Annotated in this window: 102 protein-coding genes and 1 pseudogene (1 of these 103 cut by a window edge); 39 read left to right on the forward strand and 64 right to left on the reverse strand. The window is 73.7% G+C overall.

Features of this window, described 5'->3' with window-relative positions; genetic code table 11:
• The first annotated feature begins 16 nt into the window (after window positions 1–16).
• Complete coding sequence (locus ACIGZJ_RS05875; RefSeq protein WP_396456120.1) at window positions 17–907, forward strand: NmrA family NAD(P)-binding protein; 891 nt, start codon at window positions 17–19, stop codon at window positions 905–907.
• 68 nt (window positions 908–975) lie between these two features.
• Here ACIGZJ_RS05875 and ACIGZJ_RS05880 read toward each other — a convergent pair whose 3' ends face one another.
• On the reverse strand, window positions 976–1,575 hold the full coding sequence (locus ACIGZJ_RS05880) for a dihydrofolate reductase family protein (RefSeq protein ID WP_396456121.1): 600 nt from the start codon (window positions 1,573–1,575) through the stop codon (window positions 976–978).
• 102 nt (window positions 1,576–1,677) lie between these two features.
• Window positions 1,678–2,268, reverse strand: a complete 591-nt coding sequence (locus ACIGZJ_RS05885; protein ID WP_396456122.1) for a TetR/AcrR family transcriptional regulator — start codon at window positions 2,266–2,268, stop codon at window positions 1,678–1,680.
• 391 nt (window positions 2,269–2,659) lie between these two features.
• Here ACIGZJ_RS05885 and ACIGZJ_RS05890 point away from each other — a divergent pair, with 391 nt between their 5' ends.
• The 3 genes from ACIGZJ_RS05890 (at window position 2,660) to ACIGZJ_RS05900 (ending at window position 5,775) form a co-directional block, all read left to right on the forward strand.
• Window positions 2,660–4,309, forward strand: coding sequence for a hypothetical protein (locus ACIGZJ_RS05890; protein ID WP_396456123.1), 1,650 nt, complete (start codon window positions 2,660–2,662; stop codon window positions 4,307–4,309).
• A 23-nt stretch (window positions 4,310–4,332) separates the two neighbouring features.
• Entirely contained in the window at window positions 4,333–4,890 is a 558-nt protein-coding gene (locus ACIGZJ_RS05895) for a hypothetical protein (protein WP_396456124.1), read from the forward strand.
• Between the two features lie 93 nt (window positions 4,891–4,983).
• Complete coding sequence (locus tag ACIGZJ_RS05900; RefSeq protein ID WP_396456125.1) at window positions 4,984–5,775, forward strand: hypothetical protein; 792 nt, start codon at window positions 4,984–4,986, stop codon at window positions 5,773–5,775.
• A gap of 45 nt (window positions 5,776–5,820) precedes the next feature.
• Here ACIGZJ_RS05900 and ACIGZJ_RS05905 read toward each other — a convergent pair whose 3' ends face one another.
• The 4 genes from ACIGZJ_RS05905 to ACIGZJ_RS05920 form a co-directional block, all read right to left on the reverse strand.
• Complete coding sequence (locus ACIGZJ_RS05905; protein ID WP_396456126.1) at window positions 5,821–6,054, reverse strand: hypothetical protein; 234 nt, start codon at window positions 6,052–6,054, stop codon at window positions 5,821–5,823.
• Window positions 6,055–6,247: 193 nt separating this feature from the next.
• The gene (locus tag ACIGZJ_RS05910) at window positions 6,248–7,468 is read right to left on the reverse strand and encodes a glycosyltransferase (RefSeq protein ID WP_396456127.1); all 1,221 of its coding nucleotides are present in this window, start codon (window positions 7,466–7,468) and stop codon (window positions 6,248–6,250) included.
• A gap of 217 nt (window positions 7,469–7,685) precedes the next feature.
• Window positions 7,686–8,210: a hypothetical protein gene (locus tag ACIGZJ_RS05915; RefSeq protein WP_396456128.1), complete on the reverse strand. Its 525-nt coding sequence runs from the start codon at window positions 8,208–8,210 to the stop codon at window positions 7,686–7,688.
• Window positions 8,211–8,280: 70 nt separating this feature from the next.
• Window positions 8,281–8,805, reverse strand: a complete 525-nt coding sequence (locus ACIGZJ_RS05920) for a hypothetical protein (protein WP_396456129.1) — start codon at window positions 8,803–8,805, stop codon at window positions 8,281–8,283.
• 631 nt (window positions 8,806–9,436) lie between these two features.
• On the opposite strand from ACIGZJ_RS05920, the gene ACIGZJ_RS05925 reads away from it, so the two are divergent.
• The 4 genes from ACIGZJ_RS05925 (at window position 9,437) to ACIGZJ_RS05940 (ending at window position 11,732) form a co-directional block, all read left to right on the forward strand.
• Entirely contained in the window at window positions 9,437–10,309 is an 873-nt protein-coding gene (locus tag ACIGZJ_RS05925; protein WP_396456130.1) for a helix-turn-helix domain-containing protein, read from the forward strand.
• Window positions 10,310–10,311: 2 nt separating this feature from the next.
• Complete coding sequence (locus tag ACIGZJ_RS05930) at window positions 10,312–10,545, forward strand: DUF397 domain-containing protein (protein ID WP_396456131.1); 234 nt, start codon at window positions 10,312–10,314, stop codon at window positions 10,543–10,545.
• A 52-nt stretch (window positions 10,546–10,597) separates the two neighbouring features.
• On the forward strand, window positions 10,598–10,831 hold the full coding sequence (locus tag ACIGZJ_RS05935) for a DUF397 domain-containing protein (RefSeq protein WP_396456132.1): 234 nt from the start codon (window positions 10,598–10,600) through the stop codon (window positions 10,829–10,831).
• Between the two features lie 358 nt (window positions 10,832–11,189).
• Entirely contained in the window at window positions 11,190–11,732 is a 543-nt protein-coding gene (locus ACIGZJ_RS05940; protein WP_396456133.1) for a GNAT family N-acetyltransferase, read from the forward strand.
• Window positions 11,733–11,907: 175 nt separating this feature from the next.
• Here ACIGZJ_RS05940 and ACIGZJ_RS05945 read toward each other — a convergent pair whose 3' ends face one another.
• Window positions 11,908–13,692 carry a 2-isopropylmalate synthase gene (locus ACIGZJ_RS05945; protein WP_396456134.1) on the reverse strand — a complete coding sequence of 595 codons (1,785 nt, stop codon included), beginning with the start codon at window positions 13,690–13,692 and terminating at the stop codon, window positions 11,908–11,910.
• Window positions 13,693–13,867: 175 nt separating this feature from the next.
• Here ACIGZJ_RS05945 and ACIGZJ_RS05950 point away from each other — a divergent pair, with 175 nt between their 5' ends.
• From ACIGZJ_RS05950 to ACIGZJ_RS05975, 6 genes are all read left to right on the forward strand, one after another.
• Complete coding sequence (locus ACIGZJ_RS05950) at window positions 13,868–14,560, forward strand: FadR/GntR family transcriptional regulator (RefSeq protein ID WP_396456135.1); 693 nt, start codon at window positions 13,868–13,870, stop codon at window positions 14,558–14,560.
• A gap of 395 nt (window positions 14,561–14,955) precedes the next feature.
• A complete protein-coding gene (locus ACIGZJ_RS05955) occupies window positions 14,956–18,069 on the forward strand; it encodes a nitrate- and nitrite sensing domain-containing protein (protein ID WP_396456242.1) in 3,114 nt (1,037 codons plus the stop codon).
• Window positions 18,066–18,497 (forward strand): roadblock/LC7 domain-containing protein, encoded by a 432-nt coding sequence (locus ACIGZJ_RS05960; protein WP_392932047.1) that lies wholly within the window; start codon window positions 18,066–18,068, stop codon window positions 18,495–18,497. Before ACIGZJ_RS05955 ends, ACIGZJ_RS05960 begins: the two co-directional genes overlap by 4 nt.
• A 7-nt stretch (window positions 18,498–18,504) precedes the next feature.
• On the forward strand, window positions 18,505–18,927 hold the full coding sequence (locus ACIGZJ_RS05965) for a DUF742 domain-containing protein (RefSeq protein ID WP_396456136.1): 423 nt from the start codon (window positions 18,505–18,507) through the stop codon (window positions 18,925–18,927).
• 3 nt (window positions 18,928–18,930) lie between these two features.
• A complete protein-coding gene (locus tag ACIGZJ_RS05970; RefSeq protein WP_396456137.1) occupies window positions 18,931–19,527 on the forward strand; it encodes a GTP-binding protein in 597 nt (198 codons plus the stop codon).
• Window positions 19,528–19,585: 58 nt separating this feature from the next.
• The gene (locus ACIGZJ_RS05975) at window positions 19,586–20,719 is read left to right on the forward strand and encodes an FAD-dependent monooxygenase (RefSeq protein WP_396456138.1); all 1,134 of its coding nucleotides are present in this window, start codon (window positions 19,586–19,588) and stop codon (window positions 20,717–20,719) included.
• Between the two features lie 131 nt (window positions 20,720–20,850).
• Here the strand turns inward: ACIGZJ_RS05975 and ACIGZJ_RS05980 are convergent, their stop codons facing one another.
• Window positions 20,851–21,594: a serine hydrolase gene (locus ACIGZJ_RS05980; RefSeq protein ID WP_396456139.1), complete on the reverse strand. Its 744-nt coding sequence runs from the start codon at window positions 21,592–21,594 to the stop codon at window positions 20,851–20,853.
• A gap of 202 nt (window positions 21,595–21,796) precedes the next feature.
• Between ACIGZJ_RS05980 and ACIGZJ_RS05985 the strand changes: the two genes are divergently transcribed.
• Window positions 21,797–22,270: a PH domain-containing protein gene (locus tag ACIGZJ_RS05985; protein ID WP_396456140.1), complete on the forward strand. Its 474-nt coding sequence runs from the start codon at window positions 21,797–21,799 to the stop codon at window positions 22,268–22,270.
• Window positions 22,271–22,292: 22 nt separating this feature from the next.
• Here ACIGZJ_RS05985 and ACIGZJ_RS05990 read toward each other — a convergent pair whose 3' ends face one another.
• Both ACIGZJ_RS05990 and ACIGZJ_RS05995 read right to left on the reverse strand, forming a co-directional pair.
• A complete protein-coding gene (locus ACIGZJ_RS05990) occupies window positions 22,293–23,108 on the reverse strand; it encodes a leucyl/phenylalanyl-tRNA--protein transferase (RefSeq protein ID WP_396456141.1) in 816 nt (271 codons plus the stop codon).
• Window positions 23,105–26,527: an amino acid adenylation domain-containing protein gene (locus ACIGZJ_RS05995; RefSeq protein WP_396456142.1), complete on the reverse strand. Its 3,423-nt coding sequence runs from the start codon at window positions 26,525–26,527 to the stop codon at window positions 23,105–23,107. Before ACIGZJ_RS05995 ends, ACIGZJ_RS05990 begins: the two co-directional genes overlap by 4 nt.
• A gap of 137 nt (window positions 26,528–26,664) precedes the next feature.
• Between ACIGZJ_RS05995 and ACIGZJ_RS06000 the strand changes: the two genes are divergently transcribed.
• The gene (locus ACIGZJ_RS06000) at window positions 26,665–29,850 is read left to right on the forward strand and encodes an EAL domain-containing protein (protein ID WP_396456143.1); all 3,186 of its coding nucleotides are present in this window, start codon (window positions 26,665–26,667) and stop codon (window positions 29,848–29,850) included.
• A gap of 18 nt (window positions 29,851–29,868) precedes the next feature.
• Here ACIGZJ_RS06000 and ACIGZJ_RS06005 read toward each other — a convergent pair whose 3' ends face one another.
• From ACIGZJ_RS06005 to ACIGZJ_RS06045, 9 genes are all read right to left on the reverse strand, one after another.
• Window positions 29,869–30,030, reverse strand: a complete 162-nt coding sequence (locus tag ACIGZJ_RS06005) for a hypothetical protein (RefSeq protein ID WP_396456144.1) — start codon at window positions 30,028–30,030, stop codon at window positions 29,869–29,871.
• A 119-nt stretch (window positions 30,031–30,149) separates the two neighbouring features.
• Window positions 30,150–31,115 (reverse strand): DUF4331 family protein, encoded by a 966-nt coding sequence (locus ACIGZJ_RS06010; protein WP_396456145.1) that lies wholly within the window; start codon window positions 31,113–31,115, stop codon window positions 30,150–30,152.
• A 178-nt stretch (window positions 31,116–31,293) separates the two neighbouring features.
• On the reverse strand, window positions 31,294–32,391 hold the full coding sequence (locus tag ACIGZJ_RS06015; RefSeq protein ID WP_396456146.1) for a caspase family protein: 1,098 nt from the start codon (window positions 32,389–32,391) through the stop codon (window positions 31,294–31,296).
• 88 nt (window positions 32,392–32,479) lie between these two features.
• Entirely contained in the window at window positions 32,480–32,881 is a 402-nt protein-coding gene (locus tag ACIGZJ_RS06020; RefSeq protein WP_396456147.1) for a hypothetical protein, read from the reverse strand.
• Window positions 32,882–32,901: 20 nt separating this feature from the next.
• Entirely contained in the window at window positions 32,902–34,302 is a 1,401-nt protein-coding gene (locus tag ACIGZJ_RS06025; protein WP_396456148.1) for a tetratricopeptide repeat protein, read from the reverse strand.
• A 166-nt stretch (window positions 34,303–34,468) separates the two neighbouring features.
• Window positions 34,469–34,933 (reverse strand): OsmC family protein, encoded by a 465-nt coding sequence (locus tag ACIGZJ_RS06030; protein ID WP_396456149.1) that lies wholly within the window; start codon window positions 34,931–34,933, stop codon window positions 34,469–34,471.
• Between the two features lie 119 nt (window positions 34,934–35,052).
• Window positions 35,053–35,316 carry a hypothetical protein gene (locus tag ACIGZJ_RS06035; RefSeq protein WP_396456150.1) on the reverse strand — a complete coding sequence of 88 codons (264 nt, stop codon included), beginning with the start codon at window positions 35,314–35,316 and terminating at the stop codon, window positions 35,053–35,055.
• A gap of 358 nt (window positions 35,317–35,674) precedes the next feature.
• A complete protein-coding gene (locus tag ACIGZJ_RS06040) occupies window positions 35,675–36,178 on the reverse strand; it encodes a hypothetical protein (RefSeq protein WP_396456151.1) in 504 nt (167 codons plus the stop codon).
• Window positions 36,179–36,569: 391 nt separating this feature from the next.
• Window positions 36,570–37,004, reverse strand: a complete 435-nt coding sequence (locus tag ACIGZJ_RS06045) for a hypothetical protein (RefSeq protein ID WP_396456152.1) — start codon at window positions 37,002–37,004, stop codon at window positions 36,570–36,572.
• A gap of 358 nt (window positions 37,005–37,362) precedes the next feature.
• On the opposite strand from ACIGZJ_RS06045, the gene ACIGZJ_RS06050 reads away from it, so the two are divergent.
• A complete protein-coding gene (locus ACIGZJ_RS06050) occupies window positions 37,363–37,635 on the forward strand; it encodes a hypothetical protein (RefSeq protein WP_396456153.1) in 273 nt (90 codons plus the stop codon).
• Between the two features lie 95 nt (window positions 37,636–37,730).
• Here the strand turns inward: ACIGZJ_RS06050 and ACIGZJ_RS06055 are convergent.
• Both ACIGZJ_RS06055 and ACIGZJ_RS06060 read right to left on the reverse strand, forming a co-directional pair.
• A pseudogene (locus tag ACIGZJ_RS06055) lies at window positions 37,731–37,973 on the reverse strand (TerD family protein); the annotation flags it as partial.
• Between the two features lie 42 nt (window positions 37,974–38,015).
• Window positions 38,016–38,405: a winged helix-turn-helix transcriptional regulator gene (locus ACIGZJ_RS06060; protein ID WP_396456154.1), complete on the reverse strand. Its 390-nt coding sequence runs from the start codon at window positions 38,403–38,405 to the stop codon at window positions 38,016–38,018.
• Between the two features lie 51 nt (window positions 38,406–38,456).
• On the opposite strand from ACIGZJ_RS06060, the gene ACIGZJ_RS06065 reads away from it, so the two are divergent.
• Both ACIGZJ_RS06065 and ACIGZJ_RS06070 read left to right on the forward strand, forming a co-directional pair.
• Complete coding sequence (locus tag ACIGZJ_RS06065) at window positions 38,457–38,855, forward strand: YybH family protein (protein WP_396456155.1); 399 nt, start codon at window positions 38,457–38,459, stop codon at window positions 38,853–38,855.
• A 218-nt stretch (window positions 38,856–39,073) separates the two neighbouring features.
• Window positions 39,074–39,499: a hypothetical protein gene (locus ACIGZJ_RS06070; RefSeq protein ID WP_396456156.1), complete on the forward strand. Its 426-nt coding sequence runs from the start codon at window positions 39,074–39,076 to the stop codon at window positions 39,497–39,499.
• A 93-nt stretch (window positions 39,500–39,592) separates the two neighbouring features.
• On the opposite strand, the gene ACIGZJ_RS06075 is transcribed toward ACIGZJ_RS06070, so the two are convergent.
• The 4 genes from ACIGZJ_RS06075 to ACIGZJ_RS06090 form a co-directional block, all read right to left on the reverse strand.
• A complete protein-coding gene (locus tag ACIGZJ_RS06075; protein ID WP_396456157.1) occupies window positions 39,593–39,826 on the reverse strand; it encodes a hypothetical protein in 234 nt (77 codons plus the stop codon).
• Between the two features lie 111 nt (window positions 39,827–39,937).
• Entirely contained in the window at window positions 39,938–40,729 is a 792-nt protein-coding gene (locus tag ACIGZJ_RS06080) for a hypothetical protein (protein WP_396456158.1), read from the reverse strand.
• A gap of 118 nt (window positions 40,730–40,847) precedes the next feature.
• On the reverse strand, window positions 40,848–41,390 hold the full coding sequence (locus ACIGZJ_RS06085; protein ID WP_392932077.1) for a PadR family transcriptional regulator: 543 nt from the start codon (window positions 41,388–41,390) through the stop codon (window positions 40,848–40,850).
• 43 nt (window positions 41,391–41,433) lie between these two features.
• A complete protein-coding gene (locus ACIGZJ_RS06090) occupies window positions 41,434–43,509 on the reverse strand; it encodes an FAD-dependent oxidoreductase (protein ID WP_396456159.1) in 2,076 nt (691 codons plus the stop codon).
• 221 nt (window positions 43,510–43,730) lie between these two features.
• On the opposite strand from ACIGZJ_RS06090, the gene ACIGZJ_RS06095 reads away from it, so the two are divergent.
• On the forward strand, window positions 43,731–45,029 hold the full coding sequence (locus ACIGZJ_RS06095) for an FAD-dependent monooxygenase (protein ID WP_396456160.1): 1,299 nt from the start codon (window positions 43,731–43,733) through the stop codon (window positions 45,027–45,029).
• Between the two features lie 133 nt (window positions 45,030–45,162).
• Here ACIGZJ_RS06095 and ACIGZJ_RS06100 read toward each other — a convergent pair whose 3' ends face one another.
• Entirely contained in the window at window positions 45,163–46,020 is an 858-nt protein-coding gene (locus tag ACIGZJ_RS06100) for an ABC transporter permease (RefSeq protein ID WP_396456161.1), read from the reverse strand.
• Window positions 46,017–46,940: an ABC transporter ATP-binding protein gene (locus tag ACIGZJ_RS06105; protein ID WP_396456162.1), complete on the reverse strand. Its 924-nt coding sequence runs from the start codon at window positions 46,938–46,940 to the stop codon at window positions 46,017–46,019. Before ACIGZJ_RS06105 ends, ACIGZJ_RS06100 begins: the two co-directional genes overlap by 4 nt.
• Window positions 46,941–47,072: 132 nt before the next feature.
• Between ACIGZJ_RS06105 and ACIGZJ_RS06110 the strand changes: the two genes are divergently transcribed.
• Together ACIGZJ_RS06110 and ACIGZJ_RS06115 are read left to right on the forward strand one after the other, a co-directional pair.
• Entirely contained in the window at window positions 47,073–48,284 is a 1,212-nt protein-coding gene (locus ACIGZJ_RS06110; RefSeq protein WP_396456163.1) for a sensor histidine kinase, read from the forward strand.
• Window positions 48,281–48,943, forward strand: coding sequence for a response regulator (locus ACIGZJ_RS06115; protein WP_396456164.1), 663 nt, complete (start codon window positions 48,281–48,283; stop codon window positions 48,941–48,943). The genes ACIGZJ_RS06110 and ACIGZJ_RS06115 overlap by 4 nt, the downstream gene beginning before the upstream one ends.
• Before the next feature lie 70 nt (window positions 48,944–49,013).
• Here ACIGZJ_RS06115 and ACIGZJ_RS06120 read toward each other — a convergent pair whose 3' ends face one another.
• Together ACIGZJ_RS06120 and ACIGZJ_RS06125 are read right to left on the reverse strand one after the other, a co-directional pair.
• A complete protein-coding gene (locus ACIGZJ_RS06120; RefSeq protein ID WP_392932089.1) occupies window positions 49,014–49,589 on the reverse strand; it encodes a TerD family protein in 576 nt (191 codons plus the stop codon).
• 104 nt (window positions 49,590–49,693) lie between these two features.
• Window positions 49,694–50,635 (reverse strand): LysR family transcriptional regulator, encoded by a 942-nt coding sequence (locus ACIGZJ_RS06125; protein ID WP_396456165.1) that lies wholly within the window; start codon window positions 50,633–50,635, stop codon window positions 49,694–49,696.
• Window positions 50,636–50,733: 98 nt separating this feature from the next.
• Between ACIGZJ_RS06125 and ACIGZJ_RS06130 the strand changes: the two genes are divergently transcribed.
• Complete coding sequence (locus ACIGZJ_RS06130) at window positions 50,734–51,504, forward strand: SDR family oxidoreductase (RefSeq protein WP_396456166.1); 771 nt, start codon at window positions 50,734–50,736, stop codon at window positions 51,502–51,504.
• A gap of 85 nt (window positions 51,505–51,589) precedes the next feature.
• On the forward strand, window positions 51,590–51,883 hold the full coding sequence (locus ACIGZJ_RS06135) for a hypothetical protein (RefSeq protein ID WP_396456167.1): 294 nt from the start codon (window positions 51,590–51,592) through the stop codon (window positions 51,881–51,883).
• Window positions 51,884–51,912: 29 nt separating this feature from the next.
• Here the strand turns inward: ACIGZJ_RS06135 and ACIGZJ_RS06140 are convergent, their stop codons facing one another.
• Entirely contained in the window at window positions 51,913–53,529 is a 1,617-nt protein-coding gene (locus ACIGZJ_RS06140) for a glycerol-3-phosphate dehydrogenase/oxidase (protein ID WP_396456168.1), read from the reverse strand.
• Complete coding sequence (locus ACIGZJ_RS06145) at window positions 53,526–54,125, reverse strand: TetR/AcrR family transcriptional regulator (RefSeq protein ID WP_396456169.1); 600 nt, start codon at window positions 54,123–54,125, stop codon at window positions 53,526–53,528. The genes ACIGZJ_RS06140 and ACIGZJ_RS06145 overlap by 4 nt, the downstream gene beginning before the upstream one ends.
• A 74-nt stretch (window positions 54,126–54,199) precedes the next feature.
• Between ACIGZJ_RS06145 and ACIGZJ_RS06150 the strand changes: the two genes are divergently transcribed.
• Both ACIGZJ_RS06150 and ACIGZJ_RS06155 read left to right on the forward strand, forming a co-directional pair.
• Window positions 54,200–55,768: an FAD-binding oxidoreductase gene (locus ACIGZJ_RS06150; protein ID WP_396456170.1), complete on the forward strand. Its 1,569-nt coding sequence runs from the start codon at window positions 54,200–54,202 to the stop codon at window positions 55,766–55,768.
• A complete protein-coding gene (locus tag ACIGZJ_RS06155; RefSeq protein WP_396456171.1) occupies window positions 55,765–56,718 on the forward strand; it encodes a diacylglycerol kinase in 954 nt (317 codons plus the stop codon). Before ACIGZJ_RS06150 ends, ACIGZJ_RS06155 begins: the two co-directional genes overlap by 4 nt.
• Window positions 56,719–56,811: 93 nt before the next feature.
• Here ACIGZJ_RS06155 and ACIGZJ_RS06160 read toward each other — a convergent pair whose 3' ends face one another.
• The 6 genes from ACIGZJ_RS06160 to ACIGZJ_RS06185 all read right to left on the reverse strand — a co-directional run bounded on the left by ACIGZJ_RS06160 (window position 56,812) and on the right by ACIGZJ_RS06185 (window position 64,993).
• Window positions 56,812–58,170, reverse strand: coding sequence for a DUF2252 domain-containing protein (locus ACIGZJ_RS06160; protein WP_396456172.1), 1,359 nt, complete (start codon window positions 58,168–58,170; stop codon window positions 56,812–56,814).
• Window positions 58,171–58,359: 189 nt separating this feature from the next.
• Window positions 58,360–59,934, reverse strand: a complete 1,575-nt coding sequence (locus ACIGZJ_RS06165; protein WP_396456173.1) for a multicopper oxidase family protein — start codon at window positions 59,932–59,934, stop codon at window positions 58,360–58,362.
• On the reverse strand, window positions 59,931–60,404 hold the full coding sequence (locus ACIGZJ_RS06170) for a hypothetical protein (protein WP_396456174.1): 474 nt from the start codon (window positions 60,402–60,404) through the stop codon (window positions 59,931–59,933). Before ACIGZJ_RS06170 ends, ACIGZJ_RS06165 begins: the two co-directional genes overlap by 4 nt.
• Window positions 60,405–60,733: 329 nt before the next feature.
• Entirely contained in the window at window positions 60,734–63,262 is a 2,529-nt protein-coding gene (locus ACIGZJ_RS06175; protein WP_396456175.1) for an FtsX-like permease family protein, read from the reverse strand.
• The gene (locus tag ACIGZJ_RS06180) at window positions 63,259–64,053 is read right to left on the reverse strand and encodes an ABC transporter ATP-binding protein (RefSeq protein ID WP_392932110.1); all 795 of its coding nucleotides are present in this window, start codon (window positions 64,051–64,053) and stop codon (window positions 63,259–63,261) included. Before ACIGZJ_RS06180 ends, ACIGZJ_RS06175 begins: the two co-directional genes overlap by 4 nt.
• 151 nt (window positions 64,054–64,204) lie before the next feature.
• Window positions 64,205–64,993, reverse strand: a complete 789-nt coding sequence (locus ACIGZJ_RS06185) for an aminotransferase class IV (protein ID WP_396456176.1) — start codon at window positions 64,991–64,993, stop codon at window positions 64,205–64,207.
• 226 nt (window positions 64,994–65,219) lie between these two features.
• On the opposite strand from ACIGZJ_RS06185, the gene ACIGZJ_RS06190 reads away from it, so the two are divergent.
• Window positions 65,220–66,518 carry a hypothetical protein gene (locus tag ACIGZJ_RS06190; protein WP_396456177.1) on the forward strand — a complete coding sequence of 433 codons (1,299 nt, stop codon included), beginning with the start codon at window positions 65,220–65,222 and terminating at the stop codon, window positions 66,516–66,518.
• The gene (locus ACIGZJ_RS06195) at window positions 66,464–67,609 is read left to right on the forward strand and encodes a glycosyltransferase family 4 protein (RefSeq protein WP_396456178.1); all 1,146 of its coding nucleotides are present in this window, start codon (window positions 66,464–66,466) and stop codon (window positions 67,607–67,609) included. Before ACIGZJ_RS06190 ends, ACIGZJ_RS06195 begins: the two co-directional genes overlap by 55 nt.
• Window positions 67,610–67,629: 20 nt before the next feature.
• Here ACIGZJ_RS06195 and ACIGZJ_RS06200 read toward each other — a convergent pair whose 3' ends face one another.
• The 8 genes from ACIGZJ_RS06200 to ACIGZJ_RS06235 form a co-directional block, all read right to left on the reverse strand.
• Window positions 67,630–68,286 (reverse strand): response regulator, encoded by a 657-nt coding sequence (locus tag ACIGZJ_RS06200; RefSeq protein ID WP_396456179.1) that lies wholly within the window; start codon window positions 68,284–68,286, stop codon window positions 67,630–67,632.
• Complete coding sequence (locus ACIGZJ_RS06205; protein ID WP_396456180.1) at window positions 68,271–69,572, reverse strand: sensor histidine kinase; 1,302 nt, start codon at window positions 69,570–69,572, stop codon at window positions 68,271–68,273. Before ACIGZJ_RS06205 ends, ACIGZJ_RS06200 begins: the two co-directional genes overlap by 16 nt.
• 56 nt (window positions 69,573–69,628) lie before the next feature.
• On the reverse strand, window positions 69,629–70,120 hold the full coding sequence (locus ACIGZJ_RS06210; protein WP_396456181.1) for a S26 family signal peptidase: 492 nt from the start codon (window positions 70,118–70,120) through the stop codon (window positions 69,629–69,631).
• Window positions 70,121–70,156: 36 nt separating this feature from the next.
• Window positions 70,157–72,124, reverse strand: coding sequence for an ABC transporter ATP-binding protein (locus tag ACIGZJ_RS06215; protein ID WP_396456182.1), 1,968 nt, complete (start codon window positions 72,122–72,124; stop codon window positions 70,157–70,159).
• A gap of 8 nt (window positions 72,125–72,132) precedes the next feature.
• Window positions 72,133–72,723 carry a TlpA disulfide reductase family protein gene (locus ACIGZJ_RS06220; protein WP_396456183.1) on the reverse strand — a complete coding sequence of 197 codons (591 nt, stop codon included), beginning with the start codon at window positions 72,721–72,723 and terminating at the stop codon, window positions 72,133–72,135.
• 77 nt (window positions 72,724–72,800) lie between these two features.
• Window positions 72,801–73,325, reverse strand: a complete 525-nt coding sequence (locus ACIGZJ_RS06225; protein ID WP_396456184.1) for a MauE/DoxX family redox-associated membrane protein — start codon at window positions 73,323–73,325, stop codon at window positions 72,801–72,803.
• A gap of 106 nt (window positions 73,326–73,431) precedes the next feature.
• A complete protein-coding gene (locus ACIGZJ_RS06230) occupies window positions 73,432–73,632 on the reverse strand; it encodes a hypothetical protein (protein WP_396456185.1) in 201 nt (66 codons plus the stop codon).
• Between the two features lie 217 nt (window positions 73,633–73,849).
• A complete protein-coding gene (locus ACIGZJ_RS06235) occupies window positions 73,850–74,830 on the reverse strand; it encodes an Lrp/AsnC family transcriptional regulator (protein WP_396456186.1) in 981 nt (326 codons plus the stop codon).
• A gap of 178 nt (window positions 74,831–75,008) precedes the next feature.
• Between ACIGZJ_RS06235 and ACIGZJ_RS06240 the strand changes: the two genes are divergently transcribed.
• On the forward strand, window positions 75,009–76,508 hold the full coding sequence (locus ACIGZJ_RS06240; protein ID WP_396456187.1) for an MFS transporter: 1,500 nt from the start codon (window positions 75,009–75,011) through the stop codon (window positions 76,506–76,508).
• Between the two features lie 188 nt (window positions 76,509–76,696).
• Window positions 76,697–77,977: a carbohydrate-binding protein gene (locus ACIGZJ_RS06245; RefSeq protein WP_396456188.1), complete on the forward strand. Its 1,281-nt coding sequence runs from the start codon at window positions 76,697–76,699 to the stop codon at window positions 77,975–77,977.
• A 77-nt stretch (window positions 77,978–78,054) separates the two neighbouring features.
• Here ACIGZJ_RS06245 and ACIGZJ_RS06250 read toward each other — a convergent pair whose 3' ends face one another.
• The 9 genes from ACIGZJ_RS06250 to ACIGZJ_RS06290 all read right to left on the reverse strand — a co-directional run bounded on the left by ACIGZJ_RS06250 (window position 78,055) and on the right by ACIGZJ_RS06290 (window position 90,147).
• A complete protein-coding gene (locus ACIGZJ_RS06250) occupies window positions 78,055–80,961 on the reverse strand; it encodes a hypothetical protein (RefSeq protein WP_396456189.1) in 2,907 nt (968 codons plus the stop codon).
• A gap of 3 nt (window positions 80,962–80,964) precedes the next feature.
• Window positions 80,965–82,827, reverse strand: a complete 1,863-nt coding sequence (locus ACIGZJ_RS06255; protein WP_396456243.1) for an HSP90 family protein — start codon at window positions 82,825–82,827, stop codon at window positions 80,965–80,967.
• 94 nt (window positions 82,828–82,921) lie between these two features.
• Entirely contained in the window at window positions 82,922–83,947 is a 1,026-nt protein-coding gene (locus tag ACIGZJ_RS06260; protein WP_396456190.1) for a hypothetical protein, read from the reverse strand.
• A gap of 297 nt (window positions 83,948–84,244) precedes the next feature.
• Entirely contained in the window at window positions 84,245–84,913 is a 669-nt protein-coding gene (locus ACIGZJ_RS06265) for an enoyl-CoA hydratase-related protein (RefSeq protein ID WP_396456191.1), read from the reverse strand.
• Between the two features lie 94 nt (window positions 84,914–85,007).
• Window positions 85,008–86,603 carry an AMP-binding protein gene (locus ACIGZJ_RS06270; RefSeq protein WP_396456192.1) on the reverse strand — a complete coding sequence of 532 codons (1,596 nt, stop codon included), beginning with the start codon at window positions 86,601–86,603 and terminating at the stop codon, window positions 85,008–85,010.
• A 10-nt stretch (window positions 86,604–86,613) separates the two neighbouring features.
• Window positions 86,614–87,048 (reverse strand): acyl-CoA thioesterase, encoded by a 435-nt coding sequence (locus tag ACIGZJ_RS06275; RefSeq protein WP_396456244.1) that lies wholly within the window; start codon window positions 87,046–87,048, stop codon window positions 86,614–86,616.
• A gap of 207 nt (window positions 87,049–87,255) precedes the next feature.
• Window positions 87,256–88,203, reverse strand: coding sequence for an acyl-ACP desaturase (locus ACIGZJ_RS06280; protein WP_396456193.1), 948 nt, complete (start codon window positions 88,201–88,203; stop codon window positions 87,256–87,258).
• Window positions 88,200–88,499 carry a hypothetical protein gene (locus tag ACIGZJ_RS06285; RefSeq protein ID WP_392932146.1) on the reverse strand — a complete coding sequence of 100 codons (300 nt, stop codon included), beginning with the start codon at window positions 88,497–88,499 and terminating at the stop codon, window positions 88,200–88,202. The genes ACIGZJ_RS06280 and ACIGZJ_RS06285 overlap by 4 nt, the downstream gene beginning before the upstream one ends.
• A gap of 169 nt (window positions 88,500–88,668) precedes the next feature.
• Window positions 88,669–90,147: an MFS transporter gene (locus tag ACIGZJ_RS06290; protein ID WP_396456194.1), complete on the reverse strand. Its 1,479-nt coding sequence runs from the start codon at window positions 90,145–90,147 to the stop codon at window positions 88,669–88,671.
• Between the two features lie 450 nt (window positions 90,148–90,597).
• Here ACIGZJ_RS06290 and ACIGZJ_RS06295 point away from each other — a divergent pair, with 450 nt between their 5' ends.
• The 7 genes from ACIGZJ_RS06295 to ACIGZJ_RS06325 all read left to right on the forward strand — a co-directional run bounded on the left by ACIGZJ_RS06295 (window position 90,598) and on the right by ACIGZJ_RS06325 (window position 98,631).
• On the forward strand, window positions 90,598–92,367 hold the full coding sequence (locus ACIGZJ_RS06295; RefSeq protein ID WP_396456195.1) for a fatty acyl-AMP ligase: 1,770 nt from the start codon (window positions 90,598–90,600) through the stop codon (window positions 92,365–92,367).
• A gap of 25 nt (window positions 92,368–92,392) precedes the next feature.
• A complete protein-coding gene (locus tag ACIGZJ_RS06300) occupies window positions 92,393–92,659 on the forward strand; it encodes a MoaD/ThiS family protein (RefSeq protein WP_396456196.1) in 267 nt (88 codons plus the stop codon).
• 7 nt (window positions 92,660–92,666) lie between these two features.
• Window positions 92,667–93,497 (forward strand): acyl-CoA thioesterase, encoded by an 831-nt coding sequence (locus ACIGZJ_RS06305; protein ID WP_396456197.1) that lies wholly within the window; start codon window positions 92,667–92,669, stop codon window positions 93,495–93,497.
• Window positions 93,497–95,281 carry an acyl-CoA dehydrogenase family protein gene (locus ACIGZJ_RS06310; RefSeq protein WP_396456198.1) on the forward strand — a complete coding sequence of 595 codons (1,785 nt, stop codon included), beginning with the start codon at window positions 93,497–93,499 and terminating at the stop codon, window positions 95,279–95,281. The genes ACIGZJ_RS06305 and ACIGZJ_RS06310 overlap by 1 nt, the downstream gene beginning before the upstream one ends.
• Window positions 95,282–95,395: 114 nt before the next feature.
• On the forward strand, window positions 95,396–95,563 hold the full coding sequence (locus ACIGZJ_RS06315; RefSeq protein ID WP_396456245.1) for an acyl carrier protein: 168 nt from the start codon (window positions 95,396–95,398) through the stop codon (window positions 95,561–95,563).
• Window positions 95,560–97,947, forward strand: coding sequence for an acyl-CoA dehydrogenase family protein (locus ACIGZJ_RS06320; protein ID WP_396456199.1), 2,388 nt, complete (start codon window positions 95,560–95,562; stop codon window positions 97,945–97,947). Before ACIGZJ_RS06315 ends, ACIGZJ_RS06320 begins: the two co-directional genes overlap by 4 nt.
• Window positions 97,948–98,061: 114 nt before the next feature.
• The gene (locus ACIGZJ_RS06325; RefSeq protein ID WP_396456200.1) at window positions 98,062–98,631 is read left to right on the forward strand and encodes a hypothetical protein; all 570 of its coding nucleotides are present in this window, start codon (window positions 98,062–98,064) and stop codon (window positions 98,629–98,631) included.
• Window positions 98,632–98,633: 2 nt separating this feature from the next.
• On the opposite strand, the gene pyrB is transcribed toward ACIGZJ_RS06325, so the two are convergent.
• Window positions 98,634–99,524, reverse strand: coding sequence for an aspartate carbamoyltransferase (gene pyrB / locus ACIGZJ_RS06330; RefSeq protein WP_396456201.1), 891 nt, complete (start codon window positions 99,522–99,524; stop codon window positions 98,634–98,636).
• Between the two features lie 134 nt (window positions 99,525–99,658).
• Between pyrB and ACIGZJ_RS06335 the strand changes: the two genes are divergently transcribed.
• A complete protein-coding gene (locus ACIGZJ_RS06335; RefSeq protein ID WP_396456202.1) occupies window positions 99,659–100,618 on the forward strand; it encodes a LysR family transcriptional regulator in 960 nt (319 codons plus the stop codon).
• 181 nt (window positions 100,619–100,799) lie between these two features.
• Here the strand turns inward: ACIGZJ_RS06335 and ACIGZJ_RS06340 are convergent, their stop codons facing one another.
• The 8 genes from ACIGZJ_RS06340 to ACIGZJ_RS06375 form a co-directional block, all read right to left on the reverse strand.
• A complete protein-coding gene (locus ACIGZJ_RS06340) occupies window positions 100,800–102,068 on the reverse strand; it encodes a sugar ABC transporter permease (RefSeq protein ID WP_396456246.1) in 1,269 nt (422 codons plus the stop codon).
• A gap of 53 nt (window positions 102,069–102,121) precedes the next feature.
• The gene (locus ACIGZJ_RS06345) at window positions 102,122–102,901 is read right to left on the reverse strand and encodes an ATP-binding cassette domain-containing protein (RefSeq protein WP_396456203.1); all 780 of its coding nucleotides are present in this window, start codon (window positions 102,899–102,901) and stop codon (window positions 102,122–102,124) included.
• 112 nt (window positions 102,902–103,013) lie between these two features.
• Window positions 103,014–104,120 carry a substrate-binding domain-containing protein gene (locus ACIGZJ_RS06350; protein WP_392932171.1) on the reverse strand — a complete coding sequence of 369 codons (1,107 nt, stop codon included), beginning with the start codon at window positions 104,118–104,120 and terminating at the stop codon, window positions 103,014–103,016.
• A 183-nt stretch (window positions 104,121–104,303) separates the two neighbouring features.
• The gene (locus tag ACIGZJ_RS06355; RefSeq protein ID WP_396456204.1) at window positions 104,304–105,311 is read right to left on the reverse strand and encodes a LacI family DNA-binding transcriptional regulator; all 1,008 of its coding nucleotides are present in this window, start codon (window positions 105,309–105,311) and stop codon (window positions 104,304–104,306) included.
• Window positions 105,308–107,086 (reverse strand): glycoside hydrolase family 36 protein, encoded by a 1,779-nt coding sequence (locus ACIGZJ_RS06360; protein WP_396456205.1) that lies wholly within the window; start codon window positions 107,084–107,086, stop codon window positions 105,308–105,310. Before ACIGZJ_RS06360 ends, ACIGZJ_RS06355 begins: the two co-directional genes overlap by 4 nt.
• 2 nt (window positions 107,087–107,088) lie before the next feature.
• Window positions 107,089–107,916, reverse strand: a complete 828-nt coding sequence (locus ACIGZJ_RS06365) for a carbohydrate ABC transporter permease (RefSeq protein WP_396456206.1) — start codon at window positions 107,914–107,916, stop codon at window positions 107,089–107,091.
• Entirely contained in the window at window positions 107,913–108,845 is a 933-nt protein-coding gene (locus ACIGZJ_RS06370; protein ID WP_396456207.1) for a carbohydrate ABC transporter permease, read from the reverse strand. Before ACIGZJ_RS06370 ends, ACIGZJ_RS06365 begins: the two co-directional genes overlap by 4 nt.
• Window positions 108,842–110,194 (reverse strand): ABC transporter substrate-binding protein, encoded by a 1,353-nt coding sequence (locus ACIGZJ_RS06375; RefSeq protein ID WP_396456208.1) that lies wholly within the window; start codon window positions 110,192–110,194, stop codon window positions 108,842–108,844. The genes ACIGZJ_RS06370 and ACIGZJ_RS06375 overlap by 4 nt, the downstream gene beginning before the upstream one ends.
• A gap of 216 nt (window positions 110,195–110,410) precedes the next feature.
• Here ACIGZJ_RS06375 and ACIGZJ_RS06380 point away from each other — a divergent pair, with 216 nt between their 5' ends.
• On the forward strand, window positions 110,411–112,399 hold the full coding sequence (locus ACIGZJ_RS06380) for a hypothetical protein (protein WP_396456209.1): 1,989 nt from the start codon (window positions 110,411–110,413) through the stop codon (window positions 112,397–112,399).
• 122 nt (window positions 112,400–112,521) lie between these two features.
• Here the strand turns inward: ACIGZJ_RS06380 and ACIGZJ_RS06385 are convergent, their stop codons facing one another.
• Window positions 112,522–112,607 carry the 3' portion of a glyceraldehyde-3-phosphate dehydrogenase gene (locus ACIGZJ_RS06385; RefSeq protein ID WP_392932185.1) on the reverse strand. 1,360 nt of this gene lie beyond the right edge of the window, so the window shows 86 of its 1,446 coding nt (coding positions 1,361–1,446); its start codon lies off the right edge, out of view; its stop codon occupies window positions 112,522–112,524.

Here is a 112,607-nt window from a genome sequence, read left to right on the forward strand (position 1 = left end):
GCCTACCTTTATCTGCATGACGCAGATACCCACGATCTTCCCCGCCCCGGTCGCCGTCACCGGAGCCACCGGCGCCCAGGGCGGCGCCACCGCCCGCGCACTGCTGCGCCTCGGCCTCCCGGTCCGCGCCCTCACCCGCGACCCCGCCGGACCGGCCGCCGCCGCCCTGCGCGCACTCGGCGCCGAGGTGGTCCGGGCGGACTTCGACGACCCCGCCTCGCTGGCCGCCGCCCTCGACGGCGCCGGAGCGCTGTTCGCGATGTCCACGCCGTTCGGCAGCGACCTCGACGCCGAGGTCCGCCAGGGCGAGGCCCTGCTCGACGCGGCCGCCTCGGCCGGCGGGGTGCGGCACATCGTCCTCACCTCGGCCACCAACGCCGACCGGTCGACGGGCATCCCGCACTTCGAGAGCAAGTGGCGGCTGGAGCGGCACCTGGCCGCCCTCGACGTGCCGTGGACGGTGATCGGCCCCGGCGCCTTCATGGAGAACTACGCCAACGGGTGGACGCTGCGGTCGCTGCGCGAAGGCGTCCTCCACCTGCCGATGCCGGCCGACCGGCCGATGCCGCTCATCGCCGCCGCCGACATCGGCGCCTTCGCCGCCCTTGCGCTGTCCCGCCCCGAGGAGTTCGCGGGACGGCGGATCGACATCGCCTCCCAGTGGCGCACCCCCGAGCAGATCGCGGCCGCCATCTCCGCGGCGAGCGGCCGCGACATCCGCTTCGAGGAGGTGCCGCTGGCCGTCGCCGCCGGCTACTCGGAGGACCTGGCCGCGATGTTCCGCTACTTCCAGGAGACCGGCCTGGAGGTGGATGTCGACGCCCTGCACGCGCGGTACCCGGAGACCGGCTGGCACACCGTCGAGGCCTGGGCCGCCGAGCAGTTCTGGGACCTCGGCCCCGCATGACAGGCCCCGCATGACAGGCTCCGCATAACAGGGCCCGGATAACAGGGCCCGGGGCAACGCCCCCACCACTACTGGCCGGCGCCCCGCTCATAGGTGAGGAAGACCGCGCCGCCGTCGAGGACGGTGTGGCCGGCGAGCTCCCAGGCGCCGGGCGCGAAGGCCGCGCCCCGCCCGAACAGGGGTATGCCCGAACCGATGGTCAGCGGGCTGAACTTGACGATCAGCCGGTCGATCTCGCCGTACAGCGCACCGGCCAGCTCGCCGCCGCCGACCAGCCAGATGTCCTTGCCCCCCTCCTCCTTCAGCGCCCGCACCCGCGCCACCGGGTCGCCGGCCACGAGCTCGACGCCGGCGTCCGGGCTCGCGGCGAGCGTCCGCGAGAAGACCAGGTGCCTGAGGTGGGGGTAGGCGTCGGTCACGCCGGCCGCGAGGCCGACCTCGTAGCTCTTGCGGCCTTCGACCACCGTGTCGAAACGGGTGCCTTCGGCGGTGACACCGAGCGCGGCCCGGGCCGGGCCGGGCAGGGTCTCGGGGTACTCCTCGATCAGGTACCGGATGTAGTCCCCGGAGGGGGACCAGAAGCCGCCGGGGCCGGTGGGGTCGGAGCCGTCCGGTCCGGCGATGAAGCCGTCGAGCGTGGCGGCGATGAAGTAGACCAGCTTGCGCAAGTAATGTCCTTCTGGGGGTCGGTGGTTGGAGCGTGGTGAGCGGTGTGGCACCCGGATCAGGGCGCCACCGGGTGCTACGTGGTGGGTGCTACGCGGCGGGCGCTACTCGGCAGTGGCGGGGAACGGCCCGACGATGCGCTCCACCGCCTGCGCGACCAGTTCGTCGCGCTCGGCGTCCGTGAGGACGTCCGGCAGGGTGAGCTGCTCGACGACCAGCCAGTTCATGGCCAGGTACATCAGCAGGACGGCGGTCGCGCCGCCCGGCAGGCCGGCGGCCTCGTGCCGGGCGACGTTCTCGTCGATGTCGGAGCGGACCCGCTCGGTGAGCAGCTTCCGCAACTCCGGCCTCCTGGTGGCCTCCAACCGGAGCTCCAGCAACGCCAGGTACCCGGACCGGAAGGCCGAAATCCGGTCGACGCTCCCCCGCAGCATCGCGCCGTAGGAGGCGGCGTCCAGGGCCTGGTCGAACATCTCGGTGATCGCGCCCTCTTCGGGCCTGAGCTGCTCGTAGACGCGGGCGCCGGCCTGGACGAGCAGGTCGTCGCGGTTGCGGAAGTAGTTGGACGCGGTACCGATCGGGACCGCCGCCTCCTTGTCGACGGCGCGCAGGGTCAGGCCGCGCGCGCCGTCCCGGGCGAGGACCTCGATGGCGCCGTCGAGCAGCGCGGCCCGCCGGGCCGGATTCTGACGCATCCCGCTCTCCCTCCTCGGACTGAAGTGCGCCAAGCAAACCACTGCAGTCGAAGTACGTCAAGTGAAGTGGTTTGCCGGGCGGCACCCGGCGGTGGCATCGACCGTCCGCCCCGCGAGGGGCGGGCGGCCGAAGGCTTCCACGCCCGCACGGTCAAAGGATGGCCAGGACGCGCCAAGAGCCCCATACTCGAAGGGAGTTGGTCCTAGCCACCGGGGGGGGTGGATGGCGATCCCATCCGGCGGGTCCGACGCGGCCCAGCCGCCGCTCCGACCTGCGGCCCATCCTCCGCCGCCGACGAGGCCGCCGACGGTGCCACCGACGGGGCCGCCCACGAGGCCGCCCGGCAGTCCGCATGCCGCGTCGGAGGCCACCCGGCTGCTGTGTGCGGGCGTGTACCTCGACCCCGAGTACCGGCGGCGCGTCATCAGCGAGCTGGTGGAGCACGGGAACCGCACGGTTGCGCCGTCCCTCGGGTTCGACCTCGTACCGGTCCTGGCGCACGCGCTGCGGGCACGGGCGGCCGAGATCCGGACCGGGGCGGTGCTCGTGGCCGTCTGGGTGGCGTTCCTGCTCGCCCCCCGGCTGCTGCCGCCCGTCCGTCCCGGGTCGACGCCGCTGCAGCAGTTGGAGCGGTCGGTCGCCGAGTCGCTGTCCGTCGACCACCTGCCGGTCTCCTCCTTCGCGTTCCTCTTCGCGCTGGTCTGCCTGCTGTCCTGGTACGGGAGGACGCCGGCCCAGCGGGACCGGGCTCTCTACCCGGTCACCGTCACCGCGCCCGGATCGGACCTGCCCCGGTCGTCGTGGACCGAGGCCTTCGCCGTGCTCGCCGGACTGGCGCAACTCGGCTACCTGTTCCTCGCCCTGACCGCGCTGCCCTCCGGGCACGTCGACGGGGTGGTCTTCCCGGTGCTGCTGAGCATCCCGGTCTGGGTCCACCGCCGCGTGGTCGCCCGGACCATCCGCCACGACCTGGGCCGCGCGACGTTCCCGACCAGGCCACGCGCCGAGCTGCCGGCCTCGCCCCGCTACCGCGCCGTCGGCGCCGCGATCGACCACGAGCAGTTCTCCCGGCTGACGGTGTACGACTCGGCCCACCCGTTCCTCGGCGCGGGCAAGCCGTACCAGCCGTGGTCCTTCGCCCTGGAGCTCAAGCGCGCCCGGAGTGCGCCGGGATCCGGCCCCAAGCCGGCGCCGGCACCGCCCATGACGGCACCGCCCGCGGCGGACCAGGAGCTCACCGCCCGGGCGGTCCTGGACCTCATCGTGCCGCGGCTGGAGGCGCTGCGGCGCTCGGCGGCCGACACCAGCCGGGACCGGCTGAAGGACCTCGAGATCGAGGAGTTCGTCTACCTGCCGGTCGGCCCGCGCCGCGAGGACGTGCTGCGCGACCCGGCCTCCGTCGCCGCCCATCTGCAGCACGCGGTGAACGAAGGCGCGGAGCGGCGCCGGCACTTCCTGCGGATCAGGGTCGGGGCCTGGGACGAGCACATCGTGCTGTCGGTCCTGATGCGCGTGCACACCCAGGGCGGGCTGCTCGTCCTGGAGGTCGTGCCGCACGTCCTGAACCCGATCCGGGCCGACTACGCGCGGCTGGCCGACGCCGTCGCCCAGGGCGACCACACGGGCACCGCCGGGGCCGGGCGCTCGGCTGTCTCCGCGGCCGTGGCCGGTCCGGCCGCGATCGGGGCGCTGCTGCGGCTCGGCGGCGGGCGGCCGTTCGGGTCGCTCGGGCCGGCCGCCGGCCCCGCCGTGTCGCTGCGGGAACTCGCCGCGGCCCCGACCGTCTCGCTCTTCCAGGAGCTGGACATCAGCCGGTACGTGAAGACGATCCAGGAGCGGATCATCGACGGCGTGCGCGACTCGCTGCGCAACGAGGGGTACGAGACCGGCCGTTTCGAGCAGTACATCGTGCAGGTCCACGACGGCGGGGTCTACATCGGGGCTATGAGCGGCGGCGCCGTGGCGACCGGGTCGGGAGCCTCGGCCCGGCACAACTCCACGTCCCACCCCCGCGGTGCGACAGGAGGCGGGACGACATGACGACACACCACCAAGGGGGCCCGGTGAACGGGAAAGACGACGAGCAGCAGACGGCGGGCGCGCGGAGCGGTACCCCGCCGGTGTCCGGCGGCATCACCGCCAACCACGTCACGGGCGGGGCGATCGCGGTCGGCGACGGCGCCGTCGCGGAGGACCGGTCCCACCGGAGCGGCCAGACGCCCCTGCCGCCGGCCCCGGCGGACTGGCTCGAGGGCCGGACGCCCGCCCCGGTGCCCGGCAGCGTCATCGTCAACACCCTGCGGGACACCCCGGTCGCCGTCGGCCGCAACGCCCGGGCCGTCAACGAGTCCGTGCAGGTGGGCGCCGAGATGCTGGAGCTGCTGCACGCGGTGACGACCCTGCGCGGCCACCTGCCGATTCTCGCCCGGACCGAGGGCGACGACATCGACGAGGTGGACCAGCGGCTCGCCGAGGTGCAGACGGCGATCGAGCAGACCGGCCGGGTGGAACCCGGGCGACTCGCCCGGCTGCGGGGCCTGCTGACCGGATCGGTCACGGCGGTGTCCGGCCTCGCCTCGACCCTCACCGTCATCCAGGCGATCACCCAGCTGCTCGGCTGAGGCCCCGACGGGGCACCCGGGGCACACGGACCACAGGGGACACAGGCACTCAGGGCACGCAGGCAGGCCGGGACACGGGGGACGGGGGACGCAATGGCGGAGTGGGACGCGGAACGCCAGCAGTGGGTGACCGGGCCGCCCGCGCACCCGCCGGGCGCCGCCGCGCCCCCTCCCGGTGGGCCCCGCGCCCGCCCGGCCCTCCTGGCGGCCGCCGCCGTGGTGCTCTGCGCCGCGCTCGCGGGCGGCGGCTGGCTGCTGCTGCTGCACCGCGGCTCCGGGGACGGCCCCGCGGCGGCCGCCCTCTCGGACGGCCCGGTCGCCCCGGTCGGCGGCTCCGCCACCGGACCGGCCCCGACGCGGCCCGACCCGGTGCCCGTGCAACCAGCCCCGACACCGGCGCAACCCGCCGCGACGCAGCCCCCGACGGCCGACCCCACTCCGGCCTTCACCCTCGTCCGGGACCCCGTCGGGTTCACCCTCGCCGTGCCCCGGGGCTGGCAGCGCAGCGGCGAGGGGAAGTCCGTCCTGTACAGGTCCGCCGACGGCGCCCGCGTCGTCCAGGTCATCACCATGGCCGAGCGGACCCCGTACACGGCCGTCGCCGCCACGGACGCCGACCTGGCCAAGAACACGGTGAGGTACCCGGGTTACCGCAGGATCCGGCTGGAGGAGACCGCCGACGGCGCCGAGCTCGAGTACTCCTACGACTCGGCCGAGTACGGCACCCGCCGCGCCGTCGACCACGCCCTCACCGCCTTCGACGGCACCGTGTACGCGCTGCTGGTGGCGGGGCCGCCCGACGACTGGCCGGCACTCCAGCACGTCCACCGGACGGTGCTCGGCTCGTTCTGCGTGGCCGACCACTGTCCGGCCACCGGCGGTTGATCACGCCGGGAGCCCGGCGGGAGCTCGGCAGGAGCCCGGCGGCGCTCACCCGCGGCGCCCTCCCCAACGGCGCTCGCGGTAGCGGTCGCACGGGCAGGTCCTCCCGTTCGGGGGCAGCTCGCCGACGTCGAAGTCCTCCCCGCCGCACGGGCCCGTCCCGTCCTCGTGCTCGGTGCGCTGGTGCCTGCACTCCCGGCACCAGGTGGTCGGCGCGCCGAGCACGAAGAGGAGGCACACCAGCACGAACGACCCGATGACCAGCACCGGAAGGACCGCCATCGGACCAGCTCCCTCCGGCCGCGCCGCCGTCCCGGGCCGTCCCCCGGGTCGGCGCCGGAACTCCGAGCGCACCGCCCTGCGATGCGGGTGCCGCACTTCTGGCCTACAACGCGCAGGACCACACCCGGAGTTCCACACCCGGCCCGACGGCCGCGGCCGGTTCACCCCGTCCGCCGGCGGCCGCTACCGGTCGCTACCGGTCGCCGGCGTCGAGCAGCAGCTCCGCGGCCACCGCCGCCCCGTCGGTGCGGAACGCGCCCGCCACGGCGGTCGCCCGGTCGCGGGCCTCGGGGGTCAGCGCCACCTTGAGCGCGGCCGACAGGGACTCGACGGTCGGCGTCGGGCCGTCGTGGGCCGCGCCGATGCCCAGGTCGGCCACCCGGCCCGCGAAGTACGGCTGGTCCGCCCCCTGGGGGACCACCACCTGGGGCGCGCCGGCCCGGGTGGCCGTCGTCGTGGTGCCCGCGCCGCCGTGGTGCACGACGGCCGCCACCCGGCGGAACAGCGCCTGGTGGTTGACCTCGCCGACGACGAAGCAGTCGTCCTGGTCACCGGCCAGGGCCAGGTCGGCCCAGCCCCGGGAGACGACGGCGCGGCGGCCCTGGGCGCGGATCGCCTCGACGACCACCCGGGCGATCTCCTGCGGATCGCGCATGGGAATGCTGCCGAAGCCCACGTACACCGGGGCCGGACCAGCCTCCAGGAACGCCACCAGGTCGGCGGGCAGCGGGCGTTCGTCCGGCAGGACCCACGCGCCGGTCTGCAGCACGTCGAGCTCCGCCGGCTGCTCCCAGGGGGCCAGCACCGGGTCGGTGGCCAGCCACGGCCGGTCGGTGAAGGCGTAGTCGCGGACGTTGTCGACCGGCGGCAGGCCGACCGACGCCCGGTGGGTGTTGACCGCCTCGCCGAACACCTCCTGCGCGTCGCGGACGTTCTGGTCCCACAGCACCCGGTTGTCGGTCACGTCCGGGGCGAGCGGCCGACCCGGCAGCGGCATCGGCGGGTGGTGCGGCGACGGCAGGCTGACCGGCTGGTAACTCGCGTACACGTAGCGGATTCCCAGCTTCTCGGCGGCCGCCCGCACACCGGCCACGGCCGGCACCAGGCCGGTCGCCAGTAGCACGTCGTACCCCTCGGCCGCCTCGACGACCCGGTCGTAGAACGCGGCGGTCAACTCGGCCGCGCGCCGGGGCACGCCCCCCGGCGACGGCGGAGTCTTCCCGGTCACCAGGTCGCGCACCGACGCACCGGTCGGCACCATCTCCACGCCGACTCCGGCCAGTCGCTTCGCGAACTCCTCGTCCGGCGGCGCGCACACCCGCACCTCGGCGCCGAGTTCACGCAGCCGCACCGCGAGTCCGACCAGCGGCTCGACGCCACCGCGCGAATCATAGGCCGACAGCAACACGCGCATCTTGTACTCCAGTTTCCCCGAATCACAGCTTCGAGCGGTGATTCTGCGCCATCGACGGGGCCTTGCCGCAAGCCCCCCGGTGGGATATAAGTTGAGAGTGGAAAGGAGTGGGTACTCCTCCTTCCCTCTGACGCCCCGGCAGGCGGACCAGCTCCTCACCGGCATCCCAGCGGTATCGCAGCGGCCGGTGGATCCGGGCTCCCGCTGCCGCCGCTCGCTAGAACTCCCCCGCCACGCCCAGGTCCTGACGCATCGCGTGCCGCATGACCTTGATCAGTGCCCACAGTTCCTGCTGTGCGTCCACCGCCGCGTGCAGGGTCTCGCCGGGCCGCGGGTCGCCCTGCTCCAGGCGCTTGGCCATCCCGTAGACCCGGGTGAGCGCCATGTTCGCCTCGCTGCTCGGGGCGATCACGGCATCGGGTGCGACCATCAGCGCCTCGGACCAGTGGTTACGGTGCGCCTCCTTGGCCTCCTCCAGCGCCCGGACGTCCTCCTCCCCGGGTGTCCGGTCGCGCAGGACGTGCAGGTGCCGGCCGAGCGCGGTCGCGAACTGCCGTGCGTCGCGGTACAGCCGGGTGTAGCAGCCGCGCCGCAGGGCGAGGTTCTCGTGGGTCTCCTGGAAGGCGTGGCTCAGCTCCAACTCGCGCCGCCTGGCGCGTTCGGCGCCCCGCTGGGTGAGCAGCGCGGCCCCGAGGGTCCCCGCCACGCCGGTCACCGCGATCGCCACCGCTGCAATGTCCATCGGATCATCCTAGAGTCCGACGGGCCGTCGGAGCCGCGGACCAGCGGACCAGCGGCCGTCCGCAGGCGCTTCAGTCGTCGGCGGCGACCAGGAGGGTGAGCACGCCCATCCTGCGGTCGACGAGCACCAGTTCGTGGAACTCGGTGTGGATCGGACCGTAGTCGTGGCGCGCGTCCTCGGGCAGTTCACCGAGGAGGTAGCGGCTGGTGGCGTTGCGGATCGGGGTGTAGACGTCCGCGGTCAGCCGCACGTCGAGGCCGGTGGGGGTGGAGGTGCCGTTGGCGACCCAGCCGCGGATGAGTCTGGCGGCCCGCGGGGCGTCGACCGCCTCGTACGCGGCCGGGGTGATGCGGTCGGACCACCACTGGCCGTGGCGCGGCTCGGTCCAGATGCCGGCGCCGTCGTAGGTGTCGCGGAACTCCGGGTGGGCGATCAGGGCCGCCAGCAGGCCACGGTCGCCGGGCGGGTCTCCCGGGAGATGGAAGCGCTTGATGTCCACCCAGCGGTAGCCGTGTCCCTCGCCGTCCGGGAAGGCGAAGTCCCGGAAGTTGATGAAGGGGCTGTCCCACAAGGTCAGAACATCTTGACGCCGCATGGGGATCAGCATCGCTGATCACTCTGCGTATTGGCTGCCGGGGACACAGATTGCGGAGGTGCCGTGGAGTGGGAAGTCGGACCCGCCGACTTCCCACTCCCACGGCCTTCCCCCCGAGGCGGTGGCCGCCGGAGAGCTACCGAATCGTTCCTGCCAGTGCTGCACGAGCGACCCGCCGGTCGGACGCGCGTGCTGCGCGCTCGATCGGGACGCGGCCTCTCGGGGCTCCCCTCCCCGCACCCACCCCCTGGAGGAACAGGCGAATCGCACCGGAGCACCTGCCGCAGCGATTGCCCCCGTCGCCCTGAGTGGTGGCGGGGCCAGGGCCGACTGCGGAGTGGGAAGTCGGCGGGTCCGACTTCCCACTCCGCCTTTCAGGGGGGCGGGGGCGGGGTGGTGGCACTGCGGGGGGCGGGCGCCGGCGGGAAGACGTGGCGGGGGTGGAGAGGGCAGGCCCAGAAGGTGAGAGCAAGCAGGAGGGCGAGCGGGAGGAGGGTGAGCGCTGCGGCGCGGGTCGCGGGGTGGTCAGGCGGCATCGGTGCGCGGGAGGTCCAGTTCGGCCCAGACGGTCTTGGCGTTGGGGTGGAACTAACCGATCGAAAACGCGGCGAGCAGGGACGGGGCGGTTGCTGTGGCGGGTGGCGAGCGCACGGTGTTCGACGACGGCGAGCTGCCGGAGGGCTCCGAGGGAGTGGCGGAGTTCTTCAGCGCGGTGGGCAAGTTGGTGAAGATGTTCCGCGAGCGGTCCGGGCTCACGCAGAAGGAGTTCGCGCAGCAGGTCGGCTACAGCGACGACCTGGTCGGCTCGGTCGAGCGCGGCCGACGGACGGCACAGGCGGACTTCCTGGAGGCCGCCGACGTCCTCCTCAACGCGGGTGGCGTGTTGAGGGTGATCGCGGACGACGTGATGAAGGCGAAGGTGCGGGTGAGTACGCGGCACCCGGCGTGGTCGAAGGCGTTCACCGAGGAGGAGGCGAAGGCCGTCGAGATCCACGACTACAGCGTGGTGGCAATCCCAGGCCTGCTACAGACCGAAGCTCACGCTCGTGCGCTGTACCAGATGAGACGGCCGTGGCTGTCCCAGGAGCAGGTCGACCAGTGGGTCGCCGCGCGAATGACACGTCAGACGATTCTCGCGCGGCCGACGCTCCCAGTAATTAGCTGGGTGATCGACGAGGGCGTCCTGCGGCGCCCCTTGGGCGGCTGGGACATTCACGAGGAACAGCTGCGTCACCTCATCAAGGTCGGCCGCACCTGGGGCCTGGAACTCCAGGTGATGCCGCTGGATCGAACCACTCACGCAGGAATGGGAGGATCGTTCGCGCTGCTCACCCCGTCCGGGCGTCCGCAGATCGCGTACGTGGAAGTGCAGCACGTCAACAGGCTGATCACGAACCCTGATGAAGTCCGTACGATGGCCGCAAGGTACAGCAGCATCAGGGCTCAGGCGCTCGATCCGCTGGGGTCTCTGGCCTTGATCGAGAAGATTCTGGGAGAGCGGTGAGCATGACCGAGCAGGTGTGGTTCAAGAGCAGCTACAGCACTAACGAGGGTGCCAACTGCGTCGAGATTGCATGGCACAAGAGCAGCTACAGCGGCAACGAGGCCACCGAGTGCATCGAGGTCGCCGACACGACCGACGCCGTCCTCGTGCGCGACTCCAAGGACAAGAGCGGCCCCAACCTGACCTTCACCCCCGCAGGATGGCAGGCATTCGTGCAGTTCGCCGCCACCCTCTGAAACACCATCACCCTGCACCGACCGTCCAGAAGATGCCGGGAGAACGGTGAGCATGGCCGAGCTGGCGTGGTTCAAGAGCAGCTACAGCAGCAACGAGGGCGCCGACTGCGTCGAGGTCGCGTGGCACAAGAGCAGCTACAGCGGCAACGAGGGCACTGCTTGCGTCGAGGTCGCCGGAACGACCGCGGCCGTTCTCGTGCGCGACTCCAAGGACAAGAGCGGCCCCAACCTGACCTTCACCCCCGAAGGGTGGCAGGCATTCGTGCAGTTCGCCGCCGCCCTCTGACGCACCATCATCAGGCACCGGCCGTCCGCCAAAAGGTGGACGGCCGGCGTACGTCCGGCCGCTGTACCGTCCGCGCACCGCCTGCGTACGGCCGTGTACCGGTCGGCGGAAAACCGGAGGCGCCCACGTGCAGGGCCGTGTTACGGTCCGGGCATCCGTGCTCGACCAGGATGCCGACAGAAGACAGGGAAGTGATTTTGTGCCCGCGGTGAAGACCGCTGCTTCGCGCAGCGCCCGGACCATCCTCATGTCCCGGGCCCTGGTCTGACCGTTTCCACACCCCCCTGAGCCGCCTTCGTGCGGCCGCCGGGTGTGCCCGTGCTGTGCCGGGGCCCCCTTCACCCAAGGGGTTTCTCCCATGTCTTCTTCTTCGTCCTCCTCCTCCGCCTACTCCTCCTCCTGCTGGATCACCCGCGCCGAGACCGCCGCGGACATCCCCGCCGTCCGGGCCATCACGCTCGCGGCGTTCGAGACCTCCTTCGAGCTCGGTGTCCTCGACGCGCTGCGCGCCGACGAGGGCTGGATCGACGGCCTGTCCGTCGTCGCCACCGACCTCGCGGGCACCGTGGTCGGCCACGTCGTCCTCACCCGGGCGTACATCGGGGGCGTCCCCGCGCTCGCCATGGGGCCCGTCTCCGTCCACCCCGACCACCAGCGGATCGGTGCCGGTTCCGCCGCCGTCCGGGCCGGGCTCGACGCCGCGCGGGAGCAGGGCGAGCGCTTCGTCGTCCTGCTCGGGCACCCGACGTACTACCCGCGGTTCGGCTTCCAGCGGGCCTCCGCCCACGGGGTCGAGCTGACCATCGACGCGCCCGACGAGGCGTGGATGGCACTGAGCCTGGACGACCGCCACCCGCTGCCGACCGGGCCGGTCCGCTGGGCCGCGGGCTTCGGCATCTAGCGGCTGCCGGGCCGATCGTGTTCGGCGCCGGGGGACGAGGACGGCTGCGGCGACCGCACCCGGGAAACCGCAGCCGCCCTCGTCCCCCGGGTGATCCCCTGCGCGGGACGGGCGGCGCGAAGGCCCGGCCCCGGTCGCCACCGGTGGACGGCGGCGGCCGGGGCCCGACCGGGTGCTACCGGGACGCCGGTCCGCCCTGCGCGCGTCCGACGGCGCTCAGCACCGCCCGGACGCCCGCCGCCAGGACGGAGGAGTCCCGTCCGACGCCCCACACCACCTCGCCGCCGACCCGCGCCTCGACGTAGGCGACGGCGTCGCTGTCGCGGCCGGTGCGCACGGCGTGCTCGCTGAACTGCAGGATGTCGACCGCCACTCCCCCGGCGGCCAGCGCCGCCGTCACCGCGTCCAGTGGGCCGTTGCCGGTGCCCCGGCGGGTCACGCCGTCGAGCTCGACCTCCGCCCAGTGGCCGTCGTCCTCCCCGGTCCGCCAGGCGGCGGGTACCGCCCGGTCCAGGTAGGCGGCCCGGAACAGCGTGTACAGCTCGTCCGCGCCGACCTCGCGCCCGCTGTCGTCGGTCGCGTCCTGCACCACCCGGGAGAACTCGATCTGCAGCCGCCGGGGCAGCTCCAGCCCGTGCCCGGTCTGCAGCAGGTAGGCGATGCCGCCCTTGCCGGACTGGCTGTTGACCCGGATCACCGCCTCGTAGTCCCGCCCGAGGTCGGCCGGGTCGATCGGCAGGTAGGGGACGGCCCACGGTGCCTGCGAGGCCGGGACTCCGAGGTCGGCCGCCGCCTTGGCGTGGTGGGCGAAGCCCTTCTTGATGGCGTCCTGGTGGGTGCCCGAGAAGGCGGTGTGCACGAGGTCCCCGACATAGGGGTGGCGCTCGTGGACGGCCAGGCGGTTGCAGTGCTCGACCGTCCGCCGGATCTCGTCGATGTCGGAGAAGTCGATCATCGGGTCGACGCCCTGGGTGTGCAGGTTGAGGGCGAGGGTCACCAGGTCGACGTTCCCGGTCCGCTCGCCGTTGCCGAACAGGCAGCCCTCGACCCGCTGGGCGCCCGCCAGGACGGCGAGCTCGGCGCAGGCCACGCCGGTGCCGCGGTCGTTGTGCGGGTGGACGGAGAGGATCACCGATCCGCGCCGGTCCAGGTGCCGGTGCATGTACTCGATCTGGTCGGCGTAGACGTTGGGCGTGGCGACCTCGACGGTGGCCGGCAGGTTGTGGATCACCGGCCGGTCGGGGTCGGCGTCCCAGAGCGCGGTGATCCCGTTGCAGACCTCCAGCACGTAGTCCGGCTCGGTCAGGTTGAACACCTCGGGCGAGAACTCGAACCGCACGCCCGGGCGGCCGTCGGCGCGCCGGGCCATGTGCTCGGCCGCCGCGGTGATCAGGGTGCGCACCTCCTCGCGGCCGCGGCCGAGGACGACGTCCCGCCAGGCCGGGGCGGTGGCGGTGTAGAGGTGGATCACGACGTTCGGCAGGCCCTCGACGGACTGGAAGGTCCGGTCGATCAGGTCCTCGCGGGCGGCGGTGAACACGACGACGGCGACGTCCTCGGGCACGGCGCCCGGCTCGGTGGCCAGCTGGCGGACGAAGTCGAAGTCGGTCCGGCTGGCGGAGGGGTAGCCGACCTCGATCTCCTTGTAGCCCATGGCCAGGAAGAGGTCGAACATCCGCCGCTTGCGCGCCGGGTCCATCGGCTCGGCGAGCGCCTGGTTGCCGTCGCGCAGGTCGACGGGGACCCACAGCGGGGCCTGCTCGATCCGGCGGCCGGGCCACTCCCGCGGCCGGTCGCCGGGGAAGGGCGGCAGCGGGACGCGCTGGTGGGCGGGTCGGTAGCGGTGGTGGGGCATGGCGCTGCCGCGCTGGGGGTTCCAGGCGGGGGCGGCGGCGGGGACGGCGCCGGCGGGGGTGCGCAGGGTGGGGAAGCGTGCGGCGGAGCGGGTGGGCGGCTGCATCGTGGCCAGGTCCTTCGTACGGTTCGGCACAGGACGAACCGGCAGCACGGCGCCCCGCAGCGGGGTGCCGGTTCGGTCAGGCCCCGCTGCGGCGTCCAAGAAGGAGGCTCCACGGCTTCATGCCGGGTACAGTAACCACGAGCCAACTCCTCAGACAACCTGGCAGGTGAGCGCGATGCCTCCACTCGGCCCCCTCCGGCCGTCCCCCCTCGTCGACCAGGCGACCCGGCGGATCGAGGAGCAGATCACGGCCGGCCAGTGGCCGGTCGGCGGCAAGCTGCCGGGCGAGGTGGCGCTGGCGAAGGAGCTGGGCGTCGGCCGGTCCACCGTCCGGGAGGCCCTGCGCGCGCTGGCGGGGGCCGGGATGGTGCAGAGCCGGCAGGGCGCCGGGGTGTACGTGACGGCGGACCGGCCCAACGAGGACTGGTCGGCGCGGCTGCGCAGGGCCGAGCTGGCGCACGTCTACGAGGTCCGGGCGATCGTCGAGGTGCAGGCGGCCCGGCTGGCGGCGGCCCGGCGCGGCGCGGCGGACCTGGTGGCGCTCGACCGGGCGCTGACCGCCCGTCGGGAGGCGGGCGCGGCCGGGGACACCGTCTTCGTGGAGGCGGACATCGCGCTGCACGCCGCCGTGGTCGACGCCGCGCACAACCCCGTGCTGTCCGACCTCTTCGCGGAGTTCGTCCCGGTGCTGCGGGAGCGCCTGGTCGAACTGGTGGGGCTGCTGGGGCTGCGCGCGGGGGATCCGGACCACGGGTACGAGGCCCACGCGGGGCTGGTCGAGGCGGTCCGCCGTGGCGATGTCGAGGGCGCGGGGGAAATTCTCGGGGCAGAGTTGACAGGGACACTGGCCCGTCTGCTGACGGCCTGATCGGGCAGACCGGCCGTCCCGAGCGGTACTCGTTCACCGTCTGAGCACACTCGTGCGTACCCCCGTGCACCCGGCCCCACCTGCACTGACTCCGGGTCACCAAGCGGCGGTGGAAACCGCGGGGACGCTTCGATAACCAACCATCAACCGGTGTGTGACGTTGTGTTCAGGCGGTGTGTGTACGCCGTCCAGACAGCGAACGGATTTTCACTCCCATAACACCGTATGACTAGTATCGCCTCGTCAAAGCCCGTGCCACCGGACGGGTCGACCCGACCAGGCCGACCCGCAGCCCCAAGGAGTCAGCTCTGCGCGCGCGTGCGAATCGGCGGCCCCCGACGCCGAAGGCCCCCCGCAGGCGTCCACGCCTGTCACTGCGGACGGCGCTGCTCGTCCTGGCCGTCGTCCCCAGCCTCGCCCTCGCCGTCCTCTGGGCGGTCACCACGGGCCAGACCTTCATCGACTTCCAACGCCAGGCGGGCCAGGGCCTGCTGGCCCAGAAGGCCGGACAGCCGTCCAACATCGTCTACTACAACCTCCAGGAGGAGCGCCGGCTCAGCGCCGAGTCGCTCGCCCGGCCCGGCAGCGTCACCGAGGCGCTGCGCCGCCAGCGGCAGCTGACCGACGATGCCGTCCGCGCCTTCCAGACGCTCTCCGGCGCGACCGCCGACAACGCCCCCTCCGAGGTGCGCACCGCCGTCACCGAGGCACGGCAGGCGATGGGCAGGCTCGCCGAGCAGCGCGCCGCGATCGACCGCGGCGCCGTCGACCAGCCGACCGTCTTCACGTACTACACCGACCTGATCGCCGTCGACCTGCGGCTGTTCACCGCGCTCAGCCACGTCGACAACGGCGAGGTCACCTGGATCTCCAAGACCCTGGTGAACGGCTTCTGGGCGAAGGAGATGCTGGCCCGCGAGGACGCCATCCTGGCCCGCGGCTGGCCCTCCGGGCGGCTCGGCACGGCCGACCTCCAGCAGGTCCAGCAGGCCATCGGGGCGCAGGACCACCTGTTCACCGTGCAGGTCGCGCCGTACGTGCCGAGCGCCGAGGCGCCCGCCTGGCAGGAGCTGATGACCAGCCCCGCGTGGCAGGCCAAGGCCTCCGTCGAGCAGGCGCTGACCCGGCCGATGACGCCCGACACCGGCGGCACCGTCAAGCTCCCGCCCGCCCAGGACCAGTGGCGCCAGGCCCTCGACCAGCTCAACCCGCAGCTCGTGAAGGTCCTGGAGACCCGCACCGACGGCATCGTCGAGGTCGGCAAGGGCTCGTTCCTCTCGCTGCTCCTCAAGGTCGTGCTGACCAGTGCCATCGGCCTGATCGCCGTCATCGCGGTGGTCCTCACCACCTGGCGGCTGACCCGCTCGCTGCGCCGGCGCATCGACGAGCTGCACACCCAGGCCGAGGAGCTGGAGCGCACCCTGCCCGAGGTGGTCGAACGCCTCGGCCACGGCGAGAACGTCGACGTCGAGGCCGAGACCAGGGCCATCACCGCCGGGACGCACGGCAACGGCACCGACGAGCTGGCCCGCCTCGGCCAGGCGCTCAACCTGGCCCGGACCTCCGCCCTGGAGACCGCCGTCCGGCAGGCCGAACAGCACCGCGGCTTCGAGCGGCTGCTCCAGCGCATCGCCCGCCGCACCCAGCTGCTGATCGGTCAGCAGCTGCGCAAGCTGGACGAGCTGGAGCGCAAGCACGAGGACCCGGAGATCCTGGAGGGCCTGTTCGACCTCGACCACCTCACCGCCCGGCTGCGGCGCTACGAGGAGAACCTGGTCATCCTGGCCGGCGGCCAGCCGCAGCGGCGCTGGCGCAAGCCCGTCCCGCTGCTGGACGTGCTGCGTGCCGCGCAGGGCGAGGTGCAGGACTACCGGCGGATCATGCTGGACGTCGAAGGCCACCCGTGGCTCTCCGAGCGGGCCGTCGGCCCGGTCGCGCACGTCATCGCCGAGCTGATGGAGAACGCGGCGACCTTCTCCAAGCCGCCGACGCCGGTCGAGGTCCGGGCCGCCATGGTCGGCCGCGGGCTCGCCGTGGAGATCGAGGACCGCGGGCTCGGCATGGACCCGGCCCAGTACGACGCGGCCAACGCCCTGATGAGCAGCCCGCCCCGGATGGACGTGCTGGCCCGGGCGGACGACGTCCGGCTCGGCTTCTACGTGGTCGCCCGGCTGGCGGCCGCCTCCGGGCTGGGGATCGAGTTCCGGCCGTCGGCCTTTGGCGGGACGAGGGTCGTCGTGCTCGTCCCGGACGAGCTGGTGATCGACGGGGACGCCGGGCTGCCCGACGCCCCGGCGGTCGAGCCGATCCCGCTGGCCCGCCGGCCCCGCAAGACGGCGCTGGCGGCGCTGCTGGCCTCGGCCGCGCCCGTCGGCGAAGCGGCGGACGAGATGGGCGGGACGGGCGGGATGGGCGGGATGGGCGAGCCGACCGCGGCGCCCGCCCCGCCGGTCGCCCCCGTGGACGCGTTCCCCTTCGACGGGCCCGGAGCGGCCGGCCTGGCCGGCGACCGCCTCGTGCCCGGCGCGCTCGGTGCCCCCGGTGCGCTCGGATCGCCCGGAGTGCTCGGCTCGGCTGGTTCTCCTGGTTCTCCTGGTTCTCCTGTCGAGGCGTTCGCGCACGTCGAGTACATCCAGCCGCTGGAGGCGGAGCAGACCGTCCAGCACAGCTCGCCCGCGGACGGTACGCCGTACCCGGGCACGACCCACGGCGGCGGCGGGTTCTTCGGCGGCGCCCCCGTCGACCGCACCCCGTACCCCGGGCCCCGGACGCCGTACCCGGGTAACTCGTACGAGGGCTCCCGCTACCAGGACGCCGCGCACGAGGACACCCTGCACGAGAGCGACCCGCACGAGAGCACCCCGCACGACGGGGCCGGGTACGAAGGCGCCGGACACCAGCCCGTGCCCTTCGCCGACACCTCGTACGAGGGCTCCCCGTACGGCACCGCACCGCACGAGGCCACCCCCCAGGGCACCGGGACGGACACCCCCGCCTACCCGGACATCGCCTACGCCAAGGTCACCCCGGCCGCGTCCCCCTACGCGGACGAGCAGTACCGCCCGGCCGACAACTACCGGCTGGCCGAGCGCCGGGAGCGGCGCGAGTACACCTCCACCGTGCCGGTCAGCACGCCGGAGGGCGGGCAGCAGCCGCTCCCGCAGCGGGTCCGCCAGGCCAGCCTGGCCGCGGAGCTGCGCATCCCGCCGCCGCGCCCGGACGAGCCCGCCGCCGCCACCGGAACGCCCGCCGCGCCGCACCTTCCGGGCACCCCGGTGAGCCCGTTCCAGCGCCCGGTCCGCCGCTCCGGCGCGGCGATCGGCGCCTTCCAGCGCCAGTCCCGCGCCGCCCGCAGCCAGAGCGGCGGCCCGGACGGCGGTCACGACCCCGGTGAGCACCGGTCGCGCCCCACCGCGCCCGGCGGCCCCCCGACCCCCGCGTCGGCCCCCTCCCCCTGGGCCCTTCCCGGCGCGGCCCCCCGAACCACTAGGACGGATGACCAGTCATGAACCGTACGATCGCCACCCACCAGGACCTGGACTGGCTGCTGGACGGACTCGTCGACTCGGTGGCCGGGACCAGAAACGCCGTGCTGCTCTCCGACGACGGTCTGGTCGTCAGCCACTCCCGGAGCATCGACCGGGCCGACGCCGAACGCCTGGCGGCCGTCGCCACCGGCCAGCAGAGCCTCGCCCGGGGCGTCGGCCAATTGTTCGACGGCGGCCCGGTGCACCAGGTGATCGTGGAGCTCGCCGAGGTCTGGCTGTTCATCATCGCCGCCGCCCAGGGCACCCACCTGGCCGTGGTCGCCTCGCAGGAGGTGGACGCCGAGGTGATGTCCGTGGCGATGCACACCCTGGTCCAGCAGGTCGGCCAGAAGCTGACCACCCCGGCGCGCAGCGAGTTCGACGCCTTCGCCGCCCGCAACCGCGGGTGATGCTCCGGTGATCCCCCACTGGAGCGAGCTGCCCGACGAGGACGGGGACGACGGCTCGGGGACGATGGTGCGCCCCTACACCATCACCCGGGGCCGCACCGCGCCCGAGCGCGACGACCTCACGCTGATCACGCTGCTGACCACCGTCGAGGACGAGGCCCGCGCCGCCCTGGCCCGGGGCACCCGGTCCGGGCCGCGTGCGCTGCAGCCCGAGCACCGGATGATCCTGGAACACTGCCTGCGCCCGGCCGCCGTCGCCGAGGTGGCGGCCGGCCTCGACCTGCCGGTCTCGGTCACCAAGATCCTCTTGGGTGACCTGATCTCCCAGGGCCTGCTGCTGGCCCGGGCCCCGCTCTCGGTGGCCCGGGCCAGCGGGGGCGTGGACCTCGGCCTGCTGACGGCCGTACGCGAAGGACTCCGGAGACTCTGAACCATGGCACCGACTCCCCCTCCCCCCAGTGCCCCCGCCGCCCCCGCCGCCGTCAAGATCCTGATCGCCGGCGGCTTCGGCGTCGGCAAGACCACCCTGGTCGCCTCGGTCAGCGAGGTCGCCCCGCTGCGCACCGAGGAGTACCTGACCCGCGCCAGCGTCGGCGTGGACGACCTCTCCGGGGTGGACAGCAAGGACACCACCACCGTCGCCCTGGACTTCGGCCGGATCACGGTCAGCCCGGAGCTGGTGGTCTACCTGTTCGGCACGCCCGGGCAGGAGCGCTTCTGGTTCATGTGGAACGACCTGGTGAACGGCGCGCTCGGCGGGATCGTCATCGCCGACACCCGCCGGCTGGACACCAGCTTCGCGTCGATCGACTTCTTCGAGAGCCGGGGCATCCCGTTCGTGGTCGCGATCAACTGCTTCCACGGGCACAACACCCGTACCCCGGAGGAGATCCGGGCGGCGCTGGACCTCGACCCGCAGGTCCCGATGCTGCTCGGCGACGTGCGCGAGCGCAATTTCGGCCGGGACCTCCTGCTGGCCCTGGTCGACCACCTGATGGACCTGTCCGACGTGCGGACCGCCACCGTCTGACGCACTCCGCTTCCCTCTCCCCCCGCCTCCTGCCTCTCGCCTTTTGGAGAACCACGTCATGACCCCACCCCTGCGCGTCCTGATCCACGGCGGCGGCATCGGCGGCCTCACCCTGGCCACCGCGCTGGCCCGGAGCGGCCACCAGGTCGATGTCGCCGAGCTGCGCGACGAGTTGGAGGCGCTCGGCGTCGGCATCATCCAGCCGTCCAACGCGCTGCACGTGATGCGCGAGATCGGCGTGCTGGACGCCTGCCTGGCGGCCGGCTTCGAGTGGGAGGTGCTGACCATCTGCGACCCGGCCGGCGCCACCCTCGCCAAGATCCCGCAGCCCCGGATGGGCGACGCCCCGTCCAACAACGGGATACCCCGCCCGGCCCTGGCCAAGGTGCTGAACGCGGCCGCCACCGCCGCGGGTGCGACCGTCGGCTTCGGCACGACGATCGCCGAACTCGCCGACGACGGCGAGGGCGTGGACGTCACCCTGTCCGACGGCCGGCACGGCCGCTACGACCTGGTGGTCGGCTTCGACGGCATCGGCTCGCCGCTGCGCGGCCGGCTGTACGGGGACGCCTACGCGCCGGAGTACACCGGCTTCGCCAACTGGCGGGTGACGCTGCCGCGGCTGCCCGAGGTGCAGGGCGTGGTGATGTCCGCCGGCAACCTCAAGGCCAAGGCGCTGCTGACCCCGATCACCGACGACCTGATGTACCTCGGCTCGGTGTTCGCCGAGCCCGAGGACTTCCGGCCGGACCCGGAGCGGGCCCACGAGCAGCTCGCCGAGCGGCTGGCCGGCTTCGGCGGCCCGATCGCCGAGGCGCTGGCGCAGGTCACCGACCCGGCCGCGGTGGTCTACTCGCGGATCTCGCAGGTCACGGTGGAGGAGCCGTGGCACGTCGGCCGGGTGGTCCTGGCCGGTGACGCCGCGCACGCGAGCACCCCGCACCTCGCCCAGGGCGCGGCGATGGCCGTCGAGGACGCGCTCGTGCTCGCCCAGAGCCTGGACGCCGCCGAGGACGTCGACGCCGCCCTCACCGCCTGGGAGGAGCGCCGCCGCCCGCGCGCGATGTGGGTGCAGGCGCTGTCCCGCGCCGTGCTCAAGCAGGAGACCGGCACGCCGACCACCCCGGAGGAGGACGAGCTGCTGAAGGTGGGCATCCCCGGGGCCGCGCACGTGCTGGTGAAGCCGTACTGACGGCCGCCGGCGGGTAGTGGATGACAGCTGACGGGTGACGGGTGACGGATATCGATTTCCGTCATCCGTCACCCGTCATCCGTTCGCTGTCATCCGTTCGCTGTCACCCGTCCGCTGTCACCCGTCCGCTGTCATCTGCCCGCTGTCATCCGCCCCGGCCCCGGTCCGTGCAGCTCCGCCCGCCGCGCCCAGACCGCCGCCGAGATCCGGGCCAGCAGCCGGGCCGCCGGGTCCGCCTCGTCCTCGCCGGAGGCCAGCGGGCCGGTGTAGCAGACCGCGATCAGGTACGACGGGCAGTCCCCCGGGTACACCAGGCCCACGCTGTGCCGCGCACCCGGGATCCACCCGTTCTTGAAGGCGATCCGCGTCCCCGGCGGGAGTCCGGCCGCCAGGTCCACCCGGAAGGCGTTGCGCTCCAGCAGTGCCAGCAGCTCCGGCTCCCCCGCCAGCGACTGCAGCAGCCGGACGAGGTCCAGCGCGCTCACCCGGTTGTGCACGCCCCGGTCCCGTGCCGGGTAGTCCTCGATCCCCCGCGGGGTGGCACTGTGCGTCGCCCCCGCGCGGCGCCACACCTCGGCCACCGCGCCGTGCCCCACCTGCGCCAGGCAGAGGTTGGTGGCCAGGTTCGACGAGTGCGTGATCATCCGCTCTGCGAGCCCGCGCAGCGGCGCCACCCCGCCGAGCAGTGCCCACGGCTGCGGATCGCTGTCCCACGCAGGGTCGTTGCCGTACTCCCCGCCGACCGCCGACACGAACCGGTTCACCACCGGCACCTCGGCGTCGAGGTCCGTCCCGCTGCGGTACAGGGCCGCCAGCACGGCCACCTTCATCGTGCTCGCCGCATCGTGCAGCGCGTCCGGGGCTCGTACGAACACCGGCTCACCGCCCCGCAGGCGGGGATTGGAAGACGGACCCCAGGGTGCCACCACCACCGACAACATGCCGGGCACGGTTCCCGCGGCCGGTTCCGGACAAACCCCCGGCCGCCCTCCGCACTCCCTGTCGGCGGGCGGCCGCCACCCTTACACTGCGAAACCGATCGGTCACAGGGAACGACCTTCACCAGGGGTGGGCCGCATGAGCGCCGAGAGCTTGAGACTTCCGCACGAGTACCGGGTGGCGACCACGCGGATCGGGGGATTCGCGTTCACCATCCTGCTGTTGTCCTTCGGCGCGCTGCTGCCGCTGTGGTCGGACAAGGAGTTCGCGCCCTCCACCAAGGGGTTCGGCTCGCTGCTGATCGTGGGGTTCTGCCTCCTCGTGGTCGTCGCCGCGGCCCGGGCCGCCACGGTGGTCACCACCGAGGGCGTCAAGGTCCGCGGGATGATCCGCCGCCGGCACCTCGCCTGGTCCGAGATCAAGGAGTTCCGCAAGGAGCCCAACCCGAACGCCCACATGGGCAGGGGCGCACCGAAGTTCTTCACCTACGCCCACCGCCACGACGGCCGCAAGGTCCAACTCCCGTACGTCGACGACAAGCACGTCGTGGTGGACCGCGAGGTGGCCCGGCTGCTCGCGCTGTTGGAGGAGCGCCGCGGCGCCTCCGACTGAACGGCGGCCGGGTGGACAGGGCCTAGCCCAGTCGGGCCACCGGCAGGGCTGAGCGCGGGAGTTGGCCGACCTCCGCCGGGGCGGCGAGTTCCGCGAGGTAGCGGGAGCGCGGGATCGGGGCGGCGCCGAGGCTGCGGATGTGCGGGCCGTCCCACTGGGCGTCGAGGAGCAGGCCGCCCGCGGCCCGGAACCTGGCGGCGAGGTCGGCGACGGCCACCCGGGCGGCGTCCGGGCGGCGGTGGAACATGGAGTCGAGGCTCAGTACCGGCCCGACGGCGACGCCGAAGACACCGCCGACCAGCTCCTCGCCCTCCCAGACCTCGACGCTGTGGGCCGCGCCGCGCTCATGCAGCAGGCCCAGCGAGGAGCGCAACCCCTCGGTGAGCCAGGGTGGTTGGCGTCCGGCGGCGCAGGCGGTCAGCACCTCGCCGAACGCCCGGTCCGCGCTGGTCCACCACTCCAGGCGGTTGCGCAGCCGGCGGGCGAGGTGGCGGCCGAGGCGGACGCCGCCCGGGTCGATCACCGGGCGCGGGTCGGGGGACCACCAGGCCAGCGCGTACGGGTCGTCGCCTGCCCCGGGCAGCAGGGCCACCTCCCCCGCCGCGACCGCCTCCTCGAACCGGGCCTCGTTGAAGGCGCTGGCGTAGTCGTCGGCGGCCGGCATCGGGAAGAGGCCACAGCGGTACGCGGCCAGCAGGGCGTCCGGCCCGAGGTCGGCCCCGAAGGCCGCCGGGGCGTCGGCGGGCGCCCGGGCGACGTCGACCGCGCCGAAGACCCCGGTAGGACCGACGGCCCCGGCAGGGTCAGCGACCCGGTCGTCCGCCCGGCTCCCGCTCACCGCCGCACCACCCCGTTCGACGCGGCGAGGAACCCCTCGGTCTCCAGCTGCCCGAGGTAGAGGTCCAGCAACTCGCCGTCCACCGCTGGGAGTTCTATCCCGCTGCCGACCAGTGCCCGTTCGGTGTTGGAGCGGTCGAAGAGCGGGAACGTCGGCCGGAAGTACATCTCGCTGATCGACAGCTCCGTCCCCGGGCAGCGGTCCACGAACAGCGGCACGAACGGGGTCATCGGGTGCGTGGGGTGCCCGGCGGCGAACCGCACCAGCCCCTGCACCCATTCCCCGTACGGGAGTTCGTCCACCGCGTAGCCGCGTGCCCGCAGCCGCTCCGCCAGGTCGGCCAGCATCGCGGGCCGCGGCGAGGTCACGTGGTACACCTCGCCCATCGCCGGTGCGTGGGCGGCGATATGGGCGATGGCCTGACTGAACCGGTCGGCCGGGACGAAGTCCAGCAGCAGCCGCACGTCGGGGCAGGTGCCGCTCTCCGCGATGTACTTGATCAGTGCGCACATCTCCGTCCCGGTGTTCATCACCCCGGTCGAGAGGTCCCCGGTCACGTCGTTGGTGCGCAGCACGGTGACCGGCAGTCCGGCGGCGGACGCGTTGCGCAGCAGTTCCTCCGCCACCCACTTGCTCTCCACGTAGCCGACGGACAGCTTCTCGGGGTAGGCCAGCGGGGTCCGCTCCGTCACCTCGGTGACGCCGGCCGGGCCGAACCCGGCGAGCACCGCGAGGGTGGAGAGGTAGTGCACGGGGATGCCGCGGGAGTGTCCGGCGAGTCGGACGATCTCGCGGGTCCCGCCGACGTTCGCAGCCCGCAACTGGTGGTACGGGTAGATGAAGTTGACCTGCCCGCCGAGGTGGTGGATGGCGTCCAGGCGGCCGGCCAGGGTCTCGAAGCGCTGTTTGGTCAGCCCGAGCAGCGGCTCGGTGAGGTCGCCCACCAGCGGGACGACCCGGGCGTCCGCCAGGTCGTGGCGCAGGAACCGCTGCTGGGCGGCGCGGATCCGCTCCATGGCGTGTTCCTCGTCGGGCGAGCGGACCAGGCAGTGGATGCGGGCCCGGGTGGTGCGCAGCAGGGTGTTCAGCAGGTGGGCGCCGCAGAAGCCGGTGGCGCCGGTGAGCAGGATCTCGTCCGGTTCGGCCCGTGAGGGCGGCGGTCGCCAGGACTGCTGCAGGGGGGTGTCGGGTTCGGCTTCGGCGGCCCAGTCGACGGTGGCCTCGCCGAGGCCGCTGCGGCCGCCGGAGCGTGCGGCGTGGGTGGCGGCGGCGAAGGCGCGCAGGGTGGGGTCGCGCAGCAGGGAGCGGGTGAGGAAGCGGATCCAGGTGACGTCGACGCCGAACATGATCCGGGCCCGGGCGATCATCTCCATGGCGAGCAGCGAGTTGCCGCCGAGGGCGAAGAAGTCGTCGCCGGGGCCGACGTCCTCGATGCCGAGCAGTTCGGACCAGAGGTGTGCGACGCCGCCCTCGACGGCGTTGCCGTTGCCGACGGGGTCGGCCCGGCCCTGCTGGTGCCCGGTGCCGTCGCGCCGCGCGACCAGGGGTTCGGTGCGTGGCAGCCGTCGGCGGTCGATCTTCCCGGCGGTGGTCAGCGGCATGGTGTCGAGCAGGACGAACTGGGCCGGGACCATGAAGTCCGGCAGTCGTTCCGCCAGGTAGTCGCGGATCTTCGAGCGCCGGGCGCGGGCGCCGGAGGCGGCCCGGTCGACGAGTGTGTAGTAGGCGGTGAGGACGTGTGCGCCGTCGCCGCTGCCGTCGGCGGCGACCCGGGCGAGCCGGACGTCGGGGTGGGCGGCGAGGACGGACTCGATCTCGCCGGGGTCGACCCGGTAGCCGCGGACCTTCACCTGGTCGTCGAAGCGCCCGAGGATCTCCAGGTTGCCGTCGGGCCGCCAGCGGCCGGCGTCCCCGGTGCGGTACATCCGTTCGCCGGGTGCGGGCGCGTAGGGGTCGGGCAGGAAGGTTTCCGCGGTGAGCCCGGGCCGGCGCCAGTAGCCGCGGGCCAGGCCCGGGCCGCCGAGGTAGATCTCGCCCTTCTCCTCCGGGCGGACCGGCCTGAGCCGGCGGTCCAGGACGTGCACCCGTACGCCGGGCAGGGGTTTGCCGATCGGCACCGGGGCGGCGGGGCCGGCGGCCGGGCCGCCCAGGACGGCGGGTGTGAGCTCGCAGAGCGTGGAGGTGACGGCGGCCTCGGTGACCCCGTAGGCGTTGACCAGCCGTACCCCGGGCAGCCGCTCCAGGCAGGTGCGGCAGTCGTCGGCGTGCACGGTGTCCCCGCCGACGACGACCAGGCGCAGCCCTTCGGGGGCGGGGCCGCCCTCGGGGAGCAGTGCGAGCACGTGGTGCCAGTACGCGGGCGTGAGGTCGGCGACGGTCAGTCCGAGCTCGGGCATCCGGCGGACCAGCTCGGTCGGCGCCCAGGTCCGGGCGCCGCCGAGGACGAGGGCGGCGCCGCTGACCAGGGTGGCGAAGACCTGTTCCAGCGAGGTGTCGAAGCCGAGGGCGGCGAGTTGCAGGACGCGGTCGCGCGGGGTGAGCCCGTAGGCGTTGATCACCCGGTCGAGGGTGAAGACCAGGGAGCGGTGGGTGACCGGTACGCCCTTGGGGGTGCCGGTGGTGCCCGAGGTGTAGATCAGGTAGGCGAGGTCGTCGGGCGCGACCGGGTCCGGGTCACGCGCAGGGTCCGACTCCGACGCGGGGCCCGGATCAGGCGCAGGGGCGGCCGGGTCGGCGGCGGCGTCGACCGCCTCCGCCCCGGCGAACCGCCGTCCGCCCGCGGCCACCACCAGGCGGGCCCCGCAGTCCTCGACGAGCTGGGCCAGCCGCCGCTCGGGGTGCGCCGGGTTGAGCGGCAGGAACGCCCCGCCGGCCTTGAGCACGGCGAGCCAGGCCACCACCAGGTCGGTCCCGCGCTCCAGGCAGACCGGTACGACCTGTTCCCGCCCGACGCCGCGGGCCCGGAGTAAGCCCGCCAGGCGGTCACTGCGCCGGTCCAGCTCGCGGTAGCTGAGCTCGCCGTCCTCGGCGAGCACGGCCGGCGCCTGGGGGTCGTGGGCGGCCCGGGCCTGGAACAGCCCGTGCACGGTGTCGGCGAACCCGGGCCGGGTGATCGAACCGGCGCCGGACCCGGCCTCGGCGGGCCCCAGTCCGAGCCCGCTCCACCGCCAGGTCCGTTCCACGTAGGCCCGGCACTCGGCGAGCCCGGCGGGCCCGAACTCGGTCCGCCAGCCACCCGGAACGGTGGGCCCGATCGGCCAGATCGCATACTGGCCGTAGTTGTTCTGAAGCACGGCGTGACGCCCGGATCTCACATCCGGTCGTGCGCCCTGTGCGCTGTCGGCTGCGTCATCCACCGGCTTGACCTCGTGGTGTGGCGGCAGAATGCTGGGAGGTGCGACATTTCCGACTATACGCACTCATGGCCCATCCCGAGCACCGGACCGGAACCCACCGGACCGGTGCGGGCCCGAGCCCGGCGAACCCGCCAAGAACCGACCCTCACCCGGAGTCCCCGCCAGACCGGCGTGGTGATGTCGCGGAGGAGGTAGCCTCGTTGACTCGTCGGCGACACCGCCTGATGGTCTGTTACCTGATGTGGATGGTGCTGTTCACCTGCATCTACTACATCAACCCGACCCAGCGGATCATCTGGTGGACCGGCATCGGTCTCGGTGGCGTTGCGGCCATCGTGGTCGGCGTCCGTCTCAACCGCCCGTCACACCCGCTGTTCTGGTACCTGTTGGCGGCCGCCAACTTCTGCTTCACGGCGGGCGAGGTCGTCCAGGTCATCCAGATGCAGTTCCTGCACCTGGGCAACCCCTTCCCCTCGGTGGCCGACGGCTTCTACCTCGCCGAGTACCTGCTGTACGCGGCAGGCGTGTTGGGGTTCATCCGCTGGCGCACGGCGCATCAGGACCGCGCGAGCCTGCTCGACGCGCTCATCCTCACCATGGGCCTGGCACTGCTGGCCTGGATCTACCTGATCCTCCCGTACGCCCGCAACCCCGACCTCACCTGGTTCCAGCGCGCCGTCTCGATCGCCTACCCGCTCGGCGACGTGGTCGTGCTGGCCCTGCTGCTGCGCCTGCTGGTACCGCGCGGGGGCAGCAGCCGCTCGCTCCAGCTGCTCACCTTCGGCACGATCGGCATCCTGGTCTCCGACGTCCTGTACGGGCTGATCCAGCTGCACGGCGACTGGCACATCGGCACCGCCGTGGACCTCGGCTGGGCCGCCTTCTACACCGCCTGGGGCGCGGCCGCCCTGCACCCGTCGATGGTCGAGCTGACCAGACCCATCCCCACCCAGCAGCCGGACCTCAGCGTCGGCCGACTGGCCCTGCTCGCCGCGGCCTCGCTGGTCGCGCCGACCATCCTGATCATCGAGTCGGTGAACGGGAACACCAACAACGCCGGGGTGATCGGGGCCTTCTCGGCCCTGCTGTTCCTGCTCGTACTGGCCCGGCTCGCCCTCGTCGTCAACGCCCGACGGCAGGCCATCGCCCGCGAACGGGCCCTGCGCGAGGCCGGCGCCTCCCTCACCGCGGCCGTCAGCGTCGAGGAGGTCGCCGACGCCGTCCAGGCCGCGGCCTCCACCCTGATGCCCGCCGAGCCCGGCCACGTCGCCCTGCTCGCGGTCACCGAGGCGGGCGTCCTGCACGTGCGGCACGCCGAACGCGGCGCCACCCAGCACCCGCTCGGCGTCTCCAACGACTCCGACGAGGCGCTCGCCCTCGCCGCCTACCGGGAGACCCGCTTACTCCCCGTCGAGGACATCGGCAACGACCTCGCCACCCGGCTCGACGGCATGCCCTCGGCCCTGATCTGCCCGCTCACCCTGGCCGAACGCCCCTCCGGCGACCCCCTGATCGGCGCCCTCATCGTCACCGGCACCGAGCAGGAGCTCACCAGCCTCTGGAGCTCGCTGGAGATCCTCGCCGGCCAGGCCGCACTGGCCGTCGAGCGCGTCATGCTGAGCCAGGAGATCACCCGCCGCAACAGCGAGGCCTACTTCCGCACCCTGGTGCAGAGCGCCAGCGACGTCATCCTGATCCTCAACGCCGACGACGGCGTCCGCTACGCCTCCTCCTCCGCCGAGCGGGTCCTCGGCTACCCCGACCTGGACGGCGCGCTGATCACCGACCTGGTCCCACCGGAGGACAGCCGGGCGGTGGGCAGTGCGCTGGCCAGGATGCGCAGCCTGGACGGCTCCGCCGACGGCCGGGACCAGCAGCGCGAGCACTGGCGGCTGCTGCGCCACGACCGCACCCCGATCGAGGCCGAGGTCCGCTGCAACGACCTGCGCGGCGATCCGACGGTCGGCGGGCTGGTGCTCACCCTGCGCGACGTCACCGAGCAGCGCCAGATGGAGCGCGAGCTCACCCACCGCGCCTTCCACGACTCCCTCACCGGCCTGGCCAACCGCGTCCTGTTCCAGGACCGGGTGGGCCACGCGCTCTCCCGCGGCGAGCGCAGCGGCGCGGTCACCGGCGTGCTCTTCCTCGACCTGGACGACTTCAAGGTGGTCAACGACACCCAGGGCCACGCGGTCGGGGACGAGCTGCTGGTCGCCGTCTCGCTGCGGGTCTCCACCGCGCTGCGGACCTCCGATACCGCGGCCCGCCTGGGCGGCGACGAGTTCGCGGTGCTGGTGGAGGACGCGGTGCAGCCGGCGGACGTCGGCGCCATCGCGGACAGCGTGCTGAGCGCCTTCGCGGAGCCGTTCAAGCTGAGCGCGGGCGCGGTCCGGGTGACGGCCAGTATCGGTGTGGCCACGACGGAGGACAGCGTGGACGCGGCGGAGCTGCTCACCCACGCCGACCTGGCCCTGTACTCGGCGAAGTCGGCCGGCAAGCGGCAGTGGTGCCACTACCAGCCGGCCCTGCAGGCCGGGCTGGTGGAGCGGCACGAGCTGAACGAGAACCTGGACGCCGCGATCGCCGAATCCGCCTTCAAGCTGTACTACCAGCCGATCGTCGACCTGGCGACGGGCGGGCTGGTCGCCTTCGAGGCCCTGGTCCGCTGGCCGCACGACCGGCGCGGCATGGTCCTGCCCGACGAGTTCATCGCGCTCGCCGAGGAGAGCGGCCAGATCGTCCCGCTCGGCGCCTGGGTCCTGGAGCGCGCGGCCCAGGAGGCGGCCGACTGGCAGCGGTCGAGCTCCGAGCGCCGCCGGGCCGACGGGCGCCCGCCGCTGCGCGTCAACGTCAACGTCTCGGCACGGCAGTTCCGGGACGCGGGCTTCGTGGACGTGGTGCGCGGCGCGGTGCGGGCCTCCGGGATCGACCCCAACTCGCTGGTGCTGGAGCTGACCGAGTCGGTGCTGATGCGCCGCGACGAGCGCGTGCACACGGACATGCGCACGCTCGGCGAGCTCGGCGTCGGCATCGCCATCGACGACTTCGGGACGGGGTACTCCTCGCTGAGCTACCTGCGGGAGTTCCCGATCTCGATCCTGAAGATCGACAAGTCCTTCATCGACGGCCTGGGGATGTCCCAGCAGCAGTACGCCCTGGTCGAGGGCATCACCCGGATCGCCGACACGCTGGGCGTCCAGGTCATCGCCGAGGGCATCGAGAACACCGACCAGCGGGACCTGCTGGCCGCGATGGGCTGCCCGCTGGGCCAGGGCTACCTGTTCGCCCACCCCCTGACGGCCGATCAGGCCGGTGCGCTGGTCCAGGAGGACGCCGATCTGCCGACGCCGCGGGCGCAGTGGGCCCACCGGGACTCGGAGCGCTGAGCCCCGCCCGGCCGCCGGTCAGCCACCGCCTCCGTCGCCTCCCCCGTCGCCGCCGCCGTCGAAGCCGCCGCTGTCGCCGCCGCCCCATCTGCCGCGCCGGCGCTTGCGTTTGCCCGTCATGCCCGAAATCAGGCCGTACATCACAAGCGCGATCACGATGACGACCAGCGCGGCTTTCACAGTGCCCCCCGTGGATCCGCTCGGGCGTGCGCCGCGGTTGGGGCGCAGATCTGTTCTGTACCCCAACCGCCCGCTGTGGAACCCTCGTTGGCGAGGTCCGCACTGGTCCCGCACAGGCCCTAGCTTGCCGGGTGCGGGTGGCCGAGGTGGGGGAAGGTGGGGAGCAGGTCGGTGTGCGGGGGGATGTGGTCGCTGGTGATCCTGCCGCCGGAGACCATGGCGAGCCGGGCCGAGGTCACGTCGTCCGACAGCGTCCGGCCGTTGGGGTAGGCGGCCAGCCGGGAGCGGTCGTAGCGCAGGATGTCCGGGAGGATGATCTTCAGCGTCTCGGTGGCGGCGTCCGTGGTGTAGTCCCCGGTGTGCTGGAGCACCGCCGTCCAGGGCTCGCGGTACCGCTCCCAGTCGTCGGCGGGCTCGCCGGCGTTGTAGGCGTCCTTGACCTCCTCGGCGTTGAAGTAGGCGGTCAGCGAGGGGTGGGCACCCCGGTCGACGGAGACGAGCCGGCCGTCCTGGTGGAGGCTGACTCGCGCCCAGACGCCGATGACGGGGTCCGGGCCGAGGTCGTCGTCGGGGACTTCGAGGGCGATGCCGAAGATGTTGGCCTCGGCCATCGCGTCCCTGCCGGTCCAGGTGAAGTTGTCGACGATGCCTTCGAGGTCGGCGAAGAAGGGGTCGCTGCGCAGGCCGACGGAGAGCTTGCGGCCGTCGGCCTCGACGACGTCGGGCGCGTCGCCGAACGCGACCGGGACGTTGTCGAACAGGACCTCCCCGCCCGCCTCGTGCTTCTGCGCGGCGGCGCCGGTGGCGCGGTGGACGGTGACGGTCTGCGCACCGGCCTCGGGGTCGGAGAAGACGAAGGAGTAGGCGACGTCGGCACGGTTGTCGCCGTTGTTGTCGATGTTGATGCGGTAGACCGCCTCGGGGTGGAACTCGGCCGCCCCGGTGGGGGCGTAGGGGTTCACGTTCATGATGAGCACCGTGCGCCCGGAGGCGTCGGAGGCCGGGAACGCGAACAGGTCGGTGAGGTCGAGCCGGGCGTCGCCCTGCGGGGACCGGAGGTTCGGGCCGCTGAGGTGGTGGGACATGGCGCTGCGCTACCTCGTCTCTGGGTTCCCCCCTGGACTGTCCGGACGTTCGTACCAGCGGCGGGCGGACGGGGTGGGCAGGACACCCGTCCGGACGGCCGCCGTCCGCCGGATGGCGCACGGCCCGGGGCCCGGTGCCGGTCGCGGTGGGGTCCGGCTCCCGCCCCCCTGCGGGCCCTCAGGCCCGGCCCCGTTGCCGCAGCAGCGTCGCGAGGTTCTTCTGCGCCTCGGCCATTCCGGCCGCGGCGGCCTTCCTGAACCACTTCTCGGCCTGCGCGAGGTTCCCGGTGTGCCAGGCGCGGACCCCCGCCTCGTTCATGGCGGTCAGGTCGCCCGCGTCGGCGGCCCGCTCACGCCAGATTCCCGCCTGGGTCCGCGCTCCGCGCCGTTCGAGCAGCCGCGACAGCCGGAGCATCGCGTCGGGCCGCCCGGCCTCAGCGGCCGTCCGGTACCGGTACTCGGCGCCGGCGCTGTCGCCGATCCTCTCGAGCCGCTCGCCCTCCGCGACCAGCGCGTCCGGGTCGGGAGGGCCGGTGAACACCCGGTTGCGGACCAGCGCGAGCCGGCCCACCGTGCGGGTGTTGCGCTGCTCGGGGCGCGGATGCCCCTTGCTCGGCAGCACCCTGGCGAGGTGCTCGTGGATGGCCAGCAGGGTGAGGTACTCCGCCGAATCCGCCGAGCCGTGCTCCAGCAGGTTCAGCAGTTCACCGGTGTAGGCCGTGTGGCGCGCCTCGGAGGGCGCGATGGAGGGCCGGTTCGCCGGCGAGGAGGCCAGCGTGCAGGTCCCGGCGGCCTCCAGCTGGCCGGCCACCACCGAGGTGGCCGAGGCCATCGTGTCGATCGCCATCCCGGAGAAGCAGCAGTCCAGGATCAGCACCCGGTTCACCGCCCGGGCGGTGGCCAGGGTGCGGCGCAGCAGGCTGAACGGCAGCCCCGTCCAGGCGATCAGCTCGGGGTCGCTGGAGGTGCCGGGCAGCGACAGGTACAGCTCGCCGTCCGGTCCGACCAGGCCGTGTCCGGCGTAGTAGACCAGCAGCAGGTCCTCCGCCTGCGCCGCCGCGGCCACCAACAGGGCGCCGATGCCCGCGAGGTCGGGCCGGTTCGGCTCCGGTACGCAGTGCTCGCGGGCGAGGCCCGTGCCCCACGGGCTGGTGAGCACCGCCGCGAGGTCCGCGATGTTGTTGACCACCGCGGGCAGCTCGGGCAGGTCGGGGTCGGCGTAGGTGCTGGAACCCAGCAGCAGGGCCCGGGAGCGCGGCGGGTCCGGCAGGCGCATTCACCGCTCCCGGGCGGGTTCCGCCGCGAGCCCGGGCACGTGGCGGGGCCGGGCTGTCCGGGCCGTCCAGGCCGTCCGCGCTGTCCGGTCACTCCTCCAGGGCATGGCGCAGCACGGCTTCCCCCTCCGGACCCGGACGGCCCGGGCGCTCCTCCAGGGCATGGCGCAGCACCGCTTCCACGTCCAGGTTCGGGGCGTCCCGTACCGAGATCCTGACGCTCCGTCCGTCGGGACCGGTCACCTCGATGTCCGCGGACGGGCGGCGGTGCCTGATCCACACCGCCACCGAGGCGGCCAGCACGGTGCCGGCGCCCTGGGCCCCGAGGGCCACGATCAGGATGTCGGCGAGCCCACCCATCTGGTCGGGGGGCGTCTCGGGCTTCTCGATCGCCGTCCGCCCGCGGAGTTCGTCCTCCCGCGACAGCCAGGCCGCCAGTTCGACCAGCTCCGCCGAAGCCCCGTCCCCGGTCAACCGGATGCGTGCCTTCATCGCACTCCCCTTCTCGTCCGTCATCCCCAACGCCGCGCGTCCGTCACGGCCTTCAGATCGATCAGCGCGTTGGCGTACCCGGCACCGACCGCCAGCCGGCACCAGTGCTCCGCCTGGGCCGTCTCGCCGAGTTCGGCCAGCAGCAGCCCGAGCATCGCCATCGCCGACGCGTTGCCGCAGGCGGCACTCCTGCGCAGCCAGAGTTCCGCCCCCTCCAGATCCCGGCGGTTCCACTGCAACCGCCCCACCTGGAACATGCCGAACTCGCTGCCCGCCTCGGCGGACCGCAGGTACCACCGCTCCGCCTCGTCCGGATCCTCGCGCCGCTCCGCCAGCTCACCCAGCCGGAACATGGCGAGCGCGTCCCCGCCGTCCGCCGCCGTGCGGAACCACTGCTCCGCCTCCGCAAGCGCGCCGCGCCGTTCCAGCACGACGGCCAGCCGCAGCACCGTCTGCGGGATCCCGGCGCTCACCGCCTCCCGGTACCACCGCTCCGCCTCGGCGAAGTCCTGCCGCTTCTCCAGCAGCCTGCCCAGCAGGTCCATCGCCAGCGGCGCCCCTGCCCCGGCCGCCGACCGGTACCACGGCTCGGCCCCGGCGTCGTCCCCGCGCTCCTGCAGCAGGGTGGCCAGCATCATCATCGAGCGGACGTCCCCGGCCTCCGCCGCCTGGCGGTGCCACTCCTCGGCGCCGGCCAGGTCCCCCTGCTGCTCCCGCAGGCCGGCCATGCCGAAGACCGCGGGGAGGTGCCCGACGCCGACGGCCCAGCGCAGCATCCCCTCGGCCTCCTCCGGTTCGCCGCGCTCCATCAGCAGGGACGCCAGCAGGGTCAGCAGCTCGGCCACCAGCTCGACCGCGTCGTTCTGCGGAGCGTCGCTCGCCTGCGACACGATCGTGGCGGCGCTCCGCACCAGCTCCTCCGCCTCCACCAGGTCACCGCGCTGCATCGCCAGGCGCGCGAGATCCCTCAGCGCGTTTCCCCGCACCACGGAGTAGCCCGCCGTGTCGGCCGCCCTGCGCAGCCACTCCCGCGCCGCGTCCAGACGGCTCTCCTGCACCAGCAGGCACCCGATCTTCCACATCGCGTAGGTGTCGCCGTGTTCGACCGCCCGGTGGTACCAGCTCCGGGCGCCGGCGAGGTCGCCGCGCTGCTCGAGGAGGTAGCCCATGCCTCCCATCGCGTTCACGTTCCCGGCCTGCGCGGCCCTGCCCATCCACTCCTCGGCCGCCTCCGGCTCGCCCCGGTCGCGGAACAGCTGGCCCAGCCGCGCCATCCCGTCGAGGTCCCCGCCGACGGCGGCCCGCCGGTACCACTCCTCGGCCCCGCCGGAGTCCCCGCGCTCCTCCAGCCGCCAGCCCAGCCTGATCATCGCCTTGAGATCGCCGCGCTCGGCGGCCGCACGGTCCTGCTGCTCCTCCACCTGACCCCCTGTAGGTGTACGGATGGTGCACGCCGGACACCGGTCGGGCGTTCACCCGACCGGACGGCGGCGCCGCGGCGCCGACCCTCCCATGCTGCCCGAGACCGGCCATGATCATCCGGCTTTCGGACACCACCGCCGGACACCCGGCCCTACCCGCTACCCGTCAGGGCCGCACGTCCGCGGACGGTGCCTCCGTGGTACTGACGACCAGACCCGCGGTCAGGGTCCGGTGCACCGGGCACTTCTCGGCGATGTCCAGCAGCCGCCGGCGCTGCTCGGCGTCCAGCGGCCCGTCGAACCGGATCTCCCGGGTGATGAGGTCCACCAGCCCGTGGCCGCTCTCGCACTCGGCGCAGTCCTCCGCGTGCACCCGCTGGTGCCGCAGCGCGACGGTGACCTTCTCCAGCGGCCACCCCTTGCGCTCGGCGTACATCCGCACCGTCATCGAGGTACAGCTCCCGAGCGCGGCCAGCAGCAGGTCATACGGGTTCGGCCCACTGTCCTCCCCCGCCGGCGCGGGCTCGTCGGCCGTCAACTCGTGCCGCCCCGCCAGCACCTGCTGCCCGTACCGGCCGACCCCGTTCTCGCTCACCACGACGAGCCCCTGCTCGGTCTTCTGCTGCTCCACCGTCACTCCTCACCTGCGGATCCACCACGGGCACGCACGTCGCGCCTCGCGCCTCATACCCGGCCGAGGCTACGTGCCGCGTCCCCCCGCTTCCACCACGGGCCGCGCCCGGGACACCCCTACGGTTTGGCCGCCAGGACGTACACCAGCAGCGAGGCGGGATCCGAGTAGTCGACCGTGATCTTCCGGCTGGGACTCTTCCAGTCGTTCTCCTTCGCCGGCACCATGAAGCCCTTCATCGGGTGAGTTGCATCGATCGACCACCCGGTCATCTCCAGCTCGGACGAGATGAACCCCACCACCCCCGGGCGCAGTTGCGCCTCGGTCAGGCCGAACGTGGCGAGGAACGGATCGAGGCCCTCCCGCCCCAGCCTGAACGTCACCCAGAGCTCCCCACCGCCACTCTCCTTGAGGAACCCGTGCGTGGTCTCCTTCGCCCCCACCGGGACGGCCACCCCGTACTTCGTCTGAAGCTCCCGATTGGGCGGCCCCTCAAACGAGGGCTCCATCGCCAAGGTCGGCCGCACGGCCACCGGCGCATCAGGAGATCCCGCACCCCCACCCTCACACGCCGCAACACCAGGCATCATCAGCAAACCCCCCAGACACACACCCGCGACGTTCACCCCCGAACGCCGCACCATCCCGAGCCTCATCCGATCCCTCCCCCTCACAACCCGAATCAAGTGACTTCAGGGACGCAACCGCCATTCCGAGCGTCGACGCAGGCCCCCATGCCCGTCAGGAAGCCTTCTCGAGGGACTTCACCGGCGATGGGTCCATAGCGAACTGCAGCTCCGTACGCCCGTCATATGCGACATACGCCGCCCAGAAGGTGCACTTCCCGGCGCCATCCTTGCGGACCGCTTTGACTCGCACACCGTGGCCTGCATCCGCCTCGAACTCCTCCACCCACGAACCCTCGAGTTCGATCAGCGTTTCTTTCGGCGTGTACCGACTCCCGGCACAGACACCGGCAGGGAGCGATGAACTCCCGACTGATCCACCAGGATTGAGTTCAAGTAGATAGGACCCGCTTCTCCACGTCCCTTTCAGCTCTGGCCGATCCGACTCCCATATCAGCCACCAGCCAGCAGCCGCCACTGCCCCAACCAGCACGAGCCCGGCAACCGCCAGGACCGCCGGCTTCACTCGAAGCGCCACTACAGCCCTCCATCTATGCATCGGCCGCCGGCCGTTCACCGCAACGAGCACACCGCGGCCAAGAGTTCGGGTGGCAGCCACGGCGCCCGAATTGGGAACCGCTTCCGAACGGCGTTGCCATGACTGGCCACTGGGTCTTCTCTAATTTATGAGCACTCTGATCAAAATGGAGACAATGGAAGCAGAAGACAGCACAATGAAGAACCACCCGGTTATTACAAAGAGGACAGGCAGCCCTTCCCTGGTGGACTCGTTCCTGGGCTTCGCGAAGTAGTCACTGATCCCCCGATAGTCCACAACCATGGCCACACCCAAGGATAGAGGAATCAGGAGAACGAGTACTCCCATTGACGCTCCCGAGAAGGTCTTGAGGGCCGGAAGAAATAAGACCTCCACCGGCCCATGAGTGTTGAGCTTCCATCAGCCTGATCCGCGTCCTCATCACACTCCCCCTTCTGTGCCCTGACGCAGGCTACCTGGCGAACTCCCTTATCTCGCCCGGCCGCGGGGACGTGAGGAGTCGAAAGACGGGCCCGTCCCCGTCCGCTTGCAGGTAGATCTCACAGCTCCGACCGGGAGAGTAGTCCTCGAAGTCCACCAGCACACCGGACCCGGCATCGTCCACGCTTGCCGTCCGCCAGCTCCCCCGGAAACTCCTCAACTCCCCGCTCTCCCGGCGGCCGGACTCACCGCAGAAGTCGCCGTACATCCGCACCGCCCCGAGCCGCCCGTCCGTCCCCAGTTCGAGCACCTCGGCATCGGACGCCCAGCGACCCACGTAGGCGCCCTGCGGGCGGGCGTCCCCGGTCCCGAACTCCACGTACATCGCAGCCGCAAAGATGAGTGTGACGACCCCCAGATACACCGCCCACACCGGCGAGCCCCGGTGGAACCTCCAGCTACCCACGATTCCCCCCCCCGAACGGACCGACCGGCATCGGCCGGATCCCGCCCGTGCGCAGGATCGCGCCTGTCGCGCGCATCACCCGCATGGGTACCACGCCCCTCGCCTGTCCGTCAGTTCCAGTACCAGGCCGGTGAAGTAGCGCGCGGACACGCAGGTCGTTGAAAACCGACTCGCGCCCGGCTGTGGGCTTCCGGGCGTTCCTTGCCCGGGCCGGCCGCCCGACCGCGGTCGGGCGGCCGGTCAGCCTCAGTGGGCGGTTCCCGAGGGGAATCCGAGCCGCACCGCCGGGCGCCTGCTGCTCGCCGAGGACGCGGCCACCGTCGTCCGCCCGCACAACACCAGCGGCGCGGTCAAGGCCGTGCAGGGCGCCTGCGCCTTCGAGGACGCCTGGCGGACGGCCGGCTCCTGGGCAGAGCTGCTGCCCGCATACGACCGCGAACGCGGCGCGGTGGGGCGGGAGATGGTCGAGGTCGGCCGGCGACTCGGACGGGCCCAGGTGACCGAGGCGCCGGACTGGTCGGTCATGTATGAGGACGCGATGACCGCCTGGTGGCGCCAACAGGTCGCCGGGACGGGCGGGTTCGGCGGGCACGCGCTCGGACGCCCGCCGACCAACCGTCAGGCCGACTGACCAGACGGGGCGTTCGCCCCGGCCGCACGGCTTCACGACTCCACGACCGTCCTCGGACGTTGACGCCGTGGTCGGTCACGACCCCGAGGCCGTCCTCAGACGTTGACGCCGTAGTCGGTCGCGATGCCGCGCAGGCCGGAGGCGTACCCCTGGCCGATGGCCCGAAACCTCCACTCGGCGCCGTTGCGGTACAGCTCGGCGAAGACCATCGCGGTCTCGGTCGAGGCGTCCTCGGAGAGGTCGTACCGGGCGATCTCCTGGCCGTTGGCCTGGTTGACGATCCGGATGAACGCGTTGCGGACCTGGCCGAAGCTCTGCAGGCGGGCGTCGGCGTCGTAGCGGCCACCACCAGCAGCGCGCTCGCAAACAGGCGACGCCTCCTACGCTCCACCACGACCTCCGTCGATGCCGGGCGAACCGATCGCGACTCCGGTCCGGTACAGCTCCACCAGCAGCGGCCGCAACGCCCGCCCGGTCTCCGTCAACCGGTGGCTCGTCCGCACCGGGAACCCGCGCAGACGCTCGCACACCACCAGCCCACGCTCCTCCAACACCCGGAGTCGGTCGGCGAGCACCTTCGGGCTGATCTCCGGGAGCCGGGTGCGCAGTTCACCGAAGGAGAGCGGCCCGTGCATCAACTCGCGCAGCACCAGCGTCGTCCAACGCCCCGCGACCGCCGCCAGCGCCACCTCCACCGGGCAGCCTGCCTCCGGGCGAGCCGTCCGACCCTGCTCGTCGGGGACCAGCTCATCGTCCCAACGCCGTTGCACCGCGTGACTTCCCGTTTGGTGACCTACGCCGCCGCCGATTTCACTGCCCTCATGACGCATCCCGCCACTCTCCCCCTGACCACCGAGGCCGAACAACACCCGGCCGTCTTCGCCGCCGCCTTCAACTCGGGCGACCTCGCCGCCGTCCAGCAGGTCTACGCACCGGGCGCCGTCTTCGTCCCCGCCCCCGGCTCCCCCGTCACCGGCCCCGAACTCACCCGCGCCAGCGCCGACTTCCTCGCCCTCGGCCTCCCCATCACCGTCCGCCCCCGGCACACTTACGTCGCCGACGATATCGCCCTGCTCATCGTCGACTGGACCATCGACGGCCCCGGCCCCAACGGCACCCACCTCCACCTCGAAGGCACCGCCACCGACGTCGCCCGCCGCGAAGCGGACGGCACGTGGCGGTACGTCATCGACAACCCCTTCGGCACGGCGGACCGCTGAACACCATCGAAGGCAGCGCCACAACCTGCTGATCGAGACGCCAGGCCCAAAACCACTCGGAGGTAGGTGTTCTCGGGAAATCCCCCAGCGGGCGCGAACAGCAGCCGAGTCCGCCGGGTTTCACTCCAGGAAGCCATGGATCGGCCAACGCTGTCCACTGGCCATCCTGGCGTATGCGCGCTGTTCCCTTCCGAGTTCCGGCCTGGAAGCATGTCGCCATGCCGTCTCGCATCTATCAGATTGTTGTCGCTCTCACCACAGCACTGGCAACAGTAGCGGTCATCTCCTTGGCTGCATGGTTCTACGACCAACGAGGAATGGAAAGCCCGGAAGAATCCCCGAATACCAACCGGGCTCCAAGCCCTACCCGCTCGGCGACACCCTGGCCTCCGCCCGACGCCGCCGCCGTTTCGAGGCTGACTACGGCCCTGGCTGAAATTGACCCCGAACTAGGCTACGGGATCCCCGGGATAAGGGCTCAAAAAGTGTGCACCGAAATCAACGGAGGATCTGACGAAGCGAGTATTCTCCGGTACGCAATGTCGGTGTTCGCAGGAGACGGAAGCTTCACCATCAGCAAGGAGCAAGGCGGTCGCATCGTGGCTGCAGTGCACGAGATCATCTGCCCGAATGCGCCGTCCTGATACGCCTCGATCATATGGATACGGCCTGCGACGAGAATCGGGGTTCTCGTCGCAGGCCGCCGCAATCAAGTACTCAGGTAAATTCCAACTAGGTCAGCCGGCCAATCCTGGACCGAAAGGGCTATTGTAGAAGAACCCGTTGGGAGTGCTGTTGAGTATGTCGGGAAAGTCTCTCCCAAGGGCGAACTCGCCACTGGAAACCTGCCGACGCACCTCCGAGACGATGTAGTCGATAGCCGCCTTGTACCCTTCGTTGTTCAGACGGGATATCGTCATGTCCAGATCGTCGTCATCGAGTTCGTGAGCCGTCCGGGATGCGATGCCCAACCAGCGGTGGTTCTTCCGGTCGCAGTGACGCCCTGAGCAGGTCAACCCCGCACGGATGCCGCAGCCCTGTCGAGCGAACTGCTCGGCGGGGCTGCGGTGTTCGGCACGAGGTCAGGGGGTACGGAAGGAGACGGTGGTGCCCGGTGGGGCGGCCGTGGGGGCGGTGGTGCTGCCCGCGGTGGTGCCGAGGGTGCGTTCGGCCTTGGCGAGGGCCGCGCGGTAGTAGAGGGAGGCGAGTTGAGAGGAGCCGCTGTCGCGCTGGAAGAAGCCGTAGGCGAGGGCGACGTTGCCGAGGCGTTCCAGGGCGAGGTAGCCGTTGAGTTGGACGCCGGCGAGGGTGCCGTCGAGGCGGACGGCGGGGGCGTCGGGGCGGTCGCCGAGGGCGAGGGGGGTGACGGTGAAGCTGACCTCGGAGTCGGTGCCGCTGTTGAAGGTCAGGGTGTGGCAGGTGTTGAACGCGTCGCTGAAGGCCGCGAAGTCGGTGGTGAGTTGGGCCTGATCCTCGGCGGTGAGCGACTCGGTGATCATCGGGTTGGCGTCTTCGCCGTCGAACTCGACCTCGGCGTGGGGCTGTTGGGGGGAGACGCCGGTGTCGTGCCGGTTGAGGAGGGCGCTGAGGGCCTCGCAGCCGCTCACCGGTGACGGGGTCGCACCGGGGGACGCGGCCTCGGAGGCGGGTACCTCGGTGAAGTTCGGGCCGAGTTCGGCGACGGTGAGCAGGGCCGTCCGGAGCTGCTCCGTGGTGGGCAGGTCCGCGGTGGGCAGGTCCGCGGCCGGGGCGGCGGCCCGGAGTTCGATGGCCGTCGCGGTCTGCGGGCCGGCGAATCCGGTCGCCCCGAGGGTGGCCACGGTGACGACGGCGGCGGCGGTCAGGGCGAGGAGAGGCCTCGGGTGTGACGACATGCGGGCCCCCGGTCGATGGTACGGGCAGGGACGGGAACGCGGGAGGAGGGGACGGGAGACAGGCACCCAGTGTCCCACCCGGCCTGCCGACCCGCCCGAGGGGAGGAGAATCCGCAGGTCAGGACTGGTCCGACGGCGGCAGCGCGGCCAGCGTCTCGGTGAGCCACTCCACCCAGAAGGCCTCCAGCCCGAGGCCGGCCCGCAGTACGGCGTGCTGGAGGCGGTTCTCGTCCGCCGCCTTCTCGGGCGGGAAGTCGCGCTGCTCGATCTCCAGGTAGCGGGCCAGCTGCGCGCGGTGCAGGGCGAGATGGCGCTCCAGTTCGGCGTCCAGGCCGCTCGCGCCGACCACCGCCGCCGCGCGCAGGCGCAGCAGCAGTGGTTCGCGGATCGTCTTGGGCTCGTCGCCGCCGGCCGTCCAGCGCTCCAGCTCCGCGCGGCCGGCCGGCAGCACCTCGTACTCCTTCTTCTGGCCGCGCACCGGGCCGGTGGCCGCGAGTGCGCGGATCAGGCCGCCGGCCTCCAGCCGACTCAGCTCGCGGTAGATCTGCTGGTGGGTGGCGGACCAGAAGAAGCCGATCGACTTGTCGAACCGCCGGGTCAGCTCCAGCCCCGAGGACGGCTTCTCCAGGAGGGCGGTGAGGATGGCGTGTGGCAGCGACATGCGTCGATCCTAGGGCCCGACCCACCCGAGAGGCCGAACAGCGTCAGAGGGCGGCCGCCAGTTCGGTGCCCTGCTTGATGGCCTGCTTGGCGTCCAGTTCGGCGGCCACGTCGGCGCCGCCGATCAGGTGCGGGGTGAGGCCGAGGCCGCGCAGCGCCGTGTCCAGGTCGCGGCGCGGCTCCTGGCCGGTGCACAGGACGACGGTGTCGACGGGCAGCAGTTGGCGCTCGCCGTCCACGGTGATGTGCAGCCCGGCGTCGTCGATGAGGTCGTAGGTGACCCCCGCCTGCATCACGACGCCGCGGTGCTTGAGCTCGGTGCGGTGGATCCACCCGGTGGTCTTGCCGAGGCCGGCACCGACCTTGCTGGTCTTGCGCTGGAGCAGGTGGACGCTGCGCGGGGACTCGGGCCGCTCGGGGCGGGCGAGGCCGCCGCGCTCGCGGTACTCGGGGTCGATGCCCCACTTGCGGTGGAACACGGGCGGGTTGAGGCTGGCCGCGTCGCCCTGGTCGGTGAGGTACTCGGCGACGTCGAAGCCGATGCCGCCGGCGCCGAGGATGGCGACCCGCTCGCCGACCGGCGCGCCGTCGCGCAGCACGTCCAGGTAGCCGAGGACGCTGGGGTGGTCGATGCCGGGGAGGTCGGCGGGGGTGCGCGGGGTGACGCCGGTGGCGAGGACGATCTCGTCGAAGGCCTCGGCGGCGAGCTGCGCGGCGTCCACCGTGGCGCCGAGGCGCTGGGTGACGCCCAACTCGGCCAGCCGGGTACGGTAGTAGCGCAGCGTCTCGTTGAACTCCTCCTTGCCGGGGATCCGCCGGGCGATGTTCAACTGCCCGCCGATCGTCTCGGCGGCGTCGAACAGGGTGACGGCGTGGCCGCGTTCGGCGGCGGAGACGGCGAAGGCGAGGCCGGCCGGTCCGGCGCCGACCACGCCGATCCGCTTGCTCAGCCGGGTCGGGGCGAGCACCAGCTCGGTCTCGTGGCAGGCGCGCGGGTTGACCAGGCAGGAGGTGATCTTGCCGCTGAAGGTGTGGTCCAGACAGGCCTGGTTGCAGCCGATGCAGGTGTTGATGGAGTCGGCGCGGCCGCCTTGGGCCTTGGCGACGAAGTCGGCGTCGGCGAGCAGCGGGCGGGCCAGCGAGACCAGGTCGGCGCTGCCCTCGGCGAGCAGCTGCTCGGCGATCTCGGGGGTGTTGATGCGGTTGACGGCGACGAGCGGGACGGCGACCGAGCCCATCAGCTTCCTGGTGACCCAGGCGTAGGCGCCGCGCGGGACGGAGGTGGCGATGGTGGGGATGCGCGCCTCGTGCCAGCCGATGCCGGTGTTGATGATGGTCGCGCCGGCCGCCTCGACGGCCTTGGCGAGCTGGACGACCTCGTCGAGGGTGGAGCCGCCGGGGACGAGGTCGAGCATGGAGAGGCGGTAGATCAGGATGAAGTCGGGGCCGACCCGCTCGCGGACCCGGCGGACGATCTCGACGGGGAAGCGCATCCGCTGCTCGTACGCGCCGCCCCACTCGTCCTCGCGCCGGTTGGTTGCGGCGGCGATGAACTCGTTGATCAGGTAGCCCTCGGAGCCCATGATCTCGACGCCGTCGTACCCGGCGCGGCGGGCGAGGTCGGCGCAGCGGACGAAGTCCTCGACGGTCTGCTCGACCTGCTCGGGGGTGAGCGCGTGCGGCACGAACGGGCTGATCGGGGCCTGCAGGGCGCTGGGGGCGACCAGGTCCTGGTGGTAGGCGTAGCGGCCGAAGTGCAGGATCTGCATCGCGATGAGGCCGCCGGCGGCGTGGACGGCGTCGGTGACCACGCGGTGGCGGTCCGCCTCCGCCTCGGTGGTGAGCATGGCGCCGCCGGACCAGGGGCGGCCGGCCTCGTTGGGGGCGATGCCGCCGGTCACGATGAGGCCGACGCCGCCCCGGGCGCGCTCGGCGTAGAACGCGGCCATGCGGTCGAAGCCGCCGCGGGCCTCCTCCAGGCCGACGTGCATGGAGCCCATGATCACGCGGTTGGGGAGAGTGGTGAAGCCGAGGTCCAACGGGCTCAGCAGCCGGGGGTAGGGGCTCTCGGCCTGCTGGGCCTGCGGGGTGGGCCGGAGCTCCTGGGGGTCGTTGCTCATCGGTGCTCCTGGTGCGGCGGGCGGCTCGTTGCCACCAAACGGTAGGGGACTCCCCCAGGGTTATGCAACCAGTTGCATAAGGGCGCCCGGCGGGCACCGACGGGGAGGCCGACCGAGAGAGGGGCCGCGAGGGTACGGCGGATTTCGCTGACCGGCCGTCAGCACGCCACCTATTACGCGTATGGTCATACCGCAGTAGTCGCTTCGGGGAGGGCACGGTCATGCGCGGTGACACGGACGGCATACGCGGCGGATCGATCGCCGTGGTCGGCGGCAGCATCGCCGGCTGCGCCTTCGCACGGGCGGCCGCCCGCAACGGCGCCGAGCAGGTGGTGGTGCTCGAACGCACCCCCGGCCGGCTGGAGGACCGCGGCGTCGGGCTCTGCGTCCACGACGACCGCTTCGCCGAACTGGCCCAGGCCGGCCACCTCGACGACGGCATCCGCCGCCACCGGCTCACCGAGCGCCACTGGGTCGCCCGCGACGGTGCGGCCGGCCCGCGCGGCCGGCTGCTCTGGGTGCAGCCGATGCCCTTCCACTCCTACCACTGGGGCGTGCTCTGGCAGGCCCTGCGCGAGCGCACCCCCGACACCGTCGCCTTCCGGCTCGCCGAGACGGTCGCCGGCGCGGGCGGCGACCAGGACGGCGCCTGGGTGGAGGGCGCCGACGGCCGCCGGGAGTCGTACGACCTGGTCATCGGCGCCGACGGCTACCGCTCGATGGTCCGCGAGGCCGTCTGCCCGGAGGCGCGGCCCGAGTACGCCGGGTACATCTGCTGGCGCGGCAGCTTCCCCTCCGAGCACCTGGCGGAACTGCCCGGCGGCGCGGGCGTCTGGCCGGAGACGGAGGCGATCACGGCCTGCTTCCCCGGCGGCCAGTGCGTGATCTACCGCATCCCGGGGCTGACCCCGGGCTCCACCCAGGTCAACTGGGTCCTCTACGGCGCCCCGCCGGCCGAGCTCGGGCGGCGCCTGGACAACCCCACCAGCATCCCGCCCGGCGAGCTCACCGACGAGCTGCTCAGCCACGGCAGGCGGCTCGCCGAGGAGCAGCTGCCGCCCTACTGGGCGGGGGTGCTCGGGCTGACCCCCGCCGAGCGGACCTTCGTCCAGCCGATCTACGACCTGGAGACCCCGCGCCGTACCTCGGGCCGGCTGCTGCTCGCCGGGGACGCGGCCACCGTGGTCCGCCCGCACAACACCAGCGGCGCGGTCAAGGCCGTCCAGGACGCCTGGGCGTTCGAGAACGCCTGGCGCGAGGGCGGCTCCTGGGCGGAGCTGCTCGACTCCTACGACCGCGAGCGCGGCCAGGTCGGGCGGGAGCTGGTGGCCCTCGGCCGCCGACTCGGCACCGCCCAGGTCGGGCCGCAGGCGCCGGACTGGTCGACCATCGACGAGGCCGGGATGACCGCCTGGTGGCAGCGCCAGGTCACCGGCGGCGGCGGGTTCGGCGGCCAGGCGCTCAGCGCTCCCCCGGCACCCCGGCAGGCCTCCTCGGCGGCCCCGCTCCGGCACCGCTGACCGGCCCCCGGCACCCCCGGGTGCCCTCAGGTGGCTCGGTGCCCTCGTCGGACTCCGGCGCGCGGCCCGGAGCACCCGCGCACCCATCGCGACCAGGCGCGCCCGCGCACTCGTCCCGACGAGGCGCACCCGCTCACACGTCCCGGCGCCGCACGGCCGCCAGCCCGAGCAGGATCGCGGCCGCCGGCCAGAGCGCGAGGACGATCCAGGAGCCGGTGACGGTGGCGTAGTCGAAGCCGCTGCCGCTCCCGGGCGGCGGTGACCAGTGCTGGACCAGGCGCTTCCAGGCCGAGGCCACCATCGCGTGGTTGATGTCGGCGGACCAGCGCTGCGAGGTGGAGAAGAACGGCGGCAGCAGCAACAGGACGAAGGTGGTGGTGGCCGTGGCCCCGGCGGCGTGCCGGACCAGGGCCCCCAGGCCCAGTCCGACCAGCGCGCAGACCGGCGCCAGCAGCGCGGACACCAGCACGGCCCGCGCCAGCCCGGGGTGGCCGGGCGGGACGTCGGCGTGGCACCCGCTCAGGACGGTCTGGGAGACGGCGAACGAGCCGATCGAGACGACCGTGCCGACCGCCGTCCAGACCGCGGCGACCACCGCCGCCTTGGCGAGCAGCACCGACCCGCGGGCGGGCACCGCCACCGTCGTGGTCCGGATCAGTCCGCTGCCGTACTCACCGACCACCGCGAGCCCGCCGACGCAGCCGGCCACGAGCATCAGCGTCAGATAGCCGGCCACCGGGTAGGCGTCGAAGACCTGGAAGCCGTCGTCGCGCCGGGCGCCGGGATCGAGTCCCGCCAGCCGGGCGCGGTCCGCCGTCGAGGCCACCACGGAGGACCCGACGACGACGAGCGTGACGAGGGCGAGCGCCCAGGGGGTGGAGCGCAGCGACCGCATCTTGATCCACTCGGCGGCGACCAGGTCCCCGAAGCGGGCGGGCGGTTCGGCCGCCCGGGAGAGCGGCGGAGCGGAAGGGGCGGCGAGCGTGCTCATCGGGTCCGTCCTGACTGGTACTCGACGCTGTCGGCGGTCAGTTCCATGAAGGCCTCCTCCAGGGAGGCACTGCGGGTGGAGAGTTCGTGCAGCACGATCCGGTGCTCGAGGGCGAGCGCACCGATCCGGTCGGCGGCCGTCCCGGTCACGACCAGCCGCTCGGCGCCGGCCGAGCCCTCCGGTTCGACCGTCGCGCCGGCCGCGGTCAGCAGCACCGTCAGTTCGGCGGCCTGCGGGGTGCCGACCAGCACGCTGGACCGGTGGTCGCCGCGTGCCGCGAAGGTCCGCACCGACTCGGCGGCGATCATCCGGCCCCGGCCGATCACCACGAGCTGGTCGGCGGTCTGCTCCATCTCCGACATCAGATGGCTGGAGAGGAAGACGGTACGGCCCTCGGCGGCCAGTCGGCGGAAGAGCCGGCGCGCCCAGAGCACCCCCTCCGGGTCCATGCCGTTGACCGGTTCGTCGAACATCAGCACGGGCGGGTCGCCGAGCAGCGCGGCGGCGATGCCGAGCCGCTGCTTCATCCCCAGCGAGAACCCGCCGATCCGGCGTCGGCCCGCCTCGGCCAGGCCCACCTCCGCCAGTACCTCCGCCACCCGGCGCCGCCCGATGCCGTTGCTGCGGGCCAGCGCCGCGAGGTGCGCCTCGGCGCTCCGGCCGCCGTGGACGTGCCCGGCGTCGAGCAGGGCCCCGGCGTGCCGCAAGCCGCGCGGGTGGCTGCGGAACGGGACGCCGCCGACGGTGGCGGTGCCGCCGGTGGGCGTCTCCAGCCCGAGGATCATCCGCATCGTGGTGGTCTTGCCTGCGCCGTTCGGCCCGAGGAACCCGGTGACCTGCCCGGGTCGGACGGTGAAGGACAGCCGGTCGACGGCGGTCTTGTCGCCGTATGTCCTGGAGAGTTCGTTGACTTCGATCACGGGCCCCACCCTTTCGCCCGGACGGGGTGCGGCGCGTCTGCCCGGGGGTGGCAGATCGCGCGGACGGACCATCCCGGGGATGTACGCCCGTGGGCCAATGTCCGGCCGGCGGCGGGCCGATAGGCTCGCGGAATGACGAGAAACAGGCTGATGACCTGGGGCGGGGGCCTGCTGTACGCCTTCCTGGTAGCGGTGTTGCTCACCGGGGCGCCCCGCGCGCCCGGCGGTCTGCACGCCGCCGGGACGGTACTCGCGTTCGGCCTGCTGCTCGGAGTGCTGCGGCGCAGCCCGCCGGTGGCGCTGGCGCTGACCCAACTCGCCGCCCTCGGCGTGCTGGAGCTCGCCCCGGGCAACGGGCCGGCCCGGTTCACCCCCTTCCTGGTGGTGGACTTCGTCCTGGGCGTCATCGTCGCCACCCGGTCCCGATCGGTGCGCACCGCCGCCGTCTCGGTGACGGTGCTGCTGCAGGCCATGGCCCTCGGCCTGTACACCGGGCCGGACGCCATGCTCGGGATGGGGGTGGTGGCCCTGCTGGCGATGGCGACCTCCGTCATGGTCGGACTGCTGGTCCGGGAGCGCCGCGAGCACGCGACGGCCCTGCGCTCGCAGGAGGTGGCCGAGGCGGTGACGGCCGAACGGCTGCGGATCGCCCGGGAGTTGCACGACATGGTCGCGCACAGCATCGGCATCATCGCGATCCAGGCCGGGGTCGGCGGCCGGGTCATCGAGACCCAGCCCGCGGAGGCCCGCGAGGCGCTGCGGGCCATCGAGGCCACCAGCCGGGAGACCCTGTCGGGCCTTCGGCGCACCCTGGTGGCCCTGCGTCAGGCGGATCCGCACCCCGGCTCGGCGCAGGCGCCGCTCGGCCCGACGCCCGGCCTCGCGGACCTCGAACGACTGGCGGCGGCGACCGCGGACGCGGGGGTCCGGGTCGAGCTGCACTGGGCCGGTGACCAGCGCCGACTGCCGGCCGACATCGATTTGTCGGCCTACCGTATCGTGCAGGAGGCGGTGACCAACGTGGTCCGCCACGCGGGCACCGGGCACTGCCGGGTGGCCGTCGACTACGGGGTGGAGGAGTTGTCGGTGGAGGTCGTCGACGACGGGCGCGGCATACCGGCCGGCGGGGGATCGGCTGACGGCGGATCGGCCAACGGCGGATCGGGCTTCGGCATCACCGGCATGCGGGAACGGGTCAGCCTGCTGCACGGCCGGTTCAGCGCCGGGCCCCGGCCCGAGGGCGGCTTCCGGGTGTCGGCCCGGCTGCCGCTGCCCGAACCCGTCGGGGCCGCAGCCGCAGTTGGAGCCGGCGTCAGGGCCGGAGCCGGGGCGGGCAGCCGATGAGCATCCGCGTCCTGCTCGCCGACGACCAGCCGCTGGTCCGCTCCGGCCTGCGCGTGATCATGACCGACCACCCCGACCTGGAGGTGGTCGGCGAGGCCGCCTCGGGCGCCGAGGCGGTGCGGCTGGCCCGCGAGACCGGCCCGGACGTGGTGCTGATGGACATCCGGATGCCCGGCATGGACGGCATCGAGGCCACCCGGCTGATCGCCGGATCCTGCCCCGCCACCCGCGTCCTGGTCCTGACCACCTTCGACGAGGACGAGTACGTCTACGGTGCGCTGCGGGCCGGCGCCAGCGGATTCGTCGTCAAGGACATGGCGGTGGACGACATCCTCGCGGCGGTCCGGGTGGTCGCGGCCGGGGACGCCCTGATCGCGCCGGGCGTCACCCGCCGACTGATCGCCGACCTGCTCGACCGGCCTGCGCCCACCGCGCAACGCCCGTCCCGGTCGGTCGAGGGCATCACCGAGCGCGAGCGGGAGGTGCTCACCCTGGTCGGCCGGGGCCGGTCGAACACCGAGATCGCCGACGAGCTCGTCATCTCGGTGGCCACCGCGAAGTCCCACGTGGCCCGGCTGTTCACCAAGCTGAACGCCCGCGACCGGGTCCAACTCGTCATCACGGCCTACGAGATGGGCCTGGTCGCGACGCCGCGGTGAGGCGCCGCGCCCAGGCGCACCGGCCCGAGCAGCCCTACCGGCCCTACCGGCCCTACCGGCTGGACAGGGCCTAGACGTTCACGCCGTAGTCGGTCGCGATGCCGCGCAGGCCGGAGGCGTACCCCTGGCCGATGGCACGGAACTTCCACTCCGCGCCGTTGCGGTAGAGCTCGCCGAAGACCATGGCCGTCTCGGTCGAGGCGTCCTCGGTGAGGTCGTAGCGGGCGATCTCCCGGCCGTTGGCCTGGTCGACCACCCGGATGAAGGCGTTGCGGACCTGGCCGAAGCTCTGCAGCCGGGCGTCGGCGTCGTAGATCGACACCGGGAAGACCACCTTGGCCACGTCGGCCGGCACGGCGGCCAGGTCGACCCTGATCTGCTCGTCGTCCCCGTCGCCGCCGCCGGTCAGGTTGTCGCCGCTGTGCTCGACCGAACCGTCGGGGCTGTGCAGGTTGTTGAAGAAGACGAAGTGCTGGTCCGAGACCACCTTGCCGAGCGCGGTGCAGAGCAGCGCGCTCGCGTCCAGGTCGTAGTCGGCCCCGGTGGTGGTGCGCACGTCCCAGCCGAGTCCGACGATGACGGCGGTCAGCCCCGGCGCCTCCTTGGTCAGCGAGACATTGCCGCCCTTGGCCAGCGAAACTCCCACGATGCCCTCCTCGGTTGCTCTCCCTGGCAATGAATCTACAACACTGTAGAGATCACCAGAACGCATCCGCCCACAACCGGCACCACCCGCCGGGGCGCGCGCCATCAGCCCCGGGGCGCGCCCAACAGGGCCGAGACGTGCGGCGGCAGCAGACAGGCCTGTCGGGCCAACAGGTCGACGAAGGCCGCCGTGAGCGGGTCGGGCCGGGTTCGGGTGTACGCGACCAGTGGGCGCCGCACCGGCGGTTCGGGGCGGCGGACCAGTCCGTCGAAGCCCGGGGGGACGATGTTCGCGGGTACCAGCGCGGGCCCCAGCCCGGCGGCGGCGAGCAGCGGCGCGGCCGCGGTCTGCTCGGTCCGCACGGCGGCCCGCGGCCGGAACCCGGCCTCCGCGCAGATGCCGTCGACCAGTTCGGCGAGGCCGTTGCCCGGCGCGTAGTGCACCCAGGGGCGGTCCGCCAGCTCGGCGAGCGGCACCGTCCGGCGGTCCACCTCCTCGCCCTCGGCGCCCCCGGCGTCCCCCGCGTCCTTCGCGGGCAGCGCCAGGACGAACTCCTCGACGCCCAGCTCGCGGATCGGCCCCTCCCAGTCCGGCGGCGGGGTGCCGACCGCCACGTCCGCCTGCCCGGCGGCCATCGCCGCGCGCAGCTCGTCGTTGTGCGCGTACTCGCGCAGCCGGATCCGCACCTGCGGGTGCTCGCGGCGCCAGGCCCGCAGGACCGGCGGCAGGATGCCGAGACTGACCGAGTAGACCGTGGCGAGCTCCAGTTCACCGCAGTCCAGACCGGCCGCGAGCCGGGCGGCGGTGCGCAGCCGTTCGGCGTCGGCGAGGGCGGCGCGGGCGTGCGGGAGGACCGCCCGGCCCATCGGCGTCAGCCGCACGGCGCGCGGCAGGCGCTCCAGCAGGGCGCCGCCGACGGACCGCTCCAGCGCCCGGACCTGGTGGGAGAGCGCGGGCTGGGTGACGTGCAGCAGTTCGGCGGCCCGGGTGAAGGAGCCGGTGTCGACGACGGTCACCAGGTACTCGAGCTGTCGCAGCGTGGTCATGCAGGGAGTTTATGGCCAGGGGAGAAAACAAGCCTTGGACGCATCACCGCTGGTGGGAGGAGGGTCGGAGCAACACCACTCGACCTCTGGAGCTCCCGATGGCCGCCCTTTCCCCCTCCTCCCCCGTCGCGCCCACCATGCCCGCCGCGCTCGGGGGCCGCCGTGTCGTCGTGGTCGGCGCCGGTTCGAACACCGGCCGCGCGCTCGCCCGCGCCGCCTCCGCGGCCGGGGCCGAGCTGGTCCTGGCCGGCCCCGACCCGCGCAAGCTGGAGTGGACCGCCGGCGAGCTGGCCGGCCCGGCCGAGGTGGTGCCGGTGGACCTCGCGGACGAGACGTCGATCGCCGCGCTGGCCGCCGCCACCGGCCGCTTCGACCACCTGGTCTCCACCGCCGCGATGCCCGCGAACGGCCCGCTCGCCGATCTCGAACTCGCCGATGTGCAGCGGGCGTTCGCGGCCAAGGTGATCGGCCCGATGCTGCTCGCCAAGCACCTCGCCGGGCAGGTCGCGACCGGCGGCCCGGAGGGCGGCTCGTTCACCTTCTTCTCCGGCGTCGCCGCCTGGCGTCCGGCCCCGGCCCGCACGGTGATGGCCACCACCAACGGCGCGCTGGCCTTCCTGGTGCAGGCGCTCGCGGTGGAGATCGCGCCGGTGCGGGTGAACGCCGTCTCCCCGGGCATCGTGGACAGCGGCTCGTGGGACGGGATGGGCTCGGACAAGGAGCCGTTCCTGCGTGCGGTCGCCGAGCGCAACCCGGCCCGGCGGGTGGGCAGCACGGAGGACCTCGTCCGGGCGGTGCTGTTCGCGATCGGCAGCCCGTTCGTGACCGGCACGGTGCTGCACGTGGACGGCGGCGGACGGCTGGTCTGACCGGCGGGCCGGGGCGTACGCCGCAGCCTAAACTGGCGGGGCGGGCGGCCGCCGACACGCCCGCCCACCCCTGCGGGAGGTCCCGATGCGCCAGCGGCACAGCTTCCACCTCGACCAGGCCGGCCACTCCGTCACCGTGAACGTCCGCTCCGGCTGGATCACCGAGACGGAGCTGCTGGTGGACGGCAAGGAGTGCGCCTTCCACCGGGTCCGCGGGCACGGCGGCTACCCGCTCACGCTGTCCGCCGAGGTGTCGCAGGAGCCGCCGCTGCCGCTCTCGGTGCGGCTGGAGCGGACCGGCGCGCCGGAGCGCCCGCTGGCCTGCGTACTGGACCTGGGCGGTGCGGTCCGGCCGATGCCCGAGCACACCGGGCGCTGATCCGCGCCCGCCCGGACCGAAGACGGGCCCTACGCCTTCCGGCAGACCGCCACGATCTCCTCCACGGCCGCGCGGGCGCGCTCCGCGTCCTCGGCCACCAGCCCGATCCTGGTCCGGCGGTCGAGCACGTCCGAGGCGTCCAACGCGCCCTCGCGCGTGACGGCGTAGGCGATCTCGGCGCGGGTGACGTCGATCCCCTCGGCGACCCGGTCGGCGGCGGCCGGCACCAGCGCCTCCCCCACCGCGAGCACCTCCCGGGAGGCACCGCCGTGCCGGGCGGCCAGCGAGGCGGGCGTCCCGGCCGGCACCGGCCGGCTGTCGCGGTGCGCGGGCGCGCCGACCAGCGGCAGCCGCGCCGTCCAGCAGGCCCTGGCCGGCAGGCCGCGCAGCCGGACGGCGGTGTCCACCGCGTCCTCGGCCATCCGCCGGTAGGTGGTCAGTTTGCCGCCGACCACCGTGACCACGCCGGACGGGGACTCCAGCACCGCGTGCCGGCGCGAGATGTCGGCCGTGCTGCCGCCTCCGGTGTCGATCAGCGGCCGCAGCCCGGCGTAGGCGCCGCGGACGTCCGCCCTGGTCAGCGCCGTCTGCAGGGCCCCGTTGACGGTGTCCAGGAGGAAGTCGATCTCGGCGTCGGTCGGCACCGGCTCGTCCGGGATCGGGCCGGGCGCGTCCTCGTCCGTCAGTCCGACGGCGACCCGGCCGAGCTGCTGCGGCAGGGCGAAGACGAACCGGCTGGTGGAGCCGGGCACCGGCACGGTGAGCGCGGCCGTCGGGTGGCCGAGGGCGGCCGCGTCGAGGATCAGGTGGGTGCCCCGGCTGGGCCGCAGCCGGATCGACCGGTCCACCTCGCCCGCCCACACGCCGGTGGCGTTGACGACGGCGTGCGCGGCGAGGGTGAGCGACTGTCCGGTGAGGGTGTCGGTGAGCCGGGCCGAGCCGCCGGTGACCTCCTCCGCCCGCACCCGGGTGAGCACGGTGGCGCCGTACTGCGCGGCCGTCCGGGCGAGTGCCACCACCAGCCGTGCGTCGTCGACGAGTTGGCCGTCGTGCGCGACCAGGGCACCGCGCAGGCCGTCGGCCTTGAGCGCGGGCGCGAGCCGGCGGGCCCGGTCGGCGTCGACCCGGCGCATCCGGGGCAGCACCGTGCCGGGGGTGCGGGCGCCGAGCCGCAGCGCGTCCCCCGCGTGGAAGCCGACCCGTACCAGCGCGGCCTGCGCCGGGCTCAGCAACTCCGGCAGCAGCGGTACGAGTTGCGGCAGCGCGCGGACCAGGTGCGGGGCGGTGGTGGTCATCAGCACACCGCGCTCGACCGCGCTCTCCCGGGCCACGCCGATCCGGCCGGAGGCGAGGTAGCGCAGACCGCCGTGAACCAGTTTGGAGCTCCACCGGCTGGTTCCAAAGGCGAGGTCCCGGGCTTCGACCAGCACGGTGCGCAGCCCGCGCGAGGCCGCGTCCAGGGCGACGCCGGCGCCGGTCACGCCGCCGCCGATCACCAGCAGGTCGACGGTTCCCCCGCCGCTGAGCGTGTCCAGCTCCAGGCCCCTTCGCCGGGCGTCGAGTCGGGCCGTCCCGGCGTACAGGCCGAGCGCGGCGCCTGCGGCGGACGGACTTGCGGCGGACGGACTTGCGGCGGTCGAGGTCATGGCGCGAGGTATCCGTTCAGTGCTCTGGCCAGTTCGCGCCGCCAGGCCGCCTCGGACAGCAGGGAGGCGACCATGCGGTGCGACTGGACGGTGGACTGGGCGATCAGCAGCACCATCGCCGCGAGTTCGGTGGGCTCGCCGGCCCGGATCGAGCCGTGCCGCTGCCCCTGGGCGATGCCCGCGCGCAGTGCTTCGAGCAGGCCGCGCTGGCTGGTGCCGAGCCGCTCCACGACGTACTCGAAGAGCGCGTCGGAGTCGGCCGAACGCAGCAGCGCGCCGAGGACCGGGTGGTCGCGCAGCCGGACGGCGACCTCGACGACCCCGTCGACGAAGGCCTCGCGGTCCTGCCCGGCCAGCTCGACCTGCTCCTGGGTGGTGCGGATCTCCCGGGTGAGCAGTGCGCCGATGACCGCCCGGACGTCCGGCCAGCGCCGGTAGACGGTGGGCCGGCTGACCCCGGCGCGGCGTGCGATCTCGGCCAACTGGGTGCGGCGCACGCCGAGATGGACGATCAACTCGGCGGCGGCGTCGAGGATGGCGTCGTCGGTGCTGCGCGGTTCCTGGGGCGCCGGCTGCTCGGCGTTACTACTTGACATGATGTGTGAAACTGTAACGCATGGCACCTGAGACGCAAGCGGGACCGGCCGGCGCCGCGCTTCCGCTCCCCCCGATGAAGTGGGACGCCTGGGGCGACCCGGCCCTCGCCAAGGAGCTGTCCGTCGAGGTCAAGGCGCTGTTGGCCGCCGCCCTCGGCGTGACCGGCGCCCCCGCCCCCGGCCCGAGCGCCGCCGAGGCGGTCCTGCAGCCCTCGCTGCTCACGGACGCGGACCTGAAGGCGTTGGCCGCCGTCGTCGGCGACGCGCACGTCAGCGCGGCCGACGCCGACCGCCTCCCCCGGGCCGGCGGCAAGTCCACCCCGGACCTGCTGCGCCGCCGCAGCCACCGGCCCCAGGACGCCCCGGACGCGGTCGTGCTGCCCGGCACCGAGGACGAGGTCGCCGCGCTGCTCGCGCTCTGCGCCGAACGCCGCATCGCCGTGGTCCCGTTCGGCGGCGGCACGAGCGTGGTCGGCGGGCTGGAGCCGCTCCGGGAGGGCTTCGCGGCCGTCGTCTCGCTCGACCTGCGCCGCTTCGACGCGCTGCTCGACCTGGACGAGACCTCCGGCGAGGCCGTCCTCGGCGCCGGCCTCACCGGACCGGCCGCGGAGGCGCTGCTCGCCGAGCGCGGCTTCGAACTCGGCCACTACCCGCAGAGCTTCCGCTTCGCCACCATCGGCGGCTTCGCGGCCACCCGCTCCTCCGGCCAGGACTCCGCCGGGTACGGGCGCTTCGACGAGATGGTGCGCGGCCTGCGCGTCGTCACCCCCTCCGGTGTGCTGGACCTCGGCCGGGCCCCCGCCTCGGCCGCCGGGCCGGACCTGCGCGAGCTGTTCCTCGGCTCGGAGGGCACCCTCGGCGTGATCACCGCCGTCCGGGTGCGGGTGCACCCCGTCCCCGCCGCGAAGGCCTACGAGGCTTGGAGCTTCCCGGACTTCACGGCCGGCGCGGCGGCGCTGCGGGCGGTCGAGCAGCAGGGCACCGGGCCGACCGTGATCCGGCTGTCCGACGAGGCCGAGACGGCGATCAACCTGGCGCTGACCGAGCGGATCGGCGGGGAGCCGGCGGTGAGCGGGTGCCTCGCGGTCACCGTGTTCGAGGGCGGCGCCGAGCAGGTCGCCGCCCGGCAGCAGCTCACCCGGGCGGCCCTGCTGGCGGCCGGCGGCAGCTCGCTCGGCGAGGCGCCGGCCCGTGCCTGGGAGCACGGCCGGTTCAACGCGCCGTACCTGCGCGACTCGCTGCTGAACGCGGGCGCGCTCTGCGAGACCCTGGAGACGGCCACCGACTGGCGGCAACTGCCGTTCCTCCGGTTCGCCGTCACCGCCGCGCTGACCACCGCGCTGCCCGGCGCGCTGGTGCTGTGCCACATCTCGCACGTCTACCCGACCGGCGCCTCGCTCTACTTCACCGTGGTGGCGGCGATGGGCGAGGACCCGCTGGCCCAGTGGGCCGCCGCCAAGCGCGCGGCCGGGGACGCGATCATGGCGAACGGCGGCACCATCTCCCACCACCACGCCGTCGGCGCCGACCACCGGCCGTGGATGACCGACGAGGTGGGCGAGTTGGGCGTCCGGATCCTGCGCGCGGTCAAGGCCGCCGTCGACCCGGCGGGCATCCTCAACCCCGGCAAGCTGATCCCGTGAGCGGCCCGAGACCGATCGCCAGGGTGGTCGTGCTGACCAACCCGGCGGCGGGCGGCGGCCACGCCGGGACCGCCGCCCGCCGGGCCACCGCCCGGCTGCACGCGCTCGGCATCGAGGCCCTGCCGCTGGCCGGGACCTCGGCGGAGGACACCCTGCGGCTGGCCCGCGAGGCCGTGGCCGGGGCCGGGGCGGGCCACGGCGTGAAGGAGGAGGGGCCGGGCATCGACGCCCTGGTGGTGGTCGGCGGCGACGGCATGATCAACCTCGCCCTCCAGGCGGTGGCCGGCACCGCCACCCCGCTCGGCGTCATCCCGGCCGGCACCGGCAACGACCACGCCCGCGAGTACGGCCTGCCGCGCCGCTCCCCCGAGGAGGCCGCCGAGGTGGTCGCGGCCGGGCACACCGCCACCGTGGACCTCGGCCGGGTGAGCGCCGCCGACGGCTCCACCCGCTGGTTCGGCTCGGTCCTCGCCGCGGGCTTCGACTCCCTGGTCAGCGACCGCACCAACCGGCTGCGCTGGCCGCGCGGGCGGATGCGCTACAACCTCGCCATCCTCGCCGAGTTCGCCAACCTGCGGCCGCTCCCGTTCCGCCTGGTGCTGGACGACGGCACGGTGATCGAGCGCGACCTCACCCTCGCCGCGGTCGGCAACACCCGCAGCTACGGCGGCGGCATGCTGATCTGCCCCGGCGCCGACCCGGCCGACGGCCTGTTCGACGTCACCCTCGTCGCCGCCATGCCCCGGCTGCGGGTCGCCCGGTTCTTCCCCACCGTCTTCAAGGGCACCCACATCCACCACTCCGAGGTCACCACCCACCGCACGGCCTCGCTGCGGATCGAGTCGCCGGGCATCACCGCCTACGCGGACGGCGAGTTCATCGCACCGCTCCCGGTCGACGTCACCGTCGCCCGGGCCGCCCTGCACCTGCTCGTCCCGGGCCCCGCCTGACCGCCCACCGCTCCTTCGGCCCACTGCGGGGAGGGCCGGCCGATGATCCGGCCGGCCCTCCCCGCAGGCCGTAACCCCGGCCCGGACGCCTGCTCAGACGCCGCGCCGCGCCTTGAGCGGCCCGTCGTCGATGGCCGCCTCCAGCGCGGCGTGGTCGACCAGGGTCTGGTCGGCGTACAGGACGGCGAAGTCGGCGATCGCCTCGGCGAAGGTGTCCGAGCCACCGAGGTAGCCGTCGATCGCGAGGCGGTCGCCGGAGCGGGCGTGCGCGCGGGCCAGGGTGCGGCCGCAGAGGTCGGCGTAGGCGCGCAGCCCCGACGGGGTCATTTCGGAGACCTCCGCGGAGCCCTTCATGTCGCGCAGCTGGCGGCCGTAGAAGTGCCGCCCGGCCGGGCCGCTGGTCCAGCCGAGGAAGATGTCGCTGGCGGCCTGCATCAGGTGCTGGCCGGTGACGACCCGGCGGCCACCGTGGGCGATCGGCGCCTCGGCCTCGGGGCGGGCCTCCGGGAGGTGGTCCTCCAGGACGGACCGGCCGGCCTCCTTGATCTGGAGGAAGAGCGGGTCCTGCTCGTCGCGGCCCTCCAGCAGCAGGATGAAGCAGCGGGTGCCGACGCTGCCGACGCCCACCACCTTCCGGGCGGCGTCGATGAACCGGTAGCGGTCGAGCAGGACGCGGCGGTCCTCGGCCAGCGTGCTGCGGTAGTCGCTGAAGATCTTGCCGACGTCGCGCAGTTCGGCCTTGGCGAGCGGCTCGATCAGCGGCGGGTCGTCGATGATCCGGCGGCGGCCGTCGCGGATCTCGGTGAGCTTGCCGAAGGCCTGCATGCTGGTGCGGCGCCGGGCGCGGGCGAGGCCGGACTCGAGTCGCTTGCGCTGCTTGGCCTTGCGGACCAGCGCCAGGATGTCGGCGGAGTCGATCCGGGCGTACCAGACGTCGAGTTCACCGGCCTCGGCCAGCCTGCGCATCGCGGTCGCGTACCCCTGCGCCGCGGCGAGCGCGGCCCGGCGGACGCGTTCCTCGTCCTGGCCGTTGTCGCGGGCGGCGACGGCGACGCTGGCGGCGAGCCGCTTGACGTCCCATTCGAACGGGCCCGGGTAGGTCTCGTCGAAGTCGTTGACGTCGAAGAGCAGGGCGCGCTCCGGCGAGGCGTACACCCCGAAGTTCACCAGGTGGGCGTCGCCGCAGAGTTGGACGGTCAGCCCGGTGTCCGGGCCGGCCCCGAGGTCCGCGGCCATGACCGCGGCCGAGCCGCGCAGGAAGGCGAAGGGGGACTCGGCCATCCGGCCGTAGCGGATCGGCAGCAGTTCGGTGACCCGGTCGGAGCCCTGCTGTTCCAGGACGGAGACCGGGTCGGGGCGGTCCGCGGCCGGGATCCAGCGGCCGTGGGCGGAGCGCGGGACCCGCTCACGGGCGGCCCGGCCGCGCCGGCGGCGCTCTACAGGACTGGTCATGCTCGGCTCCCGGGTCGGCGTCGGCGGGGCAAGGCCTGGATACGGCCTGCTGGTGACGCTAAGGCACCCGCGGCGGCCCGGCACGTCGAGGCGCCGACGGGCGCACCGGGCGCCCGCCGGCGCTCGGCCGAACGAGTGAGCGGGTCCGACCGGGAGAGCGGGTCCGACCGGGAGAGCCGTGCGGCGGGGTCACTCCACGACGAAGTCCGCCATCATCGCCATGTCCTCGTGCTCCAGGTTGTGGCAGTGCAGCATGTACGTCCCCCGGTAGTCGGTGAACCGCACCAGCACCTCCACCGCCTCGGCCGGCCGCAGGTCCACGGTGTCCTTCCACCCGGCGTCGTACGGGCCCGGGTCCTTGCCGTTGCGCGACAGCACCTGGAAGTGGTCCAGGTGCAGGTGGACGGGGTGGTGCAGGTCGGTGAAGAACCGCCAGATCTCGGTGGTGCCGAGGGCCGGCCGGGCCAGCGCCCGACCGGGCTGGTAGGGCTGGTTGTTGATCGTCCAGCCGTCGCTGCGGCTGCGTTTGAAGGAGAAGGTGCGGGTGGTGACGGCGGCGCCGGGGTCGAGCCGCTCGATGGTGGAGAGCCGGTCCGGCACGGCCGAGTCGTCGGAGACCGTCCGGGTGGAGACGTCGAAGCGCATCACCTCGGCGGCCCGGTCGCTGCCGAAGCGGTTCACCAGCCGTACCGACGTCCCCGGCTCGTAGCGGGCGAAGTCGACCACCACGTCGAAGCGTTCGGCCGGGGCCACCTCCAGCGCGTCGTGCCCGATCGGACTCTCCAGCAGGCCGCCGTCCCCGCCGATCTGCACCAGGGCGTCGCCGCCGGAGGGCTGCGGGTCCAGTTCGAGCCGGTACAGCCGGGCGTTGGAGGCGTTGAGGAACCGCAGCCGGTACCGGGCCCGGTCGACGGTCAGCCTCGGCCAGGGCGCGCCGTTGACCAGGATGACGTCGCCGAGCACACCGTTCATGTAGTCGGTGGTGACGCCGGGCCCGTCCGCGTCGGCGGCCGGGTAGCGGAAGGAGCCGTCCTCGGCGAAGGAGCGGTCGGCGAGCATCAGCGGAATGTCCCGCTCGCCGCGCGGCAGCGGCAGCGCCGCCTCCTCGTCGTCGTGCAGGAGGTGGAACCCGGCCAGGCCGCGCCAGACGCCGGGGCCGGTGTACCCCATCCGGTGGTCGTGGTACCAGAGGGTGGCGGCCCGCTGCGTACCGGGATAGGTGTACGTCCGGTCGCCGACGACGGTGTTGCCGGGGGACGCCTCGGCGTGGTGCTCCATCCCCGGCATGCCGCCCGCGCCCGCCATCGCGGAGGCGTTGGAGCCGACCGGCAGCACCAGGTCGGTCGGGTAGCCGTCGCTGGCCGCCGGGGTGTGCCCGCCGTGCAGGTGGACGACGGAGGGCACCGGCAGCTCGTTGCGGTGGTGCACCGCCACCTGCCGCCCCGACCGGGCGACCACCGTCGGACCGGGGAAGGTGCCGCCGTACGTCCAGGCCTCGGTGCGCAGGCCGGGCAGGATCTCCAGCCGGGCGAGCTGCTGGGTGATCTCGTAGTAGTCCGTCGTCGCGTCGGTGCGGACGGGCTTCAGTACGGCGGGCACCGGCAGGTCGACCTGGAACGGCGCGGGGAGGTCGAGCCGGCTGGGCAGCAGCCGGCCCGGCCGGCCCTCGGCGAGCAGCCGCGCCGCCGAGGGGACGGCGACCGCGCCGACCGCGCCCGCGCCGACCACGGCCGCACCGATGCCCAGGAACCGTCGGCGGTTCACTTGACCACCTCGACGTGCCCGCCCGGCCGGGGCAGCCGGCCGCCGGCGTCGGCCGCCGACGGGGCGCCGCCCTTCGCGGGCAGCGGCTGCCGCCAGGCGCCGACCAGCCCGAACAGGATGCCGCTGACCAGCAGCACGCCGAGCGTCACGTGCAGGCCCAGCAACCGCTCGTACCCGAAGACGATCTGCATCGTCACCGCAACGGCCAGCAGCGCCGACCCCCAGAGCGGCCAGAGCGGGCCGCGGCCGACCCAGCGGACCGGCACCGCCACCGCCAGTTGGGCGAGCACCACGGTGGCCAGCGTCATCGCCGTGCCCTCGTGGGCCTTGAGCGACTCGTAGTTCCCGTTGAGGAAGCTTCCGGCCAGCATGGCCTGGAGGACGGCCAGCAGGGCGAGCGAGGTCGCGGTGGTCCGCAGCAGGATCAGCGGCCAACGGGGCGCGGTTGCGACCGCGGGGGGACTGCTCATGTCGGTCTTCTCTCTGCTCGCGGGGCGGGAGGGCGCAGCAGACCGGACGGCCCGGCACCGTCGGGGTGCCTCGCCGGCAAGGTCCAGTAGCGGGGATCGCGCGGCCGAGAGCGTAGCTGATCCGACATCACGATCAGTGCCAATAAACGGTTTTGCCTCCCTGGGACACCCCATTGCCGCTGCTCAGCACGGCTGGATAGCCCGAACGGGCGACACGCCTCGGCGTATCGCCCGTTCGGGCCTGACTGGTCCTGCTTGGTCCGGGCTGGTCCCGGCTGGTCCCGGCTGGTCCGCTCTGATCCGAGCCGGGCCCGCCGGGGTCCGCGTCGCTACTGCCGGCCGCCGCCCGCCTCGACCGGGCGGGCCCGCAGCAGCGCCCGGGCCGGCAGGCCGGTCGCGGCCACGCAGAGCAGGACGGCGCCGGCGGCCAGCGGCAGGGCCGTGCCGACCGGGATGTGCGGCGCGGTCCTGGCGATCCCCCGGGTGATCGGCACCAGGGTGATCCAGGCGATCACGCCGCCGACCAGCAGGCCGGTCGCGGCGACCAGCAGCGCCTCCCAGCGCATCATCCCGCGGACCTGGCGCCTGGTGGTGCCGGCCAGGCGCAGCAGCGCGACCTCGCGGCGCCGGTCCAGCACCGTCATCACCAGGGTGTTGGCGGCGGTGACGGCCGCGAAGCCGCCGAGCACGCCGGCCATCACGGTGTTGGCCCAGGCGCCGATCTCCTGCTGGCGGTCGGACTGCGCGGCGAAGCCGGCCCGGTCGGTGACGGCGGCGCCGGGGAGGCCGGCCAGCTTGGCCGCGACCGCGGCCCGGTCGGCGCCGGCCGCGTCGGCGACCAGCACCTGGCTGTCGTAGGCGGCCGTGACGTGCGCCGCGACGGCGGCCCGGGGCAGCAGCACCTGGCCGAAGCCGAGGCCGCGCTCGTAGGTGGCGACCAGCGTCGGGCGGACCTTGGCGCCGTCGCCGAGCCAGAGCGGGACGCCCTCGCCGATCTTCACGCCGAGGGTGTCGGCGAGGCCCGAGTCCAGCGCCACGGTGTCGGCCGAGCGGCCGAGGTCGCCCAGCGAGCCGCTCTTCACGCCGAGGTCGAGCACCCGGGGCAGCTTGGCCGGGTCGCCGGCCACGCCCAGCGCGGTGGCCTGGGAGAGCATCGAGCCGTCCTGGTAGACCGCGGCGGTGCGCAGCACGCCGACGGCGGCGTCCACGCCGGGCACCCGGCCGGCCTGGTCGGCGGTGGCGGCGGCCAGGCCGGGGCCGGTCGAGGAGATCACGTGGTCGGCGGTGATGCCGGTGCGCACCTGCTCGCCGGTGGCGTGGGTGATGGTGCTCTGCATGAACAGCAGGGTGCCGCAGAAGGCGGTGACCATGATGATCGGGGTGATCGCGGAGGCCAGTCGGCGGGCGTTGGCCCGGGTGTTGTCGGCGGCCAGCGAGCCGGGCGCGCCGGCCCCGGCCCGCAGCGGGGCGCCGAGCACCCGGGAGGCGATCCCCGCCACCCAGGGGCCGAGCAGGCCGACGGCCAGCAGGAAGCACATCACCACGCCGAGTGCGGTGTTGGCGGCCTTGGCGCCGTCCAGGCCGGCGGCGAGGCCGGCCAGCGCGACGGCGCCGGCGATCGCGGCCAGGCCGAGGGCGGTACGGACCTTGCCGGGGCGGCCGGCCTCCACGGCGGCCTCGCCGAGCGCCTGGCTGGGCCGCATCCGGGACGGGCGGCGGGCCGCCAGGAAGCCGGCGGCGAGCGCGGCGAGGGTGCAGCCGCCGACGGCGGCGAGCATCGGGACCGGTCCCACGGACAGGGCGACCGACGGGGGGACGGCGCCGCGCGAGGACAGCTCGCCGAACCACCAGCGGGCCAGCGCGAGGCCGGGCAGGATGCCGAGGGCGCCGGCCACGGGTGCGACCAGCATCGCCTCGGTGGCGATGGTGCGGCGGATCTGGCGGGGGGTGGCGCCGATGGCGCGCAGCAGGGCGAACTCGCGGGCCCGCTGGCCGGTGGCCAGGGCGACGGTGCTCATCACGACGAACACGGCGGTCATGGTGGCGACGCCGCCGAAGGAGCCGCCGAGCGCGGTGAGCATGGCGCGGCTCTCGGCGAGCGCGGGCTGTTCGACGCCGCCGCGGGCGTCGCCGGTCAGCACCTCGGCCTCGCCGGCGACGGCCCGGCGGACCTGGTCGGCGAGCGCCTTGCGGTCGACGCCCTCGCGGGGCTGGACGGCGATGGCGTCCACCCGGCCGGGGTGGCCGGAGAGCTGTCCGGCCGCGGAGTCGGCGAACCAGGCGGTGGGGCCGGCCTGCTGCGGGGCGGCGAGGCCGGAGATCCGGTAGGTGCCGGTGCCGCCGGGGGCGGTCAGGGTGATGCCCGCGCCCGGGGCGAGGTGTGCGGCCCGGGCGGTGGCGGCGTCCAGCACGACCTCGCCGGCACCGGGGGCCCGGCCCTCGGTCAGCCGGTCGGCGCCGCCGGCGATGCCGAGGGAGGCGATGGCGCGCCCGGTGAGGCCGGGGGTGGCCTGGCCGGGGGCGATCGGGAAGGAGGTGTCGGGGCGGGCGGCCGCGACACCGGGCGCGGCGGCGATCCGCCCGGCCAGTGCCGCGTCCACCCGGGCCCGCTCGGGGAGGCTCTGTTCGACGGTCTCGGTGTCCCCGCCGACCTTCTTGGTGATGCTGACGGTCGCGTCGGCGGCGACCACCACCGGGGTGTCCGCGTACCGCACGGGCGGGACGCTCGCGGTGAGGCCGGTCTGCAGCAGGGTGCCGCAGGCCATGATGACGGCCGCGCCGAAGAACAGCGCGAGGAAGGTGCCCGCGAAGGACGCGGGCCGGAACCGCACCGAGGAGCGGGCGAGTCCGTTGCTCACGCCGCCACTCCCATCGGGCGCGTGGCCAGCGAGACCATCCGGTCGGCGACGGTCTTCGGGTCGGGCTGGTGCAGCTCGCCCGCGAGGGCGCCGTCGGCCAGGAAGACCACCCGGTCGGCGACCGAGGCGGCCACCGGGTCGTGGGTGACCATGACGACGGTCGCGCCCATGGTGTCCACCGCGTGCCGCAGCAGGCCGAGCACCTCGTGCGCGGTACGGGTGTCCAGGGCGCCGGTCGGCTCGTCCGCGAACACCACGTCCGGGCGGGTGATCAGCGCGCGGGCGATCGCGACGCGCTGCTGCTGGCCGCCGGAGAGCTGCCCGGGGCGCCGGCCGCCGTGCTCGCCGAGGCCGACCTGGGCGAGCAGTTCCTTGGCCCGGGAGCGGTCCTGGCGCTCGCCGGCGAGGCGCTGCGGGAGCAGCACGTTCTGCAGCACCGTCAGCGAGGGCAGCAGGTTGAAGGACTGGAAGATGAAGCCGATCCGGCTGCGGCGCAGTTTGGTGAGCCGGTTCTCGCTCAGCCGCGTGATCTCCTCGCCGCCGAGGTACACCTCGCCGGAGCTCGGGCGGTCCAGGCCGGCCGCGCACTGCAGGAAGGTGCTCTTGCCGGAGCCGGAGGGGCCCATCACGGCGGTGAAGGTGCCGTGGCCGAGTGCCAGGTCGACTCCGCGCAGGGCGTGCACGGTCTCGCCGCCGCGGCCGTAGCTGCGCTGCACCGACCGCAGCTCGATGGCGGCGTGGGCGGGGCGCCCGTACTGCTCGGTCCGGGGGCGGTCGTGGCGGGGTGCCATGGTGGGCCTTCCTTCGTGGATCGTCGCTGGTCGTCGACGTGTTCCAGCCTAGGAAGGCCCCGCGTGCCCAACCATGGAGGCCGCTGGCGGACCGGGGGTGGGGTTATCCCCACCAGCGTCCGGGGGCTCGCCGTCCGGGCCCCCGTGCGGGTCAGACCTCGTCCGCCGCGATCCGCTGGTACTCCTGCCGCAGGACGTCCAGGACGGGGTGGTCCGGATCGAAGGCGGTGCCGTCGATGGCGGCGATCGGGCGGATGCCGACCCCCGCGTTGAGGGCGAAGGCCGCCGCGAACCGGCCCGGGTCGGCGGCCCGGACGGGCTCGCGGCACTGCGGGCCGGTGTGGGCGGCCGCGAGCAGGGCGGCGGTGACGCCGGGGAGCTGGTCGCCCTCCGGCCAGACCAGCCGCCGACCGTCGTGGAAGCCGATGTTCCAGGTGGCGCCCTCGGTCACCCGGCCGGCCGCGTCGACCAGCAACGCGTCGTCGTAGCCGTCCAGTTGGGCGAGTCTCCGCTGGCGGACCAGGCCGAAGAGGCCGGTGTGCTTCACCTCGGGCAGCTCCCGGGTGTACGCCGTGGTGCGGACCCGCAGCGGGCCGGGGGCGAGCGCCGCGGCCGCCCGGGTGGTGACCAGCAGGCTCGGGGCGGCCGCCGCGCCGGGGCGCTCCACGCCGAGCGCCGGGTCGTACGCCGTCACCCGGACGACCACCGGGCCGCCGTCGGCCGGCAGGACGGCCCGCACCCGCTCGCGCACCACGGCCCGGTCCGGCTCGGCCCCGAACAGCAGCCGGCCGTCCCGGGCCAGGCGGTCCAGGTGCAGCGCCAGGCCGCGCACCCGGCCGTCCTCGACCCGCAGGGTGGTGAAGTGCCCGTAGTTCAGCAGCCCCAGCGCGGCGAGCTGCCCGGCCCCGGGCGGCGCGCCGTCGATCTCGATCTCAGCCATTCCCCGAGTCTCCCAGCCGGGCGGGCGGGGCGGGGCGCGTCGGGCGGTCGGGGTCGGCCCGCGCCGGGCGGTCCGGGCGCGCCGGGGTAGGGAAAACCCGACCACGAGGTCTCGACCTGGCCGTCATGACCTCGCCGGGCCGCGCGGCTGGAATGGTCGTGTGCTGATCACCCCTCACCGAAGCCCGGCCCGCCCGAGCCCCGAACGACCATCCCCGCACGGCCTGTTGACGCACCGACTCAGCCCGGACCACCGACGGGCCGCCCGGTGCGCCGGCTGGCTGCTCGCGGCCGGGTGGGCGGGCGCCTTCCCGCTGGTCTCCGCACTGGGGCCGCACCGGCTCTGGGGCCTGTGCGCCGCCGCCGGCTACCTGGCGGCGGCCGCCGCCGTGCCGGCCATGCCGGGGCGGCGCGGACGGGCGGTCTCCGTCGTCCTCGCGCTCGCCGGGGCCGTCGTCCTGCCGCTGCTCGCCCTGGTCGTGACCGGGCAGGGGCAGAGCGAGGTCGGCGTGATCGAGCGCTCGGGCGCACAGCTGCTCCAGCACGGCACGCCCTACCTGGCCGAGCCGCGCACGGTGCAGGAGTACACGCCGTACCTGTCCGGCATGGCCCTGTTCGGGCTGCCGCGCGCCCTGCTCGGGACGGACGGGTGGGCGGTGCGGCTGCTCGGCGACGCCCGGCTGTGGTGCGCGGCGGCCTTCCTCGGCTGCCTGCTGCCGACGGCCCGGCGACGGCCCGCGCTCGCCGCGCTGATCGCCTCGCCGCTGGTCGCGCTGCCGCTCTGCGTCAGCGGGGTGGACCTGCCGCTGACCGGCCTCTGCTGCCTGGCGCTCGCCCTCGCCGCACCGGCCGGGGGCCGTCTGCCGGCCGCCGCGAAGGGCGCGCGGCCGACCGCCGCCGGGCTGGCGCTGGCCGCCGCCTGCGCGCTCAAGTGGACGGCCTGGCCGGCCGTCGCGGTGGTGTCCGCCCTGCTCGCGGCGACCGCGGGCCGGCGGGCGGCGGTGCGCTGCGCCGCGGCGGCCCTGGCGGGCACGGCCGCGCTGGTCCTGCCGGGGGCGCTGCGTTCACCCGGGCCGCTGCTGGAGCAGGTGTTCGCCTTCCCCACCGGGCGCGGCGGGCTGCCGACCCCGGCCGGCAGCCCGCTGCCCGGACGGCTGCTCGCCCAGGCCGGCCCGGGCGGCTGGTACCTCGCCGTCGCCCTGCTGCTGCTCGCCGGGCTCGCCGTGGCCGCGTCCCTGCTGCTGCGCCCGCCGCGGGACGCCGTCGCCGCCGCCGACCGGCTCGCGCTCGGCCTCTGCCTGGCCTTCCTGCTGGCGCCCGCCGGGCGGTTCGGCTACCTCGCGCTGCCGCTCGTGCTGGTCCTGTACGCCCGGGCCCGCCACCCCGGCCCTGCCGAACAGCCCGTCCACGCAGTCCGCTCCACCGCCCCCGTCCACGCCACCGAACCGCGAACCGAGGCTGAACCGACCCCATGGCCACCACGCTCGTCATCACCAACGACTTCCCGCCCCGCCAGGGCGGCATAGAGACCTTCGTCCACGCCCTGGCCACCCGCCTCCCCGCGGACGAGGTCGTCGTCTACACCTCGGCCGAGCCCGGCGCGGCCGGCCACGACGCGGGGCTGCCGTTCCCGGTGGTCCGCGACCCGGCCCGGATGCTGCTGCCCACCGGCCGGGTCACCCGGCGGGCCGCCGAGATCGCCCGCGCGCACGGCTGCGACCGGGTCTGGTTCGGCGCCGCCGCACCGCTCGCCGCGATGGCGCCCGGGCTGCGCCGGCAGAGCGGCGGCGCGATCCGGCGGATGGTCGCCACCACCCACGGCCACGAGATCTGGTGGGCCCGCACCCCCGGGGCCCGCCGGCTGCTGCGGCGGATCGGCGACGGCGTCGACGTGGTCACCTACCTCGGCGGCTACACCCGCGACCGGATCGCCCCGGCGCTCGGGCCGCTGGCCCGGCTGGAGCGGCTGGTCCCGGGCGTGGACACCGACCGCTTCCACCCCCTGGCGGAGCCGGCCCCGCCGGAGACGGCCGGGCACGGCGGACCGGTGGTCCTGTGCGTCGCCCGGCTCGTCCCCCGCAAGGGCCAGGACACCCTGATCCGCGCCCTGCCGCTGATCCGGCGGGCCGTCCCGCAGGCCGTCCTGGTGCTGGTCGGCCAGGGCCCGGACGAGCGGCGGCTGCGCGCCCTGGCCCGGCGTCACACCGAGCCCGGCTCGGTGGTGTTCGCCGGCGGCCGGGAGCACGACCGGACCCCCGCGTTCTACGCGGCCGCGGACGTCTTCGCGATGCCCTGCCGGACGAGGAGGGCGGGCCTGGAGGCGGAGGGCCTGGGCATCGTCTTCCTGGAGGCCGCGGCCGCCGGTCTGCCGGTCGTCGTCGGCGACTCCGGCGGCGCGCCCGACACCGTCCTCGACGGTGTGACCGGCTCGGTCGTCGACGGCCGCGACCATGCGGCCGTCGCGGCGGCGCTCACCCGGATCCTGCGCGACCCCGGGCGGGCCGCGATGGGCGCGGCCGGGCGGCGCCGGGTGGCACGGGAGTGGTCCTGGGAGGAGTCCGCCCGCCGCCTGGCCGAGCTGCTCGACCCGGCGCAGGCGCCCGCCGCGCACCGCTGAGCCCGGACGGGACCAAGGCGCTACTCGCCCCGCAGATGGGCCAGGACCGCCAGCACCCGGCGGTTGCCCTCGGTCGGGTCGAGGTCCAGCTTCATGAAGATGTTCCCGCAGTGCTTGACCACCGAGGCCTCGGTGATGGTCAGCCGCTGGGCGAGGGCCTGGTTGTTCAGCCCCTCCGCCATCAGCCCGAGCACCTCCCGCTCGCGCGGGGTGAGCCTGCTCAGCGGCCGGTCGCCGGACTGCTGGCGGAGCAGCACCCGGACCACCTCGGGGTCGATCACCGTCTCGCCCGCCGCCACCCGGCGCAGCGCGTCCAGGAAGTCGGCCACGTCACCGACCCGGTCCTTGAGCAGGTAGCCGAGCCCGGCGGGCTGGGCCCCGGCCGCGCCGAGCAGCCGGGTGGCGTACGGGGTCGCCACGTACTGGGAGAGCACCAGCACCGGCAGGCCCCGGTGCCGCTCGCGCAGGTCGAGGGCGGCCCGCAGGCCCTCGTCGTGGTAGTCGGGCGGCATCCGGACGTCGGTGATCACGGCGTCGGGCCGGTCGGCGTCCACCGCGGCGGCCAGCCCGGCCGCGTCGCCGACGGCGGCGATCACCCGGTGCCCGCCGCGGGTGAGCAGTTCGACCAGCCCGGCGCGGAGCAGTACGGCGTCCTCGGCGATCACGATCCGGAGCACGGCACCTCCACCCGGAGCCTGGTCGGCCCGCCGATCGGACTGGTCACCATGAGCCTGCCTCTCAGAATCGCCACCCGGTCGGCCAGCCCCTGCAGTCCGGCCCCGGCGGCCGGGTCGGCCCCGCCGCGGCCGTCGTCCGTCACCTGGACGACCAGTCGGCCGTGCTCGACCCGGCCCAGCACGGAGATCGCGCTCGCGCCGCTGTGCTTGGCCGCGTTGGTGAGCGCCTCGGTGACGGTGAAGTACGCCGTCGTCTCGACCAGGCCCGGCAACCGGGCCGGCAGGTCGATGTCGACCTCCACCGGGACGGGGTGGCGCAGCGCGACCTCGGCCACCGCGGCGGCCAGCCCGTGGTCGGTGAGCACCTGCGGGTGGATGCCCCGGACCAGGCTGCGCAGCTGCTCCAGCGCCTGCCGGGCCTCACCGCGGGCCCGGGCGACCAGCTCGGCCGCCGGGCCGGCCGGTTCGGCGGCGCGCAGCTCGTACTCGGCCAGGCCCAACGTCATGCTGAGTGCGACGAGCTGCTGTTGGGCGCCGTCGTGCAGGTCGCGTTCGATCCGGCGCCGCTCGGCCTCGAAGGCGTCGGCCAGCCGGGCCCGGGAGCGGGTGAGTTCGACGACCTGGCGGCCGAGGTCCTCGTCCCGGGGGCCGAGCAGGAACCGGGCGAGCCGGACGTGGGCGGTGGTGAGCAGCGCGCCCGCGTAGCCGCAGAGCAGCAGGCCGGCCAGGCCGACGGCGGTCGCGGGCAGCGCCTCGACCGGTCCGGGGGTGGCCCGGCCGGGGATCAGCATCACCGTCTCGGGGGCGAGGGCCCAGACCACGACCGGGCTGGTGACCAGGGCGGCCGAGCCCGCCAGCAGGACGGTGAAGCCGAGGTCGGCGGCGCCGAGTACCGGTCCGAGGAGGGCGGTGTAGCCGAGTGCGCGCCAGGTCGCCCGCTCCCGCAGCCGGGTGCGCAGCCAGGCCCGGCGGCCGGCGCCGGGCAGCGGGCGGTGCGGGTCGGCCACCGGCACCGGCTCGACCAGGCGCAGGCGGCGGCGTTCCAGGGCGCCGACCGGGAGGCCGGACAGCGCGACGGCCGGCAGTACCAGCAGGCCGAGGCCGAGCACCGACAGGCCGAGGCCCGCCAGCAGCAGGACGGCCAGCAGCGCCCACAGCAGCGGGCCGAGTACCGCGCCGCCGACCAGGTAGCCCCAGCAGCGCAGCGCGCGGAGGGTGAACGGGAACCGCCGGGGGTGGGCGCACAGCTGCGCCCAGACGGTCACCGGTTGCTGTTCCTCGCTCACCCCGTCACTCTAACCGCCCAGCTGACGGCCCCTCCGGCGGCCGGAGCCCGCCGCTCTCAGCCGCGCTGGGGCACGGCCCGGGAGCGCAGCTTGACCCCGTCCAGCACCACGCCCACCACGCTGTGCGCGGGGACGGCGCCCCAGAGCCGGGAGTCGGTGCTGAACGCCGGGTTGTCGCCGATCAGGACCACCCGGCCGCCGGGGACGGCGGGGTCGGGGACGGCGGCGCGGACCGACTCCGGCACGGGATCCCCGGGCAGCGCGGCGAGGCGCTTCACCAGCAGACGGTGCCGGCGGGGGCCGGAGGGGTCGGCCTGGTCGGCGGCGTCGGCCGGGAGGTCGAGGGCCTCGCGGGAGACCACCACGATCCGGCCCGGCCTCAGCCGGGCGAACCGCCGGCTCAGGACCAGCACCCGCTGGCCGGGCCGGAGCGTGGGGGCCATACTCCACCCCGCGACCACGATGACCGACAGCACGGACCGGGCCAGGACGGCGGCGGCCACCAGCAGTACGGCCAGGGCGCCGCCGACGGCGAGGAGCAGCTGCATGACGGAACTCCCTCTGTTACCTCTGGTGGAGCGGGGTTACCACTGGTGGACCGGCTGGCCGGGCACCGGGCCGAGGCCGGGTGCCGCGTCCTGGTAGCCCGAGGCCTGGAGCGTGAACAGCTCCGCGTAGCGCCCGCCGAGCGCCATCAGCCGCTCGTGGCTGCCCTCCTCGATGACCTGTCCGCCGCCGAGGACGACGATCCGGTCGGCGTCGCGGACGGCGGCCAGCCGGTGGGAGATGACCACACTGGTCGCCCCCCGGCGCAGTTCGCGCAGGCTGTCGTGGACCTCCTGCTCGGCGGCCGCGTCCAGTCCGGCGCTGGGCTCGTCGAGGATCATCAGGTCCGCGTCGGCCCGCATGAACGCCCTTGCCACGGCCAGCCGTTGCCATTCGCCACCGGAGAGCGAGTGGCCCCAGCCGGTGCCCGCGCCCTCCGGCATGAAGATCCGGCTGAGCAGTGCGTCGTAGCCGCCGTCCAGTCGGCCGATCCGCTCGTGCACGCCGGCCGCGCGGGCGGCCGCGGTGAGCCGCTCGGCGTCCTGGAGGTGGGCGAGCCGGCCGAGGCCGATGTTCTCGCCCGCGGTGAGGTCGTAGCGGCAGTAGTCCTGGAAGACCACGCCGATCCGCTCCCGGTACGCCTCGGGGGTGAACTCCCGGATGTCGACGCCGTCCCAGAGGATGCGGCCGCGCCCGGGGTCGTAGAGCCGGCAGAGCAGCTTGACCAGGGTGCTCTTGCCGGCGCCGTTGAGGCCGACCAGGGCGGTGACCGAGCCGGCCGGGATGGTCAGGTCGACGCCGCGCAGCGTCCACGGCGCGTCCTCGTGGTAGCGGAACCAGACGTCCTGGAACTCGATCGTCCCGCCGAGCGGCCCCGGGGTCAGCGGCACCGCGGGCAGGACGAGGTCCGGTTCGGCGTTGCTCAGCGCGCGGTAGTGGGCGAAGGTGATGGCCGCCTGGTAGGCGGACGAGCCGGTGCTCGCGAGCTGGCCCACCCCGGCCTGGATGCCGGCCACGGCCGCCAGGCAGACCGACACCTGGCCGATCGACAGTTCGCCGTGCCGGGCGGCCTGGACGGCCCAGACCAGGCCGAGCCCGTACACGGCGACGCCGAGCAGCGAGGCGGGCAGCCGCCAGGAGAGGTTCCGCCGGTCGGTCCGGTTCTCGGCCGCGGCGACGGCGACGAGTTCGGTACGGGCCCGCTGCTTGATGAAGTCCTGGAGGCCGAAGAGCCGGATCTCCTTCACCGCGTCCACGTCCGCGACCAGGCTGCCGTAGAACATCTGCCGGCGGTTGCGCGGCATGGTCTCGCGCAGGACGGCCGCGCGCCGCCGACCGGCGGCCAGCTGCACCCGGACCAGCGGCAGCGTCAGCAGCAGGGTGAGCCCTCCGAGCAGCGGGTTGACGACGAACAGGGTGACGAGGAAGCCGCCGACCGTCAGCAGCGCCTGCAGGCTGCTGAACGCCGAGCCGACCAGCAGGTCGGGGGCGATGCCGCCGGCCTGCTGGGCGAGCCGCAGCTCGTCCTGGAAGCGCGGGTCCTCGAAGTTGCGCAGGCCGGGCAGGCGGTTGACGGCGTCGAACAGCTCCTCCTGCACGCGCAGCCGGATGGCCCGGCTGCTGCGGGCCCGGGCGTACTCGCCGAGCGAGGGGGTGAGCGCCAGGCCGAGGCTCGCCGCGATCAGCAGGACGCAGGTGCCGACCGGCGCGCCGGCCGGGGCTCCCCCGACTCCCGCCAGGCCGTCGAACAGGTCGCTGACCAGCAGTGCGGTACCGGCCGGCAGCAGGCCGACGACCAGGCTGCAGAGCAGCGACAGCACCAGGGCGGACGGGCCCGCCCGCCAGGCGAGCGCGCAGGCCGCGAGGCCGGAGCTCAGCGCCAGGCGGCCCTCGGCCGGGGTGGCGGGCCGGTGGCGGGCCGGTCCGTCGCCGGGGGCGGGAGCGGGAGCGGGGCCCGGGCCTGCGGCCTTGGCGCCGGCCGGAGGGGTGGTCGGGGGGCTGGTCATCGGGCCGGTCACAGCGTGGCGGGCGCGATGGTGAGGTCGCCGGAGGTGAGGCGGTTGGTGATCCGGCTCTCGGCGTCGATGTCCACGTAGCTGGGCCAGCGGACGATGCCGAACGCCTCCGCCACGGACCCCTCGCCGGCGCCGGCGGGCTCGACCACCACCCGGGCGACCGGTTCGAGCAGCTCGACGAGCTTGTCGCCGACCGCGCCGCTCCCCTTGACCACGGCCAGCACCTGGTCCCGCCCGCCGGGGTACCCGGCTACGGCCTTGACGAAGTCCGGGGCCTGCTCCAGGCACGGCCCGCAGCTCGTCGAGAAGAATCCGACTACTGCCCGGTCACCGGTCAGGTCATTTCCGGATACCGGACCGTCCGATATCGAGACGGCCTGGAACCGGGGCATCAGGGCGCCGTCCGGCAGCTTGTTCTCCGGAATCGAGACGCCCGTCAGAATACCCCCGGAGGAACCGTGTGAATTCCCGTGCGAGTTTCCGTGGGAATTCCCGTGGGACATCAGGGTTATTTTCTTCGCAAGCGCCAGGGTGAGTACCAGATTGACTACCGAGAGACAGCCGACGAGAATGACGGAGATCGTGGTCATGGGAATCTTTGCCTCGTTCCAGCACGCGGCCGTACAAAACGGCAGGAGGGTGGTCGGGAGGATCCGCCGGGAATGGGTCAGCGGGCGGTCGAGAAGAGTTCGACCAGCGTGTCGGTGGCGATGATCAGGATGCTGGCGAAGGCCGCGACGAGCAGGGCGAGCGCCACTCCGGCGACCGCGAGGCCGTCCGGACCGGTGGCGGCGCTCGCCGTCAGACCGGCCCCGGCGATGGCGAGCAGGACCAGGTTGCGCACCACATGGGCCCGGTTCACGGGCACACCGGACGCCCCGAAGCAGGAGCAGGAGACGTCCAGTCCGCGCCGGAGCACCGAGACCAGCACCGCCGCGAACAGCGCGATCAGCCCGCCCGCCAGGGCAAACGCCCAGGTCGCAATGGGTTTGGGCGCCCAGATCAGGAGGCCGAGCCCCAGCTCGGCGACCGGTACCGCGACGACGGTCACGCCGGTCAGCCGGTCGGGGACGACGGCCATCGCGCGCAGCGCGGACGCGAAGTCGCGCGGCGCGCGGAACTTGGCCAGGGCGGAGACGGCGAACACCGCCGCGAGCACGCAGCGGGCGCCGAGCAACAGGTATGCGGTCATGGCTCCCCCGTCACCGGCGCCCCCGCCCTGGTCGGGCGGGGGCGCCGGCGGACTTGTTTATCAGCTTGCCGGTTCCGTCAGGACGAAGGTTTCGTCAGGACGGGATTCAGCAGGCGTTGGTGATCGCGTAGACGTCACACGACGGGGCGACGGCGCAGTTCCAGGAGCAGCACGTGCGAACGAAGAGCGTGCTGCCCGAGCACCACGAGCTGGTGCCGGCCGGGCACGCGCACTGCGCGTCCGCGGCCTCTTCCTTGAGCCCACGCGAGAAGGTGGCGTCAACCAGGTTGAGAATTGCCTTGACCATTTGTTCCTCCACACTGCGGCAGGGGGGTACTAGCGGCTGTTCAGTTACTGACGAGATCTCGCGTTCGGAAACGTATACGACACATGAACAGCTTGTCTAGACCAACTTCGACCGCCATCGACATCTGGACTCCGGGCCGTGAATTCGGAATCGGATTCTCCGATTCCGAATTCACCGGCGGGCGGCCGCGGCAGCGGCGGACGGCAGCCCCGGACGCTCAGCCCCGCAGGGTCGCGGCGGCCTTGTAGGTGCGCAGGACCGGGGCGGTCTCGATGCGGGTGATGGCGTCCAGGGCGACCCGTCGGGTCAGGTAGTGGTGCAGGGCCTCCGCATCGCGGCACAGGGCGTGGGCGACCAGGTTGGTGGGGCCGGTGGTGGCGGCGACGACGGCGAGCTCCTCGTGCCCGGCCAGCTCGGTGGCGACCTCGTCGAGGCGGCTGGGGGCGACCTGCATCCACAGCAGCGCGGACACGGTGGCGCCGAGGACGGCCGGTTCGATGTCGACGTCGAAGAACAGCGCGCCGCGCGAGCGCAGATCGGTCAGCCGCCGGGTGACCGTGGCGGGCGTGGAGCCGGTCGCGGCGGCCAGCTCCGCGTAGCTGGTCCGGGCGTCCTCGCGCAGCACGGCCAGCAGGCGGAGATCGGCGTCGGTGAGCGTGTACGGGTCCTCGCCCTCGGCCCCGGATCCGACCGGCACGTCGTGGGCGCGCAGCCGGGCCTCCTGCTCGGGTGTGAGCACACCGATCCGGCCGCGCCACACGGTGGGCCCGCCGAGGTAGGTGTGCAGCAGGTAGTGCGCGGAGACCGCGGTGATGCCGGCGGTCCGCGGGATGTCGCGCAGCAGCAGGGAGTGGGCGTCCGGACCGCTGGGCGCGGTGTGGATGATCGCGACGATCTCGGTGCCGCCGGAGGTCAGCCGGACCCACGAGGTGTCGGGCCGACGGGCCAGCGCGACCGCGATGTCGTGGGCGGTCCGGGTGGCGGCGGTCAGCCGGACGAACCACTGGTGTGTGCGGGCGCTGCGCGGGCTCGGCAGCGCGACCACCCGTAGGCCGCCCTCGGCGTGCAGGCGGCGGTAGCGGCGCACCACGGTCTGGGTCGAGGAGCCGAGGACGTCGGCGATGAGGGTGAACGGGGCGCGCGCGTCCACGTGGAGGGCGTGGATCAGGCCGCGGTCGAGGTCGTCCGGTTCGATCATATTCCTCAAAATAGCCGCCCCGGCTGGATGAAATCCTCGATCCGGCGGCCGGGAGTGGAACCGGCCGACCGGGCGGGGCCAGGGTGGTGGCCAGCCGGGACCGGCCGCCGCGGACACCCGGCCGGCCGCGGCTCCGAAGATCCGCACAGCGCATCCCGCCCACCCACCGGGGGACCTCATGGCCGAGCACTCCACCGCGCCCGCCGGCACCGCCGACGGCACGGCCAACACCCGCGACGACAGCACCGCCCACGACGCCCCGCCCGCCTACCGCTGGCGGTGGACCGCCCTGATCGCGCTGCTCACCGCCGAGGCCATGAACCTTCTCGACGCCACCATCGTCCAGGTCGCCGGGCCCGTCATCCACGCCGACCTCGGCGGCGCCGCCGCCACGATCCCCTGGTACAGCGCCGCCTACACCCTCACCTTCGCCCTGGGCCTGCTCACCGCCGCCCGCCTCGGCGACATCGCCGGCCGCCGCCGCGTCTTCCGGATCGGCGTCACCGCGTTCGCCCTCACCTCGCTGGCCTGCGCGCTCGCCCCCGACGCCGCCGTCCTCATCGGCATGCGCGCGGTGCAGGGCGCCGCCGCGGCCCTGATCATCCCGCAGACCTTCGGGCTGATCCGCACCATGTTCCACGGCGACGAACTCCCCAGGGCCCTGGGCACCATCGGCCCGGTGATGGGCCTGTCCGCGGTCCTCGGCCCCGCCCTGGGCGGCCTGCTCACCCACGCCGACCTGTTCGGCACCTCCTGGCGGGCGGTGTTCCTGGTCAACCTGCCGCTCGCGGCCGCCGTCCTGGCCATCGCCCCGCGGCTGCGCGAGGACCGCGCACCGGTCCGCCCCCGCCTCGATCCGGTCGGCACCGCACTGGCGATGGCCGGCACCGCGCTGCTGGTGTGCCCGCTCGCCGCGGGCACCGGCGCGCCGGACGACAGCGCCTGGGCCGCCGCCGGGTTCGGCGCGCTCGTCCTGGCCGCCTTCGCCGCCCACCAGCGGCGTGCGGCCGCGGCCGGCCGTACGCCGCTGGTCGAGCCGTCCCTGCTGCGCGGCCGCGTCTTTCCCGCCGCGCTGGCCACCTCCACCCTGTTCTTCGCCGTCATGAACGGCGTCATGATCACCGTGGTGCTGCACCTGGAACTCGGCCTGCGCACCGGCCCGCTCACCGCCGGACTCACCCTGCTGCCGTGGTCCGCCGGCCTGGCCGTCGCCTCCTGGGCGGCCGGCAGCCGTCTCGTCCCCCGCTACGGCGCCCGCGTCCTGCACGCCGGAGTCGCCACCCTCGCCGCCGGCCTGCTGGCCGCGGTCCTCGCCTACCGGGCCGCGCCCGCCGGCCACTACCCGGTCGGCCTGCCGTTCGCCCTCGCCCTGGCCGGCCTCGGCGTGGGCCTGTTCACCCCGCCGTTCTTCACCGCCGCGCTGCGCCGCGTCTCCCCGCAGGAGACCGGCTCGGCGGCGGGGCTCCTCAACGCCGTCCAGCAACTCGGCGGCACGCTGGGCGTCGCCCTCGTCGGCGGCGTCTACCTGGCCGACGACGGCTCCGGACAGGCCGCCGGGCTCGGCGCCCAGCACGCGCTGGGGGCGGCCGGGGTGCTGCTCGCGGCGGCCGCGGCGGCGGCCTGGGCGATGACCGGCCGCGGCGGCGGCGCGGCGCAGGGCGCGAGTGGCGCGCACTGATACCGCACGGGCCGGAGGTCCGTGCCGACCAAGGCTTGACCATCCCAGGGTTGACGGCGTTTCCAGACAGGTCTATACCAGTGGAGGCCGCCCGCAACTTCGCCCTGCCGTGCGGCTGTTGAGCCCGCTGCGCCGCCCCCACCTTGGCGCGGACGGGCCTTCCCCTGCCGTTTCCTGGAGAGGTTCCGATGGAACGCGCCCTTCCCCCACAGCACTCCACCGTCCACCCGCACCGCAGACGCCACCGGACCACCGCGGCCGTGGCCGGGGTGCTCGGCCTGCTGGCCGGCGGCCTCGCGGCCCTGGCCGGAACCGGCTCCGCCAACGCCGCCGCCGAGACCGCCAACGCCGGTCTGGGCAGCAACTGGTACGCCTCGGCGCCGTACCTGATGCCCGAGGACAACAGCCCGCCGGACGCGGCCGCGGTGATGGACGCCACCGGGCAGAAGGCCTTCCAGCTGGCCTTCATCCTGGACAAGGGCGGCTGTACGCCGGCCTGGGGCGGCACCTCCTCGATCGACACCGACACCGTCATGCCGGCCGTCATCCAGACCATCCGGGCCAAGGGCGGCGACGTCTCGGTCTCGGTCGGCGGCTACGGCGGCAACAAGCTCGGCCAGGGTTGCGGCACCCCGGAGGCCACCGCCGCCGGGTACCAGAAGGTCATCACCAGGTACCAGCTGAAGGCGATCGACTTCGACCTGGAGGAGCCGGAGTACGAGAACACGGCCGCCATCCACAACGAGATCGGCGCCGCCCGCATCCTCCAGCAGAACAACCCGGGCCTGTACGTCTCGATCACCACCGCCGGCACGGGCGCGGGCACCGGCTGGTTCGGCCAGCAGATGCTCAACGAGGCCAAGTCGCAGGGCTTCACGCCCGACAACTACTCGATCATGCCCTTCGACGGCGGCTTCAACGGCGCCACCGCGCAGACCGACGCGCTGGTCGCGTTCAACCGGATCCTGCAGACCACCTTCGGCTGGAGCGAGGCCAACGCCTACGCGCACGAGGGCGTCTCGCTGATGAACGGGCGCACCGACGCGGCCGAGTACTTCCGCCAGGCGGACTTCCAGACCGTGCTGGACTTCGCCACCGCGCACAAGCTGGCCCGGTACACCTACTGGTCGGTCAACCGGGACCGGCAGTGCCCGGGGACGGTCGACCCCGGCCTGTCCGGCTCGTGCTCCAGCGTGGCCCAGAACGACTGGGACTTCACCAAGTTCACCGTGAAGTTCGCGGGCGCCACCCCGCCCACCACGCCGCCCACGACCCCGCCCACCACGCCGCCGACCAGCCCCCCGCCGGGCGTCTGCAGCGACCCGGCGTGGAACGCCACCACCACCTACACCAGCGGCAACAAGGTCTCCTACAGCGGCCACAAGTACCACGCCAAGTGGTGGACCCTGAACGAGAACCCGTCCGCGAGCGGCCAGTGGGGCGTCTGGTCCGACGACGGCCCCTGCTGATCCCGCGCACGGCGCGGGGTGGGCCCACCGCAACCGGCGGGCCCACCCCTGGTCCGGCCCCCGCGCGGGGGCCGGCCCTACTGCTCCAGCCGGCCGCGCAGGTCGGCCAGGATCTCCGCCGCCTCGGCCAGGCCCGCCCTGCGGCAGCGCTCGATCGCCGTGGTGAGCCTCGCCCGGGCGGCGGCGGTGCGGCCGAGGTCGGTGCCCTCGATCAGCGCGGCCAGCCGGACCGCCTCGGCCCGCGGCGTCTCCGCCGGAGCGCCGCCCGCCTCGTGCTCGGTGATCGCCCGCTCAGCCGAGGCCAGCGCCTCCTCGTGGCGGCCGGCCACCGCGTAGACGCGGGCCCGCTCGTAGTGGGCGGCGCCGCGCAGGTACCAGTCGGTGTACCCGTCGTCGCCGCTCTCCTCGGCGCGCTGCCGCACGGCGTCCGCCTCGGCCAGCCGGGCGAGCGCCGACTCCAGCCCGTCCGGGCCCTCGGCCCGCATCGTCAGCCGGGCGAACTCCCGCAGCATGGCCGCGATCTGGTCCGTCCGGGCGGCCTCGGCGTGCGCGGCGAGGGCCCGCTCGCGGGCCGCGTGGGCGGCCTCCCAGAGCTCCGCGTTGGCCAGCGCGATGACCGCCTCGGAGGCGACCATGGTGTGGGTGTTCCGGTCGCCCTCCCAGCCGCCCACGAGGTCGGCGAGCCGGAGGTACTCCTCCGCCGAGTCCCGGTACTCCTCCAGCTCGAACAGCCCGCGGGCGAGGTCCAGCCGGGCCTGCGCCAGCATCCGCTCGTCCGTCTCCGGGCCAGCGTCCAGCAGCACCGACTCCAGGACGGCCACCGCGTCGGCCGGCCGGCCGCCGTCCCGCAGCAGGTCGGCCAGCTGCAGCCGGACCTGGGCCGCGTCCCCCGCGCCCGCCGCGCCCTTGCGGTCGAACCGCGCCGCGGCCTCGGAGAGCGCCCGGACGGCCGCGGCGGTGTCCCCGAGGTGCGCGGACGCGTGGCCGAGCATCATGTACGTCGGACCGAACGGGTAGGAGCCGTCCGCCCACTGGACGGCCTCGGCGAGCGCCCGGTGGAGCACCGTGACCGCCTCGGCCGCCTCGCCCGACTGGAGCAGCACCTGCCCGAGCAGGCCGAGCACCCGCGGGGTGTGCCAGGGCAGCCCCGCCTCGTCCAGCAGCTCCAGGGTCTGCTTCAGCTGCGCCGACGCCTCCGCGAGGCGCCCCTGCCGGGCGGCCGCGTCGGCCGCGTACTGGCGGGCGGTCGCGCTGCGCCGGGCCGCGCCGTGCGCGACGCTCTCCTCGTCGTAGCGCGCCACCGCGGCCTCGAACCGCCGGACCAGCTCGGCCGGCGGATCCGGCAGGGCGTGCACCAGGTCGAAGTGCGCGGAGAAGGCCAGGGCCTGGAGGACGACCAGCCGGTCGTCCGGATCGATCGCCCCCGCGGCCGCCAGCTCGGCGGAGCGGCGCAGCGCGTCGTCCAGGGCGGGCCAGTCCGTCGTCACCCCGTCGACGTCGCCGAGCTCCACGACCAGCGCGCGGGTGCGCAGCGCCAGCGCCCGGCCGGGCATCCCCTCCTGCTCGAACAGGTCTGCGGCGTGCAGGAGTTCGGCCTTGCCCCCGGTCCAGTCGTCCCGGTCGAGGGCCTCCGTCGCCCGCTGTTCGGCGATCTCGGCCCGCAGCCGCCCGGCGGTGCCGGCCGCGGTGCCCTCCCGGTGGACGTAGCCGTCCGCCTCGAAGCGCTCGGTGACGGTCCGCCAGAGCCGGTCGGCGTCGGGGTGGGCGACGGTGTCCAGCTCGCGGGCGCGGGCGACCAGGTCGGCGAAGTCCTCCGGCGCCGTCTCGACCGCGCGGCGCGGCGCGGGCGGTGCGCTCTCCACCAACTGCGCTGCGGCGGCCCGGACGCCGAGGGCGAGCGGCTCGGCGAGCAGCGGCCGCCGGGCGAGGCGCTCGCGGCGCCCCTCGCCGATCCGGCCGGTGCCGTTGCGGGCGTCGAAGCGGGCGGCCAGTTCGTCCGCCTCGGTGCGGACGAGGGCCAGCAGGGTGTCCACCGTCCAGGCGCCCCCGGGCGGGCCGCTGACGGTCAGCCCGCCGTGGCCGCGCTCGGCGAGCAGGGCGACCAGCACCTCGACGCCGGTGAGGAAGCCGAGCCGGCCCAGCGGGTCGCCGGTGGCGGTGAACAGGTCGCGGTTCTCGGAGAGGATCTCCAGGCCGCGCGGCTCGTTGCCGGAGAGCGCGCAGAACTCCAGGTGCAGGCCGATCACCCGGGCCATCCCGGCCTTGCCGCGGGCGAACCGGTAGCCGACCAGGTGGCTGGAGCGGGCCTCGTCCAACCGGCCCAGGCGCAGCATCGGGAGCAGTGCGTAGGCGTGGCTGAGGTAGGGCTCCTCGGCGCAGGTGCTCTCGCCGTCCAGCACCGGCCGCCAGGCCTCCAGCGCGCGCCGGTCGTCGCCGGCGCGCACGTGGTGGACGGCCTGGGAGCGGATCTCGCAGGCGGCGCAGTCGCTCAGCGCGGTCCGCGGCCGGGCGGCCCACAGGTCGAAGGCGTCCGCCTCGCCGACGCCGGTGTGCGCGGCCAGGTGGTAGCGCTGGGCGTAGTAGGGCTGGAGGCCGTGGCCGGCGGCGCGGTAGCGGTCGCGCATCTCGGTGTGCCAGCGGCGGATCCCGTCGAGCGGGACGTCGGGGGTGGCGACCAGTGAGGAGGCGACCCACTTGAAGCGCCAGAAGACCTGCTGGCCGGCCCACTCGCCGAAGGCGTCGGGTTCGCGCTCCCAGAGCTTGAGCACCCGGGCGAAGACCACCGGGGACTTGGTCCGCTCGCCGTCGTACTGGTAGGCCTCCATCAGCTCCAGCAGTGCCAGCGCCCTGGTCGCGGTGTCGTCGAACTGCTCGGCGGCGTCGACGAGTTCCTCGGCGGTGACGGTCCGCTGGCGGCCGTAGGGGCGGGTGTCGTTCTCCCGCAGGGCCGCCATCACGGCCTCGGTGGTGTCCAGTCGGTCCATCGGTCAGGACTCCTTCTGCGGGCCGGCCGGCTCCTGGCCGAGCATGGCGTGGTCGAGCAGGCTGATGAACGACCGGTTGAGCAGGGCGCTCTCGCTGGAGCGCAGCGGGCGGCGGGTGAGCAGCACCGCCTGGCCGTAGAGGGCCTCGACGGCGGTGACGGCGAGTTCGCGGCCGGTGATGGAGGCGGCCCGGCGGACCAGCGGGTTGAGGTGGTTGAGCACCAGCTGGGCGCGGGGCACCTCGGCGCGCAGCGAGCCGAGGATGTCCGCCCACAGGCCGTCGGCCTCGTCGGCGAGTTGGGCGCGGGTACGCTCGTGCCGGGCCTCCCGGTTGTCCAGCAGCAGGGCGGGCGCGCTGGTGGGGTGGAAGCTGCGCAGGGCGACGTCGCAGTCGAACCGGCCGACCACCTCGCGGGCGATGGTGAGGAAGGCCGCGGCGGCGAGTTCGGCGGCCGGGTCGACGGTGTCCAGGTGGGCGGTGACGGTGGTCGGGTCGAGGTCGGCCACCGAGGTGCCCGGGCGGATCTCGGGCAGCCGGTGCACCAGGTCGCGGTCGTAGGTGTAGCCGCCGTTGACGACGCCGAGGCCGGCGGCGCCGGCGATCGGGGCGACCTGGCGGAACTCCTCGACGGTCCGGGTGACCAGGACGACCGGGTGGGCGCGGGCGAACTCGTCCAGGGTGACGTTGCCGTCGGTGGTCTCGAACGGCAGCCACGGCAGCAGCATCCGGAGCAACTCGTCGTCGTAGCGCGCGAGTTCCTTGACGGCCAGGTGGTGGACGGAGATGAAGCGGTGCAGCAGCGCCGGGTCGCTGGCGGACAGGCCGGTGAGCCAGTCGCGGATCCGGGCGCCGAGGGCGTCCCGGACGGCGGCGAGGGTCTCGTCGGCGTACAGGCCCTCGCGGGAGGCGGTGGGGCGCAGGCTGTCGGTGTCGACCACGCAGCGGGCGAAGAACGCCCAGTCGGGCAGGAGTTCGGCGGCCTGGTCGGAGAGCAGCATGCCCTTGAGGTGGACCCGGTGGCCGACCCGGCGGGAGGGCGGGGCGGCGTCCGGCAGGATGTAGGCGACGCCGCGCAGGCCGACCAGCGGGAGGTCCAGCTCGATGGTGTCGAGCGGGGTGAAGTCGAAGGTGGCGCGGCAGTACTCGGCGAGCGCGTCGCGGCGGGCGAGCGGGGAGCCCTGCCGGTCGGCCCACGGCGGGGTGTGGTTGACCCGGTGGGCGGTGCCCCGGCCGTCGACCACGGTGACCTCGTGGCGCAGCAGGCTGCCGAAGTCCCGGGCCAGCGACAGGACGCGGTCCGACCTGGTCCACTCGGCGGCGTCGGCGCGCGGTGCCAGCCGGACGGTGGTGCCGGGCTCGGGCTTGGCCTCGGGCGCCAGCGTGCGGATGGTGTAGCGGCCGTCGGAGCGGCCGCGCCACTCGATGACGGGCGCGTCCGGGGTGGCGGCGGAGCGGGTGACGACGGTGATCTCGTCGGCGACCACGAAGCAGGCGAGCAGGCCGATGCCGAACTGGCCGATGAAGTCGCCGCGGGCGACGGCCAGTCCGGCGCCGTCGAGCCGGCCCTCGGCGTCGCGCTTGGAGCTGCGGCCGATGGTGGCGAGGAAGGTGTGGACGTCGGCCTCGGTGAGGCCGACGCCGGTGTCGGTCACCGTGAGGTCGTCGGCGGCGTGGACGGTGATCCGGGCGGGCGCCGCCGGGTCGAGGGCCTGCCGGGCGGAGATCGCGTCCACCGCGTTCTGCAGGAGTTCGCGCAGGTAGACCCGGGGGCTGGAGTAGAGGTGGTGGGAGAGCAGGTCCACCAGGCCGCGCAGGTCCACCTGGAAGGTGTGGGCGCTCGCGGGGTCGCCGCCCGACTGGTTCACGGGCGGGTTCGCGGCGGGCTGGGACGGGTTCTCGTGACGGGACACCGGAAGGGCTCTTTCGGTCGCGTGGGTGACGGTGGGCGGCGGCGCGCGGTCAGCGGGCCTGGCGGGCGCACCGGTCCCGGTGGGCGCGGAAGTTCTCGACCGGGTCGCCGGAGAGGTAGTTCCAGGGGGATTCGGTGACGGTGCCGTCGAGCGCCTCGAACAGGGTGTGCGCGGTCTGCGCGTCGCCGGCCAGCGCGAACGTCATCGCGAAGGTGTTGTGGGCCTTCTGCCAGCCGAGCGAGCGCCGGTACGCGGGGTGCAGCACGGACCGCTCGGCCGCTTCGCGCAGTTCGGCCCGGACGGCCGGGCTCGCCAGGTGGGCGCCGTCCTCGCCGTCCGGCAGGTCGAGCCAGCGCTCCAGGTGGGCGAGGGCGACCAGCTCGCCCAGCGGGCTGCCCTCGGGGGCGTCCAGCATCGAGGCGCGGGCGAACGCGTGCATCGCCTCGTGCGAGCCACCCCACTTGGCGCAGAGCTGCTGCAGCCGCTGCTTGTGCGAGCCGGGGTGCCCCGGCCCCCGGCGCACCGCCGCCTCGAAGCGGTACCGGCCGATCTCCCGGCCGAGCGAGGCGCCGCGGGCGCTGATCTGCAGGAAGTACCAGGGGGCGAGCCACTGCGGCTCCCGCTCGGCCACCTCGAGCAGCTGCTCCTCGGCGGTCTCCAGCCGCTCGTGGAAGGTCTTCCACTGCTCCTCGGTGACGTACTCGGCCCGCCGGCCGGTCCGCGCCTCCCAGGCCCAGGTGACCTGCCGGGCGCCGGACAGCAGCAGCGGCAGGGCGGCGTCCGGCTCGTCGGCGACGACCCGGCCGATCCACTCCTCGACGCCGGGGACGTCGGCCAGTTCGGCCAGGATCCAGGTCAGCTCGGACTGGTCCTCGACGGCCGCCAGCGCCGGCCGCAGCGCGGCCCAGTCCCCCGCGCCCGCCCGGGCGAGCAGCAGCGCCAGCCCCTCGTCCCGGTACGCCGGGTCCAGCACGGGCACGGCGCCCTGCCCGGCGGCGCCGCGCCGCCCGAACCCCCAGCGCCCGGACCGGTCCCCGGCCTGGTCCGTGCCGGAGCCGCGTCGGAAAAGCGCCATCGGTGTGGCCCCCCTCAAAGCATCATTGGCATGTTTCGTATGGCCGCTCGGCGGCCACTCCAGACGCACTGCATATCACGCACGGCTGACAGCTCCGCCGCCCAGCCCCAGGTCACGGGGCGTCCTCGGGCGGCCGCCCGGCGGTGTCCGACGGTCCGCCACCCTGCCGTGCCGGTACGTGATGCGCGTCCGAACGCCGACGCCCCCGGGCATGCCGAAGCCCCGGACCGTGGAGACCACCCACCGGTCCGGGGCTCTACGCGCGGTGCTCCCGCGCCGGGTCGGGCGACCGCCGGATCAGACGACCGTCGGGGTGCGCAGCGCGGCCAGCGTCTCGGAGTACAGCATCTCCTTGATCTGCCCCCGGGCCGCCCGCGACTTCCCCGCCAGTGGACGGGCCAACTCGACGGCGGCACCGAGCAGTTCCCCGGCGTCCGCGACGGCGTCGACGATCCCGGCGGCGAGCGCCTGCCCGCCGCCGTAGCGGCGGCCGGTGGTCATCGCCTCGTGCGCGACCTGCGGGGCGAGCCGGGCCCGGATGAGGTCGGACATCCCCCGCTGGAAGGACAGGTCGAGGTCCACCTCGGGCAGGCAGACGTACCCGCGGTCGGCGCGCATCACCCGGAAGTCGTGGGCCAGCGCCCACATCGCCCCGGCGGCGAAGGTGTGCCCGTTGAGCGCCGCCACCGTGACCACCGGCGAGGCGAGCGTGCGGGCCAGCAGCGCGTGCACCCGGTCCAGGTACCCGGCGTACTGGTCGCCGTGGTTCAGCAGCCAGTCGAGGTCCAGGCCGTTCGACCAGAACTTCCCGCTGCCCGCGGTGACCAGCGCGCGCGGGCCCTGCGCGGCCTCGACCTCGTCGAGCGCCGCCTCCAGTGCGGCGAGCCGATCGGGGTGGAAGCGGTTCTCGTCATCGGCGTCGAGGTGCAGGACGAAGACCTCGCCGTCCCGTTCCAGCTTCGGCATGCATCGCTCCTATCGCGTAGTGGCGCCCTAGGCCCTGTCCGCACGGAAACCTGCCCACGGACGGGCGGGCGGAAAGCACTCGTCAGGCCCGGGATCAGCTCTCCAGGCCGAACGTCAGCCCCTCCAGCCGCCCCTGCTCGTACGCGGCCACGATCGCCCGCCGCTGCAGCTTGCCGCTGCTGGTGCGCGGGAGCTGTCCGGGCTTCAGGTAGTGGACGTCCCCGGCGTGGACCGTCACGCCGATCGCCTGCACCAGGTGCTCGACGATCCGCGCCCGGGTGCCCGGTACGTCCTCCCGCGCCTCGCGGTCGACCTCGGTCAGCACGACGATGTCGGCACCGATCTGCGCGACCGCCGTCCGGCCGTCGCGGACGAACGACAGCTGTTCCACGGCCTGCTCGAAGTCGGCGGCGAACAGGCTGCGGCCGTTGACCTTGATCCGGTCGCTGATCCGGCCGGTGATGAACAGCTCGCCGTCGGCGAGGAAGCCGATGTCGCCGGTGGCGTAGTAGCCGTCCTCGCCCAGGATCGGCAGGCCGGTGCCGTAGTAGGCGGCGGCCAGGCTGCCCCCGGCCAGCTCGATCTCGCCGAGTTCGCCCTCCGCGCAGATCCGACCGTCCTCGTCGCGCAGCCGCACGGCGAACTCCGCGAGCGGCGGGCCGACCGAGATCGCCGGCACGCCGGACGGCGAGGTCTCCACCCGGACCGGGCTGCCCACCGGGCGGCTCGCCACCAGCAGCACCGCCTCGGCCATCCCGTAGCAGGGCATGAAGACGTCGCGCCGCAGGCCGGCGGGCGCCATCAGGTCCAGGAACGCCTCCAGGTTCGGCAGGTTGATCGGCTCGCTGCCGAGGTAGACCGACCGCATCCCGGAGAGGTCGATCTCGGCGATCTCCTCGGGGTCGAGGTCCTGCATCAGCTTGAGCGAGTAGTCGACCGCGAAGTTCGGGATGACGGTGCCGATGGCCCGCTCCCGGCCCATGTGCTCCCACCAGCCGCGCGCGTCGAACAGGAAGGTCACCGGCTCGGCGAGCAGCAGGTCGCAGCCGATCGCGAAGCAGGAGAGCATCCCGCCGACCAGGCCCATGTCGTGGTAGAGCGGCAGCCAACTGCTCACCCGCTCCTCGGGCTTGCGGCCGTCGGTCCGGGTGATCATGGCCAGGTTGGCGCGCAGGGCGCCCTGCCGGACGGGTATCCCCTTGGGGAAGGAGGTCGAGCCGGAGGAGAACTGCACGAAGGCCAGCTCGTCGTCCCCCGGCGTGCGCAGCCGGGCCCCGGGCTTGCGCAGCCCGGCCGGCGGCAGCGGGAGGGTGTCGACCGGCAGGTCGATGGTGGCAAGGGTCGGCACGTTCAGGATGCGGACCGCGCCGTGGTCCTGCGCCACCCGGGCCAGGAACTCCTGGTAGCCGTCCTTCGGCGTGTTCAGCACGAACGGCTTGACGGAGAGCGGCACCGCGCCGAGCTCCAGCAGTCCGAGGAAGGACAGGATCACCGGCACGGACGTCTCGAACGGGAAGAGCACCCGGGAGCCGGGGGTGATCCCCTGCTCGCGGAAGAAGTCCGCGTAGGCGGCGATCCGCTCGGGGAAGTCCCGGTAGGCGGTGAACTCCGGCGGATCGGTGAACTTGTCGTAGAGGTGGAGCCCCCGCTCGGGCGGGCACTCCTGGTTGCGCTGGATGAGTTCGAGCACCGGGCCCCTCCTACTGGTTGACGGTCGCCGCGAGGGCGGCCTCGGGTGTGGACGCGGCGAGGAAGTCCTGCAGGGACACCAGGCAGCGCTTCCCCGCGTCCAGGAAGGCCACCGTCACCAGCGCGTCGACCGCGGGCCGGTCGGCCGCCGGGCCGTCCCCCGCCAGGTGGATCCGCTGGCGGAACCGCGCCCGGAAGGTCATGCCCTCCTCGTCCCACTCCTCCTCGGAGGGCGTCTCCAGGGACGTCCGGACCTCGACCCGGCCGCGCGGGATCTCCGCCAGGTAGTCGATCTCGGTGCGGGCGACCACCGCGATCATCCGGTCGCCGTGGACGAGCCCCAGCCGGCCGAGCCAGTCCCACCGCCCGGCCTCCAGGTACTCGAGTGCGACCGCGTTGTTGACGTGCCCCAGCACATCGAGGTCGTTGGGGCGCACCGGGAGCATGAGGCGTGATTCGCCGAAGAACACGTCGGAACCGTCCGATTGATCGTGCGGAAGTCTGCCGGGCGGGGCGCCGGCCGGGGGCGGAGGGCGCCAACCGCCCTCCGCCTGCTGCACATACCGCTGTACGCGGTGCCGCGCGGTACCGAAGGGCACCACAGGGGCACCACGCGGCGCTGCACCGTGCCAGGCAGCGCCACGCAGGCCGCGTCAGGCGTCGAGGAGGTCCATCCAGGCGTCCTCGACCTCGTCCCGGGAGTGGACCTCGATCCCGGTGATCTTCTTGAGCGCGCCGCAGACCAGCTGTTCCTTCTTCTCCAGCGCCTCGGGCCGGTAGCCGGTCTCCGCGGTGTCCAGGTGGTCCCACCAGTTGACGTGGGTGCCGCGGTCCACCTTCTGCTCCCGGGCGCTGCCCTGGAGTTCGCCGTCCTCGCGCAGGAACAGGTGGGCCACCGCGAAGGCGTCCTTGGCGGGGTACTCGCCGCTGTCCACCAGCGCCTTCGCGAAGGACACGAAGTAGTTGCGGTGCTGGATCTCGTCCGCCGCGACCTGCTTGAAGATCCGGCGCAGGCCCTCGTCCTGGATCACGTGCTGGCACTGGCCGTAGTTGACCGCGGCCGTGATCTCGGAGATCGCGAGCAGCACCAGGGTCCGGAGCATGTCGTCGTCCGGGAACACCTTGCGGAACTCGAGGAAGGTCTCGTCGTCGATCGGCTCCATCCCGCTGACGTCCGCCAGCCGGTTGAAGACCGTCTCGTGGTGGGCCTCCTCCTCGTTCCAGTACCGGCTCCAGGTACCGCAGGCCTCCATGACCGCCGCGAGCGCGGGGTTGGTCTTCTCCCAGCGGCGCACCTCGGCCTCGGCCTGGCGCTCCAGCCGGTCCGCGCCCGGCTTGGTGGTCAGCTCGGCGCGGCCGGCGTTCCAGACCAGGTTGCGGTCGAGCGGGGTGAGGCTGTCCAGGTCGACCGCCGAGAGCATCTCGACGACGCTCCACCGGCGGGACTCGTGCAGCCGCTGCTGCTCCCAGGTCACGTCGATCAGGGACATCTTGCGCACCGTCAGCGCGTCCCAGAGGTCGGTGATGAGGGCCGGCGGCTCGGTGGGGATGATCGACTTCCGGATGACCGGAACGGCGGTGTCCGACTCGATGATGCTCATGCGGCCTCCTCCTTGGCCTTCTGGCGCTCGAACTCCTCGAGGAAGACCTTCAGCACCGTCGGGGTCGGGGTGTCGAGGGGCAGCGAGGGCAGCCGAACGCGCACGCCGTAGTCCTTGCGGAGTCCGTTCGCGGTCCGGGCGAACGCCTCCATCAGATCAATGCTGTTGGTCATTTTCGGGCTGCGGCTGATCACCGCGGCCAGCGTCACGTCGTCGGCGAAAACCTCGTCGTCCGCGAGGCCGGCGTGCTCGCCGAATTTCTGCCGGATGTAGGACTCAACTTCGGGCGTCACCATAGTCCGGAATCATACAAGTTGGCCGCTGACCTGGCCAAGTGATCAGAGTTACATTGCAGTTAACGATGCGTCAGACACATTTCGATGCAAGGTCCAATAACCTCCGTGATCCACTGGAGGGTTGGGGTCGAATCAGCCGCGGCAACCGTGCCGCATTCCGCCGGAATTACTACAGAACGGCCGTCGGGCCGTCCTGGGCCGGGGATTGCGAACCCGTCCCGGCACCCCGCCGGACGGTCACCGCCGCGAGCACCGCGACGGCCAGCGCGAAGCCGATCGCCAGGCACCAGGTGGCCCGGGCGCCGCCGAGCGCGTCGGCCCCGGAGGAGGTCACGACGGACACCGCGAGGGCCGTGCCGAGCACCGCGCCGAGCTGGCGGAACGCCGCGTTGGCAGCGCTCGCGGTCGCCAGCCGGGCCGGCTCCACGCCGGCCAGCGCCACCGCGCCCAGCACCGGCCAGACCAGGCCGGCGCCGACCCCCATGACGGCCGCCCCGGCCAGCCAGTGGGTGAGGAAGTCGGGGCTGCGCCCGCCGCCCCAGAGCAGCAGCAGTGTGCCGCAGACGTAGGTCAGACAGCCCGCGACGACCACCGGCCGGTCCCCGAACCGCACCGCGAGCCGGCTCGCGGGCCGGGCGACCAGTGCGGTGGCGATCGGCGGCGGCGTGGTGGCCAGTCCGGCCGTGATCAGCGACCAGTGCCAGTGCCCGGTCAGGAAGAGGATGTTGTTCAGGATGACGGCGTAGAAGGTCACCGAGAACAGCATCGAGCCGATGTTGCCGGCGACGGCGTTGCGCGAGCGCAGCAGGTCCAGCGAGATGACCGGCGCCGGGTGGCGCGCGCTGCGCAGGACGGCCAGCAGCACCAGCGCCGCGCCGGCCGCCAGGCAGCCGAGGGTGCCGGTGCTCGCCCACTCCCAGTCCGGGCCCTTGACCAGGCCGAGCGCGAGCAGGCCGAGCGCCGAGCCGAGCAGGACGGCGCCGAGCACGTCCGGGGTGGGACCGCCGCGTTCGCGCTGCTCGGTGAGGCGCCGGGAGGCCCAGACGGCGACGGCCCCGATCGGGACGTTCACCAGGAAGACCGCCCGCCAGGACCAGTGTTCGGCCAGCAGCCCGCCGAGTCCGGGGCCGATGCCGGCGGCCAGCGCCGCGGCCGCGCCCCAGATGGTGACCGCGATCAGCCGTCCGGCCATCGGGAACATCGGCATCAGCAGCGCGAGCGAGGTCGGCACCAGGATCGCCGCGCCCACCGCCTGCACCAGCCGGGCGGCGATCAGCACGGCGGCCGAGCCGGCCATCCCGCAGACCACCGAGGCGAGCGTGAAGACGGTGAGGCCCGCGGCGAAGGAGCGGCGGCAGCCGAGCCGGTCGGCGGCCCGTCCGGCGGGCATCAGGAAGGCGGCGATCACCACGTTGTAGCCGTTGAGCACCCAGGAGAGCGTCGGCAGGTCCGTGGCGGAGAAGGTCGCGGCGATGTTCGGGAACGCCACGTTCACGATGGTGCTGTCCAGGAAGGCCACGAAGGCGCCGAGGCAGCACAGCAGCACCAGGGCGACGGGCGGTCCGGCGGCGGGTGTGGCGGGCGGACCGGCGGATGCGCCGCCCTTGGCGCCCCGGCTCGCGCCGGACGTCACGGGTAGGTCGGCCATACGGGCGTCCTTCCTCGGCGGACGGGTGGTCTGATGCACCTCCGGGGGTGATCCGGCCACCGGAGCCGATCCGGTCCGCCCGCGCGGCCCCGCTACCGGGACCGCCCTCAGGGTCGCGCCGTCAAGGCTGCCGCCGGCCCGTTCTCCCCCGATGGGCCGCACGCCCGGCGCGTGCGCAGGCCCGTGCCGGGAGGTTCCTCCCGCACGTCAGCCGAGTGATCTACGCCTCAACTCCCCACGCCACCAACATCGTTGGCAGCGAATGTGGCCGCACTCGACCCCCCGCACACGCTGGTGGGCCTGATCACCATGCGCTTTGTTACCCGCCAGTGTCAATCCCCGCCCGCATGCCGGATGCACATGCCAAGAAGATCATTGACCGCGTGTCAATACTGCTGTAACACTTCTTCGACCGGTCAAGTACGGGGGAGGGCACCGGGGTTGGATTCTTTGGATGCACGCGGGCCGGAGGGCTTCGCGCAACTGCTGCACAGACGGGCGGTCCAGTCGCCCGACGCCGTCGCGTACCGCTTCGTCGCGGAGGACGAGTCGGCCGTCGAGATCGGCTACGCCGAGCTCGACGCACGGGCCCGGACGGTCGCGGCCGCGATCCTGGCCGCCACCGACGGCCGGCCCGAGCCCGCCCTGCTGCTCTTCGCACCCGGGCCGGACTACCTGGCCGGCCTGTTCGGCTGCTTCTACGCGGGCGCACCGGCCGTCCCGGCGTTCCCGCCGGACCCGACCCGGCTGGCCCGCACGCTGCCCCGGCTTGCCGCGATCATCGAGGACGCCGGCACCGACGTCGTGCTGACCACCTCGGACCTCGCGCCGCTGATGGCCGACTGGCTCTCCGTCGCGCTGGCCGGCCGCACCCCGCGGGTGATCGCGATCGACCTCGCCGAGCCCTGCCCGGCCGACGGCGCCGACCTGGCGCCGCCACCCGGCCGGCCCGAACTGCCCGCCCTGCTCCAGTACACCTCCGGCTCCACCTCGCTGCCCCGCGGCGTGCTGCTCAGCCACGCCCGGCTGCTGCACAACTGCGCAGAGATCGCCCGCGGCTTCGGCATGCACCCGGCCAGCTCGGGCGGCCTCTGGCTGCCGCCGTACCACGACATGGGCCTGATCGGCGGCATCCTCACCCCGCTGTCCCACGGCATCCCGGTGACGCTGATGTCCCCGGTGGGCTTCCTGCGCCGCCCGCTGGCCTGGCTGCGGATGGTCTCCCGCTACGGCGCGACGATCACCGGCGCGCCCAACTTCGCCTACGACCTCTGCGTCCGCCGGGCGACCGACGCCGACGTCGCCGGGCTCGACCTGTCGAGCGTCGAGCTCACCTTCACCGGGGCCGAGCCGGTCCGGCCGGAGACCCTCACCCGCTTCGCCGAGCGCTTCGCCCCGGCCGGCTTCCGGGCCGAGACCTTCTACCCCTGCTACGGCCTCGCCGAGGCGACCCTGTTCGTCACCGGCGGCAAGCCGCTCGGCGGCTGGCGCTCCGTCGACCTCGCCCGCGACGCCCTCGAACTCACCGGCACCGCGCGCCCCGCCGAACCGGGCGAGGCCGTCCGCTCGCTGGTCGGCTGCGGTGTCCCCGGCCCGGACACCCGGCTGCTGATCGTCGACCCGGAGACCGGCGAGCCCCGGCCCGAGGGCGCCGTCGGCGAGATCTGGGTCGACTCCCCCAGCGTCGCCGAAGGCTACTGGCAGCGCCCCGAGGAGAGCGCCGACACCTTCGGCGCGACCACCGCCGGCGGCGCCGGCCCGTTCCTGCGCAGCGGGGACCTCGGCGTCCTGCTGGAGGGCGAGCTCTTCGTCGCCGGGCGGATGAAGGACCTCATCGTGCTCAACGGCCGCAACCACCACCCGGTCGACATCGAGCGGGTCTGCGAGGCGGCCGTCCCCGGGATCCGGCGCAACTGCGGCGCCGCCTTCGCGGTCGAGGACGACGCGGGCGCCGTCGAGCGGCTGGTCGTCGTCTACGAGGCCGACCCCGCCGGGGAGTCCCGCTACAAGGCCACCGCCGATGCCATCCGGCGGGCCGTCTCACTCGAACTGAGCGTCCCGCCGCACACCGTCGTCCTCATCCCGCCGCGCACCCTCCCCAAGACATCGAGCGGCAAGGTGCAGCGCTGGCTGACCCGACGGCAGTTCCTCGCCGGGGAGTTGGAGGAGCTGGCCCGTTGGCAGGCCCCCCTCCCGGCGCCCCGCACCACCACCACATGACCGTCTCACCGAAGGAATCCCGACGATGATCGTCAAGGTCAGGGGCATCCTGCTCCGCTTCACCGACTACCAGAACGAGATCGAGGTCGACGGCGCCACCGTGCGCGAGGGCCTGACCGCGCTCACCGAGCGCTACCCCAACCTCGGCGACGTCCTGCTCGACCGCGAGGGCACCGTCCGGGCCACCCATCTGATCGCCCTCAACGGCGAGAAGCTCACCCTGGACGAGCTGGACCACGAGGCCACCGAGGACGACCGGGTCGACATCGTCACCGCGATCTCCGGGGGCTGAGGCGCCGATGGCACGCAGCTCCCGCTACGAGGTCGTCCTCGACGCGAGCCTGTTCTCCCCCACCCAGCTGCACCCCACCGCCGTCGGCCGGATCGGGTTCCAGGCCGGCACCCGCTGGCTGCGCGACCACGTCGCCAGCCACCGCACCCTGGTCGCCGAGCACCAGGTCGGCCTGGTGCTCTGGGCCTGGCAGCTGGAGTACGAGCGCCCGCTGCGGTTCCACGAGGCCGACGAGGTCCAGGTCGAGGTCGGTGCCAGGGTCCGCGGACCGCACGCCTCCCAGCTGGAGGTCGCGATGACGCTCTCCGGCCCGGACGGCGTCGCGGTGCGCACCCGCGCCGCCTCCGTCCCGCTGCGGCTCAGCGGCGACCAGGCGCTGTCCGGCTCGCCCGCGGGCCTGCCGGCCGACCTGCTCGCCCGTTTCGAGCCGGACGAGGTCGAGCGGGCCCCGTACCGCTCGCCGGTGCCCGCACTGCGCGCCGAACTCGCCCGCGAGGGTGGACAACTCGCCTCCGGGACAGCGGAGTTCCGGGTCCACCGACACCACTGCGAGGTGGCCGACCAGTGGTACTGGGCCGAGTCGCTGGGCTTCGCCGCGGGCGCCCGCGAGGAACTGCTGCGGACCGGCGGCGGCCGGGTCCCCGAGCTGCGCCGCGCGCTGAGCGAGGGCATCCGCCGACTGGACGTGACCTGGCTGCGGGCGGGCCAGCTCTGGGACCTCCTCGAGGTCCGCACCACCGCCCACCGCTACGGCCCCGGCCTGGCCTTCGTCCATGAACTGGTGTCCGCCGAGGAGGACGGCGGCGGACCGTACGCGATCGTGGTGGAGCGCACCTGATGCCGACGACCGAACCGCCCGCCGTGGCGGCCGCCGGGCCCGCCGTGCTGCCGACCTTCGCGGCCGCCGAGGAGCTGGAACGCGCCCTGGGCTGCCCCTTCGACCCCGACACCGGGATGTCGCTGGCCCGCGGCCTGCACGCCGACGAGACGGAGACCGAGCCCGTCGACGCGTACCGCGCCGCCTGGGCCGCCGGCCTGCACGAGCACCTGGTGCCGGTCGGCGAGGGCGGCCGGCTGGCGTCCTTCGAGACCCTCACCGCCGTGGTCCGCGCGGCCTCGCGCCGCGACCTGGCCGTCCCGGTCGGCCTGGGCTCGACCTTCCTGGCCGCCACCCCGGTCTGGATCTGGGGCGACGACAAGCAGCGCCGCCGGGTCGCCGAGCTGGTGCTCGACCGCGCCTGGGGCACCGCCGGAATCAGCGAGGAGGCGGCCGGCAGCGACCTCTTGGCCACCGCCACCCGCGCCGCACCGGTCGACGGCGGCTTCCTGCTGAACGGGCGGAAGTGGCTGGTCGGCAACGGCCGGCGGTCCTCCTTCGCCACCGTGCTCGCCGCCTCCGACCCGTCCTTCGGCCTGTTCCTGCTCGACTTCGACGCCCTCGGCCCGCAGACCGCCGACCTCCCCGAAGGCCCCGAAGGCCCCGGCGGGGTGCGGCGGCTGCCCAAGGTCCGCACCCACGGCCTGCGCGGCCACGACCTGAGCGGCTTCACCCTCGACGACCTGCCGGTCGGCCCCGAAGCCGTGCTCGGCCGCCCCGGCCGCGGCATCGAGATGGTCTCCGGCATGCTCCAGTACACCCGGACCCTGGTCGGCGGCATGGGCCTCGGCGCGGCCGACACCGCCCTGCGGATCGCCCTGCGGCACGCCCGCGAGCGCGTCCTGTACGGCGAACCGGCCCTGCAACTCGCCCCCGTGCGGGCGCTGCTGGCCCGCGGCTTCGCCGATCTGCTGGTCGCCGAGTGCACCGCGCTGTCCGCCGCCCGCGCGCTCGACGTGGCCCGGCAGCGGATGCCGCTGTGGTCCGCGGTGGCGAAGTACCTCGTGCCCGGGCTCTGCCTGGACTCGATCGGCGCCTGCGGCGAGGTGCTCAGCGCCCGCGCCTACCTGCGCGAGGGCGTGGCGGGCGGCGCGTTCCAGAAGCTCAGCCGCGACGCCGCGATCACCCCGGTCTTCGAGGGCACCGAGCTGGTCCAACTGGACACCATCCGGGCCCAGTTGCTCAGCCGGGCGCGCCGCTCCGGCGGCTCCCCCGCACTGCCGCTGCCGCTGCTCTTCGGCTTCGGCGAGCCGGTGCCGCCACTGGCGCCCCGGGACCAGCGGCCCTCACTCACCTACGGCGGCACCGACGAGGTGGTCGACCTCCTCGACGAGGCCGTGGCCGCCCTCGCGGACGATCCCGAACTCGCCTCGATGGCGCGGCGGTTGCTGACCGTCCGGGACGAGACCAGGGAGACCTTCCGCAATCTGTCCGCGGTGCGCGGAGCCGACGCCTACGAGGCGGCCCGTCGGCACTGCCTGGTGCACGCGGGCGCCTGCTGCCTGCACACCTGGCTGCAGCGCCGGACGGCCCTCGGCGGCCTGGCCGCCGACCGCGCCTGGCTGAGCACGGCACTGCGCCGCGTACTGGCCCGGCTGGGCCTGCCGGTCGAGCCGGACCGCGAGTCCGAGCACCGACTGGTCCACCGACTGCAGGAACTCGACGACGACGACCGCGCGTTCTCCCTCGTCCCGCTGCGGCTCGCCCCGCAGTACCGGGGGCCGGAGCCGGTCCGAAACCCCTAGGAGAACGTCATCACCACCGGACACCAGGACGCCGTCACCGGGTCCGCCACCGGGTCCACCGGCAGCTGGCTGCCGGCCCTGATCGGGGAGCTGCTCGGCGTCGACCCGCAGGAGATCCCGCTCGACCGCCCGCTCGGCGAGCTCGGCATCGACTCGCTCACCGCCGCCCAGCTCTCCGTCGAGGTCGAGGAGCGCGCGGGCCTCACCATCCCGCTGGAGCGCTTCCTCGGGGACGAGACCATCGGACAACTGCTCGCCCAGGCCGGGGAGTCCGCCATATGACGCCGACCGGAGCCCGGGTGCCGCGCGCCCACGCCGTCGACGTGATGAACCGCGCCGGTGCCACCCACCGCACCCTCGACGCCGAGATCGAGCAGGTCCGCCGCGAGGCCCGGCGCCGGTTCGGCGGCCTGGTCCTGGACGTCGCCAACCCCGGCACCCACTTCCGCAACCGCGAGAACCGGCCGATCGACCGCCGGGTCTTCCAACGCGCGGGCGAACTCGGCCTGTTCGGCTTCTCCCTGCCGGTCGAGGCGGGCGGCGCCGGGCGCGACAAGCTGGCCTGGGGGGTGGTGGTCGAGGAGCTCTCCCGGCTCTCCCGCGACCCCGGCCTCGCCGTGCTGATCGACATCAGCGTCGAGATCACCGAGCTGATCCTGTCCAGCGGCCGCCCGGAGCTGATCGAGCGCTACGTCCCCGACCTGGTGGCCGGCCGGCGCTTCGGCGTCCAGGGCGCCTACGAGAACCGGGACCCGTACGACTACCGGTCCACCGCCCGGCTCGACGGCGACACCTGGGTGCTCAACGGCGCCAAGCGCTTCATCGCCGGCGCCTGCTTCGCCGACCTGTTCGTCCTCTTCGTGCGCGAGGAGGCGTCCAACGACATGCTCGCCTTCGCGGTCGAGAAGGACGACCCGGGCGTCAGCGCGGTGCCGCTGGACACCATGGGCCTGCACACCATGGGCCTGGGCCAGGTCCTGCTGGACGACGTCCGGCTGCCGCAGTGGCGGCTGGTCTGGCGCGCCGACGCGCTCAGCGAGCTCAACACCTACGCCCGCATCCGGCGGACGATGAGCGCCTGCGGCGTGCTCGGCGCCCTCGACGGCGTCACCGAGGCCTGCGTCGAAGCGCTCGCCGACCGCCGCCGCACCGGCCGCCGGGTCCTCGACCACACCAACGTCGAACGCTCCGTCGGCGAGCTGCGGATGCTGCTGCAGACCTCCCGGGCCGCCGTCCACCGGGCGCTGGACGGCACCCGGTCGCCCGACCGGGACCCGCACTTCGACGAGTTCGCCACCGTCGCCAAGCACCACGCCGCGGAGTGCGCGCTGCGGGTCGGCCAGGTGGTGATGGGCCTGCAGGGCGGCGAGGCGTACATGGCCACGTTCCCCTGGGAGCGGTTCATGCGCGACGTCCTGGGCCTGATCTCCGGCCAGGGCTCGCAGGAGATGCTGCTCGTCCAGCTCGGCCAGCGCACCATCGTCGGCCTGGAGGGGCGGCGGGTCCGCGAGGAGGCCGCCGAGCGGAACGTCGCCAAGCTGGCCGACGCCTGGTGGGCCCTGCACGCCGCCACCACCGCCGAACCCTCCGACGCCACCCGCGCGGTGGTCGCGGCGGCCCGGCTCGACGGCCTCACCACCGAGGACCGCGCCGGCTGCGCCGCCTTCCTCGACCGCGCGCACGCCCTGGTCGCGGCGGTCCGGGCCGACCGGGCCCCGGACGCGCTCCCTCCCGGCCCCTCCGGCCTTCCCGCCGGGCGTCCGGCCGAACTGGCCGCCGGCGCCCGGGCCCTGCTCGCCTGCGCCCTCGCCCGGGAGACGGGCCTGCTGACCCGGCTGCTGGAGCCCTGCACGTCGGCCGAGGCCGCCGAGGGCCTGACCAAGGGCCTGACCGAGGACCTGCTCGCCGTCCTGCTCGACGCCGGCGTGGTGCGCCAGGACGCCGACGGCCGCCACCGCGTCGACCCGGGCCTCGAACGCGTCCTGATCGGCGGCCCGCGCACCGGCGCGTTCGCCGCCCGGCTGCGCCGCGCCCTGGCCGGGGGCGCCCGCCTGCACACCCCGGCCACCCCCGCCCCCGGCACCCGCGAACCGGTACCCGGCTGCGGCGACGAGGCCGCCGCCACCGCGGACGCCCTGGTCGGCACCGCTCTCGGCCAACTCGAGGGCCTGCCCGCCCTCCTGGACCGCCCCGGCGCCCGGATCGGCTGCGCCGCGGCCGACGGCGGACGCTCCGCCGCCGCGCTGGCCCGCCAGATCCCCTTCGTCCCGGTGCTCGCCCTGGACCGGGACGCCCCGGCTGCCGCCCCGACCGACGGCACGGTCGAGTACCGCCCCGGCGGCGCCGCCGACTTCACCCCCGACGACGGGCTGGCCCTCGCCTGGCTGCCCGCCGCCACCCTCGCCGCCGAGGCCGTCGGCCCCGCCGTCGAGGCCGCCGCCGCAGCCCTCCTCCCCGGCGGCTGGCTGCTGCTCCCCTGCCCGCTGCTGCCCAAGCGCCCCCTCGGCGCCGCCGCCGCCCGGCTCGACCTCGCCCTCACCGGCGGCCGCGCCCCCGACCCCGCCGAACTCGAAGCCGCCCTGCGCTCGGCCGGCCTCACCCAGCTCCGCACCCCCTGGTCCGACCCCGCCCTGGGCCTCACCCTCCTCGCCGCCCGCCGCCCCTAGCGCCTGTCCGGCCGCCGGGGGCACCCGGCGGCCCGGGCTCGAAATCCCCGCGGAGCCAAGGGAGGTGGTACCCCGTTCGATCCGGCCGGCGGCCCGCGAAGTAGTGTGCGAGGTGTGAACGAACTGATCTTCCGGGGGAGAGACCGGTACCGGCCGTCCTGGTCGCACCTTCTGGTGGCGCTCGCCGTCATCGCCGTCCAGGGCACCCTTGCCGCCGTCAAGCTCGGGCCCACCGGGACCGTCTGGCTGGTCGGCGGGACCATCGCACTGATGGTCCCGGCGGCCTGCATGGCGTACCGCTGCTGGTCCTCGGTCGGGCCCGGCGGGATCACCATCTGCTGGGGGCTCGGCCGCGGCCGCACCTACCCGTGGCACGAGATCCAGTGGCTGGACGTGCGCACCACCAAGAGCCAGGGCAGCGAGTCGCGCGCGGCCCGGATGTTCCTCGCCGGCGGGCGGCGCCGCACGCTCCCCGGCCTCCAGTACAGCGACATGTACCCCGACCCGGACTTCGAGGTCGACTTCCAACGCGTCGTCAACTGGTGGGAGTTCAGTACGGACGAGGCCGCGCGGATCCGCCCGGCGAAGCGTCTTCGGGACCGGTTCACGCCGATGGTGACCGCCGTCGTCGTCACGCTCCTCCTCACGGTCGGCGCCGGCGCGTACTTCGCGCTCAACGCCTGAGCTCACCCGGCCAGCAGGTGCCGCAGCACCGCCATCCGGACCGGTACCCCGTTGGCCGCCTGCCGGAAGTACCCGGCCCGCGGGTCGGCGTCGACGTCCACCGCCAACTCGTCGGTGCGCGGCAGCGGGTGCAGGACGAGGAGCTGCTCGGGCGCCCGCCCGAGCAGCTCCCGGGTGACGGGCGCCGGCTCCGCCGCCAGTGCCGCCGGCCACCGCTCGCGCTGCGGCCGGGAGATGTAGAGGACGTCGAGGCCGGACAGCACCTCCGTGAGCCGTTCGGCCGTCGCGGTCACCGCCCCGCGTCCGCGGACGGCCGCCACCACCTCCTCGGCCGGCTGCAGGTCCGCAGGCGCGATCCAGGTCGGCTCGGCGCCGAACCGGGCGAGCGCCAGGGCCAGCGAGTTGGCGGCCCGCCCGAACCGGAGGTCGCCGTAGAACCCCACCCGCAGACCGTCGAGCCGCCCGAACCGCTCCCGCACGGTGAACAGGTCGTAGAGCGTCTGGGTGGGGTGCTCCCGCCCGCCGTCCCCGCCGTTCACCAGCGGGACGGCCGCGACACCCGCCGCCTCGTGCGCCGCCCCCGCCCTCGGGTGGCGCAGCACGATCAGGTCCGCGTAGCTCTGCACCACCTGGATCGTGTCGGTCAGCGACTCGCCCTTCGCCGCGCTGGACGTCGCCGGATCGTCGAACCCGATGACGCCCATGCCGAGCCGCTGGGCCGCCGAGGCGAACGAGAGCCTGGTCCGGGTGCTCGGCTCGAAGAACAGCAGCGCGGCGATCCGCCCGGCGAGCTCCGTCCCGCGGACCCCCTCGCGCTTGATCCGGGCCGCGTTGTCGAGCACGGCGGATATCTCGTCATTCGTCAGGTCGTCAATACTCAGAATGTTTTTCACGATCATTCCACCCATCTCATTTCACCATCTATGGAATCCCGCAGATCGGCAGGATTGCCCCTGCTCCGACCTGCCCTTATGATCCTGTGGCCCGCCCGGGTGCCACCCGCTCCGCATATCCGCTCGGGGGACCAGTGAATATCCGCAGACTCCAGGTGTTCCTGGAGATCCTGGAGGCCGGCAGCCTTTCCGCCGCGGCCCGGCGGCTCCGGGTGAGCCAGCCCACCGTCTCCCAGCACCTGCGCCAGCTGGAGGAGGACCTGGACACCGAACTCCTCCTCCGCGGGCCGGGCGGACTGCGCCCCACCGACGCGGGCACGGTCCTCGCCGGCTACGCCCGCGACCTCGTCCGGCTCACCGCCGAGGCCCGCGAGGCCACCCGGGCGGCGGGCCGCGCCGACGCCCCGGTCCTGGCCATCGGCGCGACGACCACCGTCGGCAGCTATCTGGTGCCCCCGCTGCTGCAGGCCTTCCGGCGGCGCTTCCCGCAGGTCGCGGTGGACCTGCACATCGGCAACCAGGAGGACATCGCCCGGCGGCTGCTCTCCGGCGCCTGCTCGATCGCCCTGGTCGCCGGCCGGTTGCGGGAGGAGCGCCTGGTCCAACTCCCGCTCTCCCAGGAGGAGCTGGTCCTGGCCGCCGGGCGCGGCCACCGGCTGCGCGGTCACCGGATCACCCCCGCGCAACTCGCCGGGGAGGTGTTCCTGCTCCGCGAGGCCGGCTCCAGCGACCGCCGTGCCCAGGAGGAGACCCTCGCCCTGTGGGGCCTCCAGCAGGCCAGGACCGCCCAGGTCGGCTCCGCCGAGGCCATCAAGCGGCTGCTGGAGACCGGTCACGGCGTGGCGCTGCTCTCCCGGCCGGCCGTCCACCGCGAACTGGCCGGCGCCGAACTCACCCGGCTCGATGTGCACCCGGCCCCGCCGCGCCGCCTGATCTCGGCCGCCTACCGCGCCGACCACGCCCTCACCGTCACCGAGCGCGCCCTGCTCGCCCTGGCCCGCGAGCCCGCCCCGGCCTCCCCCGTGTCCTCCGCTGCCGACCCCACCTCCCCCACCGCCGACCGGTCCGACCGCAGCGACCGGTCCGACAGCTGACCACCACCCTCTCCCCCACCCCTCCCCCGCCACCCGGCCCGCCGACCGCGGGACCGTCCGGAGACGAGGCTGCCCGATCGGCGCGGCGCCGGGAACAGCCCATCGGCCGGGGCCTTCAGCCCATGTGTCAGCGGCTATGGCCCCGGCCGATCGGCGTCGACGGCCCCCGGGTGGCGTCCGGTCAGGCCCGGCCGGCCGCCTTCTGGGTGCGGCGGGCGAGCGAGTCGACGACCACCGCGGCCAGCAGCACCGCACCGGTGATCATGAACTGGATGGCGTTGCTCAGCCCCTCGATGTTCATCCCGGACTGGATCGAGCCGATCACCAGCGCACCGAGCAGCGCCGACCAGGTGGTACCGCGCCCGCCGAACAGGCTGGTCCCGCCGATGACGGCCGCCGCGATGGCGTTCATCAGCAGGTTGCCGCCGCCGGAGGTCTGGCTGGCCGACTGGATCTGCCCGGCCAGGAAGAGGCCGCCGATCCCGGCCATCGTCGAACAGATGACGAAGACGCTGATCCGGATCCACGACACGTTGATACCGGCCCGGCGGGCGCCCTCGATGTTGCCGCCGAGCGCGAACACCTGCCGGCCGTAGGCGGTGCGGCGCAGCACGAAGTCCAGGATCACGATGAAGATCAGGAAGATCAGCAGCGCCAGCGGCAGCCCCTTGTACTGGTTGAGCGTGTACGCCGCCAGGAACGCGATGATCGCGAGCGCCACCGTGCGCAGCACGAGGTCGGTCGGCGGCCGGTAGGGCACCCCGGCGGCCCGCCGCCGTCGGGCGCCGACCAGCGAGGAGAGGAGGAACAGCGCCACTCCCGCCAGCGCCACCCCGTAGGCGGCGGCCTGCTGCCCGAAGATGGTGCTGTAGAGCCGCGAGACGATGTCGTTGCCGGGGAGGTTGACCGTGCCGCTGGAGCCGAGGATCTGCAGCATCGCACCGTTCCAGCCGAGGTTGCCCGCGAGGGTGACCACGAAGGCGGGCACCCCGACCTTGGCGAAGAACACGCCCTGGATCAGGCCGACGAGCGCGCCGCCGGCGACGGCGACCAGCAGCGCCACCCACTCGTTGACGCCGTGGGTGACGTTCAGGACGGCGAAGATCGCCGCGCACAGGCCGCTGACCGAGCCGACCGAGAGGTCGATCTCGCCGAGCAGCAGCACGAAGACCACGCCGATCGCGATCATCCCGGTGCCGACGATCTGCTGCGACAGGTTGGAGAGGTTCTGCGCGGAGAGGAAGCTGCTGTCCAGGCTGCCGAACACCGCCCAGATCACGATCAGCGCCAGCACCACGGGCACCGAGCCGAGTTCGCCGCTGCTCAGGCGTCGGCGGAACTCGATCAGGTAGCCCTTGACGCCCTCCTGGCGCACGATCAGCCGCGGGTCCACGGCGGGGGTCGCCGACGCGGCCACCGGGACGGGGGCGTTGACGCCGCCCTTGGGCATGCTGTCCTCGGGCAGGACGTGCCGGCCCGGCTCCTCGCCGGGAGAGTTCTCGGTCACTGGGAGCCCTCCGTGCCGCGGGCCTGCCGGCGGGTCACGGCGTTGTCCGTGGCACCGGTGATGGCCGAGATGATCTGTTCCTGGTTGGTGTAACGCCGGTCGAAGACACCGTTGTTGCGGCCGAGGCGCAGCACCGCGACGGTGTCCGCGACCGCCATCACGTCGGCCATGTTGTGGCTGATCAGGATCACGCCGAGGCCGCGCTCGCGCAGCCGCTCGACCAGGTCCAGCACCTGGGCGGTCTGCTCGACGCCGAGCGCGGCGGTCGGCTCGTCCAGCATCACGACCTTGGGCGAGCCGATCAGCGCGCGGGCGATGGCCACCACCTGGCGCTGGCCGCCGGAGAGCGAGGCGATCGGGATCCGCACGCTGGGGATCCGGATGGACAGCGTGTCGAGCAGTTCGCGCGAGCGCTTCTCCATCTCGACCTCGTCGAGGACGGCGAACCGCCGGATCTCCCGGCCCAGGAAGAGGTTGCCGACCACGTCGAGGTTGTCGCAGAGCGCGAGGTCCTGGTAGACGGTGGCCACGCCCAGGTGCTGGGCGTCCTGCGGGCGGTGGATGGAGACCGGGCGGCCCTCCCATTCGATGACGCCCTCGTCGGGCTGGTGCACCCCGGCGATCGCCTTGACCAGCGTCGACTTGCCAGCGCCGTTGTCGCCGACCAGCGCCAGCACCTCGCCGGTGTGCACCTCCAGCTCGATGTCGGTGAGCGCCTGCACGGCGCCGAACCGTTTGGAGACCCCGCGCAGGGCCAGTACGGTCTCACCTGCCACAGTGACCAACTCCCTTGCCCCGCCCGCCGGTCCGGGGGGCGGGGCGTGTTCCGCTACGGGCGTTCCGGGCGCGTGCGTACGGGCCTTCGGGGGCCCGGTCACGCGGGCCCCGCTACGTGAGGCCGGCCTGGGCGCAGGCGGCGGCGTAGTCCGGCGTGCAGATCTGCGCGACGGTGTAGAGGCCGTCGGCGACCACCGTGGTCTTGATGTTGTCCTTGGTCAGCACGATCGGGGTGATCAGGTCGGCCGGCACCTTGTTGCCGCTGCCGTTGGTCACGGTCACCGGGATCAGCTCGGGCTCCGGGGTCTTGCCCTCGGCGAAGGCCACCGCCATCCGGGCGGCCGCGTCGGTCTCGGGCTTGAACGGCTTGTAGATCGACATCGTCTGGGTGCCCGCCAGGATCCGCTGCACCGCGTCCAGCTGGGCGTCCTGGCCGGTCAGCGGCACGCTGAGGCCGGCCGCCTTGAGCGCGGTGGCGATACCGGCGGCCATGCCGTCATTGGCCGAGTAGACGCCGACCACGTTCGGGCCGCCGATCGCGGTGATCGCCGCGGACGCCTCCTGGTTGGCGTTGTTCGGGTCCCAGTTCGGCGTGTCGTACTCCTTGCCGATCGTGAGCTTGCCGTCGATCGCGCTGTGCGCGCCCGCCTTGAAGTCGGCCGCGTTGGGGTCGGTGGGCGACCCGTTGATCATGATGATCGACCCGGCGTCCGCCTTGCCGTCCACCGCCGCCACCAGGGCCTGGCCCTGGAGCTCGCCGACCTTCTTGTTGTCGAACGACACGTACGCGTCCACCGGGCCCTGGGCCAGCCGGTCGTAGGCGATCACCTTCACGCCCGCGTCGTGCGCCTTCTGGACGGAGGACTGGATCGACTTGGAGTCCACCGCGTCCAGGATCAGCACCTTGTCGCCCTTGGTCAGCGCGGTGTCCACCTGGGTCTGCTGGGTGGTCGCGTTCTCGTTGGCGTTGTAGTAGTCGATCTGCGCGTTCGGCGCGAGCTCCTTGATCCTCTGCTCGATCAGCGGGCGGTCGAACTGCTCGTACCGGGTCGTCTTGGTCTCCGGGAGCAGCAGGCCGATCTTGATCGCCCCGCCCCCGCTCGCGCTGCCCGAGGACGAGCTGCCGGTCGACTGCTTGGCGCTGCCGCACGACGCCAGTCCGAGCCCGACGGAAACCACTGCGGCCACCGCGACGGCGCGGCGAAGCCCGATGCTCATGAGGATGCCTCTCCAGTTGAGTCCACCCCCGCCTCCGAGTGTGCGAACCCGGGGCCGTCCCCACGATCCGGGCTGCGCCGAACGGGTAGCCGGAACCCCTCGGACACCCCTTGGCACCCCCCGGACAGCCGAAACGGCCCGCCGGGTGAAGCCGGCGGGCCGTCGTGGTGCAGTGCAGTCCGGTCAGGCCTGGTCCGAAGCCGGGGCCGGTCCCGTCGAGGAGCGGATGACCAGCTCCGGGTCGAAGAGCAGCTCGCCGGTCGGCACCTCCCGATTGCTGACCAGCGCCAGGATGCTGCGGCCCACCTCCAGCGCCAGCCGGTCGGCCGGCTGGCGGACGGTGGTCAGCGGCGGGTCGACGAACTCGGTGATGGCCGAGCCGTCGTAGCCGACCACCGAGACGTCGCCCGGGACGCTGCGGCCCTGGCGGCGGATCCCGCGGATCGCGCCCAGGGCCATGTAGTCGCTGGCCGCGACGATGGCCGTGGCCCCGCGGGCGAGCAGCGGGCCGACCGCGGCCTGGCCGCCCTCCACCGTGTAGGACTGGCGGATCACCCAGTCCTCGGCGCCCTCGATGCCCCGTCGGGCCATCGCGTCCAGGAAGCCCTGCACCCGGCGGTCGGCGGGGTGGTTGCCGGCCGGTCCGGAGGCCATCCCGATCCGCCGGTGCCCCAGCCGGTACAGGTGGTCGACCGCCTGCTCGGCGGCGAGCGCGTCGTCGGTGGAGAAGACCGGGGTGGGCACGCCGTCCGCGAACTCGCCGTTGATCCCGACGAACGGCACCCGGCGCTGGCGCAGCAGTTCGTACGTCTCCAGGTCCGCGCCGTCGACGGTGTTGGAGGCGGAGAGGAACACGACCGCCGCGATCCCCTTCTCCACCAGCGTGGCGATGAAGTCCCGTTCCTGCACCCCGCCGGGGAAGGCGGGGCAGAGCACCGTCTTCAGCCCGTGCGGCGCGAGCGCCGACTCGATCCGCTCCGCGACGTCGGCGAAGAACGGGTTCGAGACGAACTCGGTTATCACCGCGACGAGTTGACCTTGGGTCTGGCGTTCGTAGCCGAGTTCGGCCATGGCCAGTTCGACGGCGTCCCTGGTCTTCTTCGAGACGCCCTGGCGCCGGTTGATCACCCGGCTGACAGTCGCCTCGCTGACTCCCGCGCGGGCTGCCACGTCGGTGATCCCGACCTTCATCGTGGTCCTTCCGTGATCGTGAGCGTTGCCAGTCCTCCGCGGGGGACGGCCAGCGGTCGGGGACCGTCCGGCATGAACTCCAGCGAGCCCTCCATGATACGGCCGTCGGGGCCGTGGATCTCGCCCTGGACCCAGACCCCGCCACCGCGTACCTCCACCACCACCCGGTCCCCGGCCGAGCCGTTGACCAGCTGGACCCGGCGGTACGCGGCGAAGTCCAGCGGCACCACCAGGTCGCCGTGGACGCTCAGCAGGGCGCGGTCGCCCGCGGCGGCCCGCACCAGCGGGTACAGCTCGTCGGGGCGGCCGGGCTCGACCTCGCCGTCCAGCAGCAGGTCGGCGTGCCGCTGCCACTGCCGCAGCCAGAACGCGATCGCGTCGCGGTGCGCCTGCGGGATCCGGTCGAGCCGCACCGAGATCTGCGGCACCGAGTGCAGGGCGCCGATCAGTTGGCGGGCCACCGCCTCGACGGGCGCGTCCGGGGACCACAGCAGCATGTCCGAGTGGACGGCGCCGCCGACGGCGAGCAGCGAGGTGTCGAGCGTGCGCACCCGGTTGGCGGGCGCGTCCGCCGGACAGTCGAAGGACCGCAGCATGTTGCCGAACGGCGCCATGCCGGGGCCGACATAGGGCTGGCGCAGCTCCAGCAGCAGGTCGGGGCGGGCCGCCTCCAGGGCGTCCCGAAGCTCCGTCAGCAGCGTGATCATGGCCTGGCCGACGTCCCCCGCACCGTCGCCGGCGTACACCATGGCCTGGTCGAGGAAGTCGACCTTCAGCCCGTCGAGGCCCGACTCGCGGACCAGGCCCGCCATCCGGTCGACGACGTGCCGCCGGACCTCGGGCCGGCGCGGGTCGAGGACGTACGCGCCCGGCACCCCGGCGGGGGTGGGCGCGAACGGCGCCCACTCGGCGAAGCACTCGGCGTCGGGGCCGAGCAGCAGCGGCGCGACCCACGCCATGTACCGCAGCCCGGCCTCCTGGACGCGCGCCACGTGTCCGGCGAAGTCGGGGAACTTGGCCCGGTCGGGCCGCCAGTCCCCGCAGCCCGCGTAGCCGCGGCCGTGGCCCTGCTCCTGCCATCCGTCGTCGAGGATCAGCACCCCGCAGCCGAGGCCGGCGGCCAGGTCGGCCTGGGTCTCGACGGCCTGCGCGTCGACGTTCTGGTTGAAGGCGTACCAGGTCGAGTAGACCGGCGTACGGGCCGACCCGGGCACCTTCATCGGGGTGGTCGAGCGGGCGAACCAGCCGCGCAGCAGCCGCATCGCGGTGGCCACCGAGGGCGCCCGCGGGACCAGCAGCAGCCGGTGCGGCCGCTCGGAGGCCGGCAGGCTCAGGTGGACGACGTGGGTGTCGTCCTCCTCCGACACCCCGAAGCGCACCGACGTCTCCGGGACGGGGTCGGTCGCCGCGAAGGCCAGCATGGTGGCGCCGGACTGGTCGTAGAGGCAGCCCGCGGCGTGCCCGGCGACCAGCGAGACCCGGGCCTGGCCCTCCCAGTCGGCGAGCAGGGTGCGCCGCCACCCGCCCTGCGGGTGCCAGTAGCCGACGGCGTCGCCCAGCGGCACGGAGAAGCGGACCTCGACCGGGGAGTTCCCGGCCGTCACCTCCAGGACCCGCAGCCCGTCGGCCGGTTCGCCGAGCGTCCAGGCCGCCCGGACGCCGGGGGCCTCGGCGAGCAGGGCGATCGACACCCCGTCGAGCAGCGGCTCCCAGGGAGCCTGCGGGAGTCCCGCGGTCGTCACGGCCTCGCCGGTCTTCACGGTCTGGGTCTGCACGTTCACTCCTTGACAGCGCCGGCGAGAAGGCCGGAAACGAAGTGGCGCTGAAGCGCCAGGAAGACGGCGGCCATCGGCAGCGCGGCGATCGAGGTGCCGGCCAGGATCGCGCCGTAGTCGGTCTCGTCGAGGCCCTGCAGCGAGGCGAGGGCCACCGGGATGGTGAACGAGGCGCCGTCGCGCAGCACCAGCAGGGGCCAGAGGAAGTCGTTCCACTGGTAGAGGAAGAGGAAGATCGCCAGCGCCGCGAGCGCGGGCTTCATCGGCGGCAGCGCCACCCGCAGGAACAGCCGCAGCTCACCGCAGCCGTCCATCCGGCCGGAGTCGAGCAGCTCGTCCGGGAGCGCGCCCATCGACTGGCGCATCAGGAAGATCCCGAAGGGCAGCGCCAGGTTGGGCATGATCACGGCCTGGTAGGTGTTCAGCCACTCCAGGTCGGTCATCATCCGGAACAGCGGCACCAGGGTGACCTGGGCGGGGATCACCAGCCCGAGCATCAGCAGCCCGAACACGGCCTCGCGGCCACGGAAGCGGTACTTGGCGAAGCCGTAGCCGGCGAGCGTGCAGACGGCGCCCGCACAGAGGGTGTAGACGGCCGCGATCAACAGCGAGTTGAGCACGACGCGGCCGAACTGCGCCGAGTCCTGAAGGGTGTTCAGGTTGTCGAGCAGGTGTCCGCCGGGCAGCATCGGCGGCGGACTGTCGAAGATCTCCTTCGAGCTGTGCGTGGAGGCGACCACCAGCCAGTAGAAGGGGAGGCCGACGACGGCGAGCACGATGGCGAGGCCGGAGGTGAGCAGGATGCCCCTGCCGCGTTGGCGTGTGGTCACGACTTGTCCCCCAGGACGCGGAACTGGATGACGCCGAGGATCCCGATCAGCACGGCGAGGGCGTAGGCGATCGCCGACGCGTAGCCGAAGTCGAAGAACTTGAAGGCGGTCTGGTACAGGTACACACCGATGGTCAGGGTCGCGTTGTCGGGACCGCCGCCGGTGAGGATGTACGGCTCGTCGAAGATCTGCAGGGTGCCGATGGTGGAGAGCACCGTGGTGAGCAGCAGCGCGGGCCGCAGGCCGGGCAGGGTGACATGGACGAAGGACTTCCACGCACCGGCCCCGTCCACGGCCGCGGCGTCGTACAGCTCGGACGGGACGGTCTGCAGCCGGGAGAGCAGGATCACCGCGTTGTAGCCGGTGTAGTGCCAGCTCAGCGCCAGGCCGAGGGAGATCTTCGCCCAGAGCGGGTCGGTCAGCCACGGCACCGCGTCGATGCCGGTCAGCCCGAGCAGCCAGTTGACCAGGCCGTACTCCTGGTTGAGCAGCACCGAGAAGATGATCCCGTACGCCACCAGGCCGGTGACCATCGGCAGGAAGAACCCGAGCCGGAAGACGGTCCGGCCGCGCAGCAGCGTGGAGTTGAGCGCGACCGCGAGTCCGGTGGCGAGGGCCAGCATCACCGGCACCTGGACGGCGAGGATGACCCCGGTGTTCTTCAGCGCGGTCCAGAACAGCGGGTCCTCGATCAGCCGGGCGTAGTTGTCCGCGCCGACGAAGGTGTCCACCCCGCCGACCGTCCGGTGCAGGCTGAGGACGAAGGACCAGCCGATCGGGTAGAGCTTGAACCCGGCGAAGAGCAGCAGTGCGGGCAGGACGAAGAGGTAGGGGGCGAGCCGCCGCCCCCGCGGGGGGCGCGGACGGCGGACCGCGCCCCCGGTGGCGGGGGGCGCGGACGCCTTCCCGCCGAGGAGCGTCGCGGTCATCGCACGACCTTGCGTCCGGTCTGCTTGCCGAGCAGGTCCGCGGCCTCCTTGAGGACCTTGGCCGGGTCGGCGCCCTTGAGCAGGACCTTGGACTGGGCGTCGGTGACGACCTTGAGCGCGCGGGCGTAGTCGGCGGTGTAGTTGACCGCGGACGAGGGTGCCTTGAGCGCCTCCAGGAAGATCTCACCCTTCTTCTGCCCGCTGAAGAACGCCGACGGCTCGTGGAAGACCGCGTCGTCGTAGGCCTTGAGCAGGGCCGGTGCGATGCCCTTGCCCTTGTAGATGCTGACCTGGGAGGCCGGGCGGGTCAGCACGAACTCGATGAAGCTCCAGGCGGCGGCCTGGTGCTTGCTGCTGCCCGCGACCGCCAGGTGGGTGGAGTTCACGGTGGCCGCGGTGGCCCCGCCCCGGCGCACGGCCGGCGGGAGGCGGACCTTCCACTTGCCGGCCTCCTCGGGCACCTGCTCCTCGATGATGCCGCCGAACCAGGTGGGCCAGGGCAGGACGGCCGCGGTGCCCTTCTTGATGGAGCTCATCAGGGCGTTCCAGCCGCCGGCGAGGTCGCTGACCAGTTCGGCGTCGTTCATCGTCTTGATGAGCGTCATGGCCCGGACGGACTCCGGGGAGTCGAGGGTGATCTCCCCGTCGAGGTTGAAGTAGAAGGCGCCCTGGAGCTGGAGCAGCATCTGGAAGAAGTTGGCGGCGTCCGGCTGCGAGGCGGGCTTGTCGATGCCGAGCAGGTAGGCGCCGGTCTTCTCCTTGATCTTCTTGCCGGCCTCGATCGCCTCGTCCCAGGTCTGCAGCGCGTCGGCGTCGACGCCGGCCTGCTCGAAGAGGTCGGCGTGGTAGTAGAAGCCGGCCGAGTTGGCCTCCCAGGGCAGCGCGTTGATCCGCTCGCCGCGCGGCGAGACGGTCTGCCACATCCCCTGGGCGAAGGCGTCCCGGTAGCCCTCGGCGCCGAAGGCGTGCAGGTCGGCGAGGCCGTTCGGGAACTTCTCGACGTAGCCCGGGAGGTAGTCGACGCCGATGTGCAGGACGTCGCCGAGGCCCTGTCCGCCCGCCGCCATGGCGGTGGTGATCTTGTCCCAGATCGCCGGGTTGCCGATGTCCTCGACGGTGACCGCGATGTCCGGGTACTTCTTGTTGAACTCCGGCAGGAGGGCCTTCATCTCGGCCGCCGGCCCCTGCCAGGACCAGACCGTGATCTTGCCCTTGTCCCGGTCGCCGGCCGCCCCGGACGCACCGCTGCCGCTACCACTGCCGCCCGAACAGGCCGTGAGACCGGTGAGGCCGGCCCCGGCCGCGATCGCGCCGCCGATCTGCAGAACTCTTCGACGTTCCAGCTCCATGGCTGTTTCCACCCTGCTCGCACACTCTTGCGGACCCTGACGAGCCGGGACTCTAACAACGCGTTCTCGAAACTTGCAAGCCTTCGTTGAAAACTTTCAGTTCTATCCGTCAGGAAATTCTGTCGGATCCATTGCAAGTCTTCGCGGCGACTTGTTAGCGTGCCCCGGCCCCGGCCGACGAAGACCGGCCGCTTCCCCACAGCCCGGGAGAACCCGATGAACCGTTCCCGCTTGTCGCTGCTGACCGCCTGCGCGCTGCTCGCACCGCTCGCCCTCGGCGTCCCGGCCGCGTCCGCCGCACCCGCCCAGGGCGGCGACCCGCGCGCCGGGGCCGCCGCCCCGGCACCGCTGACCATCGTCAACCCCGGCTTCGAACAGGGCGCCACGGGCTGGCAGTTCACCGCCGGAACCGGGGTCGCCACCAACTACCCGCACGGCGGCGGGAAGCTGGTCTACCTCGACGACGGCGCCGGGAAGAAGATCTCCCAGACCGTGACGGCCACCGGCCGCGGCACGTACGACATCACGGCCTGGATCGCCACCGGCGGCACCGGCGGCCGCTACGTCGCCCGGGTCAACGGCGTGGTCGCCGCCTCCCAGGCCCTGCCCGACGCCGCCAACTACCGGCGCTACACGCTCAGCCGGATCGCCCTCACCCGGGGCGACAGGCTGGAGATCGCCTTCGAGTCGGGCGACGCCTGGATCAACGCCGACGACCTGATGGTCTCGCCCTCCTCACCCGCCGACCCCAGGATCAGCTCCTCGGACCCGAGGATCGTCGAGATGTTCGACTGGTCCAAGCGCAAGGCCAACAGCTGGGTCCAACTGCCGGGCGTCCAGGGGCCGCTGAACGTCGACGAGCGCAACACCGGCGGCACCGGGACGGGCACCTACGGCGCCTCCTACTGGGCCGGCTACGCCAACCGCAGCGGCTACTACTCCCGCGACTTCGCCCACCAGCTGTCCGGCGCGGGCGTCCTCGGGCTGAGCGCCGCGAACAAGTCGATGCTGCGCTCGTACGCCGCCTCCGCCACCACGGAGCACAAGTACTACCCGGTGTGGGCGATGAACTTCGACACCACCACCTACCTCTCGATCGACTACGGCAGCCCCGCGCGCTTCGTCCGCGAGGTCCCCGCCACCTTCGAGCTGGTGCAGAAGGCCGCCGAGGCCTACCGGTGGAGCGGCGACCGCTCCTACCTCGACGACCCGGCCCTGTGGAACTTCTACCGCCACGCCACCGACGAGTTCGTCGCCCTGCACGACGGCCTCAAGGACAACGGCGCCGTGAAGGTCGCCGAGGGCACCGGCAAGGGCATCTTCCAGGGCACCGCCAGCTACAACGAGCAGAGCGGAGAGCCGCTCGCCGAGGCCGGCGACGCGATCGGCTCCCAGTACCAGGCCTACCTGGCGATGGCCTCGCTCGCCCGCGCCAAGGGCGACTGCACGCTCGCCGACACCTACGAGAAGAAGGCCAGGGACCTCAAGGCCTACTTCAACTCCACCTGGAGCGGCACCGGCTCGGGCGCGGACATGGTGCGCGGCTACACCACCGACGGGCGGGCGCTGACCGGCTGGGGCATGGAGAACAGCTGGTTCATGCCACTGAAGCAGATCATCGACCCCGGCGCCCGGCTGGACGCCTACCTCGACTACATCGACCAGCAGGCCTCGGGCGACGGACAGCCCTCCAACATCGAGGCGCTCACCTACCTGCCCGACACCTTCTTCCGGAACAACCGCAACGACACCGCCTGGAAGTGGATGCAGCACGTCTACGACCAGAAGGACGTCCAGCACGTCAACGCCGCGCAGGGCACCAACGGCGACTACCCCGAGGTCTCCTTCACGCTGCTCGGCCAGACCGTCGAGGGCCTGATGGGCGTCGCCCCCAACGCCCCCGAGCGCACCCTCACCACCCAGTCCCGGCTGCCCTCGGGCATGGACTGGCTGAAGATCGACGACCTCCGGATCGGCGGCGAGACCTTCTCGCTGCGCCACGACGGCGCCACCAGGTCGACCCTGACCAACGTGTCCGGCGGGTCCGCCTACACCTGGGAGGCCCGATTCCCCGGCGTGCACGCCACCGTCACGGTCGACGGCGTGCCGCGCAAGGCCCGGACCAAGGTGGTGGACGGGGTGACGTACACCTACGTCACCCAGACCGTCGCCCCGGGCCGCACGGTGACGGCCCAGGTGGGCTGACCACCGCCGGCCGACGGCCGGACCGGGCTCCGCCCCGACGGCGAGGCCGCCCCCGCGGATGTGCGGGGGCGGCCTCACGACCTGCGCCTTTGCAGGTCACCGACGGCAGGGCCGGAGCAGGGTCAGTGCGCCGGAGCCGGGTAGGTCGGGTACTCGACACCGGAGACGTACTGGACGACCCGGATCACCTGGCAGGAGTAGCCGAACT

This window comes from Kitasatospora sp. NPDC052868 (genome assembly GCF_044547105.1).
GTDB lineage: Bacteria > Actinomycetota > Actinomycetes > Streptomycetales > Streptomycetaceae > Kitasatospora.

Coding starts and splice junctions, on each gene's coding strand:
- ACIGZJ_RS05875 (WP_396456120.1), top strand. CDS start 17: ATGACGCAGATACCCACGATCTTCCCCGCCCCGGTCGCCGTCACCGGA.
- ACIGZJ_RS05885 (WP_396456122.1), bottom strand. CDS start 2,268: ATGCGTCAGAATCCGGCCCGGCGGGCCGCGCTGCTCGACGGCGCCATC.
- ACIGZJ_RS05900 (WP_396456125.1), top strand. CDS start 4,984: ATGGCGGAGTGGGACGCGGAACGCCAGCAGTGGGTGACCGGGCCGCCC.
- ACIGZJ_RS05905 (WP_396456126.1), bottom strand. CDS start 6,054: ATGGCGGTCCTTCCGGTGCTGGTCATCGGGTCGTTCGTGCTGGTGTGC.
- ACIGZJ_RS05910 (WP_396456127.1), bottom strand. CDS start 7,468: ATGCGCGTGTTGCTGTCGGCCTATGATTCGCGCGGTGGCGTCGAGCCG.
- ACIGZJ_RS05915 (WP_396456128.1), bottom strand. CDS start 8,210: ATGGACATTGCAGCGGTGGCGATCGCGGTGACCGGCGTGGCGGGGACC.
- ACIGZJ_RS05920 (WP_396456129.1), bottom strand. CDS start 8,805: ATGCGGCGTCAAGATGTTCTGACCTTGTGGGACAGCCCCTTCATCAAC.
- ACIGZJ_RS05930 (WP_396456131.1), top strand. CDS start 10,312: ATGACCGAGCAGGTGTGGTTCAAGAGCAGCTACAGCACTAACGAGGGT.
- ACIGZJ_RS05935 (WP_396456132.1), top strand. CDS start 10,598: ATGGCCGAGCTGGCGTGGTTCAAGAGCAGCTACAGCAGCAACGAGGGC.
- ACIGZJ_RS05940 (WP_396456133.1), top strand. CDS start 11,190: ATGTCTTCTTCTTCGTCCTCCTCCTCCGCCTACTCCTCCTCCTGCTGG.
- ACIGZJ_RS05945 (WP_396456134.1), bottom strand. CDS start 13,692: ATGCAGCCGCCCACCCGCTCCGCCGCACGCTTCCCCACCCTGCGCACC.
- ACIGZJ_RS05950 (WP_396456135.1), top strand. CDS start 13,868: ATGCCTCCACTCGGCCCCCTCCGGCCGTCCCCCCTCGTCGACCAGGCG.
- ACIGZJ_RS05960 (WP_392932047.1), top strand. CDS start 18,066: ATGAACCGTACGATCGCCACCCACCAGGACCTGGACTGGCTGCTGGAC.
- ACIGZJ_RS05970 (WP_396456137.1), top strand. CDS start 18,931: ATGGCACCGACTCCCCCTCCCCCCAGTGCCCCCGCCGCCCCCGCCGCC.
- ACIGZJ_RS05975 (WP_396456138.1), top strand. CDS start 19,586: ATGACCCCACCCCTGCGCGTCCTGATCCACGGCGGCGGCATCGGCGGC.
- ACIGZJ_RS05985 (WP_396456140.1), top strand. CDS start 21,797: ATGAGCGCCGAGAGCTTGAGACTTCCGCACGAGTACCGGGTGGCGACC.
- ACIGZJ_RS06010 (WP_396456145.1), bottom strand. CDS start 31,115: ATGTCCCACCACCTCAGCGGCCCGAACCTCCGGTCCCCGCAGGGCGAC.
- ACIGZJ_RS06015 (WP_396456146.1), bottom strand. CDS start 32,391: ATGCGCCTGCCGGACCCGCCGCGCTCCCGGGCCCTGCTGCTGGGTTCC.
- ACIGZJ_RS06020 (WP_396456147.1), bottom strand. CDS start 32,881: ATGAAGGCACGCATCCGGTTGACCGGGGACGGGGCTTCGGCGGAGCTG.
- ACIGZJ_RS06065 (WP_396456155.1), top strand. CDS start 38,457: ATGACGCATCCCGCCACTCTCCCCCTGACCACCGAGGCCGAACAACAC.
- ACIGZJ_RS06070 (WP_396456156.1), top strand. CDS start 39,074: ATGCCGTCTCGCATCTATCAGATTGTTGTCGCTCTCACCACAGCACTG.
- ACIGZJ_RS06080 (WP_396456158.1), bottom strand. CDS start 40,729: ATGTCGTCACACCCGAGGCCTCTCCTCGCCCTGACCGCCGCCGCCGTC.
- ACIGZJ_RS06085 (WP_392932077.1), bottom strand. CDS start 41,390: ATGTCGCTGCCACACGCCATCCTCACCGCCCTCCTGGAGAAGCCGTCC.
- ACIGZJ_RS06090 (WP_396456159.1), bottom strand. CDS start 43,509: ATGAGCAACGACCCCCAGGAGCTCCGGCCCACCCCGCAGGCCCAGCAG.
- ACIGZJ_RS06095 (WP_396456160.1), top strand. CDS start 43,731: ATGCGCGGTGACACGGACGGCATACGCGGCGGATCGATCGCCGTGGTC.
- ACIGZJ_RS06100 (WP_396456161.1), bottom strand. CDS start 46,020: ATGAGCACGCTCGCCGCCCCTTCCGCTCCGCCGCTCTCCCGGGCGGCC.
- ACIGZJ_RS06110 (WP_396456163.1), top strand. CDS start 47,073: ATGACGAGAAACAGGCTGATGACCTGGGGCGGGGGCCTGCTGTACGCC.
- ACIGZJ_RS06115 (WP_396456164.1), top strand. CDS start 48,281: ATGAGCATCCGCGTCCTGCTCGCCGACGACCAGCCGCTGGTCCGCTCC.
- ACIGZJ_RS06125 (WP_396456165.1), bottom strand. CDS start 50,635: ATGACCACGCTGCGACAGCTCGAGTACCTGGTGACCGTCGTCGACACC.
- ACIGZJ_RS06130 (WP_396456166.1), top strand. CDS start 50,734: ATGGCCGCCCTTTCCCCCTCCTCCCCCGTCGCGCCCACCATGCCCGCC.
- ACIGZJ_RS06135 (WP_396456167.1), top strand. CDS start 51,590: ATGCGCCAGCGGCACAGCTTCCACCTCGACCAGGCCGGCCACTCCGTC.
- ACIGZJ_RS06140 (WP_396456168.1), bottom strand. CDS start 53,529: ATGACCTCGACCGCCGCAAGTCCGTCCGCCGCAAGTCCGTCCGCCGCA.
- ACIGZJ_RS06145 (WP_396456169.1), bottom strand. CDS start 54,125: ATGTCAAGTAGTAACGCCGAGCAGCCGGCGCCCCAGGAACCGCGCAGC.
- ACIGZJ_RS06150 (WP_396456170.1), top strand. CDS start 54,200: ATGAAGTGGGACGCCTGGGGCGACCCGGCCCTCGCCAAGGAGCTGTCC.
- ACIGZJ_RS06160 (WP_396456172.1), bottom strand. CDS start 58,170: ATGACCAGTCCTGTAGAGCGCCGCCGGCGCGGCCGGGCCGCCCGTGAG.
- ACIGZJ_RS06170 (WP_396456174.1), bottom strand. CDS start 60,404: ATGAGCAGTCCCCCCGCGGTCGCAACCGCGCCCCGTTGGCCGCTGATC.
- ACIGZJ_RS06180 (WP_392932110.1), bottom strand. CDS start 64,053: ATGGCACCCCGCCACGACCGCCCCCGGACCGAGCAGTACGGGCGCCCC.
- ACIGZJ_RS06185 (WP_396456176.1), bottom strand. CDS start 64,993: ATGGCTGAGATCGAGATCGACGGCGCGCCGCCCGGGGCCGGGCAGCTC.
- ACIGZJ_RS06195 (WP_396456178.1), top strand. CDS start 66,464: ATGGCCACCACGCTCGTCATCACCAACGACTTCCCGCCCCGCCAGGGC.
- ACIGZJ_RS06210 (WP_396456181.1), bottom strand. CDS start 70,120: ATGCAGCTGCTCCTCGCCGTCGGCGGCGCCCTGGCCGTACTGCTGGTG.
- ACIGZJ_RS06215 (WP_396456182.1), bottom strand. CDS start 72,124: ATGACCAGCCCCCCGACCACCCCTCCGGCCGGCGCCAAGGCCGCAGGC.
- ACIGZJ_RS06220 (WP_396456183.1), bottom strand. CDS start 72,723: ATGACCACGATCTCCGTCATTCTCGTCGGCTGTCTCTCGGTAGTCAAT.
- ACIGZJ_RS06225 (WP_396456184.1), bottom strand. CDS start 73,325: ATGACCGCATACCTGTTGCTCGGCGCCCGCTGCGTGCTCGCGGCGGTG.
- ACIGZJ_RS06230 (WP_396456185.1), bottom strand. CDS start 73,632: ATGGTCAAGGCAATTCTCAACCTGGTTGACGCCACCTTCTCGCGTGGG.
- ACIGZJ_RS06235 (WP_396456186.1), bottom strand. CDS start 74,830: ATGATCGAACCGGACGACCTCGACCGCGGCCTGATCCACGCCCTCCAC.
- ACIGZJ_RS06240 (WP_396456187.1), top strand. CDS start 75,009: ATGGCCGAGCACTCCACCGCGCCCGCCGGCACCGCCGACGGCACGGCC.
- ACIGZJ_RS06245 (WP_396456188.1), top strand. CDS start 76,697: ATGGAACGCGCCCTTCCCCCACAGCACTCCACCGTCCACCCGCACCGC.
- ACIGZJ_RS06250 (WP_396456189.1), bottom strand. CDS start 80,961: ATGGACCGACTGGACACCACCGAGGCCGTGATGGCGGCCCTGCGGGAG.
- ACIGZJ_RS06260 (WP_396456190.1), bottom strand. CDS start 83,947: ATGGCGCTTTTCCGACGCGGCTCCGGCACGGACCAGGCCGGGGACCGG.
- ACIGZJ_RS06265 (WP_396456191.1), bottom strand. CDS start 84,913: ATGCCGAAGCTGGAACGGGACGGCGAGGTCTTCGTCCTGCACCTCGAC.
- ACIGZJ_RS06275 (WP_396456244.1), bottom strand. CDS start 87,048: ATGCTCCCGGTGCGCCCCAACGACCTCGATGTGCTGGGGCACGTCAAC.
- ACIGZJ_RS06280 (WP_396456193.1), bottom strand. CDS start 88,203: ATGAGCATCATCGAGTCGGACACCGCCGTTCCGGTCATCCGGAAGTCG.
- ACIGZJ_RS06285 (WP_392932146.1), bottom strand. CDS start 88,499: ATGGTGACGCCCGAAGTTGAGTCCTACATCCGGCAGAAATTCGGCGAG.
- ACIGZJ_RS06290 (WP_396456194.1), bottom strand. CDS start 90,147: ATGGCCGACCTACCCGTGACGTCCGGCGCGAGCCGGGGCGCCAAGGGC.
- ACIGZJ_RS06300 (WP_396456196.1), top strand. CDS start 92,393: ATGATCGTCAAGGTCAGGGGCATCCTGCTCCGCTTCACCGACTACCAG.
- ACIGZJ_RS06305 (WP_396456197.1), top strand. CDS start 92,667: ATGGCACGCAGCTCCCGCTACGAGGTCGTCCTCGACGCGAGCCTGTTC.
- ACIGZJ_RS06310 (WP_396456198.1), top strand. CDS start 93,497: ATGCCGACGACCGAACCGCCCGCCGTGGCGGCCGCCGGGCCCGCCGTG.
- ACIGZJ_RS06320 (WP_396456199.1), top strand. CDS start 95,560: ATGACGCCGACCGGAGCCCGGGTGCCGCGCGCCCACGCCGTCGACGTG.
- ACIGZJ_RS06340 (WP_396456246.1), bottom strand. CDS start 102,068: ATGCCCAAGGGCGGCGTCAACGCCCCCGTCCCGGTGGCCGCGTCGGCG.
- ACIGZJ_RS06350 (WP_392932171.1), bottom strand. CDS start 104,120: ATGAGCATCGGGCTTCGCCGCGCCGTCGCGGTGGCCGCAGTGGTTTCC.
- ACIGZJ_RS06355 (WP_396456204.1), bottom strand. CDS start 105,311: ATGAAGGTCGGGATCACCGACGTGGCAGCCCGCGCGGGAGTCAGCGAG.
- ACIGZJ_RS06370 (WP_396456207.1), bottom strand. CDS start 108,845: ATGACCGCGACGCTCCTCGGCGGGAAGGCGTCCGCGCCCCCCGCCACC.
- ACIGZJ_RS06375 (WP_396456208.1), bottom strand. CDS start 110,194: ATGGAGCTGGAACGTCGAAGAGTTCTGCAGATCGGCGGCGCGATCGCG.
- ACIGZJ_RS06380 (WP_396456209.1), top strand. CDS start 110,411: ATGAACCGTTCCCGCTTGTCGCTGCTGACCGCCTGCGCGCTGCTCGCA.